Below are 115343 nucleotides of genomic sequence, written 5' to 3' on the forward strand. Positions count from 1 at the left end.
CGCCGTATAGGCGCTGCCGATTTCCAGGCGCAGGGAGGCGTAGGCATCGGCCAGCCCCACGGGCAGTGTCTTGGTATCGGGCGTATGCAGCATCCATGTGAGGTTGAATTCGCCGAGCGAGAGCGTCACGACAATCAGCGCGGCGGCCACGATTTCGCTGCGAATGTTGGGGAGCACCACGGTCATGAAACGGCGCACGAAGCTGGCACCGAGACTGGCCGCGCCCTCCTCCATGAGCTTGATGCGCGAGTCGGCACAGGCCGCGGCCACGGCGCGCACCATGAACGGCAGCGTGAAGATCACATGGCCGACGATGATGAACGCCAGACTCTCGCGAAAGCCGCGCATACCGCCGTACACGCTGATCAATGCCAGCGCGCTGGCCAGTCCGGGCAATGCGATGGGCAACGTCAACAGTTCCTCTATCCAGCGCGCGAAGCGGCTCTGCCAGCGTGCGAGCACGTAACCGGCGGGCACGCCGAGCAGCGCGACGAGCACGAGCGTGGCCGCGCCGACGTAGAGCGAATTCAGGATGGCATCGTGATAGTCCTGCCAGACCTGAATCACCCACTTGAACGTCAGCCCGGCGGACGGTCCGCGGAAATAGTTCACCGACAATCCGGCGAGGATCGACATCCCGACCGGAATCAGCAGAAACGCGCACATCAGCAGCGTGAGCAGCAGTTGCAGCGTGAAAAGGGTTTTCTTGAGCATGCGGATCAACCTCCGGCGGCGACAGCCTGCCCAGTGAAATTGCGGGCGAGCATCAGCACCGCCCAGGTGACGACACCGAGAATCACGGAGAGTGCCGCCGCCGTCGCCACGTTGGCGTTGAGCGTGAACTCGGTGTAGATGGTCATCGGCAGGACATCGATGTCGGTGGCCAGCGTGAAGGCCGTGCCGAAGGCGCCGACCGAGGTCGCAAAGCACATGGCGCCCGAGGCGATCAGGGCGGGGGCCAGCGCGGGCAGCGTGACGTCGCGGGCAATGGCGAAGGGACCGGCGCCCAGCGACGCCGCCGCTTCCGTGAGCGAGTGATCGAGCGATTCCGCCGCGGCCATCACGGCCAGGATCACCCGCGGAATCGAGAAATACAGATAGCCGAGGAACAGCCCCGCGAGCGAGTAGGCGAACACGAGTTTGTGACCGGCGAACTTCGACGTCAGATCGCCGATCAGGCCCTGACGTCCCGCGAGCATGATGACCATGAAGCCGACCACCACGCCGGGGAACGCCAGCGGCAGGGTGAGCATCGACACGAGCGCCGATTTCCCCGGAAAGTCATGACGGGTGAGGAAGAGGCCCGCCACAAGCGATAACGCCAGTGTTGCCAGCGTCACGAGTGCCGAAAGCACCACGGTCTGCCACAGGCTGTCGAGATAACGCGCGTTGGTGAGAATCGCGCGATAGGTCTCGAGCGCGTGACCGTCGCCGCTGACCTTCACGAGTGCGGCCATCGGCAACAGCCAGAACGCCAGAAAGACCGCCAGTGCCGGTAGCAGAAGTGCCACGCGCCAGCCGCGCGGCAGAGTCAGGTCACGCATCGCTTGCTTTGCTCCTCTTCCTCGTTGGTCGTTGAACGCCGGTATGGTGTGCGCCAGACGACTTAGCGCACGCTCTTGAGGTACTGCTGACCGAAGGCGTCCTGCTGCGCGGCCAGCTTTTGCAGATCGACGGGCTTCACGCGGGCGTAATCGGTCGAGGGCAGAAACTTCGCCGCCACATCGGCCGGCATCGTGTTCGCGCGAACCGGACGCAGGAATGCCTGCGCCCAATGCGCCTGCCCCTTGTCCGAGAGCGTGTAGTCGATCACCTTCTTGCCGTTGTCGGCGTGCGGCGCGTTCTTCACGAGGGCGATCACGTACGGCAGGGACACGCTGCCTTCCATCGGAATCACGAACTGCACGTTGGCGCGGTCCTTGTAGATGGCGCGGTAGGCGTTGAAATCGAAGTCGATCAGGATGGGGATCTCACCCGAGAGCACCCGGGCATAGGCCGTTTGCTTCGGCACGATCGGGGCGTTGGCCTTGAGCTTCTGGAAGAAGCCGATGGCCGGGCCGAAGTTCTCCATCGAACCGCCGAGCGCCTGATTGGCGGCAATCGCCGCGGCATAGCCCGCAAACGCGCTGCTCGGGTCCAGATAGCCCACCATGCCGCGATATTCCGGCTTGAGCAGGTCGGCCCACGAACGGGGCACCGGCTTGCCTTCCAGGGCGTCACGGTTCACGAAGAAGCCGACGGTACCCGAGTGGATGGTCGTCCACATACCGTTCGGATCCTTGAGGTTGGCCGGCACCTGGTCCCAGTTCGCCGGCTTGTACGGGGCGAGCAGGCCCTTCTTCGCGGCTTCGATGGCCGACGTGATACCGAGATAGACGATGTCGGCGACCGGCGCCTTCTGTTCGGCGATCAGTTGGGCCACCGCCTGGCCCGAATTCTTGTTGTCGAGCGGCACGCGAATGCCGGTGTCCTGCGCAATCGACTTGACCTGGCCGGCCCAGTCCGCCCATTCCGGCGGGCAGTTGTAGCAGATTGCCGTCTGCTGAGCCTGCGCGGCGCTAGCGCCGAGCATCGTAAACAACGCCAGCGTGCGGGCGGCGCGGGTAATCCAAAGCTTCATTTCTGGGCTCCTGAAAGTCTGAGCGTGGGCAGCATGCAAATGCTGCCGCGGGTTACGTTCTCTACAGTGCGTGACTGTCCGATACGGGCCTCGCGGCCGGATGCCTGATTGCCTTGGCCGTCGCTGTTCTCTCTTTACGGAGTCAGTCGTGGGCCGCTTCCTTGCTTCCTTGCTGGTTACTTCGGTGACTTCAAAATCGTTGCGCTGCCTCTGCACCGTCCTGTATGCCGCCCTCTGCGCGGTGCGTCCGTGGCGGCTTCATCCTCGTCTGCCCGGCGGCGCCGCGACCGTGCCGCCCCGGCGGACTTCGTGCGGCAGGATCAGCGCATGGCCGAGCTCAGCGTCCTGCGTGGCGCCCGCACCGGCGGCGACGGCACGTCCTTCGATCTGGGCGAGCAGACGCTGTGCGGCGTGACGTCCGATGTCCACGCTCGGCTGCACGACGGTGGCAAGCGTGGGCGAGAGCAGTTCGCCTACGGCCAGGCCGTCGAAGCCGAGGACCGAGATGTCGTCCGGCACCCGCAGGCCGGCTTCGCGCAGGGCGCGCATGACGCCCAGAGCCAGCAGATCGTTGGAACAGAACAGGGCCGTGGGACGCGCGCCGTCGCGCTCGCGCCGCGCCAGCCATTCGCGAACCCGCTCACCGCGCGCACCGCTGTTGAAATCGATTTCGAAGGCGGGCAGCGGCGTGAGACCGGCAGCCTGCATGGCATCCCCGTAGCCGAGATAGCGACGTTTGGCACGGTCCGACGCATGCAGCGCCCCCGTCACCATGACGATGTCGCGATGCCCCGCCTCGATCAGCATGGCAACGCCCTGCGCTGCCGCAGCGCGGTTATCGACGGAGACGCACGGACGGTCCGGCGCATCGTTGTAGACGAGTTGGCAGGCCACCCCTTCGGCGGCGAGATCGTCGATGAGCGCGCTGTGCTCGGCGTCGGCGAGGGTGAGCAGCAGACCGTCCACCCGCTGTTGCAGCAGGGTTTCGATGGCGTTGCGCTCGCGCTCGGGATCGTATTGGGTGGTGACGAGCAGCAGACGGCGGCCGGTCCCGTCGATGGCGGCTTCGATGCCTTCGAGGCAATCGGCGAAGACCGGGTTGCCCAGCGTGGGGAGCATGACGCCGATCAGACCGGTGCGTTCGCCGCGCAGTTGGCGACCGAGCGCGTTGGGCCGGAACTTCAGCTCGGTGGCGGCGGCCTGCACACGGGCGAGCGTTTCGGGACGCACGAGATGCGGCGAGTTGAGCGCGCGCGACACGGTCGCAATCGAGCATCCTGCACGCTGTGCCACGTCCCGAATATCAGCCCCACCCCGCTCCTCCTATCTGGACCGTCATTTTTGGCGTTGACGGATTTTACGCAAATGTAAACGTTTACGAAAACGTTTTCATTTAGGGATTGTATGGAGGCTTTGTGATGAATTCGTGACAGGAAATTCGTCGATGCGGGCGTACAACGGTCGACGGGATAAGGCGGGACGCGGGTGCGCCGTCCCCCCTGCTAGGCGCGAGGCTCGCTGAATCGGACGATATCCGGCGATGAATTTGATGGGCCATGCGGAATGGCCCCGTCGGGGGGCGGTGGCGATGCGTTGCCAATACCCCCGCGGATACCCGCAATCACACGGCGGGGGGTTGCTGCGAAGGCGCCTCGGACTTATCCGTAGGCTTGCCGGGCAGGTTTCCGGGTTTCAAGGCGGTGGCCGTGTTGTCGGCCGGTACCGATGGCGCCCGGCGTACTGGCCCGCCGAGGTAGGCTTGCTCCTCGCGAGTGATGTTGTACTCCGTTAGCAGAGCCCTGACTTCCTCGACGCGTTCGCGTGGGACGAATCGATCGATTGTCGATACGTACCTTTGAACGATATCGACGCCGTACGGCTTGTCGTTCAGGAGGCATCGCAATGCCGGCACGACCTCCTCTGACCCGAGGCAGGACAGGTTCGCGGCGAACTGTGCCAGCACCGCCTGCTTGATGGAGTCCAGATCGTCTTCGCGGCCGTCTCTGGCAACCTCGTCAACATAGTTGCTGACGAAGGTGCGCCATGCGTCGTCGCCTGCGGATACTGCCCGCCCCCACGCACTCGCCATTAGAGAGACGGGCGGTGCCCGCCGGATACCGCCGGCGGCTGGCGCCTAAAACGCGACGTGCTGCGCGCGCACGTTGCGCAGGGCATCGCTACCCGCGATACAGGAACGGCCCACAGGCGCCGCCACGGCCATTGTCACGGGTTCACCGAGATTGCGATTGCGCAGTCGACGGGTCTGCGACGCGCCCGAAGTGACTTCCACTCTCAGCGTTGCATTGCCTTGCACCATGAACATGCCTCGGGCAACCTGGCCATCGTGAATCTCACCGGCTCACGCGGCATAGGGATAGCCGAGTTCGTCGCGATCGACGTAGTCACCATCGCCTCCGAATCACTCCATGAAATCGTCGAAGGCATCGTACGGAGACATCTCAGGCTGTGCGGAACGTTGCCCGGCGCCAGAAAACGTGTGCGCGAAACCTTCCGGATTCGGCGCCTGAGCTGGCGGCGGTGTTTCGACAACGGGCGGGGGGCGTTTGAATCGTGGCGGAATCAATCTTCATCATGATGGCTCTCCATCGGGTGGTTGGAGATTTCATCTTGGTCGCGATACGTCACACCACTTTAAGAGACGGCCGCACGACTTCGGCTTTCGGAACGCGGCCCCCACAGGTCAAGCGTCGTCCCAACGAACAGGCAGGATGCCGCCTATACTGGAATTCCCCCTCGCAACGGCTCCAACGGGGACATCACGGCAGCCCCTTCCATACACGACCGGAAAGGCCATGAACGACTATCACTTCCTCACGCTGTGGCGGCTCACTGCACCGCTCGATGAAGTCTGGGACACCCTGCGCGATGTCGACCACTGGGCGCGCTGGTGGCCGTGCGTGCGAGACGTCCGCACGCTCGATCCGGGAGACGCCGATGGCGTCGGCGCCGTGCGCCAACTGACGTGGCACGGCGCGCTCCCCTACTCTCTCACCTTCGACACACGCGTCACGCACGTCGACCCGATGCGCGAAGTGCGCACTTCCGCGACCGGCGAAGCCGAAGGGACCGGCGTCTGGCGCTTCGATACGGAAGGCTCGATTACCGTCGTTCGGTATGCGTGGGACGTCCATACCAGGCGGGAATGGATGAACAAGCTCGCGCCGCTCGCCCGCCCGCTGTTCCGCTGGAATCACAACTATGTGATGCGCCGGGGCGGCGAAGGTCTGGCCGCGACGCTCAATGCGCATCTGGTCGAGTGCCTCGATACGGACCTGCCGCCCGCTGCCATCGGCAAGGACCGCGACCGCCGCGAACTTCGGGAGGCCCGCTCGCGGGTCAGTCAAGACGCTCGGCACTAGGCAGCACGGCGCGCCAGCATAAGGCTGCGCCGTATCGTTCAGTAGCGCTCATGCCCCCGGTGGCGACGGACATCGGACGACGCTGTTCAGCGTCGCTCCGGCCCAATGCCGACACGCCTCCGAAGCGCCCTCCTTCTGCTATTCCATTCCGGAATACACGATCCCGCACATTTCATTATTTTTTATATCGACGGATGCCTAGACTTGTGGACATCCGGCGCTCATGCCGTGGCGCTTGCCGTCCGACATCTGCCGCCCCACAAGACAATCAGCTCCAGGAGATCTCGTGAGCCTTGCGACTGCGCCGCTGCTGCGGCATTACGTGGATGGCGCCTTCGTGGCCACCGACCGTCAGTTCGATAATCTCAGCCCGGTCGACGGGCGGCTCGTCGCAAAGGTCTGCGAAGCCGATGCCGCCACCGTCGACCATGCGGTGAGCGCCGCCCGGCGCGCCCTGCACGAAGGCCCGTGGGGCAAGACCACGCCCGCCGAGCGCGCCGCCGTGCTGCACCGCATTGCCGATGGCATTCAGGCCCGCTTCGACGAGTTCGTCGCCGCCGAAGTCGCCGACACCGGCCGTCCCGTGGAGCAGGCCCGCACGCTGGACATCGCTCGCGGCATCGCCAACTTCCGCATGTTCGCCGACCTGATCAAGACCGCCGGCAGCGAGGTGTACGAGATGCGCGCCGCCGATGGTGGCGACGTCATGAATTACGTCACCCGCAAGCCGCTCGGCGTCATCGGCATCATCTCGCCGTGGAACCTGCCGCTGCTGCTCTTCACGTGGAAAGTCGCCCCGGCGCTGGCAATGGGCAACTGCGTCGTTGCGAAGCCGTCGGAAGAAACGTCGTCGTCCGCCACGCTGCTCGCCGAAGTCATGGACGCCGCCGGTGTGCCGCCGGGTGTCTTCAACCTCGTGCATGGCTTCGGCCCGCAATCGGCAGGCGAATTCCTCACGAAACACCCGGACGTGGCCGCCATCACCTTCACCGGCGAATCGCGCACCGGCAGCGCCATCATGAAAGCCGTGGCCGACGGCGTGAAGGAAATTTCGTTCGAACTCGGCGGCAAGAACGCGGCGGTCGTGTTCGCCGACGCCGATTTCGAGAAGGCCGTGGACGGCGTAGTGCGTTCGTCGTTCACCAACGCCGGACAAGTGTGCCTGTGCTCGGAGCGAGTGTATGTCGAGCGTCCGATCTTCGACCGGTTCGTCGCGGCATTGGCCGAGCGCGCCGCTGCATTGCGGATCGACGCCCCCGACGCCGACGGCGTGCAGATGGGGCCGCTCGTTTCTCGCAAGCATCGCGAGAAGGTGCTCTCTTACTATCGTCTCGCCGTCGAAGAGGGCGCAACGGTCGTCACCGGCGGCGGCGTGCCGACTTTCGGCGATGCGCGCGACGACGGCGCCTTCGTCCAGCCCACGGTATGGACCGGCTTGCCCGATACGGCGCGCTGCGTGCGTGAAGAGATCTTCGGACCGGTCTGCCACATCGCCCCGTTCGACAGCGAGGACGAAGTGATCCGCCGCGTGAACGACAGCGACTACGGCCTGGCCGGCTGCGTGTGGACGACCGACCTGTCGCGCGCGCATCGCGTGGCGCGCCAGTTCCAGACCGGACTCGTGTGGGTCAATACCTGGTTCCTGCGTGACCTGCGCACGCCGTTCGGCGGAGTGAAGCTCTCGGGGCTGGGGCGTGAGGGCGGACGCCATTCGCTCGATTTCTATTCCGAAATCACCAATATCTGCATCAAGCTCTGAAACGCGCCCATGGCGACTTTTGAGCGGAGCCCGAAGCGAGTTAGAAGCAAGCTGTGAGGCGACCGTGCGGCAATTCCGATGGGGGTCGGGACTGCCGCACCCGCGCGCCGTTCGAACCGGCACATCGGATATACCACGGAGACACCCATCCATGAGCGCATCGCAAGACACCCAAGCCCGCGTGGTCGAAGGCAAGGCCAGACCGCGCGGCAAGTTCCCGCACATCAAGCGTGCCGGCGACTTCCTCTTCGTCTCGGGCACCAGTTCGCGGCGCCCCGACAATTCCTATGCCGGCGCGCAGGTCGATGCCCTCGGTGTCACGCAACTCGACATCCGCGAGCAGACCCGCGCGGTAATCGAGAACATCCGCGACATTCTTGCGAGCGAAGGCGCCACACTGGCGGATGTCGTCGAGATCGGCTCGTTCCTCGTGAACATGAACGACTTCGGCGGCTACAACGAGGTGTATGGCGAGTATTTCGACGAGAACGGCCCCACGCGTACGACGGTGGCCGTTCATCAGTTGCCGCATCCGTTGCTGCTCATCGAGATCAAATGCGTGGCGTACGCGCCGCGCGGGCGCTGAGCCCTTCGCCCCTCACCGATCCCTACCCCTGACGCGGCATGCCCCGGGAGACAACATGTTGACGTATGGCAAACCTTTCAACTTCCAGCGCTGGATCGACGATCACGCGCATCTGCTCAAGCCGCCGGTCGGCAACCAGCAGGTCTGGCAGGACAGCGATTTCATCGTGACGGTCGTCGGCGGCCCCAACCATCGCACCGACTACCACGACGATCCGCTCGAAGAGTTTTTCTACCAGTTCAGGGGCAACGCCTGGGTCAACCTGTGGATCGACGGCCGCCCCGAGCGGGTGGATCTCAAGGAAGGCGACATCTTCCTGCTGCCGCCGCACGTGCGGCATTCGCCCCAGCGTCCCGAAGACGGCAGCCTGTGTCTCGTGATCGAGCGTCAGCGCCCCGCGGGACTGCTCGACGGCTTCGAATGGTACTGCCTGAAGTGCAACGCGCAGGTCCATCGCGTGGAAGTCCAGCTCAAGAGCATCGTGACGGATCTGCCGCCGCTGTTCGAAGCGTTCTACGGCGACGAATCGCTGCGCCGGTGCCCCGGTTGCGGCGAGATTCATCCGGGCCGCGCCGCGCAGCCGAAGACCACGGTGCCTGCCTGACCTACAGCAACGTCATCAACACATCACACGCCACGTCATGAAGAAAATCGACATGCACGCCCACTTCTTCCCGCGCATCACGCGAGAAGAAGCGGCCCGCCTGGATGCCGCCACCGCCCCCTGGCTGCGTATCGACGAAGGCGGCGAGACCGGCAACATCATGCTCGAGAACCGCGCATTCCGTCCGGTCTACCGCGCCCTGTGGGATCCCGCGCTGCGTATCGAGGAACTCGACCGCCACGGCGTCGACCTCCAGGTGGTCTGCGCCACGCCGATCATGTTCGGCTACCGCTACGAAGGCCGTGCCGTGATGGACTGGGTGCAGCGCATGAACGATCTGGCGCTGGAGCATTGCGCCTACGCCCCGGAGCGCCTGAAACCCATGGCGCAGGTGCCGCTGCAAGACCTCGATCTGGCCTGCGCGGAGGCCTCGCGAGCCAAGGCGACCGGCCACGTCGGTGTGCAGATCGGCAACCATCTGGGTGAAAAAGATCTGGACGACGAACAGCTCGTGGCGTTTTTGCGGCACTGCGGCAACGAACACATCCCCGTGCTCGTGCACCCGTGGGACATGATGACCGATGGCCGCATGAAGAAGTGGATGATGCCCTGGCTCGTCGCCATGCCCGCCGAGACGCAGCTCTCCATTCTTTCGCTGATTCTCTCAGGGGCGCTCGAGCGCCTGCCGCGCTCGCTCAAGCTGTGCTTCGCGCACGGCGGCGGCGCCTTCCCGTACCTGCTGGGCCGCGCGGAGAACGCCTGGCATTGCCGCGACATCGTGCGCGCCGACAGCCCGCACCCGCCGTCGCACTATCTGGACCGTTTCTATGTCGACAGCGCCGTGTTCGACCCGCGCGCGCTGCGCCTGCTCGTCGACACGATGGGCGCGGAGCGCATCATGCTCGGCTCGGACCATCCGTTCCCGCTCGGCGAACAGAACATCGGCCATCTGGTCGCGCAGCAGCCGGGGCTGGACGAGGCGGCCCGCCGTCGCATTCTGGCAGGCAACGCCATCGAGTTCTTCGGCCTGTGACTGGTGCTTTCCCGAGGTGTTTTTGAAAACGCTTGCCTACGCAATAGGCGTCGTTTAGGCTGGACACTGAAATACTTGATGCTTAAACAATTCTTTCAGTTTTGAAATAGTCCGACGCGCCTGGCCTGCGATGACCGACGTGAAGAAGCGGTCAGGTATCCCGGCGCGAGTCCGCAGATGACAGTGCTTGAATTCATAGTTTGGAGACCATGATGACGGGAACGAAGACCACGCAACGCAAGGCCGTCGCAGTCCTTGGCGCCATCGCCGCGGCCGCGGCGATGTTCGCATCGGGCGGCGCGCACGCACAGGTGAAGATCGGCTTCATCGGCACGCTCTCAGGCCCGGGCGGTGCGCTTGGACAGGATCAGTACGACGCCTTCATGCTCGCCATCGAGCAAAAAGGCGGCAAGCTCGGCGGCGTGCCGGTGCAGGTGATCAAGGAAGACGACCAGCTCAAGCCCGATGTCGGCGTGCAGGCGGCGCAAAAGCTGGTGGAGCGCGACAAGGTGCAACTCATCACCGGCGTGACGTTCTCGAACGTGATGATGGCCATCCACAAGAACGTGACGAACGCGGGCGTGGTCATGGTCGGCTCGAACGCCGGTCCGGCGCCGATTGCCGGCGAGCAATGTTCCCCGAACTTCTTCTCGACGTCGTGGGATAACGACGAGCTGCACGAAGCCGGCGGCCAGCTCTCGACCAATCTGGGCTACAAGAAGATGTACGTGATGGCCCCGAACTACCAGGCCGGACGCGACGCCGTGAACGGCTTCAAGCGCGACTACAAGGGCCAGATCGTCGACGAGGTCTACACGCAGGTCAACCAGCCGGACTACTCGGCGGAAATCGCGCAGTTGCAGGCGGCCAAGCCGGATGCCGTCTATGTCTTCTACCCGGGCGGCATGGGCGTGAATTTCGTCAAGCAGTACCGTCAGGCGGGCCTGCTCGGCAAGATTCCGCTGATCTCCGTATCGACCATCGACGGCTCGACCCTGCCCGCGCTCAAGGAACAGGCCATCGGCAGCATTACGAGCGCGCCGTACTCGCCGGACCTCGATAACGCACAGAACAAGCAGTTTGTTGCGGCCTTCCAGAAAAAGTACAACCGCGTGCCGTCGATGTACGCCGCGCAGTCGTACGACGCCGCCAATCTGATCGACTCCGCCCTCACGAAGACCAAAGGCAGCGTGGCCGATCGCGAAGCACTGCGCGCCGCCCTCAAGGCCGCCGACTTCCAGTCGGTGCGCGGCGCCTTCAAGTTCGCGAGCAACCAGTTCCCGATCGCGCCGTTCTATCGCGTGGATGTCGTGAAGGACGCCAGCGGTGCGGCGTTCGCCAACAAGGGGCGAATCGATATCAAGACGCGCGCCAACCTGGCGTCGATGTGCAAGATCCGGTCATAAGCCACCGGGCGCTGCAAGGCGGGGGCAGCCGGCCCCCGCTGTCTTTGAGCTTTATCGAGGGTTTATGAAGCACTACCGCAATTTCGACGACGCCGAGCTGGACGTCCAGTACAACGCTCGCGCCACCACACCCAACGTTCTCGACATCCTGAAGCTGTACGCCGAGCACAGCGCGCAGGCCCGCGCCGTCGTGCCCTGCGTTCTCGATGTCGCCTACGGGGATCACCCCGACGAAACACTCGACATCTTCCCGGCTGCCACCCCCGGCGCACCTGTGCTCTTCTTCGTTCACGGCGGCTACTGGCGTGCCCTGAACAAGAGCGATTCGAGCAATATGGCGCCCGCGTTCACCCGCGCCGGCGCAACCGTCGTCGCCATCAACTATTCGCTCGCCCCCGGCGCCTCGCTCGACACCATCGTCGACCAGACGCGCCGCGCGCTGGCGTGGGTGCACCGCCATATCGGCGAGCATCATGGCGACGCCCGCCGCATTCATGTCTGCGGCAGCTCGGCGGGCGGTCATCTCGTCGGCATGCTGCTCGCGAAGGGGTGGCATGCGCAGTACGACGTGCCGCAAGACGTCATCGCCGGTGCGGCGCCGCTGTCGGGTCTGTTCGATCTCACGCCGATTCCGTTCACGCACATCAACGCGTGGATGAATCTGTCGGCCGACGATGCGCGGCGAAACAGCCCGATCTTCCTGCTGCCCGAGCGCGGTTGCCCGCTCGTCGTGTCCTATGGCGAGACGGAGACGGCCGAGTTCAAGCGTCAGACGGACGATTATCTCGGCGCATGGCGCGAGAAAGGCTTTCCGGGCGAGTACGTGCCGATGCCGGGGACCAATCACTTCGACATCGTGCTCACGCTGAACGACCCGGCCAGCCCGCTGACGCAAGCCATCTTCCGCCAGATGGGCCTGCCCCGGGAGACGCCATGAGCCTCACGCTTTTCATCATGCAGTGCCTGAACGGGCTGCAACTCGGGGTACTGCTGTTCCTGATGGCCGCCGGTCTGACGCTGGTGTTCGGCATCATGAACTTCGTCAATCTCGCGCATGGCTCGCTCTACATGATGGGCGCGTTCATCGCAGCGACCGTCTACAACCACACGGGCTCGTTCGCGCTCGCGGCGCTCGCGATCGTCCCGGCCATGCTGGTACTGGGCCTCATCGTCGAATTCGTCGCTCTCAAGACACTCTACGACCGCGACCACCTCGACCAGGTGCTGGCCACGTTCGGCCTGATCCTGTTCTTCAACGAACTGGCGCGCATGATCTGGGGTCCGTCGCCGTACTACATGGAAGTGCCCGAGTGGCTGTCCGGCACGGTCAGTCTCTTCGGCCTCGATTACCCGGCGTATCGCTTCCTGATCATTGTGGTGGGCCTCGCGGTTGCGCTCGGCTGCTATCTCCTGATTCACCGCACGCGCATCGGCATGCTGATTCGCGCCGGTTCGACGCACCGGCAGATGGTCGGTGCGCTCGGGGTGAACATCGTGTTGCTCAACTCGCTGCTGTTCGGTCTGGGCGCGATCCTCGCGGGCATTGCCGGGCTGATGGCGGGTCCGATTCTGTCCGTGCAGCCGGGCATGGGCGAGCCAATCCTGATTCTGACGATGGTCGTGATCGTGATCGGCGGCATCGGGTCGGTGCGCGGCGCGTTTCTCGCCGCACTCATCGTCGGCGTGGTCGATACCGTGGGCCGCACCGCGCTGCCCACGCTGCTGCGCAGCCTGATGGAGCGCAGTACCGCCGATACGGCCGGTCCGGCGCTCGCGTCGATGCTCATCTATCTGGTCATGGCGGCAGTGCTTGCGGTGCGCCCGCAAGGACTCTTCCCGGTAAAACATGGCTGATCCGCGGCTGATCGCCCAAGAGAAACGATGGAAATGAAACTCAATCTACGCACCGCCGTGCCGATTCTGCTGCTGGTTCTGCTGGCGCTGGTGCCGCTGTACGCGACGTTTGCCCAGCAACCGTTCTTCCTCACCCTGTTCGGGCGCATCGTCGTGTTCGCGATCGCAGCCGTCTCGCTCGATCTGATTCTGGGGTACGGCGGCATGGTCAGCTTCGGCCATGCGCTGTATCTCGGTCTCGGCGCTTACATCGTGGGCATCATGAGCTTTCACGGTATCGACAACGGGTTCGTGCACCTCGGCGCGACATTGCTGCTGTGCGCCGTCGTCGGTGGTATTACCGGTCTGCTCTCGCTGCGCACGACCGGCATCGCCTTCATCATGATTACGCTCGCGTTCGCCCAAATGTTCTACTTCCTCGCCGTGAGCCTGAAGCAGTACGGCGGCGACGACGGGCTGCCCGTGTCGGCCGGCAGCCGTTTCGGCAGCGTGACGCTGGACGATCCTGCGGTGCTGTACTACGTGGCGTTCGCGGTGCTCTGCCTGTGCGTCTGGGCCGGACGCCGCCTGGTCGAAGCACGCTTCGGCATGGTCATTCGCGGCTCGCGCCAGAACGACCGCCGCATGCGCGCGCTCGGATACCCCACGCTGCGCTACAAACTGGCGGCCTACGTCATCAGCGCGATGGTGTGCGGTGTCGCGGGCATGCTCTACGCGAACCTCACGCACTTCGTCTCCCCCGCCTACCTGGCGTGGACGGCTTCCGGCGAGCTGATCGTGATGGTCGTCCTGGGCGGTCTGGGCTCGTTCTTCGGGCCGCTGCTGGGCAGCACGGCAATGCTGCTGATCGAAGAGTGGCTCAAGGGCATGACGGAGCACTGGATGATTATCTTCGGCCCGCTCGTCGTCGTGTCCGTGCTCGTGTCGCGACGCGGTCTCTACGGCCTGCTCGGCGACCTTCAGGTTCGGCTGTCGCGCCGTACGCGCGCCGTGGAGGGCAAAGCATGAGCCTGCTCCGTGTCGACCAACTGGTCAAACGCTACGGCGGACTGACCGCCACCGATCACTTCTGTCTCGAGGTCGCGCCGGGTGAGCTGCACGCCATCATCGGGCCGAACGGCGCGGGCAAGAGCACGCTCATTGGCCAGCTCGCGGGCGAACTGCGCTCCGACGAGGGCAGCATTCACTTCGACGGACAGGACATCACCTCGATGCCTATCGAGCAACGCGCCCGCTCGGGACTCGCGCGCTCGTATCAGATCACCTCGGTGTTTCGCGAATTCACGGCGCTCGAGAATGTGCTCGTGGCCGTGCAGGCCATGCAAGGACACAGTTTCCGATTCTGGCGTCCGGCAATTCGCGAAGCCGCGCTCGTCGAACCGGCACGCGAGATTCTGGCGCGCACTGGTCTGGCCGGGCGCATGAACGTGCCGGCCAGCGCACTGGCGCACGGCGAGCATCGTCAACTCGAACTGGCAATGGCGCTCGCGGGACGTCCGAAACTGCTGCTGCTCGACGAACCGATGGCCGGTATGTCGCAGGCCGAGTCCGAGCAAATGACGCATCTACTCGCCGATCTGAAGGGCGACTATGCCATCGTCCTCGTGGAACACGACATGGACGCCGTGTTCGCGCTGGCCGATCGCATCACCGTGCTCGTCTACGGACGCGCCATCGCCTGCGGCAACGCCGACACGATCCGCAGCGACGCGGGCGTGCGCGAGGCCTATCTCGGGGACGAAACCCGCAACGAAATGCTGGGAGCCACGGCATGAGCACCTTGTTGTCTTTGTCTGGCGTCGAGTCGTACTACGGGGCGAGTCAGGCGCTGTTCGGCATGCATCTGGAAATCGAGCGCGGTGCGTTCGTCACCCTGCTCGGGCGCAACGGCATGGGCAAGTCGACCACCGTGAAATCGATGACGGGACTGATGCGGCCCGCGCGCGGGGAAATCGTGTTCGACGGAAAGCCGGTACATGCCAGCCCGTCGCATCGCATTGCCCGTGCGGGGATGGGACTTGTGCCTGAAGGGCGTCAGATTTTCCCCACGTTGACCGTGCGCGAGAATCTTGTGGCCACGGCGGGCAATCGTCACGGGGCAAGTTCGCCGTGGACGCTCGAGCGTATCTACGGACTGTTTCCGCGACTGCGCGAGCGTGAGAAAAATCTCGGGAGCAATCTGTCCGGCGGTGAGCAGCAAATGCTCGCCATCGGTCGTGCCTTGATGACGAATCCGAAATTACTCATTCTCGACGAGGCCACCGAAGGCCTTGCGCCGCTCATTCGCGGTGAAATCTGGCAATGCCTGAAGCAACTCAAAGGCAGCGGCCTGTCCATCCTCTGCATCGACAAGAATCTGGCGCCAATGCTCGAACTCGGCGACCAGCACTACATCGTCGACAAGGGCCGTGTGGCTTGGCAGGGCGACTCCTCCAAGCTGCGTCGCTCGCTCCCGGAATTACAGGCGTATCTCGGCGTCTGAGTCGTCCGTGCACGGGCGTACATCACATTTCTGCGTACACTCTACGGCACCTCGTCTACACGAGGTGCGTAGTACTCGATAGGTGTCAGACGCAAAAATCGGGAGTGTTTTGTGAAAGCACCCAGCGAAACTATGTGGTGCAATCGGCTCCGCTTGATTGACTTTGCAAGCACTCCCGATCAACAACTCACGACACCGGTCAGGACTATGGCTTACTCGAATACGCCTTCGAATCCCTTCCGCTGGCTGCTCTCACAGGACACCGGTGCGCCGCCGCCCGCCGAGCCGGCTCACGTCAAGAACGGTCTGCCTGCGGATCTTCCGCTCAACATCAAGGAGCTGCCACGCACGCCGCTTCCCAAACTGGAAGTGTTTCCCGACGAACTGCTCGCATTGCGAAAACATCTCGGCATGTCGCGCAACGTCTTCGCGCATTACCTGCGCACGAACCCGCGTACGCTTGAGAACTGGGAACAGGGGCGCGCGCGTCCGAACGCGCAGGCGGCGTGTCTGATCCGGCTCGTGCAGCAGAACCCGGGGCTGGTTTCGTCGCTCGCGCGTCTCTGAGTCGGCAAGAACGACGGCGATCCCGCCCGTGCGGCGGATCGCATCGATACGAGAAGGGGGCGTACCGATTCGTCGGTACGCCCCCATTTTTACACGCCGACAGTCGCTCGCGAACCGGCTACGGTTTGAGCCCGCAGACTTCTCGCAGGCAGGTGACGAAGCGCGCGCACGCCGGGCTGGGCGACTTGTCCGCGCGCAGCGAATAACCCACGTCACCGAAGCTCCCCGGCATCGTATCGGCCAGCACGCGCAGCAGGCCGGACTCCACGAACGGCGTAGCGGCAGCGCGCGGCATCAGCGCCACGCGTGGCGTCTCCAGCATGAGACCGATGTTGGTGAGAACCGACAGCGACTCCACGACATCCTCCGGCAAGGCGAGCCCGGCATCGTGAAACAGCCGCTCGGCAGCGAGCCGCGACGGCGACTCGGGCACCGGCAGAATCCACGCCTGCTCGCGCAATTGCGCGAGCGGCACGCGCTCCGGTACGTGCGACCAGTGCCGCTTGCCGCCGATCACACTGAGCGATTCGTTGAAGAGGACTTCGTGCGTCAGGGCAAAGGCATTGGCCACCGGCAGCGAGCGTTCGGGCAACCGCCCCACGACAATGTCCAGATCGCCGCTGGCCAGCGCCGGGAACAGTTGTGCCGTGGTGGCTTCGCGTACCGTCACGAGCACCCCGGGAGTACGCGCCTTGAGCATAGCGATCGTGCGCGGCAGCAGGTCCGCGGCGGCCGAAATCAGTGTGCCGACGATGACGTGACCGCTGGTGCCGGCGCTGAACGCATTCACCTCGTCCGTCAGGTACCGCAGTTCGGCCATCAGCGACTTCACGCGATGACCGAGCAGTTCGCCCAGCTCCGTGGGCTGCATGCCGCGGTTGCTGCGAACGAAAAGCGGCCCTTCGAAGCAGGCCTCAAGCTCATGCACGATCTTGCTTACCGCAGGTTGCGTGAGCCCGGTTTCGTTGGCGGCACGCACGAGCGACCCCGTTTCGAGCACGCGGTCGAAGACCTGAAGCTGGTGAAACTTGAGCTTTCGTCCGAGATTGAGGGCTGTCCAGGGAAGTGATCGCATCGGCGTGCAGTCAGGCCGCCGCTGCGGAGCCGGAAGTCGTCACCGGGTCCTCACCTTGGGGCATCGACGCCGATTCATGCGACTGTGCAGGCTCTGCCGACAGGAAAGCGGCCACGTATTCTTCGAGCATGGCCACATCGGGCAGCGATGCGGGGTTCACGTGATAGTTGACGAGGCAGCCGTCGAAGGTGAGCACGAGCATGTCGATGAGACGCGCGCGCCGCACGCCGTCGCGCGCCAGACTGGGCGCGCTGGCGGCGAGCATTGCCGAGAGGCGTTCGCGAAACCACTGGAGCAGCGACGGATCGTAGGGGTCGCCCGGGCTGACGGTGGCCAGCGCCTGCACCAGATTGTGCGAGAAGCCGTTGTCGAGCCTCGGTGTCTCCACCAGCAGGCCGCTGAGCAGCGTGCGCATGCGGGCATGGGCGCCGTGCGCGGTCATCACCTCGGCTTCGAGCGCGGAGATACGCGCCTTGAACCATTTCTCGTAGACGCAGAAGAAGACTTGCAGCTTCGCGGTGAAATAGCTGTAGATGTTCGCGTGCGAAATACCGGCGCGCTTGGCGATCTGCACCATTGTGGTGTCGACATACCCTTTTTCGAGAAACAGGGCGTGCGATGCTTCGAGAATGGCGAGACGGATGTCTTCTTTCTTGACTTGTGGCATATGTGAGCCTGCCCGGTTGAGCCGGGCGCCTCGAAACGTAAATTCTCAACTTCCCCTAACGCCGACGCAGAGTGTCAGCGCGCACAGTATGCCAGCGCAAACGCAGCTTGCGGCGAAAACTAAGCGCAAACACTCCCCCGGACTTTCCCGATATTTCAACGCACACAACGCGATTTGCGATGACAGACATCGCGTAATGCGTCGTCTAACCGCATATTCCGCGCACGTTGGCAAAACCCCTCGGCCAAGGGCTTGCCGATCATATATTTCAAAATTGAACAATTTCGATGTCATGCTTTCGGCGGCTGACGCCGAGTGGGTTCATTCGCCGAAGGGGCCTTCGCTTGCCCGTCCGATATACGAAAGCGAATACCGCGCCGAATACACAAACGCGTGAACGCGCAATAGGGACCGCACACAGCCCCGCTGGCGAATGATACTGTCAGCGAATTCCTACACTCGTTCGGAGTCCGTCTTAAATTCCGGTCATTCTGTGCACTGCAATATTCGCGCACAGGCCCGTCGCACGGCGCGTCGCGCGGTAATTACAAAGACTTACAAGATCGAGCGATCCAAATCCCGCAATTCGCGTCCAACTTCGGGAAACCCATGATGACGGCGGGCGGGGGAAACACCGCTCTCGACAGGAGGTCATGATGCGAACGAACGCTGAAGGTGCTGCAAACGAAGCTGTGAAGAGAGGCGCGCCGCGTATCGGCAAGACGCGTATTGCAGAGGCGTCCTCGGCAATGGCGCTGACGATGACGTTGATAGCGTCGGTCACGTTGGCAGGGTGCGCGTACGATGCGCCGCCGCAGCCCCGTCTGCCCTACCGGGGCCCTGACAGTACGAACCCTTCGTATGCACCGCAACCGAATTGCGGCCCGCCGCCGTATGCGGCAGGCTCGGCTTGCAGCCCGTACGCAGCGCCGCCGTCCCCGGGCGCGCCCAACACCGACGCCTACGGACGCCCGTATCCCCCGACCGATGGTTACGGACGCCCGTACCCGACCGACGCGCAGGGCCGGCCCTATGCCGCCCCGCCGCCACCGGCCTACCGCGAATCCAATCCGGCCAACGGCGCGGGCGTGCCTGAGAACGGTTCGGCTACCGCGCATTGACACACACAGGCCGGCCTGTTGCCCTCGGCCCGGTCTGCCAACCGGGGCACCTTGCCCCATTGAAGGAGCCATACGTCATGAAAACCAAACAACGATGGGTCTCGCACATCTCGAAGCTCTCGCGCCGTGCCGCGCCCGTTCTCGTGGGCGCCGCGCTCATTGGCACGCTCGCCGGATGCGGCGGCATGACCCCACGCGAATCGCGTAATACCGCCGTGGGCGCCGGTATCGGCGCGCTGGGCGGTGCGCTCATTTCGGGAGGCGACGTGGGCACGACCGTGGGCGGTGCCGTCGTCGGTGGCGTTATCGGTAACGTCATCACCGACGACCGCCATCGCCGTTGATGACGGCATGGCGCCCATGCCCCCTCGCCTGTTGTCCGTCATAGCTCAAGGAATAAGGAGAAGCGAGACATGACTCCCCAAGACACCCTCCACCAACGCACGCTTCGTACACTCAAGGTCCGACGCTTCGGTCGCCGGGCGCTTGCCGCCGTGACACTCTGCGCGGGGGCCGCCGCCCTGTCGCTTTCGGCCTTCCCGAGCTTCGCGCAGCCGGCCCCGCCGGTGAACGGCGTAGTCCCCACCACGCCGGCGCCGCCGGGCCCGCCACCAGCGGCCGGCGCTCCGGATTACGGCGACGCCGCCGATCAGAACGCCGCGCTCGGCATGTACGTGCAACGCTCGTTCGACGCTATCGACACCAATCGCGACGGCCGGATCGACCGCAACGAATGGGCCGCGTATCAGCGCAGTCAGTTGCAGGCTCGCCGCGCAACGTTCGAGCGCTATTTCAAGGCAGCCGACAAGGACGGCGACGGTTATCTGAATCGTGAGGAGGTCGCCGCGGCCGAGCCGTTCCTCTACCAGCATTTCGACCAGATCGACGCCAATCGCGACGGCAAGCTGTCGCCCGCCGAAATCCGCAGTTTCTTCCGGCGGTACTACCACGAGCGCGCTCAGGCCGACGCGGCGACGACCAAGCCGTAAGCAGGAGAAGCCGGGCCGGCCCGATGAACGGCGTCGCGCACCCTTCCTGGCCTGAGTCCCGGCACATCGGCAACATAAAAAAATACGCCACGGCATGCCGTGGCGTATTCGTTTTTCTCCGTGCCTGCGACCTGTCACCGTCGCAGGCGAGGCGCGCTCATCAGACGTGGAAGAATTCCGCAATGATCGCAGCGCCGAGGAACGTGCCGGCGTTCGCGAGGAACGACACGACAACGATGCGCCAGCCCAGGCGGCGGAATGCCGGCACATCCTTGGCTACCGACAGGCCTGCGTAGGTCAGCATCGGCGTTACGAGCGCGAGGAAGTTGATCTTGCCCGTGAACTGTTCGACGACCGGTGCAAACGGGAATGCCGGCGAGGTCAGGAACATGGCGATCAGCGACACCCAGCACACGGCCGGCACCTTGCGACGCGTGACGAAGTACAGCACTTCGCCGACGATCACTGCACCGATGATGATGAGCATGCCCGGCACGCCGTCGAGGAACGGCGTCTTGAAGGCCATGCTGTTACCGACGAGCGCCAGTGCGCCCGAGAACACCCAGGCGAACAGACGCGCGCCGAAGTTCATCTCGACGGTGTGGGCCGTGCTGGCGTTCTTCAGTTCCTTAGCCGCTTCGGCGTCTTCCACGGCGGCGGCTTCGGCGTTGGCACGGCCGCGCTTGCTGATGCGGCCCAGTACCGGCTCCATCACGCGGTAGCCCCAGACGGCGAGCGGCAGCGAGATAAACAGCGTGAAGTACGTGCCGATGGTCGTGGTGATCAGGTTCGACGCCGCCGCGAAAGTGGCGACTTCCTTGGCGACTTCCGGCGTTTGCTGTGCGGCGATCGCGCCTGCGGCGGCAGCCATCATCGAACCCGAGCCCACCCCGGCGCCCATGGCGAGCGAGTGCGGATGAAACAGGTTCAGGCTGGCAACGAAGCCTGCGAACAGCGAAATGAATACAGCACCGAAGATCGTACCCGTCAGGTACTCGGCGAGCACGCCCCGGCCTTCCGGCGAATCGAAGCCGTATTTTTCGCCAATGATGGCGAGGCTCGGCTCACGGCCGACCGAGAAAGTCGCACCGATGGCTTCACGCTTGATGCCCAGCATCAGGGCGACCGGCAAACCGAGGATGATCGTACCGACGAAGTGGCCGAACTCCTGGAACACGAGCGCCCAGCCGGCTGCCACCAGCTTGGGCAGCGAGCCGCCCACGAGCAGACCCAGCTTTGCCACGAACAGCAGCAGCGCCGGTTGCAGAATGGCGGCGGCCTTGTGCTGCATCGGCAGGTCGATCTGCGCGAAGCGCGGCAAACGCGCCTGCGACAGGCCCAGCGCCGCGCCGAGCAGCAACGCCCAGACCATCGGCAACAACACGATCTTGCCGTGACCGGCCTTGATGCTGATCGCACCGATGAGTTCCGCGATCACGAGGATCACGATTGCCCACACATACAGGCGCACGCCATCGCTGAAGGCGCCCCCTTGCGGCTTGGCCGCTTTTTGTTCCATGACTGCCATCTGGGTCTCCACTGCACTTGCTATTGAACCGGTCCGATGCCTCGTGCTTTCCGGCTAGCCGGCGCCTCTGGCAAACATTTCGGCGATTAAGGAAGTTCGGCACGCCGTCCGTCAGGTCTCGCGACCCGCGAACTTTTTCTGCACGGCGGGCATGTCCGCCCGCCATGTTGGCACGCCTTGGTGACAGCAACAGCATCCCGCGCCGGTCCACCTGAGGGCGGCATTATACGCGGTCAAAATCCCCGTTTCGGCCCCATGTCCCGCAGGCTGAAACGCTCGCATCCCGTGGCGAGACGATCAGACGTAGCCGAACGGCGTGGCCGGATCGGCGGCCGTCTCGACCCACACACTCTTGGTCTGCGTATACTCGTACAGCGCTTCCACGCCGCTCGAACGGCCGTAACCGCTGTGGTTGTAACCGCCAAACGGCGAAGCCACGTTGATCGTCTTGTAGCCGTTGATCCAGAACGTGCCGGCGTTGACTTTCGACGCCACACGGTGTGCGCGCGCCACGTCCTGGGTCCAGACGGCGCCGGCCAGACCGAATTCGCTGTCGTTGGCGATGGCAAGCGCTTCGTCCTCCGTGTCGAACGGGATGGCCACGACGACCGGCCCGAAGATTTCCGTACGCGCCACACCCATCGTGTTATTGGCGTCCGCCAGCACCGTCGGGCGCACGAAGAAACCGCCGTCGCTGCGCTGTTGCGAGCCGGCGGCCAGACGTGCGCCGCCCTGTACGCCGGCGTCGATCATGTTCATCACGTGCTGATACTGGGTGCGGTTGCAGATCGGGCCGACTTCGGTGGTGTCGTCGAGCGGTTCGCCCACGCGAATCTTCTGCGCGCCGCGCGCCAGCATCTCGACCATCCGGTCGTACACGCCGCGCTGCACCAGCAGACGCGAGCCCGCGACACAGCTTTGCCCCGCGCTCGAGAAAATGGCCGCCTGAGCGCCGAGACATGCGCGCTTGAGATCGGCATCGTCAAACACGATGTTCGCGGACTTGCCGCCCAGTTCCAGCACGCTCGGCAGCAGACGCTGCGCGGCGGCCGCGGCGATCTTGCTGCCGGTGGCCGGTGAGCCGACGAACACGACCTTCTTGACGACCGGGTGCGAGATGGCGGCCTGCCCCGTCGTGTGACCGAAGCCGGCCAGCACGTTGATGAGACCGCGCGGCACACCGGCCTGCTCGGCGAGCGCTGCGACCACGAGCGAGCTGGCCGGGGTGAGTTCCGACGGCTTGAGCAACACGCCGTTGCCCATGGCGATGGCCGGCGCCAGTTGCCAGCCGCAGGTAAAGACCGGAGCGTTCCACGGGGTGATCTGCAACACCACGCCCATGGCTTCGCGGCGCGTGTAGTTCAGGTGGGTGCTCGGCACGGGGATCACGTCGCCGAAGAACTTGTCCGTCCAACCGGCGTAGTACTCGAACATCTCGGCCACTTTGCCCACTTCGCCACGGCAATCGCGGATCGGCTTGCCGGCACCGATGGCTTCGAGCTGGGCGAGCGCTTCGGCGTTTTCGCGGATCTTCGCGCCGACCGCCTGCATCACCCGGCCTCGGGCGGCGTGCGTGAGAGCCCACCACGTTTTCTGTGCGGCCTGAGCGGCATCGGCGGCTTGTGCCACGACGTCGGCACCAGCGTCGCGATAGGTCAGCACGGTCTGGCCGGTGGCCGGGTTGACGATGTCGATGGATGTCTCGCCCTTGCCTTCGACCAGTTCGCCATTGACGAACGAACCGATGGTGGTCGCGCTGGGGAAGAACTTCGCGAATGCGCCGAGCAAAGCGGCGGCTTGTTGGTCTGCCATGAAAAACTCCGTGACTTGCAGGGTGACGCTGCATGACACGCCGTCAGCGACGCGTCATGCCGTCAAACGAAAAATGAAATTGCGGACGCGATTTACGCGCGACCCGGCTCGATGAATTGCACGATACGGTTGAAGTCCTCGTCGTCGCCCACGCTCGCCGCGCTCGCGGCCCAGAGGCGGCCGACTTCGGCCGACAGCGGCCCCGTGGCAAGCGTGCCGGCCTGCTCGGCGAGAGCCATGGCCAGACGCACATCCTTGCGCATGAGCTTCATCGTGAAGCCGGAGTCGAAGGCGTCGTTGAGGATCCACGTCGGATAGTTGGTCTGCGTCACGCCGCTGCGCCCCGAACCGGCGTTCAGCCCTTCGAGCACCTGCTCCGGCGCCACACCGGCGGCCTTCGCCAGGCGCATGGCTTCACCCGCGATCACCAGGTGGGCCGCGCACATCAGGTTGTTGATGAGCTTGGTGACATGGCCCGCGCCCACATCGCCGATATGCACGCGCTTCGCCGACATGGCCGCGAGCACCGGTTCGATACGGGCGATGTCGTGCGCCGAACCGCCCAGCACCATCGTCAGCGCACCGTTGAGCGCGCCCTTCGGGCCGCCGGAGACCGGTGCATCGACCAGGGCGATGCCCTTCTCGCGCAGGGTGACGGCAAGCTTGCGGGTGCTTTGAGGATCGGCCGTCGACGTATCGACCACGATCAGTCCTTCGCGACCGTTCGCGGCAATGCCGTCGGCGCCGTTCACTACGGCTTCGACCACTTGCGACGTCGGCAGCGAGAGCACGAGGGCGTCGGCTTCGCGGGCCAATTCGGCAACCGAGGCGCGCAGGCCGATTCCGGCCTCGGCCAGCGCGGCACCGGCGGCCGGCGACGGATCGAAACCGAGCACCGTGAAACCGCCGCGCTGCAACGACAGCGCCATGCCGCGTCCCATATTGCCCAGTCCGACCACTCCGATGATTTTCATGTTGACTCCAGTTTGACTGCGAGAATGACGCCGCCCCCACGGGCGACGCCGCGTTGCTCTGCGCGCCGGAACATCCGGCCGACGCGCATTGAATTCCGGGTGTCGCCGCGCTAGTGGTTCACGAATTCCAGCACGACATTGCCTGCGAAGTCGGGCTCGACCACCAGCCCATGCTCGTTGTAGCCGTAGGGCACGCCATGCTCGCGCCATAACGCTTCGACGTGCGCCAGATCCGGCGCGAGCAGCGTGATCGCCACCGCATGCGTGCGCACGCCTTGCGCCATGGGCAGCCCCACTGCGGCGTAGCGCGCTTCGGCGCGCTGCGGCGACATCGCGCGCAGGTGACCGCATCCCGTGTCGGCCACGGCGCCGCCGTCGTAAAGATCGACGTGGCGGGCGCCGTACATGCGCTGCCAGCGCATGGCGAGCGTGCGCAGCGAAACGGTATCGGGCGTGACGTACGTGACGCCGACAATGCCCGTCACTCCATTGGCGTGCTGTTGCCATTCCGGCACCCAGATCAGTTCGGGGCGATGCTGGTGGCAGATGAAATTGGACGCGTCGCCCAGCGTGTCGTCGATGAACAGGCCCAGTGAGACGACCGCCTCATCTGGGGTGCCGTCCGGTTTGCGCATGGCGCGGCGGAACTCAAGGATGCCTTGCGTGCTCAGTCCGGCTTGTGTCAGGCGGGCATGATCGGCGCGGGCGTCCTTGCTATGCAGCGCGACGAGCGAGACACCCTCTTCCCGGCCGAGGAAGCTGCCGAGGTAGCGCCCGAAGCAGAAGTCGCCCGCGGCGTTCGTGCCGAACTTGCCGGCGTCGTCCACGCCGATGAGTTCGATGAAGTTGTCGCCGAACATCATCAGCGACGTCACGGTGCCCCACGGGTGATACGACACCGGGGACGGCGCAAAGCCCATGCGCATGTAATGGGCGAGGCGCCGCGGGTGGTCATGCACGGTGACCAGCGGATGATCGATGCCGAATCGCGTGTTGCGCGGAGGAATCATCGGGTGTCTCCGAGGGACCCTGCCGGTCATGGCAGGTGACCCGGGGTCGCGTCAAAACTGGCGCGGAATCGGGCCGCCGACACCGGGCCTCGCCTGGGTTCGTTGCCCGGCGTTGGGGCCGATCCGCATGCCTCGCAGTGTGGATTGAAAAAAATGGACGCTCAATGACAACGCTTGAAGATTTTTGTTCTAATAATTAGTCTTTAGGCTATGACACCTGCCATCAACGAAAGCCGTCTGTCCTATCTCTACGAGGCCGTCCAGTGCGGCACGGTGCGCGCGGCCGCCGACAGGCTCGACATCGCCCCGTCCGCCGTGAGCCGCCAGATCGCCTTGCTGGAGGCGGAACTGGCGCTGCCGCTGATCGAACGCCATAAGCGCGGCGTGCACCTGACACAGGCCGGGCGTCTGCTCATGGAGTACTACCGCGAGCAACGCGCGCACCAGGAAGACCTGCTCGCCAAGCTCCAGGAAGTGCGCGGATTGCGGCGCGGCCACATCCGGCTGGCCGTCGGCGAAGGATTCGTCAGCGATCTGATGGGCGCGCCATTGCAGTACTTCTGCAAGCGCTACCCCGATATCACGCTCACGCTCGATCTGGCGGGGACCAACGAAGTCATGCGCCTCGTGGCCGAGGACGACGCGGATATCGGCCTCGTCTACAATCCGCCCGCCGAGCCCAAGATCGTCTCGCGGGCGCAAATGGCGCAGCCGGTCCACGCGATCGTCGCGCCCGGCTCGGCGCTCATCGCGCAGGCGGACAAGGCCGGTGCGGTGACGCTCGACGCCCTCTACGACGTGCCGCTCGCGCTCATGCACGGCTCGTACGGCACGCGCCAGTTGATGGAGTTGGCCGAACAGTCCGAGAAGCACCGGCTGACGCCTGCCGTCACGACCAATTCAATTTCCGTACTCAAGCATTTCGTGCGCGCCGGACTCGGGGCAACCTTTCTGCCCACCTTCGCCGTGTCGCAGGAAATCGAGGCGGGTGTGCTGTGCGCGGTCGCCATCGACCATCCGATTCTCAATCGCGCGGAAGCCCACCTGATTACCCGCGCCGGACGCCGCCTGTCCGGCGCGGCCAACCGCCTGCTGACCCATCTGGCCAGCAAGATGGAAGCCTTCGGTGCGCCGGACTGACGCTGAAACGCCCGACTGAAGTCCACCGGCCAAATTCTGCGGTCCGGGCACACGCCGGGCGAGCCATTTCGGTTGCTGGCACGCAACAAACCGGGGACTAAGCCTTTCCCTTATATTGCGTGCCGAAAAATTCGGATATAAAGAAGCCAAACAGGCGAACAGGTGCGGGTTTGCGTCGCACTACGAGACAAATCTCACCTGGCCCGACACCCATTCCGGTCGCATGACAGTGCGCGCACAGCGTATTGCCAGCCGACCCTACGCCAGTGGACTGCCATGACGACGATCTCTGACGACCAGAGCGTGACGGCATCACTCGCAACCGGCCGCACTCCCCCATGCGGCGCCCGTTGCCCAGGCGTTTCCGCTTGCCGATTTCTCGTCACTCGTAACGAAATTTCAGGCTTTTCCGACGACGTCACCTATGGCTTCCGCTCGGGGCCATGCAAAGGTCTGGCGACGACGGCGGTCATCACCACGCAAAGAGGTGCGGGGCAAAACGCAATCTGGGGAGCAGATCATGAAAAAGAAGCTCATTGCAGCAAGCCTGCTTTGCAGCATCGGCACATTTGCGCACGCTCAATCGAGCGTGCAACTCTACGGCCGCGTCGATGGCGGCTTTCAGTTCATGAACAATTTGCAGGACGGGAATGGCGGCACCGCCTCGCGCTGGAGCGCGCAGGGCGGCGACTACGGTACGAGCCTGTTCGGCCTGCGCGGCTATGAAGACCTCGGCCGCGGGTTGCACGCCGTGTTCAATCTGGAAGCCGGCTTCCAGTTGATGAACGGGTTCAACAATAACGGCTCGGGTTCCCTGTTCGACCGTCGCGCGCTGGTCGGCCTGAACTCGCTCACCTGGGGTCAGTTGACGCTCGGTCGCAACCTGTTCATCAGCAACGGGGTATGGGACTTCGATCCGTTCCAGCAGCAGGCCTTCTCGTCGGCCTCGCTTGTACGCGGACGTAACTGGCCGCAGGCGAGCAACACCGTCAATTACCAGAGCCCGAACTGGTACGGCTTCGATGTCGTGGGGCAGTATGCCTTCTCCAATATTGCCGGCCAGTTCAATAACGGCCGGGGCATGGGGGCGCAATTGACGTACACGCACGATCGTTTCCAGCTGCGTGCGTTGTACGACGAAATCCGGGACACCAACGGGCGCTTTACCGACGTGTTCGCCACGTCGCGCGAGTACTTCGCAGGCGCCAACGTCTTCCTGAACCGCTTCACGATTTCGCTCGGCTACACACACATGGCGGCACCGGACGCGCCGGCTCCCGACTTCGCCACGCGCGCCGATCACTACTGGGCCGGCGTGAAGTATCAGGCCACTGCCGTGTGGGCCGCGAATGCCGCGGTGTATCACGTGAACGTGCCGGGCGGCTTCGGGCATGCCACCATGTTCGAGTTGGGAACGACTTACAACCTCTCGAAGCGGACCTTCTTCTACGGCACCATCGCCTACGTGAAAAACAGCGCGAACCAGAGCTTCTCGGTCGCGGCGATTCCGAGCGATTCGCTCGACAACCCGCCCGCCGGGAAGAGCCAGACCGGCGCCTACATCGGCATCTCGCATTCGTTCTGAGGTTCCGAGGTTCCGATGTTGTAAGGTTCTGCTGTTCGAGTGGCGTCTCGCACCCCGCGTCGTGCGTCACCTATCGCGCAAGCCCATCACGACAAACCGCACGGTCACTGCCGCGCGGTTTGTTTTTTCGTCGGCAACGATCAGAAGCTGTATTTCGCGCTCACGCCGCCTGCCACCGCCTTTTCGCCGGAGCGCAGACTGAGGTTCCCGCCGACATGCATGTTGAGTTGCCGCGTGACCCGGATGTCGGCGCCCAGATCGGCGGTAAAGATGTCGCGCCCCAACTTCACGCCGTTGACCGTGAACGAGCGCGGCGCACCATAAATGGCATTCGTCAGGCTGCCTTGCGTGTCGCCGAACTCATGCTCGTAAGCCAGACGCAACGACGGAATGACACTCCCCCCGGCGGTGTTGACGAGTTCGCGCCACAGCCGCACACCGGCGATCACGCGTCGGGAGTTGCTGGTTTGCGAGCCGACGTGCAAGCCGTTGTTGCCCTGAGTGGCATCGCGATCGGTTTCGTCGTAGCCGTCGAGCCGTGTCGACGCGAGGCGCATGCCGAGGAAAGGATCGACGTTCATGCCGCCTGCAATCACGCGCTGCCCGAGCTCACCGAAGACGCCGATGGTCCGGCCACCGGTCTTGCCGGAGACGCGCGCGGAGACGTCGCGAGCGGCGACGGTGCGATCGCTCGTCAGGTTGTGGTTGGAGAAAAACACGCCGCCGTTGGCGAACCAGCGCGCATCGCTCAGGTAGGAGCCGTAGAGGCCGACGCTTGCCGTGCGCACGCTGGCGTCGCCGGGCAGGTCGTTCGCCCGCGACGTTCGCGTGCCCAGCCCGAACGACGCGCCGATGAGCGCGTTCCGGTTCAGCCGCCTGTCCACGCCAAATGCCCCATCGATGCCGCTGGTCGAGAACGACGTGCCACTGCCTTCCTGATTCGCGCCCGCGCCCTTGAACGAGCCCCAGACGGCCGTGCCGTTTTCGCCTGCGCGCTGCCCGGCCGTGGTGTTGCAATCGGGCATCGACCCGCCGGCGAGCATTCGGGTCTGCATGCTGGCGCGAAACTGATCGGCCGCCCCATAGGCTGCTGTTGCATTGTTCGCGAGCGATTCGCCGGAGAGCATGCGTGCTGCCCGCCGTTGCTCCGCCGATCCCGCGGGCAGCAAGACCATCTGCCCCAGCACATTCCCGCCGACCCGGCCCGAGACGATGTCGTTGAGCGTGACTCCCCCAAGCGATGCGAGCAATTCCCCTTCGTTACCCGAGTAGGGGGCGTTCGGGTCGAGAAACGCAATGCCTTTGTTCGGATCGATGATGACGGAACCGTCGTCGCCGCCGTCGCCGGAAGGATTCGTGGGAATGCTGCCGTAATCGACTTCGCCGAGCTTTACCTTGGCGTCCTTGCCGGGCACCACGACCTGAATCTTTTTCTCGAGCAGTTCTTCCGGCGAGACGGACGTATCGACCGGACGCAGCACGATCTTCGTCTTCGTGAAGTCGCCGTCCTTGTTCACTTCGAGCGTGCCGCGGTGGATGCCGTCGGCGTCCTTTTTCGCATCGGAAAGAATCTTGGCCTTCTCACCCTTCGACGCGTAGGAATCGATCACCAGCTTGTAGCCATTGAGCTTGAGCGTGCCGGCGTTCTCGAATGTCTTGACGTCGTAGACATCGTTGGCCAGCGAGATCGTGGCGGGCTCGGCAAGCGTGAGCAAACCGGTGCCAAGGGCGTTTCTGTGCGCCGCCGTCAGCGTGCCGTTCTCGACGTTCAATGTCTCGATGCCGCTCTGGTCTGCGCTGAACACGAGGTGGCCCGTACCGACTTTGCTGACGTGGGCGCCCGCCCCGCCCTGACTACCGCTCAGGATACGGCCGCCGAAAACGTCGTTTCGGTTCAGGGCGCCGAGTTGCAGCGATTTGCCCGCGGTGATGACTTCGCCGGTGCCCGACAGCGAACCGATACCGAGCGTGGGGCCGGTGCCGGCACGCGGCGCATCGGCCGCGAGCGATGCCGTATCCGCGAGCGAAAGCACGCCGCCGTCCAGTTCGATGGTGGCGGCATCGGCCGTGGTAGCGCCGGTCAGGTTCGCGGTGCCGGCGTTCTTCAGATGCAGGCGATCGAGCGATGTATCCTTGAAAACGACGTGTGCGCCTTTGTGGTTGTCGACATCGGCGTCGTCACCGTTCGATTTGAGAAAGGTCAGCGTCCCGTCGTTTGAGATGACCGCGCCTTTGGCGGCCGCTTCATCGAACCCGGCCACGCCTCCTTCGCGAATCGCGATCTGGCTTTGGCCCGCGTCCGCCCCCTGGCGGAAGTGCAGTTCACCGTGATCGGCAACGAGAATATGGGCACCGCCGGCGCTCGTGCCCTGCTCGAAGGCGATGCGTCCGCCTTTGTCGCCTGCACCGAGCGGCTTGCCTTGCGTGGTGCCCGCGCTCAGGAGAATGTTCTGCGCGGCGGGATCCACGCCTTTGCCCGAGACGAAATCCAGTGCGCCATTGGTGCCGACGGCCACTTTCAGCGACGCCTCGCCTTCGATGCCCCGATGCACCTTCAGCGTCCCCTCGTCGACCAGAATCGTGTGATTGGCCTCTTCAACGGCCCGAATGGTGCCGACCTCGCGCGTATCGTTGGCCGCGCCGGTAATGGCGTCGGACTTTTCTCCCGAACGTTTCGTGATTTCCAGCGTGGCGTTCGCGTCGATGAAGGTTTGCCCGGGGGCCGGCGCGGTCTCGTTCTTGAAATCGATCTGATTCCTGTCGTTCCACGTCAGCACGCCGTCCGGATTATTGATGGCGTCCGTCGTACCGGCGTTCAGTTGATAGGTTTTCTTCAGCGTATCGAGATCCGTTTCGCTATTGACACCATTCCACCGGTCCCGTTTGTACGCGATCAATTCCTTCTCGCGTTCGGCGGCTTCGAAGGCCTTGTTGGCGTCGTGCCACTTCACGTCGTTATCGGAAAGGCCGCCCAGCAGCGCGTTTCTTGTTTTCTCCTCGAACTGTCCGTTGTCCACTTTCAATTCGTTGATTTTTTCCGACAAGCTCTTTAGATCTGCGGCCAACGCCTGATCCCAGGCGGGCGGCGATTTCCCCAGAATGTCTTTTGCCTTTTCCTCCATTATTTTCGCCAGCCGTTTCAAAATCGCGATCTTGTTCTCGACAGATTCCGAACTGGTCATGACGACCTTCACCTGATCGTTGTAATCGAGCAGGACATCGTTGCTCTTTTTATAATTTTCCTTTTCCTCGGCAACCCGGCCGGCCGCTTCGGCCTCGGTATTCAGATCCCCGACTCGCGCTTCTTTTTCATCCTGCCAACTGGTTTGGGGCGTTTGAGAAAGTGCATATACCGGTGTCCCTGCCATCACCACCGCCGCCACAGCCAAGCAGATCCTTGTCTGACAACGAGTATTAGACTTCGGACGATTCCCTTGCATTGGACAACTCCTTTTCAATTCGCCTCAAATGATGATTTCCCTCATCACGCTTCGGACGGCGACTTGAAGCCGCCATCTCTCGGGCAAATTCTAGGAGTCGATTTATCTCGAATTACGCCAATAACGACAGCTTTGATACTTAACCCATCGACACAAACTTCTTTAAATAAACGTCAAAATACGACATAAATATTTTTAATTTTCAATAATCGCTCACATCGATATCGCGTCACGCCGGCCTCATCCCAAACACGGGGAAACCTGACGCACCTGCGCAACAGAAGTGGCCAGGCAATTCAGCGATTTCCCCGCGTCTTTGTTCCGGGCATCCGCCATCCGGACGGTCCCGCAACGCCCTACCGAAACGAAAAAACCCGCCGCATCCTTTCGGACACGGCGGGTTGTCGTCGAGCCACCGGCAACGCTCGCCTCGCGGCCCGCGAGGGCCACCCTGGACTCAGGGCGCCTTAGAAGCGATACTTCGCGGAGATCCCACCCGCCAGAGCGCTTTCTCCCTTTCGCACGCTGACGTTGCCGCCGACATGCACGTCGAGTCGCTTCCTGATCTGGAGATCGACGCCCAGATTGGCCGTGAAGACTTCGCGGCCCAGCTTGGCTCCCTTCACGTCGAAGGCGCGCGGTGCGCCGTAGATCGTGTTGGTCAGGCGACTTTGCGTGCTGCCGAACTCATGCTCGTAGGCCAGGCGCAGCGACGGCGTGAGCTTGCCGCCCTCGAACTCGAATACATCGCGCGAGAGGCGCACGCCCAGCACACTGCGTGCCGACGTTTGCGACTGGGCACCGACTTTCAGGCCGTCGTTCCCGCCGTTAGCGGTGCCACCATCACGATTCGTCTCGTCGAACGCGTTCAGGCGGGTCGACGCAACGCGCATGCCGATCGACGGATCGACGTTGAACCCGGCGACATCGAAACGCTTGCCGATCTCGCCAAACGCGCCGAACGTGTTGCCGCCCGTCTTGCCGGACAGACGTGAGGACACGCTGCGTGCGGCCACCGTGCGCTCGGTGGTCAGGCGATGATTCGTGTACGACAGACCGCCGCCGACGAACACGTTGGCGTCGTTCAGGTGCGAGCCGTACAGCCCCACGCTGACGCTGTTGATCTTCGATTCGCCCGGCAGGCCTTCGGCCTTCGAGCGCTGGTTGCCCATGCCCAACGAAACGCCCACGACCGTGTCGTTGCCGATGCGTTTGTCCACACCGATTGCGCCATCGATACCGCGAACGTCGAACGACAGTGCGTTGCCCCGCTGGCTCGTGTTGCCACCGGCGAAAGACGCCCATCCCGCAATACCCCGGCCGTCGGCGCTCGCGCCATTGGCGGTCTTGTCGTCGAACATCGCGCCGCCCGCGAGCATGCGCGCCTGCATGCCACGTTGGAACGCCGTGTTCGCGCCCTGTGCGGCCGTTGCGTTGTTCAACAGCGATTCGCCCGACAGCAGGCTGGCGGCACGGCGTTGCTCGTCCGAACCCGCCGTTTGCAACGCCATTTCCGAGAGCACCGCGCCGCCGACCCTGCCGGAGGTCAGATCGCCCACGGTGATGCCGTTGACCGAGCCGAGCACGGCGCGTTCGTTCGCGCGGTAGGCTCCATCGGCGGCCAGATACTGCACGACGTTCCGCGCGGTGACGACACCGGTCGGGTTCGTCGTGGCCGGATCGACGGTAGGCGTGGTGTCCGGGTCCGACGGTTTGACCGGATCCTTCGTGCCGGGGCCAGTCGGGTCGGTCGGGTCGGTCGGGTCGGTCGGATCGGTCGGGTCGGTCGGATCGACGGGATCCGGCCCCTTGTCCACCGTGATGCTGCCGACCGTCACCTTGCCGAGCGTTGCCGTCTTTCCTTTGGCAACGCTCACCACACCGAGCTTGTCCTGCACGTCGGCCAGAACGACGTCGTGCGCCACGGCGACATTGATCTCCGTGTGGGTGAAATCGCTGTCTTGCGCCACTTCGATGGCCCCGCCCGACACATTGCCGTCGACTTTCGCCACGCGCGAGCGGATCGTCGCACCGGGCTTCGACGTGTAGGTGGCGACGGCGAGCTTGTTCGTCCCCAGATCGATCTGACCGGCATTGTCGATGTGTCCGACGCCTGCGACAGGCTTCGCCAGCGCAACGGCTCCCTGCTTGCCGATCGTCACCGTGCCCGAGCCCAGGGCGTTTTCATGCGCCGCGGTCAGCTTGCCGCCCTGCACATCGAGGGAAGCCAGGCCGCTTTGGTCGCCCGTGAGCGTCAAATTGCCGGTGCCGACCTTGACAAGGCGCGAGCCCTTGGCCGCCGGCGATTGCGCCATCTCCGGTTCGATCGTCGGCGCCACGTCCGGGGTGCGCGAGGTCATGCGCTTCTTGCCCGCACTCTCGTCCTGCAATTCCGGCGACGCGAGAATGCGGCCGTCGAAAACATCGTCGCTGCCCAGTGCGCCTAACGTCACCTCCGTCTCGCCCGTGACCAGATCGCCGCGCCCGGTCAGCGAGCCGATGGCGATCTTGCGCTGCGGCGCGTTCCCTTCGGGCGACGCCCCGACCATGGAGACATCGAGTGCCCCGTCCTCGAGCGCGATGCGCGCATCTTGTGCCGTGGTCTTCCCCGCGAAGGCCACATGGCCCTTGTTGGTGAGGTGGACGCCTTCGAGCGCCGTATCGAGAAACGCCAGTTCCCCGTCCACGCTGTTCTCGATACGCGCGTTCCCGGCGCGCGACCGGGCGATGGTCGCCTCGCTCATGTTGATGAGGCTCATGTCGTCGAGATCGGCGTCGAGAATACGCAGATTGGCGTCGCCGCCATTCACCACGCGCGCATTGCCGCCCCGCACGTTGAAGAACTCCGCGTGTCCCGTGTTCGTCATTTCCATGTTTTCGAGGTGCGAGTCCGAAAACGCGACGCTGCCGCCCTCGTAGTTGGCGATCCGGCTCGATCCCATGAAAGCGCCGTTCGCCGTCAACTCGTCCGAGTTCCGGATCGTTGCGCGACCGGCACTCGCGCCTTCGAAATGGGCGCTGCCGTCGTCCACCAGGATCGTACTGGCGCCCGCATCGGCACCCTTTTCGAAGCGGACTTGCCCGCCGTCAGACACCAGAATGCTGGCATTGCCGGCGGTGGTGTTGGCGTTGAAGACGATCTTCCCGGCGTTGCCGCGCCCGGCGTCGCCTTCCGAAGTGGCGGTAGACGGGGCGTCACCGGAAACGCTCGTCACCGGGCGATCACCGTCGATTACCTGAAGCGCATCGGCGCCTCGCCCGGCGATCAGCGCGACATGGCCCGGCTCGCCGTCGATGCCCTTGCCGTTCGCCACGAAATTGAGCACGCCGTTCGTGCCCACCGCCACCGTGATCCCCGTCTGTGCCTGCGGCACGGCCAGGGCGGCGGTCTCGGCTTCGAGCGCGTGGTGAACGTTCAGCGTGCCGCCGGCGACGCCCACAACGTGCCTGGATTGCGCTGTTGCACGGATCGTGCCCACGTCGCGAGCCCCATCGGTGGCGTCCTTCATCGCCTCGGACCACGGTCCCGAGCGGGCCGTCAGTTCCAGTACCGTGTCCTTGCCGAGAACATCCCCGCCTGCCGGGTATCCGGTATCGAAGTCGTTGTTGAACAGGTTCTCGTCGCGCCACGACAGGGCGGTCAACTTTACCGGGTCGGGCTGCGCCGGGGAAACGAGCTCGTGGGTGTTCGCCATCCGGTTGAACGTTGTTTCGTCGACCTGACGCAAACGTTCGACCCGGGTGCGCAACCCGTGCATCTGTTCACTCAACGCGAGCGCTTCCGCCCGTACGCGGTCGTATGCCGAACGATCGTCGAGAAACCGGGTCAGCGCTTCCTGTTTGGCCGCCTTTTCCTGTGCGGACGCGGTCAATACACTATTCAATTCCCTGTTGGTTCTTTCGAGATCTTCTTTACGCAGATTTTTCATCCACGGCTGAACTTCGCCTTCCTCTCCCGAGACGCCGACAACAAGAATTGCAGATTTGATTTTCTCGGAATACTCCCGGAGTTTTTTATCAATATCCGCCGCAACGGCAGTACTTCGGAGATCCGACAGAATGTCCGAATTCATTGATTTCACCGCGGACAAATTCTCGTAAATTTCATTCTTCTTGCCGAATTCGACACCCACTTGCGTCAACCGCTCGCTCAGGGCACTGACGACGTCGTCCCGCTTTTCAATCCATGAAGCGGCTTCGGCCATCTCGCCTAGAGGGACCGCCGCTTGCGCCGGCAACCCCATGGCTGCCACCACCGTGGCCACTGCCACGTAAATTTTCGACCGATGAAACGTTTTCGCCTTTATCAATTTCGCCTGCATTCGTCTGATCCCTATTCAATTCACAATCAGCGGCAATCCATACCGCCCTCGTCCCGATAGCAGCGACGCCACCGCCATCGAGACCGCGAATTCTAGAGAGGAACCATCGAACCCCGACAAAACCGATTAATTTTTAGTATTTACCCCATAATTACATCAACTTTTAAAATTAGGATCATTCTCATTATTAAATCCCAATAATTATTAGAATATTCCCAAAATAACATTTATAACCCGTCTCAATAACCCAAAAGTGTCATTGCGTTCAGCGCGGGCACAACGGCGTACGGTCGCCTTTCAGTCACATCCCACCCTCGAAATCGTGACGTTTGCCGCTCGGCCGACGCCCGTTCCTTACGTTTCGCGCAGCCATGAAAAAACCCGCCGTACCCTTTCGGGCACGACGGGTTTTCCGTCACTCTCGCGCTTGCGCTGGCTTTTCAGCCCGCGTCGCGCGTGCGGTCGTCATTGGGCACGCATACCCCGCTCGGCCTCATGCCCCCGGTTTGCGCCTGGGCTTGATGTCGGTGCTGTCGATCTCCTCGAGCACGTCGCGGAACTCCGCAATGTCCTCGAAGCTTCGGTAGACCGATGCAAACCGGATGTAAGCGATCTTGTCCAGGCGTTTCAACTCCCGCATCACCAGTTCGCCAATGCGCTGGCTGATCACTTCACGCTCCGCGCCGGCCAGCAGCTTGTACTCGATACGCGCGATTGCGGCATCCATGGCCTCGGCGCTTACGGGACGCTTGCGAATCGCCAACTGCATGCTGGCACGGACTTTCGCGCGGTCGTACTCGGCGCGGCTGCCGTCTTTCTTGACGACGACCGGCATCGCAAGCTCGACACGCTCGTACGTGGTGAAACGCTTGTCGCACGACGGGCATTTCCGGCGCCGCCGAATGGCAGCGCCGTCTTCCGCTTCACGCGAGTCGATGACTTGCGTGTCGTCGTGCCGGCAGAACGGGCAGCGCATGCGTGCGACGCCTGTGGCTTAGCCGTAGACCGGGAAACGCTTGGTCAACTCGGCCACTTGTGCGCGCACGCGGGCCAGGTTTTCGGCGTCTTCCGGGTTGTCCAGCACGTCGGCGATCAGGTTGCCGACCAGTTCGGCTTCGGCTTCCTTGAAACCACGCGTGGTCATGGCAGGCGAACCCAGACGCACACCGCTCGTCACGAACGGCTTTTCCGGATCGTTCGGAATCGCGTTCTTGTTGACGGTAATGTGGGCTTCGCCCAGCGCGGCTTCCGCAGCCTTGCCGGTGATGTTCTTTGCACGCAGGTCCACGAGCATCACGTGCGACTCGGTGCGGCCCGACACGATGCGCAGACCGCGCTTGACCAGCGTTTCCGCCATCACGCGTGCGTTCTTGGCGACTTGCTGCTGGTATTGCTTGAATTCCGGCGTGGCGGCTTCCTTGAACGCGACGGCCTTACCGGCGATCACGTGCATGAGCGGACCGCCCTGGATACCGGGGAAAATGGCCGAGTTGATGGCCTTCTCGAATTCCGCCTTCATCAGAATCACGCCACCGCGCGGGCCGCGCAGGCTCTTGTGCGTGGTCGTGGTGACGAAGTCGGCGTGCGGGACCGGGTTCGGGTACACGCCGGCGGCGATCAGACCGGCGTAGTGCGCCATGTCGACCATGAAATAGGCGCCGACCGACCTGGCGATCTTTGCCATGCGTTCGAAATCGATCTTCAGCGCGAAGGCCGAGGCGCCTGCCACGATCATCTTCGGCTTGTGTTGCTCCGCCAGCTTCTGCGCCGCGTCGTAATCGATGTCTTCGGCTTCGTTCAGACCATAGCTCACCACGTTGAACCACTTGCCCGACATATTGACCGGCGAGCCGTGCGTGAGGTGACCGCCGTGCGCAAGGCTCATGCCCATGATCGTGTCGCCCGGCTTGAGCATGGCGAAATACACGCCCTGGTTGGCCTGCGAGCCGGAGTTCGGCTGTACGTTGGCGGCTTCCGCGCCGAACAGAGCCTTCACGCGATCGATCGCCAGTTGTTCGACGACGTCGACATACTCGCAACCGCCGTAGTAACGCTTGCCTGGATAACCTTCCGCGTATTTGTTGGTCAACTGCGAACCCTGCGCTTCCATCACGGCCGGGCTGGTGTAGTTTTCCGAGGCGATCAGTTCGATGTGGTCTTCCTGACGCTGGTTTTCTTTCTGAATCGCGGCCCAGACGTCGGGATCGACGGAGGCAACGGTAGATTTCGATTTGTCGAACATGGCGTTTCCGTTGAATTGAACAGGTTTTCCGGGAGGGGATGCTGCGGCGCGTCTTCCTTTGTGCTTCGGAAGACGATAGACAGGGCAGCACCAACCATCACGGCTGCCCAGGCGAACGGCAAATAAGACCCCGGCGCTTCCCGGTGGGTTGCTCCACCTCGGGCACACAAGGCTGTGCACCCTAATCGCCAGTCACGCGGGGTTTGTGGCGTCGACAGTTTATGCGAGGTTGCGGCGTTAGGCAACCGGCCCCGAAGCGCTCGATACACGTACCACCACCTTGCCGAACGCCCCGCGGCGCAGGTGCGCCAGCGCCTGCCCGAAGTCGGCGAATTCGTAGACGGCATCCACGACCGGTACGATCCCGTGGCGGTCGATGCTCGACACGAGCGTCTCCAGCCCCTGCCGGTGTCCGACCCCAATTCCCTGGACGTGCGCGCGCTTGAGCAACATCGAATACACCGGCAACTGCAGCGTGTCCCCGCCCAGCGTGCCGATCACGGACACTTTGCCGCCCGCGGCCAGCGCCGCCATGCTCTCGCGCATGTCGCCGCCCGCCAGTTCCAGCACCTGCTCCACCCCGCGGTCCTGCGTGAGCCGGCGAACCGCCTCCGACCAACCTCCCTGCCGTAGGACACCATGCGTGACGCCGAGCGCCGCTGCCCGGGCCAGCTTCGCCTCGCTGCCACTCACGACGATGGCCTTCGCCCCGTGGGCGAGGGCCAGTTGCGCGCCGAACAATGCCACGCCGCCCGTCCCGATGGACAGCACCGTTTCTTCGGGCCGCAGTTTTCGCCCCGTGCCGAACAGTGCGAACCACGCAGTCAGCCCGGCACACGTCAGCGTCGATGCGGCGACATCGTCGAGCGTGGATGGCGCCCGCACCAATGCCGCCTCGTCGAATACCGCATATTCGCGCAACACGCCCTGTAACGTCCCGCCGAAGATCCGCAGGCCCGCCGGCGCCTGCTCGCCGTCGATCCAGCGGTCCCAGAATGTATTGATGACCCGCTCGCCCACGGCCACCCGCGTCACGTCCTCTCCCACCGCCACGACCTCACCGGCCATGTCCGATCCGGGCACGAACGGAAACGCCACCGGCAAACCCATGCCGGTGTCGATCATCAAGGCGTCGCGATAATTGAGCGATACCGCCTTCACCCTGACCAGCACTTCGCCCGGCCCCGGTGCCGGCACTTCGGCCGTTGCCAAGGTCAGGGCGCCTTCGCCCAGGGTCGCCATTTGCCATTGCTGCATCGTTGTCATTGCCAATCCCTTTATCGATAAGCCCAGGAAACCGGAACGCCCGGTAGACAGGCTTAGCTTATTGGAGAATACTCAGCCGCAGTGTTGGCGATTTCTCCACTGATTGACGACTTATGAGAACCAATGAAACCTACACGCCCGATCGGCTTTCCGGCATCTCGGCCTTTGTCGCGGCGGTGGATGCCGGCAGCTTCGCGGCGGCGGCCGAGCGGCTTCATCCCACCCGTTCGGCGGTGGCGAAGCGCATCGGGCGTCTGGAGACGCGGCTCGGTGTGCGTCTGTTTCATCGCACCACTCGCAGCCAGCACCTGACCGACGAAGGGCAAACGTTCTATCAACGTTGCACACGGGTGCTGGCCGAACTGTCCGAAGCGGAAGACGAACTGAGCGCCGGGTCGCAAACCCCGAGGGGAAGACTTCGCGTGACGATGCCCGTACAGATCGGACGCCAGTGCATCGCGCCGGTGCTGTTCACGCTGGCCAAAGTCCACACGCAGTTGCGGCTGGAAATGGCCTTCAGCGACCGCCGTGTCGATCTGATCGAGGAGGGCTACGATCTAGCCGTACGCAGTGGGCGTCTGGACGACACCCCCGGACTCAAGGCGCGTTCGCTCGGCGAACAAACGATGCTCTTGTGCGCGTCGCCCGCCTACCTCGCCGCCAATGGCACGCCGCAGCGAGCGACAGATCTGGCCACGCATGAGCGTCTGCTGTACGGACGCGGTGGCAATCTTTATCAATGGCCGGCGTTGGCGATACCGCCTGTGGCTTCCAGCGCATCGAGCAAATCCGGCGCATCCGGTGAATCCGGTGAATCCGGTGAATCCGGTGAATCGGGTGCGCTCGGCCCACCCGTGCCCTCCTGCACGGCGCAGGCACGCACACCGCGCTTCATCCTCGACGATCTCGTCGCACTCCTGGAGGCGGCCGAGCAGGGGCTTGGCATCGCATACCTTCCTCGTTGGGTCGCGATGCATTCGTTGAACGCTGGCACTCTCGTGCATCTGCTGCCGCACACTGACACCCCCGGCACCCCGCTGCATCTCGTCTGGCCCGACACGCGGCACCCGTCTCCCAAGCTGCGCGCCGCCATCGATGCGCTTGTGAGCGCGGCCCCGGCATTGCTCGGAATGCCGCAACAGCCGGAACGCAACGTCTGACGGCCACCTCCGGTTGCACAACGCCGCTCAGGTCGTGTCCCGAGACAGGAATGGCGCCTGCTGCGCGTCGACGGCCTCGGCCCGCGTGCTGTACATATGGGCCCATGTCTGCGCCGCCCACGGGCCGCCGAGAAGTTGAACGAGACTGTCGCGACGCCGCAGCAGATGGTTGACGAGCGTCTCCGGGTCGAGATGCCGCATTTCCGCGTCGGACGCCATGCCTCCCCCGGCCTGCCCCACCCGGTACGCGGCTTCGGCCCACGGCCGGATTTGCAGCGCCGAAATCCTGCCCAGCCGATAAGCCATCTCCGCGGCGACGGCGCGCACGCTCGTCGGATTTCTCAATTCGTCCACGATCGTTTTCGTCGACGCTTCGCGTGCGAATCCGGCGAACCGGCGAACGAACGGTGCATAGTGTTCGCCATACGGAAACTGCGACAGATCGGCCAGCGCGTCCTCAGGCAGGGTGGCGTCGAAGGCGGCCGCATCGCGACGGAATGTCGACGTGAGGGCGGGCAGCGACGGCACAGCCTCGCGCTGCTTGAGCGCCACGTCGTACGCGTTCTCCTTGAGCCGTCCCTGAAATCCCAGATGCAGGCACGCGTCGAAGTCGAGCGACATCGCGCACGGCAGGTCGTTCTTGTCGCGCCACACGCCGATGTTCTCCATGAAGACGTTGGACATGTCCCAATTGCCCAGCCAAAGTCCGGCGATGTAATGCCGTTCGAGCGCGCATTGATAGACGTCGGGCAGCGCGTGACAAAGCTGTAGACGCATGGCGTTGCGATACCCAAGGGCGTCGGCATACGCCCGGGCCGATGCGCCGTGCAGCGCATGGAACGGTAGTCCCCCGGCCTCGCGCAATACCTGCGCCATGCGCACGCCCGCGGCCAACGCTTCGTCACGTACGTGACGCAACGCCGCCGGCGCCCGATGCCCTGCGCCCTCGAAAACCCGCCAGGCGTCGTCGCCCTCGATCCATTCGCCGAGATCCCGGTACCCGGACAGAAACGTGGTGGCCAGGTGGACGCGCTCGGGGGCGAGCGTGTTGTCGAACGCCTGCGAACATCCCTTTACCAGCATCGCGGTCGGCGTCGCCAGTCCCACCGCGCCGAACAGCCGCGACGCGAGCCACGCCTGCGCGGCATGCCCTGCGCTCGCACACGCCTTGACGACATACTGCGGCGCATCGGCCAGCGGCGCGAGCGACATGCGCACCGCGCCTTCGCTGCTCCCCATCGCGGGCACACCGCTCACACGGGTTGCCGACGAGAAATCGTAAGGACCGATGTCCGGCAACGGCGCACCGCTGCCGTCATAGCCGATCACGGCCCCGAAGACGCCCGCGGGTCCCGCCTCCGGCAGTAAACCGGCGGGCGGCGGTGCATCGTCCTCCCTCCAGTTGTGGTTGACGTCGCCCTGAGCGATATAGACATTGACGTGCGTCACGACTCCCCCTTGGCCGTAGCACGAGGCCGCAACGTGCGCGCATGCGCGGCCCCCGGTTGAAATGGGAAAATCTTGCTGCGGCCCCGGACATCCAGCTTTCGAAAATGGGGCAACATCGGACAAAGCCGCCGCGCCGGGCAGGCGCCTCGCACGTCATGCGCGAGCACGAGCACGTCGATTTACGACAGCTCGTTCGAACGCGCAGCGTTGCACTGCGCGTTGCGTCGAAACGTCAAAGCTCGATTTGCGTACCGAGAACGGCCAGGAACTGCGCAATCCATGCGGGATGCGCGGGCCAGGCGGGCGCGGTGACGAGCTTGCCGTCGGTATGCGCCTCGTCGATGGCAATGTCCATGTACTTGCCGCCCGCCAGACGAACCTCCGGCGCGCACGCCGGATAGGCCGAGCACTCGCGCCCTTCGATCACGCCGGCCGCCGCCAGCAACTGCGCGCCGTGGCAGATCGCCGCAATCGGCTTGTCGTTCTGCGCGAAGTGACGTACTGCGGCGAGCACGGCGTCGTTCAGACGCAAATATTCCGGCGCGCGTCCGCCGGGAATCACCAGCGCGTCGAAGTCGGCCGGGGAGAGGCCGTCGAAGGTCGCGTTGAGCGTGAAGTCGTGACCGCGCTTTTCGCTGTACGTCTGGTCGCCCTCGAAGTCGTGAATCGCGGTGCGCACCTTGTCGCCCGCTTTCTTGCCGGGGCAGACGACTTCCACGCGATGCCCCACGGCCATCAGCGCCTGCACGGGCACCATCAGCTCGTAGTCTTCGACGTAATCGCCCGCCAACACCAGAATCCGCTTCTTGCCCATGTGACTCTCCGTTCAGAGAAAAAATGGAAGGGAAACAGCCCTTCCATGTTACCCAATTCCCGCCACACTCCGAGGACAGCGCGGGCGAAAAAAAACCGCGTGACGAAGCACGCGGTGTCAAGTCGGCGCAAAACGCCGTCGGTCAATCATTGGGCACTGCGCCAAGCCATCCGGCGCAGCCCTCGCAAGCGCACGGTCAGTACGTCTCCAGATGCAGACGCCCTTCGGTTTTCATTCGTTGCCAGAGCGTGTGCCAGTCCAGTCCGGCCTCGCCTGCAATGGTCTGTAACGCTTGCAGCACACCGTCTTCCATCCCCTTCAGCCCGCACACGTAAATGTACGTATGTTCGTGACGCAACAGCGCCGCCACATCGGCCGCGCGCTCGCGCATTGCGTCCTGTACGTAGCGCTTGGGTTGCCCCGGCGTACGCGAGAACGCGAGATTGGTATCGATGAAATCCTTTGGCAGATTCAACAACGGACCGAAGTACGGCAGTTCACCTTGCGTGCGCGCGCCGAAGAACAGCATCAACTTGCCCGTCGCCCCTTTCATGCGACGGCGACGGCGATACTCGGTCATCGCGCGCATCGGGGCGGCGCCCGTGCCGGTACAGATCATCAGCAGATGCGAATCCGCATGATTGGGCATGAGGAACGTGCTGCCGAACGGTCCCATCACGTTCACCACGTCGCCCTTTTTCAGATCGCACAGATAGTTCGAGCACACCCCGCCGACCGCCTGGCCCTGATGGTCCTTCGTCACGCGTTTGACGGTGAGCGCCAGGTTGTTATAGCCGGGACGCTCGCCGTCGCGCGGCGACGCAATCGAGTACTGACGCGCATGGTGCACGCGCCCGTCGGCCGTCGTGCCCGGCGGGATGATGCCGATGGACTGCCCTTCGAGCACCGGGAACGGCTGCTTGCCGAAGTCGAGCACGATGTGATGGATATCGCTCTCGGTGCTGGTGTCCGTCACACGATAATTGCCGACCACGGTCGCCTGCACGGGCGCCTTGTGGTTGTACAAATTGACGTACGGCTTCGCCGCCGACCACGGTGGCACGACCGAGCCGCGCACGAGGTCCGAGCCGCCGATGACCGGCTCGGACGCATCGCCGGACGCACCCGCGCCGCCACCCGGTGCCGTGTCGGCCGACTCGCCGATCGTGCCCTGCCCTGCCAGCGCGTCGTCCTGCACCGGCAGTTCGTCCCACGTGAGCTGTTCGTCGACGGGATAGGCTTCGGCCCTGAGCACGTCGCGCCAGTTGTCGATGGCCCCCGTCGGACACGGCGAGATACACGCCATGCATCCATTACACGTGTCCGCGCGCACAACGTAGTTGTTCTCGTCGTGCGTGATCGCGTCGACCGGACACGTCTCCTCGCAGGTGTTGCAGCGAATGCAGATCTCCGGATCGATCAGATGCTGCTTCAGGACGTCGACCGGAACGGGGCCGTTCATGATGCTGTCTCCTTGTGGGGATGGCTCTTGCGGCCGCTCAGTTGAAACGCACGTACTCGAAATCGATGGGCTGACGGTTGATGCCCAACGGGGGCGGCGCAATCCAGTTGGCGAACTTGCCCGGTTCCGTCACGCGCCCCATGAGCGAGGCGACATACGCACGATCTTCCGGCGAGGGCAGCCACTCGCGCTCGTGCGCGGCCCATTCCGTCTCGCTCACGACACGACCGTCCGGCGACACACGCACCCCGGCGAACGTACCGATCTGACGATTGAACGCCTTGTGCGGCACCGTCAGACGGAAGTCGATGCCCGCCTTCTCCAGCACCTTGTTCCAGCGGTTCACGCCCGCCACCGAGTCCTTGATGTAATCGTCGCGCAGCACTTCGTTCATCGCGTTGAGCATCGGCACTTCGCGCTCCACGAGCTTGCCGTTGTCCACGTCGAGCAGGCGGTACATCTGCCCGTTGAGCTGATGGTCGTCGTCGCGCTTGCTCTCTTCGTAACGCCCCTTCAGACCGGAGCTATAGAAAATCGCCGCGTTCGACGACTGGTCCGCGCCGAACAGATCGATCGTCACGGAATAGTGGAAGTTGATGTAGCGCTGGATCGTCGGCAGGTCGATGACGCCCGCGGCGCGCAGCTTCGAGACGTCGTCGGTCTTCAGTTCGTTCATGACCTGCGCCGTGCGGGCGATCACCCGCGAGACACCCGACTCGCCCACGAACATGTGGTGCGCTTCTTCCGTGAGCATGAACTTCGTGGTGCGGGCCAGCGGATCGAAGCCCGACTCGGCCAGCGCCGACAGCTGGAACTTGCCGTCGCGGTCGGTGAAATACGTGAACATGTAGAACGCGAGCCAGTCCGGCGTCTTCTCGTTGAACGCGCCGAGAATACGCGGATTGTCGTCGTCGCCCGAACGACGGCCGAGCAGCGCTTCGGCTTCCTCGCGGCCGTCGCGGCCGAAATAGCGATGCAGCAGGTAGACCATCGCCCAGAGGTGGCGCCCCTCTTCCACGTTTACCTGGAACAGGTTGCGCAGATCGTACATCGACGGCGCGGTCAGCCCGAGGTGACGCTGTTGCTCGACCGATGCCGGTTCCGTGTCGCCCTGCGTGACGATGATGCGGCGCAGGTTGGCGCGGTGCTCGCCCGGCACGTCCTGCCACGCGGCTTCGCCCTTGTGTTCGCCGAAGTGGATCTTGCGATCGGCTTCGCCCGGCGTGAGGAAGATGCCCCAGCGATAGTCCGGCATCTTCACATGATCGAAGTGCGCCCAGCCGCTCGGGTCAACGCTCACCGCCGTGCGCAGATAAACGTCGAACCCATGCGAGCCTTCCGGCCCCATGTCGCCCCACCAGGACAGAAAGTTCGGCTGCCACTGTTCGAGCGCGCGTTGCAGCGTGCGGTCGTCCGACAGGTTGACGTTGTTGGGGATCTTCTCGCTGTAGTTGATCGAAGCCATCGTGGGAATCCTCGTGTCTCGTGCGTATTCTGTGGAAAACGTCTCGTCCGGCGGGTTGCATCGCCACGCCATCACGCCGTGGCGACGCCCCGCATTCGTCAGACGCGGTTCAGATCGAACTGCGCCTTGTTGCCCTTGCCGTAGACCTTCAGCGCGCCCTTCTCGCCCACGGCGTTCGGACGGATGAATATCCAGTTCTGCCATGCCGACAGGCGGCCGAAGATGCGCGTGTTCATCGTCTCCTTGCCGTTGAAGCGCAGGTTCGCTTCCATGCCGGTGAGCGCGTCGGGCGACATGGCCGCACGCTCTTCGATGGCGATGCGAATTTCGTCCGGCCAGTCCAGATCGTCGACCGCGGCCGTCACCAGCCCCAGACGCTCCGCTTCGTCCGCACGCACCGGGCGGCCGATGGTGGCGCGCACGGCATCCAGCTCCGCGGCGTTCTCATAGAAACGCCGCGCCAGGCGCGACTGGTCGGTGACCATCGGCAACAGGCCGAAGTTGACTTCGCTGAGCGTGATGGCCGGTTCGTCTTCCTCGCTGGCAGGCAGCGCGGCCATGTAAGTGCGGTCGGCGGCAAATGCGAATTCGGCGAGCGTGCCGGTAAAGCACGAGTCCGGCTCGATCAGCGCGAAGAGCGAGCGCGACGATACGTCGATGCGGGCAAACGTGCGGCGCAGCATGCCGATGGTCTCGCGCACGAACCAGTGATCCCGATGCGCGAGCAGCGAAGCGTCGGCGGCGAGCACGTGCCTGGCGTCGCCTTCCGTGCGCAGCAACCACGTTCCGATGTCGAGTTCGTTCGTGCGCAGGTTGAGAATGGCGTCGTCGAGTTCGCGCGCCATCTTGAGCGGCCACCAGTTGATGCCCGCCGCTTCGATCCCGGCGATATCGGCCGGCGGCGCGGACTTCGGCGCCTTCACGGTCAGGCTGGCGGTGCGATTGGCGCGGTCGATTTCCACGTCGACGAATTCGTAACGAATGGCGTCCGGCTCGTCGGTGCGCTCGATGCGGGTGAGCGTGACGCCCTTGCCGCCCGGGCGGTCGCTGCCCTGGGCGAGTTCCTGCGCACGTGCTGCGACGGTCTGCGCAAACTGGGCGGGCTTGACCACTTCGTCCACGAGACGCCATTGCTTGGCGCGCTCGCCGCGAATGCCTTCGACGATGGTGCAGAAGATGTCGGCGCGGTCGTTGCGCACGTGGCGCTTGTCGGTCAGGCGCGTCAGGCCGCCGGTGCCCGGCAGCACGCCCAGCAGCGGCACTTCCGGCAGGGCCACCGACGACGAGCGGTCGTCCACCAGATAGATTTCGTCGCAAGCCAGGGCCAGTTCGTAACCGCCGCCTGCACAGGCGCCGTTCACGGCGGCAATGAACTTCAGGCCCGAATGACGGCTGGAGTCTTCGAGTCCGTTACGCGTTTCGTTGGTGAATTTGCAGAAGTTGACCTTCCACGCATGCGAGGACAGGCCGAGCATGAAGATGTTCGCGCCCGAGCAGAAGACACGATCCTTGGCGCTCGTCACCACCACCGTCTTCACTTCCGGATGCTCGAAGCGGATACGCTGGATGGCATCGTGCAGTTCGATGTCCACGCCAAGGTCGTACGAATTGAGCTTGAGCTTGTAGCCTTCGCGGATGCCGCCATCTTCCGCAATGTCGATGGCAAGCGTGGCCACCGAGCCGTCGAAGCTCAGCTTCCAGTGCTTGTACTGCGTGGGGTCCGTACGGTAGTCGACGTGGGGTTTGCCGAACATGATTGCCTCCAACACGAATAATGATCTTGTTGAATTGCAATATAGTGCAGCACAAACCCACCGTCAACCGTTTTCATAAAGAAAAATGAATTATTTTGCAGAGCGCCATCTATCAATCGGATGACAACTGCACTGCCAGCCGCCCACGCAGTTGCAGATAAGCGTCCGCGAGCGCACGGCCGCCGGTGTCGAAATTCATGTCGGCCTTGGCGTAGAAATCCGTACGGCCGGCCAGAATGCGTTTGAGGTCGTCCATGGCTTCCGCATTGCCCGACATCGGACGCAGGTCGCCCTGTGCCACAACGCGCTTCATGTGCTCTTCCGGCGACGCTTGCAGCCACACCGTGTAGCAATGCGTGAGCAGGAAATTGAAGGTGGCGGCGTCGCTGACGATCCCGCCCGGCGACGCGATCACGGCACGCGGATGCTCCGCGACCACCGCCTCCAGCGCCCGCAGTTCATAACGGCGATAAGCCGTCGCGCCATATAACGAATAGATCTCCGACGGCGGGCAGCCGGCCAGTTGCTCGATCACGCGATTGAGTTCGACGAACGGCACGTGCATGTCGTCGGCCAGCATGCGGCCCAGCGTCGACTTGCCGGCGCCGCGAAGACCGATGAGCGCGATACGCCCGCGCCGGTCGGGGTCGCGCTCGCTTCCCGCAAACAACTCGGTCAACGCCTGACGGGCGCGCGTGAGCGCCTCACCGTCGCGCCCGTGCAGGATCTCGCGAATGAGCAGCCATTCGGCGGACGAGGTGGTTTCGTCGCCAACGATTTCCGCCAACGTGCAATTTAGTGCCTGTGCGAGCTGCCGCAGGAACATGACGGACGCATTGCCCACGCCAGACTCAAGGTTTGCCACGTGGCGCTCGGAGACCCCGGCGTCCAGTGCGAGCGCCTTGCGCGTCAGGCCACGGCGGGCGCGCAATGTCCGTACCCGCTCGCCCAGCGCGACCAGGAACGGGTCTTTGTCACCGGCGCCTCGCGCCGTCGGCACCCCATCGGCTTGCGCACTCTTATTCATCGGAGGAGATCCTCGAAGCAGATAACATGTAATATATTGCTTGACAGCCAAATTTGCATGCTCTAATTTTCACCATGCGTCGACAAAAAAGCAAACGCGGGCCGGGCAGTTGTGTGCACCGCTATTGATCGGCGTCATATCAACCGACAGGGCGCAGACCGGAATGCGCGCGAGCGACAGAGCATCGCATGGCGATGCCGGCCGACCACACGTCGGGCGTTTCTGTCGGCGCGACCGGTAAAGCGACTGCGACGTCCCCAGGAGACATGGATGGATGTGCCCCAATTTCAGGCGCTGATCGCCGATGTGACCCGTCAACTCGACGGCCGCACGCTCGACGCCTCGCTCGCCGGCTGGCTCAACGCGCACTACGGCGCCGGTTCCGAAGGATACGAAATGCTGGCCGGGGCCTGCCGCACCGGCGTGGCCGAAGGCTGGCTGTGCAACCGCGAAGGCGGCGGCATTCGTTACGGTCGCGTCATCAAACCTTCGCCCGACACGCACGGCTTTTCCGTCGACGTGGTGGACATGGCCGATCTGGCTGGCCCGCACCACGTGCATCCCAATGGCGAAATCGATCTGATCATGCCGCTCACGCCGGGCGCGACCTTCGACGGCCATCCCGCCGGCTGGTGCGTGTACGGGCCCGGCACCTCGCATCGGCCGACGGTCGCCGGCGGACGTGCCCTCGTGCTGTACCTGCTGCCCGAAGGCGCTATCGAATTCACGCGCAGCGCCTGAGCGGCGCATCGTCCCGTCGACGCGCTTTGCCGCGCCGCTTCCCTTTTTCCGATGGTTTCAGGTTGATGGACATGAGTACCCCCGCCTTGCTGGAAAACTACGTTGCCGGTCAATGGGTGGCCGGCAACGGCGAGCGCACCGCCCTGACCGATCCCGTGACGGGCGACACGCTCGCCTATGTGTCGAGCGCCGGCCTCGATCTGGACGCCGCCTTCACTTTCGCACGCGAGACCGGCGGCGCGGCGCTGCGCGCGCTGTCCTATGGAGAACGCGCGCAGCGGCTCTCGCAGATCGTTGCGACGTTGCAGGCGAACCGCGACGAGTATTACGCCATCGCCACCGCCAATTCCGGCACGGTCGCCGCGGACTCCGCCGTCGATATCGACGGTGCGATCTACACGTTGTCCACGTACGCGAAGCTCGGCGCTTCACTGGGCGACGCGCATACGTTGCTCGATGGCGCGGCGGTGCCGCTCGCCAAGGACGCCTCGTTCGCCGTCCGCCATATCTTCCGTCCGACGCCAGGCGTCGCCCTCTTCATCAACGCCTTCAACTTTCCCTCGTGGGGATTGTGGGAGAAGGCGGCCGGGGCGTTGCTCGCGGGCGTGCCCGTGATCGTGAAACCCGCCACGGCGACCGCATGGCTCACGCAGCGCATGGTGGCCGACGTCATCGGCGCGGGCGTGCTTCCATCAGGCAGTCTGTCGGTGATCTGCGGCAGCGCCGCCGGGTTGCTCGACCGGATCGGTCCGTTCGACGTCGTCTCCTTTACCGGCTCCGCCGACACGGCCGCCACGTTGCGCGCTCACCCGGCGTTTGCCGAACGCTCCGCTCGCCTCAACGTGGAAGCGGACAGTCTGAACAGCGCCATCCTGCTCCCGGACGCCACGCCCGGCACGGCCGCCTTCGATCAGTTCGTGCGCGAAGTCGCCCGCGAGATGACCGTCAAGTCGGGACAGAAGTGCACGGCGATCCGTCGTGCCATGGTGCCCATTGAACATTTCGATGCGGCTGCGGCGACGATTGCCGAGCGGCTGGCGAAGACCGTTGTCGGGAATCCACGCAACGAGTCGGTGAAAATGGGCTCGCTCGTCAGTCTCGCGCAAAAGCGCGCGGTGCTCGAAGGGATCGCCGCCTTGCAGACCGAAGCGCAAACACTGTACGACGGCAATCGCGATGCCGCCTTCGTCGACGCCGACGCGAACAGCGCCTGCGTGGCGCCTGTGCTGCTCGGCCTGCGCGACGGCGCCGCGGGCAAGCGCGTCCATGACACGGAAGTCTTCGGACCGGTGGCGACGCTGGTCGGCTACCGCGATCTCGACGAGGCCGTGACGCTCGCCAAACGGGGGCAGGGCTCGCTGGTCGTCTCCCTGTACGGCAACGATGCGCTCGCCATGCGCGCGCCTGCCCTTGCGCTGGCCGACGCCCATGGCCGCGTACATGCCGTCGATCCGTCGGTTGCGAAGACGCAGACCGGTCACGGCAACGTCATGCCGCAATCGTTGCACGGCGGCCCGGGGCGCGCCGGTGGCGGCGAGGAACTCGGCGGCCTGCGCGCGCTGCGCTTCTACCACGTGCGCTCGGCCGTTCAGGGACCGGCCGCACTCGTCGAAGCGCTCACGCAGGATGCCGCCGAACTGCCGAAGTAAGCCGTCGCCACATCGTCTGCCGTCGTACCGGGCGCCGAAGCGGCGCCCTCTCGCATCGCGCCGCAGTAACCGCAAGCCGTCGCAGTCAAGGTGATTCAAAGAAGCGCCGTCAGAGCGCTGAAAAAGAACTCACGCCGCAGGTGCCCGCCCGTTTGCAAGGCGATGCCCGCGCGGTGATCCACCGGAGGCAACATGGAAGCCGTACTCACCCCACCGCCGGCGAACTTCAACTTCGCCGCGCATCTGGAGGCGCTCAACCGCGAGCGCGCTGCCAAGACTGCTTATCTCGACGATACGCGCACGCTCACCTACGGCGAACTGGCCGAGCAAAGCCGGCGCTTCGCCACCGGACTGACACGCGCCGGCGTGCATCGCGAGGAGCGCATCCTGCTCGTCATGCTCGATACGGTCGATCTGCCGGTCGCCTTTCTCGGCGCACTCTACGCGGGCGTCGTGCCCGTGGTCGTCAACACGCTGCTCACGGCGGACGATTACGCGTACATGATCGCGCACAGCAAGGCGCAGCTCGTGATCGCGTCCGGTGCACTGATGCCCACGGTACAGGCGGCGCTGGACAAGGTCGCACAAACGGCGTCGCCGCCGCCGTGCATCGTCTCGCAGCCGGTCGCTGCCGAAGCCGGCACGGCCTGCGCCATGACCACGTTCGATGTGCTCGTCGACGGCCCGCCCAGCGCCCTTCCCGCCGATACCGCCGGTGACGACATCGCCTTCTGGCTGTACTCGTCGGGCTCGACCGGCAAGCCCAAGGGCACCGTCCACACGCACGCCAACCTGTACTGGACCGCCGAGACCTACGGCCGCCACGTGCTTGGCATTCGCGAGGACGATGTCGTCTTTTCCGCGGCCAAGCTGTTCTTCGCGTACGGGCTGGGCAACGGCCTCACGTTTCCGCTGTCGGTGGGCGCGAGCATCGTGCTGATGGCCGAGCGTCCGACGGCCGAAGCGGTGGCGCTGCGCCTGCGCCGGCATCGTCCGACAATCTTCTACGGCGTGCCGACGCTGTACGCCACGTTGCTCGCCTCGCCGCATCTGCCAGCGCGCGAGGACGTGGCGCTGCGTCTTTGCACGTCTGCCGGCGAAGCGTTGCCGCGCGAGATCGGCGAGCGGTTCACGGCACACTTCGGCGCGGAGATTCTCGACGGCATCGGCTCGACCGAGATGCTGCACATCTTCCTGTCGAACCGCGCGGGCCAGGTGGCCTACGGCACGACGGGCGAGCCGGTGCCGGGCTACGCCGTGGAATTGCGCGACGAGAACGGCAGGCCGGTGCCCGATGGCGAGATCGGCGATCTTTACATCAAGGGGCCGAGCGCGGCGCTCATGTACTGGTGCAATCGCGAGAAATCGCGTGCGACGTTCCTCGGCGACTGGCTCAAGAGCGGCGACAAGTACCAGCGTCTGCCCAATGGGTATTACGTCTATGCGGGGCGCAGTGACGATATGCTCAAGGTCAGCGGTCAATACGTCTCGCCCATCGAAGTGGAAATGGTATTGATGCAGCACGACGCCGTGCTCGAAGCGGGCGTCGTGGGACGCGACGACAACGGCCTGACCAAGACGCAGGCCTTCGTCGTTCTCAAGCCGGGCATCGCCCCTACCGACGAGATGGCCACCGAGTTGAAGGCCTTCGTCAAGGCGCGTCTGGCGCCACACAAATATCCTCGCGAGCTGGCGTTCGTCGACGATCTGCCGAAGACCGCCACGGGCAAGGTGCAGCGCTTCAAGTTGCGCGAGATGCTTTAGGAGACAACCCAAGAATGTCGGACGTACAGTTCGCCCGGATCGAGACGCCCTCGCACGGCGCGCTCTCGCTGGAGTATCGCTGGATCCATCCCGAGCGCGCGAGCGCGCCGCTGCTGGTGTTCCTGCACGAGGGGCTGGGCTCGGTCGCCATGTGGAAGGACTGGCCGCAGCAGTTATGCGACGCGGGGGGGTATCGCGGCCTCGTGTACTCGCGCAACGGCTATGGCCGCTCGACGCCGCGTCCCCATGACGAGAAGTGGCCCGTCGACTTCATGCATCGTCAGGCGCGTGAAGTATTGCCCGCATTTCTCGACGCGGTGGGCGTCGGCCCGGAACAGGCGGATCGTGTGTGGCTCGTCGGTCACAGCGACGGCGGGTCGATCTCGCTGCTGTTCTGCGCGGCGTTCCCCGACCGGATCGCCGGTGCCGTGGTGCTGGCACCGCACCTGTTCGTCGAGGACGTATCGATCGAGAGCATTGCCAGGACGAAGACCGTCTATGAGACGACGGATTTGCGCAGCAAGCTCGGCCGCTATCACGACGACGTCGACTCCGCCTTCTGGGGATGGAACGACATCTGGCTGAACCCCGCGTTTCGCGACTGGAATGTGGTCGGGGCCGTGGCGGCGATCACGAAGCCGCTGCTCGCGATTCAGGGCGAGAACGACGAGTACGGCACCATGGCGCAGATGGACAGCATTGCCGCACACGTGCCGCACGCGAAGGTGGTGAAGCTGCCCGACTGCGGACATTCGCCGCATCGCGACGCGCCGGCCCCGCTGGGCGAGGCCATCGTCGCGTTTATCGCCGCGCACGCGCAGCGTCGGGCAGCGTCGGCGGCGTGATGCTCAGATGACCCGTACCCCCGGTGCGCCGGGGCGCATGGCGCCGACGATGGCGGCCTCGATGAAGCCGTCGGCGCGCAAGACGGCGAGGACGTCGTCTACCGCCCCCGGTGCGCACGACACCAGCAGGCCGCCAGCGGTCTGCGGATCGCACAGCAAATCGCGGTCGCGGGCCGTGAGCCGCTCGCCCAGTTCCACCGATGCCCCGTAGGACGCCCAGTTGCGCCCGGACGCCCCCGTGATGCATCCCTTGTCGGCCAACTCGCGCACGCCGTCGAACAGGGGCACGTCCGACATGCGCAGATAGGCAGCGAGGTTTGCGCCGCGGCACATTTCCAGCGTGTGGCCGAGCAGGCCGAAACCGGTCACGTCGGTAAGCGCGTGCACGCCGGGCAGCGCGGCCAGTGCCGGGCCGACGCGATTGAGGCGCGTGGTCGCGTCGATCATGCGGCGATAGCCCGCGTCGTCCAGTTGATTTTTCTTGAGTGCGGCCGACATTACGCCGACACCGAGCGGCTTGCCGAGCACCAGCACGTCTCCCGCCTGCGCGTCGGCATTGCGTTTGAGCCGCTTCGGATGCACCACCCCCAACGCCGCCAGGCCGTAGATCGGTTCGACGGAATCGATGCTGTGGCCGCCCGCAACGGGAATACCGGCCTCGGCGCAAATCGATTCGCCCCCGCGCAAAATGTCGCGGATCGTCTCGCGCGGCAACACGTTGATGGGCATGCCGACAATGGCCAGTGCGAAGATCGGCTTGCCGCCCATCGCGTAAATATCGGACAGTGCGTTGGTTGCGGCGATGCGGCCGAAGTCGAACGGATCGTCGACGATCGGCATGAAGAAATCCGTGGTGGCGATGATTGCCTGCTCGTCGTTGAGCTGATAGACGGCGGCGTCGTCGGCGGTCTCGGTGCCGACCAGCAGCGCGGCCGGCGCGGGCAGCGGCGTGTCGTTGCGGGCGAGCAGTTCGGTCAGCACGCCCGGCGCAATCTTGCAGCCGCAGCCGCCGCCGTGGGAAAGCGAAGTCAGACGCGGCGCTGCCGGGGCTTCGCCAGCTTGGGTTGCATCGTTTGCAGTCATGGTCGTGAGTGTTCGTTTTCCTTAAGTCGACGTATTATGAAGCAGCTTTGGCGCATCGCCATGTCTCGAATGGCGGCCGATGACGTCATGCTACCGTCTCACATCGTCCCTGCATCCGGGGACGTGGTTTTGCTTCACCCCGCGTCACCCCCGATCTACCCGCTAACCAATGTGCGCCGTGAGCGCCAAAGCCTAAGGGGACCACCATGCAACGCCGCCGCTTCCTGTCCTTGAGCGCCTCTCTGGGCGCCTGTGCCCTGCCTGTCTGCGCATCGTCGACGTCGCTGATTCCGACCGTTGCGCATGCTGCCCCTGCATCGGCCATCTCGACCGTGCCGGCCACGCCCAACGCCGCCGACGGCTGGCGCACCTTCGAACTCACCACGCAGGTGGACCTTCCGGCCGGCAACGGTCCGGCCAACGTCTGGCTGCCGGTGGCGACGACGCCGTCCGGTGCGTACCAGACGGCGCTCGGCACCCATTGGGATGCTCCGGGCGCCAGGGCGGAACTGCGCATGGTGCGCGGCGCATCGGGCATCGGCGTGCCGCTGCTTGCCGTGGCATGGCCGCAAAGCGCATCGCAAGCGCCGCGCACTGTCACGTTGACGAACACCTTCGCCACGCGCGACCGGCGCGTCGACTTGTCGCAACCGCCGTCCGATAACGCGCCGCGCGAATCGGCTGCGGTGCTGCGTCAATATCTCCAGCCGACCGAACTGCAGCCGACCGACGGTCTGGTGCGCGAGACCGCCGAGAAGATCACACTCGGGCACAAAGGCGACGTCGAAAAAGCGCGCGCCATTTACCAATGGATCGTGGACAACTGCCGCCGTGAAGGGTCGGTGCGCGGTTGCGGCACGGGCGACGTGCGCTACATGCTCACCACCGGCGACCTCGCGGGCAAATGCGCGGACATCAACGCGCTCTTTACCGCGCTCGCCCGCTCGGTTGGCATTCCTGCGCGAGATGCCTACGGGGTTCGCGTGGCGACGTCGCGTCACGGCTTCAACAGTCTTGGCAAGGCGGGCGACGTGACGCGTGCCCAGCACTGCCGCGCCGAGTTCTACGCCGCCGGCTACGGCTGGGTGCCGGTCGATCCGGCGGACGTGCGCAAGGTCGTGCTCGAAGAAGTGCCGGGCGGTCTGCCGCTCGACGACCTGCGGGTTCGCGCCGCGCGCGCGATGCTCTTCGGACAGTGGGAAATGAACTGGGTCGCGTTCAACCACGGGGCGGACATCGCGCTGCCGGGCGCACAGGCAGGCGCAAAGGGGGCGGTGCCGTTCCTCATGTACCCGAATGGCGAACTCGCGCATGCGCGCCTCGACAGTCTCGATCCCGACACCTTCCGCTATCGCATGAACGCCCGGGAAATCACGGCCTGAGCGCGGCGACAAGGCCGTCCCGTCGATCTCGCCCCTCGTCTTCGTTCTGTGGATTCACGAAGGAGTCACGCCATGCAACGCCGTCACTTTCTTTACGCCCTCGGCACATTGAGCGCCGCGGGGGCATTGGGCGGCACCGGCACGCAGGCGTTGGCCGCGGGGCCGGTGAAAGGCGCCACGGAAGTCGACGACAGCGCGCTCGCCGGCACGTCCGGCGGGACACTGGCGACATGGCGCGGGGCGACCCCGGCGTTCGCCCTTGAAGGACTCGACGGCAAAACCCACGCCTTGTCGCAGTATCGCGGGCGGGTGGTTATCCTGAACTTCTGGGCAACGTGGTGCGGGCCTTGCCGCAACGAGATTCCGGCGATGGGCGAGGTCGTGCGTCGGTACCGTGAGCGCGGCCTCGCGCTGCTTGCCGTCAACTACAAGGAACCCGCCACGACCGTGAAGCCTTTCCTCGACAAATTGCCCATCGACGGCACGGTTCTGCTCGACACCGACGGCGCGGTCTACAAGCGCTTCGGTTCGCTCGGCCTGCCTGCCACGTATCTGGTCGATCGCACCGGCAACGCGCGCTTCTGGCGCATGGGTGAACTGGAGTGGACGGACGTGGGGTTGCACGGGCACATCGAGGCACTGCTCACGCAGAAGACGGGCGCGGCGGCCTGAAGCCGCTTCGGGCGACCCCGGACCACCTCGAGCCACCGCAAACGCTCATGCGGCTTGCCCGGCCGCCACCGTGCGCACGTGATCGAGCAGCCGCGCCGTCGGCCCTGCCAGCACGCCTTCCCGATATGCGCAGCACAACGGCGCGCGTGGCGGCGGCGAAAGCGGCCGGTACACGATCCCTTCGATCTGCATGCGCATGAGCGATGCCGGCACTACCGACACCCCGAGTCCCGCGGCGACGAGCGAGAGCGTCGTGAGCAGACGCGGCGCCTCCTGGTCGATGGCCGGGCTGAATCCGGCACCGTGGCAGGCGGCGATGATCGCGTCGTACAGCCCCTGCCCCGCGCGCCGCCGATAGAGAATCAGCTTCTCGGAAGCAATGGCGGTCATGGGCACGCCGGCTTTGCCCGGCTTGCCGCCCCGCCCCGTGCGCGCCAGCGGATGCGCGGACGGCACCGCCAGCACCATCGGCTCCTCCAGCACCGGCACGACAACGACCTCGCCCGTATTGCCTTGCGGCTGCCGGATGAATGCCACGTCGATATGCCCGGCGCGCAGCCCATCAAGCAGGTCGCCCGTGCTCGCCTCGTCGAGCATGAGGGAGACCGACGGCGCATCGCTGCGAAACGCGCGAATCACCGTCGGCACGAACGGATGCAGCGCCGCCGAACTGGTGAAGCCCACGGAGAGCCGCCCCTTGATGCCCGCTGCCACACGCCGGACGTCGTCCACCGCCTGATCGAGCTTGCGCACGACATCGTAGGCATCGGCGAGAAACGCCTGACCGGCATCGGTGAGCGCCATGCCGCGCGGCAGCCGCTCGAACAGCGTCACGCCCAATTGTGTCTCCAGCACCCGGATCTGTTGCGAGAGCGGCGGCTGCCCGATACCCAGGCGCTGCGCCGCGCGCGTCATGTGCCCGGTTTCAGCCACCGCAATGAAGTAGCGCAGCAAGCGCACGTCGATATTTGCCATATTGGTTCGATATGATTCATGTCACTTCCATATATTGGACAATATAGCGTAACCGGCCTACTCTCAAGGGGTCCCGCGCGGCATTCGTGCCTCCTGCCCCGATGACACCTCCTGCCGGGCGGCCTCAACAGTCGTTAGCGTTTTTCGGAATTTGTTCGCCATGTCTTCCACGCCCTCCACGCCCTCAGCTCCCGCCGGTCCCTCCGATCCCTCAGCTCCCGCGACGGCCCCATCCGACGCCACTCCCCGCTCGCTTCCCGCCCCGTCTGCGACGGCGTCTTCCCCGTTTGCCACGAATACGCCGAGCGTGCGCACGCTCTTCCTCGGCTTCCTGGGGCTTGGCATGACGGCCTTCGGCGGCGCGTTGCCGCTGGCGCGGCGCATGATCGTCGAGAAGCATCGCTGGATCACGCCCGCCGAATTCACCGACCTGCTCGGCCTGTGTCAGTTTCTTCCGGGCGGCAACATCATCAACCTGTCGGTCGCGCTCGGCATGCGCTTTCATGGATGGCGCGGCGCCGCTGCGTCGATTCTCGGATTGATTGCCGCGCCGTCGGCCGTCGTCATCGCGCTCGGCACGATTTACCAGCGTTTCCAGAACGATCCGCACGTGAAGCACCTCTTCGCCGGATTGGCGGCCGCCGCTGCGGGCCTGCTGATCCAAATGGCGTGGAAAGTGGCGTGGCCATTGCGCAAGTCGCTGGCGCTGGGGGGCGTGGCAGTGGCGTGCTTCATTGCGATTGCCGTGCTGCGCGTGCCGCTCGTGCTGACCATGCTCGTGATGACGCCGATCTCGATCTATGCCACGTGGCAGGTGTCGCAATGACCGGCACCCTCATCTCGCTCGCGCTGATCTTCACGCAGTTGTCGGTGCTCGCGTTCGGCGGCGGCAACACGATCCTGCCGGAGATGGAGCGTCAGGTCGTCGACCTGCACCACTGGATGACGTCGGAAGAATTCAGCGCACTGTTCGCACTGGGACAGGCCGCCCCGGGCCCGAACCTCATGATCGTGACGCTGGTCGGCTGGCATGTTGCCGGATGGCAGGGCATGCTCGTCACGTCGATTGCAAAGTTCGGGCCGTCGTCGCTCATCACGGTCGGCGTTCTGCATCTGTGGGAGCGCTTCAAGGACCGGCCGTGGCGACGCATCGTGCAAGCCGGGCTGATGCCGATGACGGCGGGCCTCGTCGCCGCCAGCGCCGCGCTGATCGCCGAGGCGTCGGCAACGTCATGGCTGCTCGCCGGCATTACGGCCAGCGTGGCCGTGCTGGCCATCCGGACCAGCGTCCACCCGCTGTGGTGGCTCGCGGCGGGCAGTGTCGCCGGGTTGCTCGGCGGCGCGTATCTGTGATGCGCGGGGGCGGTACTCACCGCCCTTCTTCGCAAACCTGAGCAAATGCCGTGTGCCAGTGATCGCGGCCCAGCGCGTCGATTCCCTCGACCAGACGCATCCAGTCCGGGCTACCGATCCTGAGCGACGGGGGTGTATCACCTCTCACCAGCGCGGCAAGACGCGCCGGACACGGCGCATGCGCCGCACTCGCGTCGGGCCTGCCCGCCACGATCATCACGCGGGCGATCCACCGGGCGACGTCGAACGGAATCGCCGGACGCATCGTCTCGCCCGGTTGCAGCGCGGGTTCGTCCGACCAGCGCCATGCATGGCGCGCACTGATCCCCGCACGCGTGGCGATTCCCAATGCACTGAGCACGTTATCGCACGTCATGCCTTGCTGCGCCGCCACCGCCATCGCCCGCTCGGCGATCTGGCGCCAGTCGCCGTTGCCCCCGCAGTCGTTGCGCACACTCGCCGCGAACAGCTCGACGAGGCGGGCACGCACGCGTCGCAGGGCGGTGGGATGCGTCAGCAGGCGACGTTCGTTGCGCGCCGCGGCGCACAGGTCGCCAGTCGTCTCGGCGGGGTCGAACATCTGCACATCGATGGGGTGAACGGTAAAGGTCGGCGAGCCCGGCTCGTCGTGACGCCAGTCCGGTTCGAGCCGGGCCTTGAGCAGTGCGAAGGCGTTGTCGTCACGAATCAGCGAAGGCCGTTCGTCGGTGATGCGCAGCGCCTCGCGCAGCGCTCTGGGCAATTTGAAGCCGAGGCCATGTGCCATCAATTGGCAAAGCCCGGCGACGCGGTCGCTGCGCGCGAGATCGGGTTGCGGTGTGTCGGCGACGTGGAGCAGCAGCGCTTCGGCAATGCGCATTTCCGCGAGCGCACGGCGCGGCAGCGAGGCCCCGTCCCGCTCGGCAGTGGCAGCGGGAGCGGTCGCATCGAACACGGCCAGACACTGACGCATTGCGCTCACGTCCGCCATCGTCCGCCGGCGCAGTTGCGAGTCCGTCTGCAATGCCCACTGGCGCTGCGTCTCGCCGCCACCGCCAATCGCCTGCTCCAGCGCCTTCAGTTCGGGCCACAGATAGGTGCACGTCGCCCCCACCGTAAGCGCGCTCAGCGCACAGGCGAAGCCGACGTCCGCCGCCCCGGGTTGCCCGGCCGCGTGTGTCTGAAAGCACCGGCTCGCGCGATGCCAGGCGCCGGCAAGCAGATGATGCAACCCGCTCTCGCGCAGACAGGCTGCGGCGCCCGAGAAGTCCGCCCTGAAGACGTCGAAAATGCAATGCATGGCCTCCTTCGCCAGCGCGAAACCGGCGTTGGGCGGCGAACCGCTCGCAAGGGGGGGGGACGGCAGCCTCCATGGCGGTGGTGGCGGTGGTGGTGATGGAAACAGCATCGGAGGCAACTAACATGGCACAGGCTCCTGGAAGCGGAATGGCGATCCGGTCAAGCCGACGATCAGGGTCGATCCGGTCGGCGGTGCCGACGCGTCCCGGGCCTCGTTGGCCAGAGCGGGTCGGAAGAGCGGGCATGGTCCACCGCTCAAGCGCGTGCGGCTTCAGGAATCGCGCCCGGGCCTTTTGGGCGTCCTCTCGCAGAATCTGGGATGATGTCGCCATTGCCGTGCGTTACCGCCCGTTGCCGCCCGTTACCGCCCGTTGCCGCATCCCGAAAACACGTTCATCCCAGGAGACCTCATGCCGACGCTCACCACGCTTGCTACCTTCGTTGCTGTCGTTCTCGGGCTGTTTCTGATTCCCGGGCCCGCGGTCCTGCTCACCATCACGCGCACCGTGCAAGGCGGACGTCGCGCGGGCGTCATGACCGGCATGGGGATCGCATTCGGCGACCTCGTCCACACGTTGTTCGCGGCGCTCGGGTTGTCCGCCGTGCTGATGACCTCGGCGTTGGCGTTCGACGTCGTGAAATATGCCGGTGCGGCCTATCTGATCTATCTCGGGATCCGGGCGCTATGGGAGCGTCCGTCCGATCCGCAACTGCCTGCCGCCCCGAAGGTATCGCCGCGACGTGCATTTGCGCAGGCCGTGGCGACCGAGGTGCTCAACCCCAAGACCGCGCTTTTCTTCCTCGCCTTCATGCCGCAGTTCGTGCGCGCAAGCGAGGGCAACGTCTTCATGCAGTTCCTCGTACTGGGGATGGTCTTCGTCGCGATGAGCGCGCTCTACACTGCCGCCGTCGCCATGTCGGTGCGCCCGCTCGGCAAGTTCGTGGGACGCTTTACGTGGCTGCTTCGCTGGCAAGGCAAGATCATCGGCACCATCTTCATCGGACTGGGTCTGCGAGTTGCCATGCAGCAGCGCTGAGTTCGTCTTTGACCTGGGAGTCGTCCGCCATGCAACGCATTGTCCCGACGCTTCGTCCGTTGTCCTCGCAACGTCCTTCCCCGTCCGTTCCGCGCGCGCCGCGCCGCCGGTTCGCAGCATTCGCATCGTTCGTGCGGTCCGTTGCGTACACCGCTTATGTCGCATCGGCAGCCGCCGCCGGCGCATATCTGCCGCTCGCGCGGGCCGCCGACGCACCGCCGCCCGGCCCTGCCGCCATCCCCTTTTCAAAAGCTCCGGCGGGCAACACGTTGCCAGCCGGATGGCAAAACCTGCCGGTCGTCAGCGGCAAGAAACTCACCGTCTACACCGTGGTGGCCGATGGCAAGCGCAACGTGATCGAAGCGAGTTCCGCCGACTCGGCATCGGCGCTCGTGGCCAAAGGCGACGGCATCGATCTGAGCGCGACGCCTGTCGTCGCGTGGCGCTGGAAAGTCGAAAAGGGCATTCCCGGCGCGGACAACCGGGCGAGCGACAAGGAAGACGCGCCGGCGCGGCTGGTGTTCTTCTTCGACGGCGACAAGTCCTCGCTCTCGTTCGGCGAGCGGGCCGCCATGACACTGGCGAAAGCCGGCGGTGAAGACCTTCCCTATGCCACGCTCATGTACATCTGGTCCGACGACGCGCCGGTGGGCGGCATCATCCAGAACCCTCACACCGACCGGGTGCAAATGATCGTGGTCGCGGGAAGTGACGCATCGACCGGCAAGTGGCAAACGTTCTCACGCAATCTCGCAGCCGACTACGAGCGGGTCTATAAGGAGAAACCGGGCAAACTGCTCGGTTACGGCGTCTTCACCGACAGCGATAACACGCATGCCAGCGCACATGCGTGGTACGGCGACGTGCGCTTCGAGGCGGGCAAGTGAGGGAAAGCGAGGACAGGCGGCGAGATCGCCGGAAGCGATTTTCATCGTGAAAATCCGTCTCCGGTTTCATCTGTCGACACCCACACCAACCGCGCCGTCGAGAGCATTGAAAAAAGCACTGAAAGCCCCGTGTGACGTGGCTTTCGCGCTATGGCAACAATCGCTTGCGTGCTACGCTATCTCGCCTGGAATTTGAGCCCGCGTTGCACACGGACTCATTGCATCCAATCGTCGTTCAGCCTTTCATCGCCCCGCGAGCGCCATGCAGAAGAATCGCCAGCCCAAGGACGTCACGTTCGCCGCCAGTCCCGTTTTGCAATCGCGCATGTCGTTGTGGCGCTCCAAATTCGTCGTCATTGTCATTACCCTCGCCTTCATCGGTCTGGTCGTGCGCGCGTTCTGGATCGCCGGGCCGGGGAACAGCTTTTACATCGCGCAGGGCGAAAAGCGTTACGAACACGCCATCGTCATGCCAGGGGTACGCGGCAAGATCGAAGATCGCGATGGACGCGTGCTCGCCACCAGTCTGCCGATGCGCACCATCTGGGCAGTGCCGGCCGAAGTGCCGGACGACCTGTCCGACAGCGACATTCAGAAAGCCAGCAAGCTGCTGGACATCCCTGTCAAGGAATTGCGCGCCAAGCTCATCGGCGAGAAAAAATTCGTCTACGTGAAGCGTCAGGTGTCGCCGGAGATCGGCAAGCAGGTCGAGGCACTGGGTATTCCTGGCGTCTATGAAAGCAGCGAGTTCAAGCGCTTTTATCCGGAAGGTGATGTCGCGGCGCACGTTGTGGGCTTCACGAACGTCGAGGACAAGGGTCAGGAAGGCATGGAGCTTGGCGAGGAGTCGTTGCTCGAAGGCACGGCGGGCGTGCGTCGCGTCATCAAGGACCGCATCGGGCGCACCATTCAGGACCTCGACGACTCCAGCCCGCCGCGCGACGGCAAGGACATTCGTCTGACGCTGGACACCCGCGTGCAGTACATCGCCTACGAGGCATTGAAGAATGCGGTGGATCGCACTGGCGCGAAGGCGGCCATGGCAGTCGTCATCGACGCGAAAAGCGGGCAGGTGCTGGCGCTGGCGAATTTGCCGACGTACAACCCGAACGACCGTGAGCATCTGACCGGCGAGCAGTTGCGTAACCGCGTGTTCACGGACGTCTTCGAGCCGGGTTCGATTCTCAAGCCGTTCACCATGGCGTTGGCGCTGGATCTGCATCGGCTCACACCGGCCACGCCCATCGACACCGGCCCGGGCCGTTATGTATTCGAAGGTGCGACGATTACCGACGACAGTGCGAACGGTGTGCTGACGGCGGCGGGCGTGATTCAGAAGTCGAGCAACATCGGCATGACCAAGGTATCGACGATGTTGCGGGCCGAAGAAATGTGGGACATGTTCACCGAGATCGGGTTGGGACAGCAGCCGAAACTCGGCTTTCCCGGCGCGGTCTCGGGGCGTCTGCGTCCGTACAAATCGTGGCGGCGGATCGAGCAGGCGACCATGGCGTACGGCTACGGGATTTCAGCATCGCTGTTCCAGTTGGCCCGCGCGTACACCATCTTCGCGAACGACGGTGTGCTCGTCCCCATCTCCATCATCAAACCCGACGCGCCCGTGCCGCCCGAAGGCGTGCGTGTGATCGATGCGCGCACGGCGGCCGAGATGCGCAAGATGCTGGCTGCGGTGGTCGACACGGGCGGAACGGCGACGACGGCTCAGGTGGCGGGTTACAGCATTGGCGGCAAGACCGGGACCGCGTACAAGGCCGGCGTGCGCGGTTACGATCATTCGAAGTATCGGGCATCGTTTGTAGGGATTGCGCCGTTGTCGGCGCCGCGTCTGGTAATTGCGGTGTCGGTCGACGAGCCCAAGGCGTCGCAGCACTTTGGGGGGCAGGCGGCTGGCCCGGCGTTCGCGGAGATTGCCTCGCAGGCCTTGCCTCTGCTTGGCATTCGGCCGGACCTGCCGGTACGGCCCGGGGTGATTCTGGCGGCACCGACCTCCGATACGCCGCCGGACGACAAGGCGCCGCACGGTTGACGGCTTCGAATAAAAAAGGCGGCCCGGATATTCCGAGGCCGCCTTTTCACTTGCCTGAAACAACCAGACAAGTCCGGGAACTTACATGCCCGGCATCATCAGCGAGTTGGCGTTGTGCATGATCCACAGCGAGCCGACGAGCACGATGGCCACGATCAGCACCGTGAACAGGAACGCCATCACATTCCAGCGCTGTTCCGACGAACGGTCCATGTGCAGGAAGTAGATCAGGTGGACGATGATCTGCACGAGGGCTGCGCCGAGGATCAGGGGCAGCACCGTCGACGGCGGCATCGTGCCATCCATCACCAGCTTGAACGGCACGACCGTCAGGATCACTGCGAGCACGAAACCGATCAGGTACGACTTCACGCTGCCGTGGCTGCCACCGGCCGCATTGTGGCCAGCTTCGTGGCCGTGCGATTGCACCGATTTGCTATTGCTCATTTACATCGCTCCCATCAGGTAGACGACCGTGAACACGCCGATCCAGACCACGTCCAGAAAGTGCCAGAACAGCGAGAGGCACTGAAGACGCGTGGTGTTGGTCGAGCTCAGGCCTTTCTTGGCGATCTGGTACATCAGGACCGCCATCCACAGCAGCCCCGAGGCCACGTGCAGACCGTGAGTTGCCACCAGGGCGAAGAACGACGACAGGAAACCGCTACGGTTCGGGCCTGCGCCTTCGAGAATCAGGTGGTGGAATTCGTACAGTTCCATCGCGATAAACGCGGCACCCAGAATCCACGTGATGGCGAGCCAGCCCATCACGGCGCCCTTTTTGCCGTTGTGCAGGCCGATCATGGCGAAGCCATAGGTGATCGACGAGAACAGCAGGATGAACGTTTCGACCAGCACGAACTTCAGGTCGAACAATTCCTTACCCGTGGGGCCGCCCGCCGTTGCGTCACGCAGCACGGCAAACGTGGCAAACAAGCTGGCGAACAGCACCAGGTCGGTCATCAGGTACACCCAGAAACCGAAGATCGTGTTGCCTCCGGTGTCGTGGTGCGCGTGGTCATGCGCATGCGCATCGGCATGCGCGCCAGTGTGTTTGAGAACTTCGCTCGTCATGATTAAGCCTTTGCTGCTGCGGCCAGTGCCTGATGGTGAGCCGATTCGATGGCCACCACTTCCGGCGACTGCACGTAGTAGTCGATCGAATCGTTGTTGCTGCGGCAGATGAACGTCACGATCATGCCCACGAAGCCAACGATGGCGAGCCACCAGATGTGCCAGATCGCGGCGAAACCGAACACCAGCGAGAACGCACTGATGATGAAACCGGCGCCGGTGTTCTTCGGCATGTGAATCGGGGCGTAGCTCGTCTTCAGATCGCTCTTGATGCCGTGTTCCTTGCGATAGGCCAGTTCGTCGATGTCATGCACGCGCGGCTCTTCGGCAAAGTTGTAGAACTGCGGCGGCGAAGACGTCATCCACTCCAGCGTACGGCCGTTCCAGGGATCGCCCGTCGTGTCGGCCAGCGCCTTGCGGTTCTTGATCGACACGACCAGTTGCAGCACCTGGAAGCCGATACCCGCGGCGATGAACAGTGCACCGATGAGTGCAGCGATCAGCCAGGGTTGCCATTCCGGATTGCTGTAGTGGTTCAGACGACGGGTCATGCCCATCAGGCCCAGCACGTACAGCGGCATGAACGCGAGGTAGAAGCCGATCAGCCAGCACCAGAAGCTTGCCTTGCCCAGACGCTCGTCGAGCTTGAAGCCGAAAGCCTTCGGGAACCAGTAGTTCATACCGGCGATGTAACCGAACAGCACGCCACCGATGATCACGTTGTGGAAGTGGGCAATCAGGAACAGCGAGTTGTGCAGCACGAAGTCGGCGCCCGGCACGGCCAGCAGCACACCGGTCATACCGCCGATCACGAACGTGACGATGAAGCCCAGCGTCCACAGCACCGGCGTGGTCATTTGCACGCGACCGCGGTACATCGTGAACAGCCAGTTGAAGATCTTCACGCCGGTCGGGATCGAGATGATCATCGTCGCGATACCGAAGAAGGCGTTCACGCTCGCGCCCGAGCCCATCGTGAAGAAGTGGTGCGCCCACACGAGGAACGACAGCACCATGATCGCAGCCGTCGCGTACACCATCGACTTGTAGCCGAACAGCTTCTTGCCGGAGAACGTCGAGATGATTTCCGAGAAGATACCGAACGCCGGCAGAATCAGGATGTACACCTCCGGATGACCCCAGATCCAGATCAGGTTGATGTACATCATCGGGTTGCCGCCCAACTCATTCGTGAAGAAATGGAAGTCGAGGTAGCGATCCAGCGAGAGCAGAGCCAGCGTCACCGTCAGGACCGGGAACGCGGCGCACACCAGCACCATCGTGCACAGGGACGTCCACGTGAAGATCGGCATCTTCATCAGGTTCATGCCCGGCGCGCGCATCTTCAGAATCGTGACGACGAAGTTCACACCGGTGAGCAACGTCCCCAACCCTGAAATCTGCAAGGCCCAGATGTAGTAGTCCACCCCCACGCCAGGGCTGTATTGAATGCCCGAGAGCGGCGGGTAAGCCAGCCAGCCCGTGCGTGCGAATTCGCCCACGCCCAGCGACAGGTTCACCAGCGCGGCACCGGCCACGAACAGCCAGAACGACAGCGTGTTCAGGAACGGAAACGCCACGTCGCGTGCGCCGATTTGCAGCGGCACCACGAGGTTCACGAGCCCCGTCATGAACGGCATCGCCACGAAGAAGATCATGATCACGCCGTGAGCCGTGAAGATCTGGTCGTAGTGATCCGGCGGGAGAATGCCGCCCGAGTTGTGCGCAAGCGCCAACTGCGTACGCATCATCATGGCGTCGGCAAAGCCGCGCAGCAGCATGACGAGCGCGACGAGCACGTACATGACACCGATCTTCTTGTGATCGACCGACGTCACCCACTCGTTCCAAAGGTACTTCCACTTACCGAAGTAGGTGAGCAGGGCGATGATGCCCAGCCCGCCCAGCACCATCATGCCGACCGCGCCGACGATGATCGGCTCGTGGTACGGGATGGCTTCGAGAGTCAGTTTGCCAAACAGTGCCGACATTGTTTTTACTCCTTATGCGCGTGCGCAGCCGTACCGGCGTGCATCGCGTGCGCACCGGCGTCCATGGCCATGGTCATCGACTGGCCTTGCACGTTGGCGGCGGCGGCCGGGGCCGTCGCGGCGCCGGTGCCCGCGCCCTTCATTTCCAACTTCATGTCCATGCCCTTCATTTCCATGGCACCGTGGTTCTCATGGCCTTCGTGCTGCTGCGCCATGCCCGATGCCATCGGGGCGTGCACGATCGACTGGAACATATTCGCGTCGACCGAGCTGTAATACGTCACCGGCGTGTTCTCGCTCATCGGCACCAGCGAGGCGTAGGCCTGCTTGTCGAGCACCTTCTTCGACTCGCGCACCTTCGTCACCCATTGCTGGAAGTCGCCGTCGGTCATCGCCAGCGTCTTGAAGCGCATGCCCGAGAAGCCGCCGCCGCTGTAGTTCGCCGAGATACCGTCGTACGAGCCGACGTGGTTGGCGATCAGGTGCAGCTTCGTTTCCATGCCGGCCATCGAGTAGACCTGACTACCCAATTGCGGAATGAAGAACGAGTTCATGATCGATTCCGAGGTGATCTTGAAATTCACCGGGACATCGACAGGAACAGCCAGTTCGTTGATCGACGCAATGCCCTGTTCCGGGTAGATGAACAACCACTTGTAGTTCATCGCCACCACTTCGACCGTAATCGGCTTCACTTCGCTTTCCAGTGGCTTGTACGGATCGAGTTCGTGGGTGGAGACCCAAGTGATGCGCGCGAGGATCGCAATGATGATGATCGGCACGAGCCAGACCACAACCTCGATGGCCGTCGAGTGCGACCAATTCGGCTCGTAGCGGGCCGACTTGTTGGTTGCGCGATACTTCCACGCGAACCACAGCGTCATCAGGATGACCGGAATCACCACGATCAACATCAGCCAGGTGGCCGTGAGGATCAGGTTCTTGTTCTCGATTCCGATCTGCCCCTTAGGGTCGAGCAGCGTCATGTCGCAGCCGGCCAAAAGCAGCGGCGAGCACAAGGCGAGGAGCCTAAACAATCGCGGGTTTCTGTGTTTCTTCATGTCACACGACAGGGTTGAGTTGGCCAGCGAACGGCGCAACACGGGCTTACCGGCCTGATGCAGGGTCGCAGGAGGTTGGCAAGGGTTAAGGTGGGACGGGAGCAGTCGTCACGCCGGTATTGCGCCGGTCGAACTACGACGACTGTGTCATCGAAAAGACGGGAACCGGGGCGGATTGCCGCCCGCAGACCTCAAGTCACTGTCCGACTTCTTGTCTTTTACTTCCATCACGGTGCGGCATTATGCCGAAGTTTAATTAGGCGGGACATCACGCACCCGCCGGCGCGACAATGTGTCGCGCGGGCCTCACGCGTACGCGCGCGACGTTTTCCCGACAGATCGACACCTTTTTGACGGTAAACGCTGTGCAATGCAGCAATGGGGGAAGGTTCTTGGAATTCAACGGGTGCGACGTTGTGTCGCACCCTGATTTGCGGTGTCGCAGCGAAATGCACCTTGTTGGTGCAACCGGGTGGAGCGTGATGCAGGGGGGAGGATGGTGCCCGGCTTTTCAGTCGAGCGACAGCCGGACGGCGAATGCCATGAGCGCGGCGCCGAACGACCAGCGTTGCACTTTTTGTGCAACCGGTCGCATGTGCAGCCAGCGTGCGATGCGCGCCGCGCCGTAGGTGAGCGAGACATCGAAGACTGCCCCGACGACCAGCAGCAGCGCGCCGAGTTCGAGGACCTGCGACCACACCGGCCCGGCTTCGGGACGCACGAACTGCGGCAGCAGTACCGAGCAGAACAGGAGGGCCTTCGGATTGAGCACGCTCGAGAGCACGCCGCGCCGGAAAGCATGGGAGAGCGGCGGCGCAGTGTCCTTCGCGGCGGGTGCCACCTCCATGCCGAACGCCGGCGAGCGCCAGATCTGGATCGCCACCCACGCAAGGTAGATTGCCCCCACGATCCGTACCGCGTCGAAAAGCCAGGGTGCGGCGCGCAGCAGCGCCGCCACCCCGCAAGCCGAGAGCGTGACGTGCGCCGCGCGGGCCAGCGCCAGACCGGCGGCAGTCGCCAGTCCGTGGCGCGCGCCGCGCGTCATGCTCATTTGCATCACCACCGCCATGTCGGGCCCGGGCAATGCGTAGACGACAACGAGTGCGCCGATGAACACGGTAAGCAGGTGCAGCGAGACCATGACATTTTTCCCTGAACGAAAGCAATCGAAAACTCGCCTCATGATCCCTCTACTCGACTAGGGATACACGGCGTTTTCCGGCTATTCTTTGCGATATATTTGGCGCTTTACTCTGAATTTCATCATTTTTGTGGACAAACCCCCAACATCACTTTTCGACCACCGCCGGCCGGCTTAAGCCGTATGGATGAGGGAAAATACTTTCCGCGCGTTACGGATCGTGGTGGAATGCCGTCTTTGAAGCTGTTTTTGTAGCGGGATAACCACAATGAACGAACTCGACGCCATCGATCGGGCGATCCTCGCCATCGTCCAGCGCGACGGACGCATCTCCAACGCCCGCCTTGCCGAGCGCGTCTCCCTTTCCGAAACGCCTTGCGCGCGCCGTCTCAAACGTCTTGAAGCCGAGGGATACATCACCGGCTACCGTGCCGAACTCTCGCATCGCGCACTCGGCCTGGGCGTGACGGCGTTCGTTCATGTTCGTTTTGCGGTGCACGACCGTGCGCTGTCCGAACAATTCGAGCGCGAAGTGCAGGCCATCGACCGCATCGTCTCGTGTCACAACATCTCCGGCAGCGCGGATTATCTGCTCGGCGTGGTCGCCACGGATCTGGACGACTACGGCAGCTTTACGCGCGACGTGCTGCGCGCCCTGCCCGGCGTCACGGCCATCGAATCAATGCTTTCCCTGCGCGAAGTCAAACGCGATACCGGCGCGCCCCTGCTGTGAAGCGATTCACCCCGGCATGAAGTGGGTTTCACCGTAAAATGGCGAGCTAAAACCAGAACCAGACCAGGTGATACATGCCGGACGCACTGCCCGCCGTTCCTTCCTCGCCGTCATCGCCGGGCGCCGGTGTTACCGGATCCGTCGGATCCGCCGGCGCTACCAGCGCTACGGACGACGCCCTGATGTTCGACCTCGCGCCCGTCTCCCTTTGGCTGGAAGACTTCAGCGGCGTGAAGCAGTTGTTCGAGGCATGGCGCACCGAGGGCGTGATCGATCTGCGTGCGCACTTCAAGGCCGATCCCGCGCACGTCTCGCGCTGCTCGCAACGCATTCGGGTCATCAAGGTCAATCGCCGCACGCTCGAAATGTTCAACGCGCCCTCGCTCGCCGAACTTGTGGCGAACCTGCCACGCGTGTTCCGCGACGACATGCTCAAGACCCACATCGAAGAACTTTGCCAGTTGTGGGACGGCAAGACGCACTTCACGAGCAAAACCGTCAATTACACGCTCGACGGACGACGTCTCGACGTGCTGCTGAACGGCTCGGTGCTGCCCGGCCATGAAGCCACGCTCGATCGCGTGCTGATCTCGCTGGAGAACGTGACGGAACTGGAGCACGCCCGCCAGCGCGTCACGATGGGCGAGCAGTATGCTCGCGGCCTCTTCGAGTATTCGCCGGTCTCGTTGTGGGTGGAAGACTTCAGCGCGATCAAGCTGCTGCTCGACGACGCACGTGCGCGAGGCATCACCGACTTTCGCACGTTCACGGATGTTCACCCGGAGTTCGTCGAGCGCTGCATGCAGGAAATCGACGTGCTGGACGTGAACCGTCACACACTCGCGATGTTCGTCGCCCCCGACAAGGCCACGCTGCTCGGCCGGTTGCCCGACGTGTTTCGCGACGACATGCGGCACAACTTCCGCGAGCAGCTGATCGACCTGTGGGAAAACAAACTCTTCCAGCAGCGCGAAGTCGTCAACTACGCGCTCGATGGCAACGAGATTAACGTCCATCTGCAATTTGCCGTGCTGCCCGGTCACGAGTCGCGCTGGGATCTGGTGCTCGTCGCGCTCACCGACATTACGGCACGCAAGAAGGCGGAGTCGTATCTCGAATTTCTCGGCAAGCACGACGTGCTGACCAAACTGCGCAATCGCTCGTTCTATGTGGACGAACTCAACCGGCTCGAACGCAAGGGTCCGTATCCGGTGACGGTCGTGGTGGCGGATCTGAACGGTCTGAAGGCCGTGAACGATCAGCTCGGCCACGCGGCGGGCGACGCGTTGCTGCGCCGCGCGGGCGAAGTCCTGAGCAAGGCCGTCGCCGCCCCGCAGATCGCAGCCCGCATCGGCGGCGACGAATTCGCCCTGCTGCTGCCGTCCACCGACTCGACCGGCGGGGCGGCAATCATCGAGAGCATTCGTCAACTGGTCGAATTGAACAATTCGTTTTACCCGGGCACGCCGCTCTCATTCTCGATGGGCATGGCAACGTGCGAAGCCGGCGAACGGCTCGAAGCAACGATTCAGCGTGCCGATTTGCTGATGTACGAAGAGAAGCGCAGTCATTACGCCGGCAGCGTGAACGAACGCCGGTCGCTGGATGGCGCACCGTCGGGTAAGACCGGCAACGGCACGTAAGTACCGGCACTAGCGTCGGCTTTTGCGTCGGCTTTTGCGTCGGCCTTTACGTCGGCCTTTGCGTCCGCCTCCCGCTCGGCTTTCCCTTCGGCCATCGCCCCGGCTCGCGCTGTTCCCAGCGGCTCGCAAATCTGCGCGAGCCAGTCGACGAACGCCCGCACACGCGGCGACACGCGCTTTTGCGCCGGGTACGCCGCCGACAGACGCAACGGCGGCGGCGGGCATTTCGGCAATACCGGCACCAGACGGCCGGAAGCCAGATAGGGTGCCGCCGCCAGCAGCGTGGGCTGAATCAGCCCGAGTCCCTCCAGCCCGGCCGCGAGATACGCCGCCTCGTCGCCCACATGCAATTGTCCGCGCGTGCGCACGCAAGTGGCCTTGCCGCCGACGATCATCGTGAGATCGCCACAGCGTGTCGGCAGCGGGAAGCCTTCTCCGCCCGGCGACGTGGCGGATGCACCGGCCGGCGCCAGGGATCCGAACGACTCCGCGGGCGCCGACAACCATTTCACCGAGGTATGCGTGGCCAGATCGTCGAGGTCGCCGGGCGTGCCGTGGGAGTCGAGATAGCGACGGCTCGCGCACGTGACCCGGGGCAGATCGCCGAGACGTCGCGCGACCAGACGCGAGTCAGGCAACTCGCCGAGCACCACACCGCAATCGACGCCGTCGCCGCGCCAGTCGCCGTGCGCGGGCGTCGCATCCAGTGCGATTTCCAGCCCCGGATAGCGCGCCTGAAACTCGGCAAGCGATGGCATGACGACCTCGCGCGCGATGACCGGCGGCAGCACGACGACGAGACGTCCACGCAGTTGCGCCTGCGCGCCGAACAGGCCCGATTCGACTTCCTCGACATCCGCGAGAATGGCCGTGCATCGCTCGTAGTACGCGGCCCCCTCCATCGTGAGTGCGACACGCCGCGTCGAGCGCGTGAAGAGCGCCACGCCGAACCAGCGTTCGAGATGCTGCACTTGCGTTGTGGCGGTCGCGCGCGGAATGTCCAGCGACAGCGCCGCCTTGGTGAAGCTGCCGACTTCGGCCACACGCACAAACGTGCGCATGGCAGTGATGCGATCGATCATGATGCCTATATGAACGCGTCCCGTTTGCAACAGTTTTCGCGTGTTTTGATAGACAGGATGGGCTGCAGCTCTATATCCGGCCTCGATGCAGTCGGTACAGTCGCTGCGGGCCCCTATGAAATTCGCTGACTCGCACCTCATTCTCCCGGCGAGCTCAAAGCTCGAGGCATCATTCAGGTTTAGCGAGTCCCGGTCCTACCTGGCTTGTCATCACACTCGATTGCTGCGCAACCTTTCGACGTTCACCCTGTGTTTAAACGTTAATCCTCTACGCAAGCGCTGCCCGTTTAGACGGGTTTCACGCTCACGTATCCCTTCTGGTACTGCCGGTCATGGGCAAGAACTGCCCAGATCGTTCGCGCCATCTTGTTGGCTAACGCGACGATTACGACATTTTTTGGCCGCCGCTTCTGGATTTGTTCGACCCACTCACCGGGCTCTTTCGCATGCGTCAGCACAGATCGTGCACCGTGAATCAGCAGGGTGCGCAGATATGTGTCGCCGCGCTTTGATATGCCATGCAAGTTCACCTTGCCGCCCGAACCCGTCTGCTTCGGCACGATCCCAACCCACGCGGCAAACTCTCGTCCCGAACTGAACGCTTTCGCATCTCCCATCATCGCGACAGCTGCTGTTGCCGTCAGTAATCCAACACCGGGAATCTCGCTGATGGCCTTGACCGCCTTATCCTCTTTCTTCCACTCGCGCATCCGACGCTCGATCTCAGCGATCTGCTCATCAAGCTTCTCCAGTCCGTTCCACTGCGCGCGAAACGTATCGATCAGCACGGCAGGCAAACGCTCCGCAATCCGTTCGAGCACAGCGGGTATTTCCTTATCGAGCTTCGCCCGACTCTTGCCCATCACTTCACCGTATTCCGTTAGCAGCCCTCGCAGAGCATTAATCTGCATCGTGCGAAATTTGATCAGTTGCTGTCTCATCCGGTGCAGCCCCAGCATGGCTTGCTGCATTTCGGTCTTTACTGCGACCGGCTTGCCCGGCTGCTGCACGGCCAGCCAGATCGCCTTCGCATCAGCCGCATCGCTCTTGTTCCTGATGTTGAAAGCCTTTACGAACTCCCCCGGCATCAGCTTCACCTCGTGGCCCAGCTTCGCGAGTTGCCGGGCCCAGTGGTGCGCACCACCGCACGCTTCCATCCCGATCAGGCACGGCGCTCGGTTCGCAAAATGCTCAAGGAACTTTGCCCGCTTGATCGGCTTGTTCACGATCTCGCCAGTTTCCTGATCGACGTAATGCACTTGGAACACACTTTTCGCGATGTCTACACCCACTGCCGTACAATTCACTCGGATCCTCCGGTTGCTTTGGAAAACTTCGTATTTTCCACTTTGGGCACATCGATGCCGTTGGCCCGTGAGGATCCACCTTCCTTTGCTCACTCGGTCACGGGGTGGGACGCGTTCATTTCATTCTCCTGTCCTTCCCGGCTCCCTCGCCTGCTCGCTTCGTGCTTCGCTTCCTTCCTTGCTTCCTTCCTTGCTTCCATCGTTACCTGCTGCCGCATTTCCAGCTTGACGTCCTGCCCGGACGGCGAGGCCGCCGTCCTGCCTCGCAAGACGATCACGGCCGCCCCCGCCGGCGCCAGTGCGAACAGCGCGAACAACCAGACCGACGCACGTTGCACGTCGGCCAGGCCGCCACCCGCCAGCCCGGCCGAGTTGGCCACCAGTCCGGCCAGCGCCGATCCGAGCGCCATCGAATACAACTGCACGGTCGTGATCGACGCTGATGCCAGTCCCTGCTCGCCGGGACGCACCGCCGTCATCGCTCGCGTGAGCAAGTGTGGCCAGCCGATGCCCACGCCAACGCCCACCCCGAACAATGCAATGCAGATCGCGGCGAGTCCTGCGGCGCTCGCAAAGAGCGACGCTTGCGGGAGCAACCACGCCAGCGCGAACATGCCGAGCGCGACGATCACCGGACCGAGACGCACGCGACGCTCGGCACTCTCGCCATGCCGTGCGGCACTCGTCATCGAGCCGGCCGACCAGCCTGCGGCCATGAGCGCGGCGAGGTATCCGGCGGCGAACGGCGTCTGCCCGTGAATCGTCTGAAGGAAATAGGGGATGTAGATTTCGCTCGTCGTCGCCAGTCCGAGCAGGCTCATGACCGCGTACAGCGCGCCCAGACGCGTTCGCAGCGAATACGCTCCCGTCGGCATGAGACGCGGCAACGCGTGCCGTACGCTGCGCTCGCGCTGTGCCAGCCACCACGCGAGCAGCAACCCGAGCAGCATCCAGATGACGGCCAGGACGTGCGAACTCACCACGGCGCCCAGTGAAATCGCCACGGCCGAGGCGCACAGCAGCACCACTTTGAACCAGGGCACGGCGTGGGCATCGTCGTGCGTCCGCGAAGTGCCGTCGGCGCTCGACACGGCGCGCCCTGCCGGCACCTGCGCGCGGATGATGAGTCCCAGCCCGGCCACGATCGGCAATAGCGACCAGAACGCCCAGCGCCAGTGGCCGAACTGCGCGAACACGCCGCCGACTGCCGGTCCGCAAAGCGTCGCCACGCCCCACATCCCGGAGACCAGTCCCATGGCACGCGACCAGAGCGGCGGCGCGAAAACGATTCGGATCAGCGCGTAACTCGACGCGAGCAGAATCCCGCCACCGAAACCTTGCAACGTGCGCCCCCCCAGCATCCACGCCATGTTCGGCGCTGCCGCGCACAGGATCGTCCCCGCACTGAAGCCGACCAGCGCCATGACGTAGGCCACGCGAGGACCGAGCGCCGAGAGCATCTGCGCGGCGAATACGGAACCGAGGATCGACGCGACGACGAACAACGTGGTGTTCCACGAGTAGAGATCAAGTCCGCCGATGTCTTTCACGATGGACGGCAGCACCGTCGTCGCCACATAGACGTTGGTCGCATGCAACGCCACGCCACCCGCCAGCGCCAGCGAACGCCAGCCGTTGTTGCCACTGAGCAAATCGCGCCAGCCCGGCGCACGGGAATTCGTCGTGCTCGTTGTCATGGATGGACAGTCACCCACCGGGAGACTAATATGCAAGAAAGTTCTTGGATATTACATGCCTCACAATGAATTACCCAAATAACCACTTGGATAATAGGGCACCCCATTCAGGCATGTCGGGTGCGGGGAATGAACGCGTTCTGCATTGGTTGAAGACGCAGGGCCCGGCATCGACCGCCGAAGTTGCGTCGGGATTGGGCATCACGGCCGAGGCTGCGCGTCAGCAGGTGCAGAAACTCGTGGCGGACGGATTGCTGGCCGGCGAGACGATGCCCACGCGCGGCGCGGGGCGTCCACGTCAGGCCTGGACACTCACGGAGGCTGGCCACAGCCGTTTCCCCGATGCCCATTCCAATCTCACCATTCAGTTGATCGGCTCGATTCGCCAGCTTTTCGGCGAGGACGGTCTCGACCGTCTGATTACGCAACGCGCTCTCGAGACGCGCGCCCACTACAAGCGCGCCATCGATCCGTTGCCGGGACTGGCGGCACGGATGGAAAAACTCGCGGAGATCCGTTCGGCGGAGGGGTATATGGCGCGCGTGGAGCGCGACGGCGACGACTGGCTGCTGATCGAGGATCACTGCCCGATCTGTGCCGCCGCGAAAACGTGTCAGGGTTTTTGCCGCACGGAACTCGATCTGTTTCAGGAGTTGGTCGGCGAGCGCGGCACCGTTTCGCGCGAAACACACATCCTCGCAGGCGGACAACGCTGCACATATCGGGTGAAACCGGGCGCAGCCGGCTGAACCCGAATGAAAGCGCCGGCACGAAAACGCCGCCGGCGCGTTGATGCCTCAGTGGCTTGGCGGCCTGCCCTGCATCCTTCGCTTCAGCGCGGCTGAAACGCAATCAGGCCCATGCCCGCGAGCGCCACGGCCACGCCGGCAATATCCCATGACGTCGGACGCATGCCGTCGACGAGCCACAACCACACGATCGCCACACCGATGTACACACCGCCGTACGCGGCATAGACGCGCCCGGCCGCGGCGGGATGCAACGTGAGCAGCCACGCGAAGAGTGCGAGCGCCATCGCGCCGGGCACCAGCAACCACGCGCTGCGATCTTGCCTGAGCCACAGCCAGGGCAGATAGCAACCGACGACCTCGGCCACCGCGGTGACGACATAAAGCAGAAAGGTTTTCATGCCGCGATTATGCCCGGCGTGTGTGCGATGCGTCATGCCCACGCGCCCCCTTCGCGAGCGGCGCGGGCCTGCGAGAATCCCGTAATAGCCTAAAATGCCGCGTTCACCGGAGAAGCTCATGGAATCGTTGGAAGCCCGCGTCGTCGAACTTGAAGTCAAGACAGCCTTTCAGGAAGATCTGCTCGAAACGCTCAACGAGATCGTCACACGCCAGGAACAGCAAATCGCCCTGCTTCAAAAGCAATTCAAGGCGCTTTATCAACAGATGCAGTCGCAGGGACAGGGCGGCGGCAGCGACGGGAATGCCCGTCACGAGATTCCGCCGCATTATTGAGACGGATCGCACGGTCGCACGGTCGCACGGCGTTCGGGGCGACGGGGCAATGGGGCGACGGGGCGCCAATGGGATGGCCATCGCGGACGCCGGGTGTAAACGCCCCGCCTGCGGATCCACGCCGCCCTCAGAACGATTCGACGCCGCGCGGGTCACACGACCATCGACGACCCAAGCCCACCCGCTCGCCGGGCATTCGTGACATGACCTCGCAACGCCAGACCCGCCGCCCCAGCCGTCTCCAGCACATCGTCCGTTTCGAGGACGCGGCACATGCCGATGGCATGCCCGGCGTCTCACGCCGCGACGGGCTGCGCCTCGCCGTCGGCGGGCTGCTCGGACTCACGCTCGCGCCGTGGATGCGCGCCGCCGAGGCCGCGTACAACATCTGGACCGGCGAGTACACGATGACGCGCAAGGAGATCGAAAGCGCCGTCGACAAACGCTTTCCTACAACGCTCAATTACGGCCAGTGGCTCTCCGTCGAATTGACTCACCCGCAGATCGGCTTCAATCCACAGGCGAACCGCGTCAACACGCAAGTCGACGCGCAAGTGCAGAACGTCCTGCTCCAGGGCCAGCCCCTCAAGGGTGTGCTGGCGATCTCCAGCGCGCTGAAGTACGATCCGGTCCGCCGCGCCGTGCTGCTCGACAATCCCAGCGTCGAGCGCGTCGACGTGACCGGCATGCCGCCTGCCTACGGCCAGCAACTGACGGCCATCGGCGGCACCGTCGCGCAGCAGGTCCTCAACCAGTACCCAATCTACACGTTCAAGCCGGAGCAATTGAAATACGGCGGGCGCGACGTCGAACCCGGCGCCATCACCGTGTTGCCGGACGGCATCAAGGTCGAAGTGAAGACAAAGTGAGCCTCGGCGCGAACGACACCGCACCCGCCACGAAATGCAATGCAAAAGAGCAGCCCGAGAGCTGCTCTTTTCACATTCCGCGTACGGTGAACGGTGTCGTTAGACGATGGTCAGCGTCACGTCGATGTTGCCGCGCGTGGCGTTCGAATACGGGCACACGACGTGCGCCTTTTGCACGAGGTCTTCCACCACGGCACGGTCCACGCCCGGCACGCTGATTTTCAGTTCGGCCTGAATGCCGAAGCCGGTCGGGATCTGGCCGATGCCCACGGCACCGTCGATCTTCGTTTCCGCCGGCAACGCCACTTTCTCCTTGCCCGCGACGAACTTCAGCGCGCCGAGAAAACAGGCCGAGTACCCGGCGGCGAACAGTTGTTCCGGGTTCGTGCCGCCAACGCCGGGGCCCCCCATTTCCTTGGGGACGACCAACTTGACGTCAAGCACGCCGTCGGACGAGACGGCACGGCCATCACGGCCTCCGGTGGCGGTGGCATGGGCGGTGTACAGCACTTTTTCGATCGACATGACGAACTCCTGGTAAGTAGAGAATTTCACTTCCAAACTTCGACCTCATGACCTGACACGCCATCGAGGCAATGCCTTGCAGCCAAGCGGCCATCTTAATGCACCTGTGGGACACCGTTCGTGAGCATCGATTCCACCCGAGGCCGACGGCCGTCCCGTTTGTTGCCCTTCTCATCATCTATCTACTTATAGATAGATAAACTACCCCAAATAAACGGGAGAGTCTCTCCCGTTGTCGTTCTCCCCGCGGCGCCATGTTGGCGTCTTCGCTCAGGCAACGCCGCACACCGACGCGACCACATCCTCCAACCGCGATGGCGCACGGAACAATCGCGACGCCATCACACTGCCCTGAAATCCCGCGAACAATGCGCGCGCCGTCGCTTCGGGCGAGGAAGTCAGCTTCAGCGATCCCTGCGTCTCGCCTTGGGTCAGCACCGCCGCGAGCCACGCTTCGTGATACGCGAAGAATCGTTGCACCGCTTCGCGCACTGTCTCCGGCAGCGTTTCGATGTCGGCCGCCAGCATGCCGCACAGGCAAATCCGGTGACCATCTTCGACGATACGTCCGAACCCCTGCGCGTACAACGCCAATTTCTCCGGTGCACGTAGCGACGCATCGATCTGCGTCAGTCCTTCACCGATCAACGCGTCGTACGCCTTGATCGCTTCGAGCACCAGATCTTCCTTGGCGGGGAAGTAGTAGTGGATGCTCGACGTCTTCACACCGACACGCTCGGCCAGGTCCCGATAACTGAAGCCGTTGTAGCCTCGCGTCATCAGGAACGTCTGCGCCTGTTCCAGCAGTTGCTCCCTGACAGTGGGCGCGGCGGACGATGTCGTTGTGCGGTTCATGCATCGAATCTTATCTATCAGTAGATAGATAAGTCAAGCGATTTTTCGAAGCGTCCGATGAATTCTGCCGATGAGGACGATAGGGAACCCGTCGCAGAAAAAACAGCGGCCCGCGGGCCGCTGTCGATGCGGTTGGCGACACGGTGCCCCCGTGCCGCCGGCGCTGCCAAAGTACCATTACTGAATTGCCGCGCGATCAAAAGTCGATCTTGGCGTTCAGGCTGACCATGCGCGGGTCGGCCGGTTTGATGTAGTTGTCGTACTGATATTCCCAGTATTTGCGGTTGGTGAGGTTGCTCACGGCGGCACGCAGGGTCACGTCCTTGCCTGCAACGCGTGTGCGGTAGGTCGCGCCAACGTTGATGAGCGTGTAACCCGAAACCGTCAGCGAGTTCTGCGGGTTGAGCGCCGTGCGGCCGTTGTAGCGGATGTCGCCACCGACCGACAGGCCCGGCACGTACGGGATCTTGTATTCGACGTTGCCCGAGAGCACGAAGCGCGGCGCACCGCCTACGCGGTTGCCGTCGAAACCGCCTGCCGTACGTGCGTACCAGGCGTCGAGCGCCATGGCGCTGGCGCCGAGGGTCCATTGCGGACCGAGCTTCACGGAACCGGCGAGTTCGATACCCTGGTAGACGGACTGACCGTCGGCCACACGCGCATTGGCGCTGTTCGTGTAGACGGCACCGCGCTCGATACGGAAGAGCGCCGCCGTCGTGCTCCACGTCGCCTGCTCGGTCTTCACGCCCACTTCATATTGGCGGCTCTTGAACGGGTTGAGCACGGCGCCCGCGTTGGCGTACGACGAGGCAACCACTTCACCGGCTTCGAGCGCCTCGACGTAGCTCACATAGGCGGTCGTATTCGGCGTGAGCTTGTACATCGCGGCGAGCGTCGGCGTGAAGACGCCGTTCGTCGAATATGTCGACACGCCTTGCGCGTTGGTCTGATCGTAGTTCGTGAAGCGACCACCGGCCAGCACCGAGAAGCGGTCCGTGATCTGCACGGTGTCGGACGCGAAGACAGACTTCTGCTCGATGGCGCTGGAGCGCTGCGCCTGAAGCGGCGTGCCGTCGCCGTGGAACTGGTAGGAGGTGCCCTGATACAGATTGCCCGTGTATTCCGGGCTATAGACGTAGGCGTAGTCGTTCGTCTGATATTGCGAGGCGTAGCCGAACGCCAGCCGGTGGGTCAGCGCACCGGTGCGGACCTTGCCCTCTGCCGTCACTTGCCACGCATGGAACGTATTCACTTCATCGCCCAGATCGTTCTGGCCGCTGAAGTCGCCCGCGCCGTTCAGCAGAGACAGCGTGGCTTCGTTACGGTCGCGCGTCGACTTGTTGTAGGCGAAGTTGGCCGACACCTTCCAGTCCGGATTGATCTGATATTGCAGACCCGTCGTGTAGAACTGCGTGATCGTGTTCAGGTGCGTTGCCTGCGTTTGCAGGTTCGCATTGGACACATTGATCGGGGCCGGCAACTGGTTGCCGGTCAAGCGAAACGTCGAGAGCGACGGCGACGTGCCCGTCGCCCGGCGGTCCTGATACATCGCGCCGAAATTCCAGGTGAGATCGGGCGTGATGCGCGCGTCGAGGGCGACGGAAACCGTATCGCGGTTCAGATTGCCGTCGGTGTACGTGCGGCCTTCCTCGTGCGTGTAATTCAGACGCGCGCCGAACATGTCGTTCGGACCGGCACGACCGCCGAGGTCGACGTGCTCGCGCCAGATCCCTTCGGACTGGTAGCCTACGTCGATGCTCGCGATACGCTCGTCCGTCGGCTTTTTCGTCACGTAGTTCACCACACCGCCGGGGGCGACGAAGCCATACATGAAACCGGACAGACCCTTGAGCAGTTCCACGCGGTCGAATTGTTCGTACGGCATCGTCACGCCATAGGTCATGACGGGCATGCCATCGAGCTTGAAACCCGATTGCCAGTCGACGGGCATGCCGCGCACGTAGATGTAACCCGCCCACGCGTCGAACGCATTACTGCCGTCGGTCACCGAGGCGTCGGTGACGAACACGTCGCCAAGCTTGGCGGGCTGACGTTTTTCCAATTGCTCCTGACTCACCACTGTCGTCGAGAACGGCGTGTCGAGCTGGCTGCGCGAGCCGAGCGCGCCCGCCTGCACCGATTGTTTCAGGTTCTGCGGCGTTTCGCGCAGCGCCGAATCGGTCACCGTGGTGGCCTTGAGCGTGGCCGACGCGGCCGGGGTGCCAGCCTCGGCGGCCGAGGCATTACCGGACGAACCGGCAGTGTCGGCAGCGCTCCCCGATTCGGCGGATGTCTGCGAAAAGGCCGGGGCCGGCGTGGCGGCAAGGGCAGCGAAGGTCAGAAACGCGGCGAGCGCCAGCGGACGTGCAGCAGGACGGCCAGCCACCATGCGGCGGACCCGGTGAGCCGAAGCGGAAGACATGCTTGAAATCCCGTGTATTCAGAAAACTTATTGTTTAATGAGAATCGTTAACGTTCTCATTCGCAAGTTTGGGATATTAGCAAACCCGCACGCACCGTCAACAAATGTTGTCGCTCCCTGACGAGGACAACACAGAAATACAACATTTCGATTCCTTACAAGGCCCGGACATCGCGACGGCGCCAGAACAGGCGAAATCGCTCGCGGGTCCCGAACATCCTTGTTGCTCCTTCACCGGGAAAGGGGCCAAATAGGCTAATATCGCGGCACTGTCGCCTACCGAGCGGCTCATTGAACGGAACGCCGGCCCTCATCCGGGGCGTGCGCGCAAGTGGTATGGAACTCGACGCCATTGATTTGAAAATTCTGCGGGAGCTGCAAGCCGACGCCCGCCTCACCAACGTGGAACTCGCCTCGCGGGTGAGCCTGTCGCCGTCGCCTTGTCTGGCGCGCGTGAAGGCACTTGAGGCAGCGGGGTATATTCGCCAGCGCGTGACATTGCTCGATCCGTCGCGTCTCGGGCTGCATATCAACGTCTTCATCCACGTCACACTGGAAAACCAGAATCGTGACGGTCTGGACGCCTTCGAAACCGCCGTGACCGCCCTGCCCAACGTCATGGAGTGTTACCTGATGTCGGGCGACGCCGACTATCTGCTGCGCGTGATGGTGAGCGACATGGCGGCGTATGAAACGCTCATCACCGACCGCCTCTCCCGCATTCCGGGCATCCGGAATATTCGTTCGAGCTTCGCGCTCAAGCAGGTGATGTACACCACGGCCGTGCCGGTGCCCGGCCCCGACGATCCCGCCACCGGTCATGCCTGAGGCGTCGCCCGCCGACACCGCCACCGGGCAGCCGCCGCACGAGGCGGGCGGCGGCGCCACGCAGCAGATCGCGTTGCACGTGGCGGCCATGCTGTTCGGCGCCTCGGCACTCTTCGGCGAACACATTGCCGCGAGCAGCACAACGATCGTCTTCGGACGCGGATTGTTCTCGTGGCTCGCCCTCACCGCCATGGCGCTCGCCGGTCTGGCTGGCGTGCGTGGCCCGGCACGACTCTCGAGCGGCGTACCGTGGCGCGGCATCTCCGCGGCCGCGGCAGGCCGTCTGATCGTTGCGGGCGTGCTGCTCGCCGTGCACTGGCTCGCCTTCTTTCTCGCGATCAAGGCGGGCGGTGTCGCCGTCGGCACGCTCGGTTTCGCCTGCTTCCCGGCGTTCGTGATTCTGCTGGAATGGCCGCTGCGCCGCGAACGTCCCTCATGGGGCGACATGGGCGTCATCGCGCTCGTTTGTCTGGGGCTCGCGCTTGTGACGCCCGCCTTCGACTGGCAGGCCGGCGCGACGCTCGGTCTGGCATGGGGCGTGTTGTCCGGCGCGATCTACGCCGTCATCGCGCTCTCGAACCGCGTGCTGGGCGCGCAGGCCTCGCCATTACAGGCAAGCTGGTGGCAATGCCTTGGCATTCTCGTCGTGCTCGGCCCGTTCGCCTGGCGCGAGGCGTTCGCGCTGCCTGCCGCGCAATGGGGCTGGCTCGCGTGTCTCGGTATCGTGTGCACGGCGCTCGCCTATACCCTTTTCATTCATGCGCTGCGTAGCGTCAAGGCGAGCCAGGCCGCGGTGGTGATCGCGCTGGAGCCGGTCTATGCCATCGCGTTCGCGTGGGTGCTGTTCGGCACCGCGCCGACACTCAAGATGGCTATCGGCGGCGTATGCATCGTCGGTGCCGTCGCCTGGTCCGGTTCGATGCGCTCACGCCGCCCGGCTCGCTGAGCCTCTGCCGCGAGGCCGGAAACGGTTGGAGCGGGTTTGGAGCGGTTCAAGCGGTTCAAGCGGTTCAAGCGGTTTAAAGCGGTTTAAAGCGGTTCAGAGGAACATGCCGCCCGACGCTTCGACGCGTTGGCCGTTGATCCAACCCGTCTCCTCACTCAGCAGCGCCGCCACGGCGCCGCCGATGTCGTCGGCCTCGCCCACGCGGCCCAGCCCGGTGTTGCCCGCGACCATCTCGTGCACCGCCTGATTGTCCCGCACCGTGCCGCCATTGAAGTCGGTGGCGATAGCGCCCGGAGCAATCGTGTTGGCGCGAATGCCGCGTGCGCCCAGCTCCTTTGCAAGGTAACGCGAGAACACCTCGATACCGCCCTTCATCATCGCGTACGCCGAAGCGTTCGGCAGCGTAAAGCGGGCCAGACCGCTCGAGACGTTCAGAATGCGCCCGCCGTCGGCAATCATCGGCAGCAGGGTTTGCGTGAGGAAGAACGGGCCCTTGAGATGCAGTCTCACCAGATAGTCGAACTCATCTTCCGTCGTCTGCACAATCGACTTGTGCAGACCGGTGCCCGCGTTGTTCACGAGGAAATCGAACGTGTCGCGCTTCCAGGTTTCCTGAAGCAGGCGCTTGACCTGCGCCGCGAACGGGGCGAATTGCGCCGTGTCCGACGCGTCGAGCGGCAGCGCCACGGCGTTCGCGCCCATCCCGACGATATCGGCGACCACGGCCTCGGCTTCGGCGCGCTGGCTGCGATAGGTGAGGATAACGTCGGTGCCACGCTGGGCGACGGCGAGCGCCGAAGCGCGGCCAAGGCCACGGCTGCCACCGGTAATGAGAGCGATCTTGCGGGTCATGGTAATTCTCCTGGGACTCAAGGCATCGGGCAGCACAGGCGGGCGCCGCCCCGTTGAACACATCGGACGGCCGCGCCGGCCGTCTCTCTCGCTTGCCGCGCCAACCAGCGTCGTCGTCGGAGACGGTGCGCTGTGAATGCCGCGGTATGTTCAACATGCTATTGCATCGAATTTCACCAATAAATCCATTGAATTTGATTACACTGATCAAATTCAAATAACAATCGCTCGTCTGCACAGACGGCGCTCTTGCCGCCATGCATCAGCTCGACGCCATGCGCATTTTCGTGCGCGTTACGGAGACCGGCAGCTTCACGCAGGCCGCCGACAGTCTCGGCCTGCCGCGCGCGAGCGTGTCCAACGCCATCAAGCAACTCGAAACGAAACTGGGAACGCGTTTGCTGCATCGGACCACGCGGCGCGTTCAGCTCACGCAGGACGGTCAGGCATGCCTTGAGCGCTGCAAGGATCTGCTCGCCGACATGGAGGAGTGGGAGACGATGTTCGTGGCGCGCGACGAGGCGCTCACGGGACGGCTGCGGGTGGATCTGCCGGCCACGCTCGCGCGCACGACGATCATTCCGCAGTTGCCGTCGTTTCTGGCGCAGCACCCGGCCCTGCGCGTGGAACTCTCGAGTACCGACAGGCGCGTCGATCTCGTTCGCGAAGGATTCGACTGCGTGCTGCGTGTGGGCGCCGTCGCCGACTCGACGCTGATTGCGCGGCCGCTCGGCCACATGCGCCAGATCAACGTGGCGAGCGCCGCGTATCTGAAACGCTACGGCGTACCGCAGACGCTGGAAGATCTGCGCTCGCACCGTCTGATCCACTACACCACGACGCTCGGCACCCGCCCTGCCGGTTGGGAGTACCACGACGGCGAGCGCTATACGCAATGGCCGATGGAGGGCGTGTTGACGGTGAACAACGCCGACGCCTATCAGGCGGCATGCATTGCCGGACTCGGCCTGATTCAGGCGCCTGAAGGCGGCGTGCGGGCGTTGCTCGCGAACGGCACACTGCAAGAAGTCATGCCGGCGTTTCAGGCCGAGCCCCTGGCGGTCTCGCTGCTCTATGCGAACCGCCGTCACCTTCCGCGCCGTGCGCAGGCCTTCATGAACTGGCTCGCCGACTTGCTCACGCCGCGTCTGACGGCATTCGACGAGCGTCCTGCGACACGCCGGTAGACGTGCGGCGGGCGCTGTCACCACGTCGCCGCCGCGCGCCTTCCCCCTCGATGGCCGGACCGGCCTCGATCGCTACAGCCCCTGCTCGACCATCGTCACGAGCCGTTGCCCCAGTGCGTCGACCTGATCGTCGGGCAGATCGCGCAGCGGCCCGTCGATGACGAGCACCGCCAGGCCATGCACGGCAGCCCAGGCCAGATACTCCGCGCCGGGGCGCTGGTGCGCACCGATGATGCCCGCGGCGGCCATGCCGTCGAGGGCGGCGCCGAGCAATTCGAACGGATTCAGGCCGCTCGCGCCCGCCTTGTCCGGTCCGCCCGCCGAACGCACGTTCTCCGACGGTGCAAACGCCGTGCGAAACAGTCCCGGCTGCCGCCGTGCGAAATGCAGATATCCGATACCGACGGCGCGCAGCAAGGCCCGCGAGCGCGCCATGCCATCCGGCAGCGACGCCGCATCGATCATTGCCTGCTCATGCTCGATCGCCATGGCCAGCTCGGCCAACGCCGCCGAGCGCACCGCGTCGAGCAAATCCTGACGGTTCGCGAAGTGCCGGTATGCCGCATTGGGAACGACCCCGGCGCGGCGTGTTGCTTCGCGTAGGATCACTGCGTCCGGCCCGCCGTCGCGCGCCAGCGCGATCCCCGCTTCCAGTAACGCCCTGCGCAGGTCACCGTGACGGTAGGTCGCGCGCGCCGGGCCGGTCGTGGTTTCTTGTTCTGACATTGCTACCCCTTGTGGACAGTGTCCATTATGTCTGCTATTGTTTGTGTACACTGTCCACAAAAGCAAGTCGCCCTGCGTCATGGGTGCGTGGATAGCGTCACATTCGCACCTTGGCTGCCCAGGCACTATGGTGGGTCTATGTACCGAGGTATCGATGACGTAGGACCGATGACACTTCCCTTAACCGGGCGATCCCGACTCCCCTCGCGGTCGCCCTTGTTGCAGACATATCGAGGAGCGCTCCATGCAAGTTCATTCCTATCTGTTTTTCGAAGGCCGTTGCGAAGAAGCGATCGATTTCTATGTGAAGACGCTGGGCGCGAAGCCCGGCATGATGATGCGCTACGGCGACAGCCCGGAAGCGTGTCCCGAAGGCATGCTGCCGCCGGGTAGCGAGAAGAAGATCATGCATACCGAGTTCTACATCGGCGATTCGATGGTGATGGCGTCCGACGGCATGGTGAGCGGTCAGCCGAAGTTCGACGGATTCTCGCTGTCGGTCGATTTCACGGAAGTGGCCGAGGCCGAGAAAGCCTTTCACGCGCTGGCCGAGGGCGGCTCGGTCAACATGCCGCTCGGCGAGACGTTCTTCGCGAAAACGTTCGGCATGGTGAAGGATCGCTTCGGCATGAACTGGATGGTGATCGTGCCGAAGGAAATGCCGAAGGGCTGAGGCGTGCGAGCACGCCGCAACGGCTTCACGGCGGTTGCAGCGCAGCCTTCGGAAGGATGCGGGATCGGAATCGACGGCGGTTTCGATGCCCGCATTTTTGTTCCGCCGTGTGTGCCCGACAAGTTCCTCAAGCCTGTGCTATCGTCGCCGCCATGCCATCCGTCATCTCAATCAAGAATCTGTCGAAGACGTACGCGACAGGGTTCCAGGCGCTCAAGAACATCAACCTGGAAATCCAGCGCGGCGAGATCTTCGCCCTGCTCGGCCCGAACGGCGCCGGCAAAACGACCCTCATCAGCACCATCTGCGGCATCGTGCGTCCGAGTTCGGGCACGGTCACGGTCGACGGTCACGACATCATCACCGACTATCGCGCCGCGCGCGAAGCCATCGGTCTCGTGCCACAGGAGCTGACCACCGACTCCTTCGAATCGGTGTGGGCCACCGTCTCGTTCTCACGCGGCCTGTTCGGCAAGCCAGCGAATCCCGCGTACATCGAAAAGGTGCTGCGTTCGCTGTCGCTCTGGGAGAAGAAGGACAGCCGCATCATGCAACTCTCTGGCGGCATGAAGCGACGCGTGCTGATCGCCAAGGCGCTCTCGCACGAACCGCGCGTGCTGTTTCTCGACGAGCCGACCGCCGGTGTCGACGTCGAACTGCGCCGCGATATGTGGGGTCTCGTGCAATCGTTGCGCGAAACCGGCGTGACGGTGATCCTGACCACGCACTACATCGAAGAAGCCGAGGAGATGGCCGACCGCATCGGCATCATCACCGGCGGCCAGATCACGCTCGTGCAGGAGAAGACCGAGCTGATGCGGCACATGGGCAGCAAGCAACTGTCGTTGCAGCTGGCCGAGCCGATTGCCGCCGTGCCCGACGCGCTCGCCGGCTACGGCGTCACGCTCGGCGAGAACGGCACCGAACTGGTCTTCACCTACGACGCGAATATCGAGCAGACGTCCATCGCCGCGCTGCTGCGCGACATGGAGCGGGCCGGTATTTCGGTGAAGGATCTGCACACGACGCAAAGCTCGCTCGAAGATATTTTCGTCTCGCTCGTGCACAAGAAAGAAGGATGAGCCGCGCCATGAATCTTTACGCCGTCAGGGCGATTTACAACTTCGAGATGGCCCGCACGCGCCGCACGCTGATGCAGAGCATCATCTCACCGGTCATCTCGACCTCGCTGTACTTCGTGGTGTTCGGCGCGGCTATCGGCTCGCGCATTCCGGAGATCGAGGGCGTGCCGTACGGCGCGTTCATCGTGCCGGGCCTCATCATGCTCTCCCTGCTCACGCAGAGTGTGACGAACGCCTCGTTCGGCATCTACTTTCCGCGCTTTACCGGCACGATCTACGAGGTACTCTCGGCCCCCGTGTCGTACATGGAAATCGTGTGCGCGTATGTGGGGGCCGCGGCGACCAAGTCGATCATTCTCGGCGTCATCATGCTGGGCACGGCTGCGCTGTTCGTGCCGTTGCGCATCGAGCATCCGGTCTGGATGATCTTCTTTCTCGTGCTGACCGCGCTCACGTTCAGCCTGCTCGGGTTCATCATCGGGATCTGGGCGGACGGCTTCGAGAAACTGCAACTCGTGCCGCTGCTCATCATCACGCCGCTCACGTTTCTCGGCGGCAGCTTCTACTCGACGAGCATCCTGCCGCCGTTCTGGCGCGCGGTCACACTGTTCAATCCGGTCGTGTATCTCATCAGCGGCTTTCGCTGGAGCTTTTACGGACTGGCGGACGTGAGCGTCGCCGTGAGCCTCGGCATGACGCTGCTGTTCCTCGCGATTTTCCTCGCCATCGTCGCGTGGATGTTCAAGACGGGCTACCGCCTCAAGAGCTGAGGCATCTGCCGGACGGTACGCCCTCCGGCGGATGCGCCGCACCGCCTTGCCTTCATCCTCCCCATCTCAGACCGGCGGCGTCTCGCGAAACGCGGGCAAGGCTTCGGCTTGCGCCGAGAAGTCGGCGATCCCGGGAAACTCGCGGCTGAAATCGATCTCCGGCAGCATGAGTTGATGAAAGCGCCACGACACGGCAATCGTCACACCATGCACGCCGATCCGATCGGGTGTTGCCACGACCGGCACCTGCGCCAGTTCCTTTTCCAGCGCCTGAAAGGCCGCATGCACCTGCGTGCGCACGCGTTGCGTCCATGGTGCGTGACGTTTTTCGCTCGGACGCAATTCGCGCTCGTACACCAGTTGCACCGACTTCTCGCATGCCGCGAGCGCCAGCCCGGTCAGGCGCAGCGAACGCAGATGTGCGGCCGGATCGACCGGCACCAGCCGTTGCGCCGGGTCGACCAGCGATTCCAGATATTGGAGGATGAGCGTGGAGTCCATCAGCACCGTGCCGTCGTCGGCGACGAGCGTCGGCGCCTTCACGACGGGGTTGATCGCGGCGAACTCGTCGAAGGTCCGAAAGACCGACAGGGAACGGTGTTCGAAAGGCAGGCCAAGCAACTTCAGACAAATCGCCGTGCGTCGCACGTACGGGGAATCCAGCATTCCTATCAACTGCATGTCTCGCTCCTTTGCAAGGCGGTGGCCGCCGCACCGGCGGTTCCGCCGATCATACATGACGGGTAGAATGGGTCGCATGGCCGACTCGACAGGGAGAATGTTTCATGAACATCCTGATGGTTCTGACCTCGCACGACCGCCTGGGCGACACGGGCAAGAAGACCGGGTTCTGGCTCGAAGAGTTCGCCTCGCCTTACTACGTGTTCATCGATGAAGGACTTGCCGTCACGCTCGCGTCACCCGCGGGTGGCCAACCGCCGCTCGACCCGAAGAGCGACGAGCCCGACGCGCAAACGGAAGCCACCCGGCGCTTTCGCGACGACGCGGAGGCCAGAACGGCGCTGGCCACCACGCTGAAGCTGGCCGATGTCAATCCCGACGACTACGACGCCGTCTTTTACCCCGGCGGCCACGGCCCGCTCTGGGATCTCGCACAAGACCCGCACTCCATCCGTCTGATCGAAGCATTCGAGCGCGCCGGCAAGCCCATCGGCTTCGTATGCCATGCGCCGGGCGTGCTGCGGCAGGTGCGTGCGGCGAACGGCGAACCGCTCGTGCGCGGGCGTCACGTGACCGGCTTCACCAACGACGAGGAAGCCGCCGTCGGTCTCACCGGCGTGGTGCCGTTCCTCGTCGAAGACGAACTCAAACGGCTGGGCGGACTGTACGAGAAGGCCGGGAACTGGGTGTCGCACGTGGTAGGCGACGGACGCCTCGTCACGGGACAAAACCCGGCGTCGTCGGAAGAAGCTGCGCGCACGGTGCTCGCGATGATGGAGCCGCGCCTGCCATGAGGAAACCCGCAGCATCAGTGGATATCCGGCGCCTCGTTCCTACCGATGCGCTCGCCTTCCAGGCACTGCGCCTCGCGGGCTTGCAGAGGCACCCCGAAGCGTTCGGATCGAGCTACGAGGAAGAAAAGGACTGGCCGCTCGAGCGCGTGCGCGAGTGGCTGACGGCGCGTCCGGATGCGGGCGTCTTCGGCGCCTTCGAAAACGAACGGCTGGTCGGCGTGCTCGGTCTCGGACGCCAGACCCGCCGGAATTTCTCGCACGTGGGCTTTCTGTGGGGAATGTACGTTCAGGCGGACGCCATGGGGCGCGGCATCGGCCGGGCACTGGTCGATGCCGCCCTTGCGCTGGCACGCTCGCAGCCCGGACTTCGCCACATCACCTTGCAGGTCAATGCCGAGAACCGCGCGGCCATTGCGCTGTATCGATCGTTCGGCTTCGTGGAAATCGGACGCGAACCCGATGCCATGCGCGTCGGTAACGGCTTTTGCGACGACATTCGCATGTATCTGCCGATCTCGACACACTGATCGTTCACCGCACGCAAGCGACCCGACGCGCACCCGGGACGAACGCCCGGTCCATCCGGGCGCTATCGAGCGCTGTTCGGGCGCTGTCCGGGCGCATCGAATCTCAGACCGGCTGCATCTCGAACGGACCGAGGTAATCCATCTTGCCCACTTCCACACCCTGCGCACGCAGCAGGTCGTGTGTGGTCGTCACGTGGAAATAGAAGTTCGGCAGCGCGAACTTGAAGAGGTAATCGACGGCGTCCATTGTGGTCTGCTGCGTCCTGAACTTCAGCGTGATCTGGCGCGACTGCGCGCCGTCGAAACGATCTTCCAGAATGCCGGCGATAAACGCCTCGGTGTTCGCGATGCGATCACGCAGTTGATCGAACGTCGTTTCGTCGTCGTCGAACTTCGGCGATTCGACGCCCGTCAGGCGCGCCACCGCAAACTTCGCCGTGTCGCTCACCCGCTGGATCTGCGCGGTGAAATCGAGCATGTCCGGCGCGAGCTTCGCCGTAAGGATCGACACGGGATCCACGGCATTGGCTTCGCAATGGGCGCGAGCCTTCCTGATGTAGTCGGCCATGACGGTCAGGCCGCGCAGATACACGGGAATGGTGGCGCGATAGAGGGAAATCGACATCGGGAAACTCCTCAGGGGTAGCACAGCGCGAAGCGCGCGGGGTCGTGCGAACGATACATGCTATCAGCGCGGAAAAAATCCTGCCGCTCACCGAAGCGATTCCTGGAATACAGGCACGCCGCCCCTCGGCAAGATCCTATCGCGTGGATTTCCATCTCACGCGAAACCGAAGGGAGATACCGGCATGTCAGTCGCATCAGCAACATCGTCGATTGGTCTGATCGGCCATGTATCGCGCAGCCTCAGCGCCGATACGGTCGAGGCATGTACGAAACAAGGCATTCAGTATCAGTTGAACACGCTCTGGGAGCGTATCAAGGACTGGATCCTCGGCACGAACAAGGTCGCTGCCACGAGTGCCATCCACACCATGGCGACGACGGCTTCGGCCGGCAAGCAGGTCGATGCCTTCCTCGAACTCACACAGTACGTCAAACCGGAACACCGCCATCAGCTGAAGTGGTGCACCGGGGAAGGGGCCGCGCCCTATTTCATGATCGGAGACGCTGTCATTCAGGCCGCGCCGGACTGGGCGGGGCGCACGCCGTTGAATCTGAACACGGTCGAGATGGCGCGAATGCTGATATCGACGCATCACAACGAAACGCCACTGCTGTTGAAGTTTCTCCAGATCGAAGCGGCGAGCGCGCATGAGGCTCGCCCGCCAATGGTGAGCGAGGACGAAGACGGCACCATCTACGTCGATATGGAATCGCATTCGGCGTTTCTCAGGGAATCGGCTTCGCTCGTCGACGCGCTGGAGTTCATCGGCATGCACCGTAACGACAACGACTTCGAACGCTCGCACGCGCTCGGATTGCAAGTGGAAGCGGAGTGGTGGGCGATGGGACGCCAACCGGTGGCTCTGGCCACGGGCGGCGTGACGCAGGATGCCGAGACCGTCGGTGGTATGGCGCAGAACGTCATGATCGTGACGACCGATCTCTTTTACGAACGCATGGATCTGACGCGCCGCACGATGGCGGGAAGTGTGGGAGGCTTCTGACGGAGCAGGCCATTTCGCCGCACCGACCGCGACGGCGCGCGCGCCTGGGGCGTCTCGGCGTCGCCAGGATGCGATGAAGACCGGCCGATGCAATAAGACGTTCGGACAGTGGCCCCGGAGCGGCGGCGCGCGGCAGCATGACGGGTCGACATGAAGTCCTGCGTAATGGACAGGTGATATGCTCGACTGGCGTCCAGGGCAGCTTCACGTGCGGTATGTGCCCTGCAAGGGGGCGCAATATCCGACACGCATGCCGATACAGGAGCCGCCATGGGTACCCCGCGCCACATCCCCTCTCCGGCCGAAGCCGCAACGCTCGCCCGCAAGTGGGCCGCCCACTTTGCCAGGCCCACGGCCATCGGCATGACACTCGCCTTCGTCGCCGGTTATGTCGACGTGGTGGGCTTCATTGCCCTCTTCGGGCTGTTTACCGCACACGTGACCGGCAACTTCGTGATGATCGGCGTGCAACTGGTCGCCAGCACACACGTGGGCGTGCTGGCCAAGTTACTGGCGCTGCCGGTGTTCGTGATTTTCGTCGCGGCGGTCAAACTCATCGTGCAGGCGTTCGCGAACCGGGACCGGCGTCCGCTGCGTCTGCTGCTCATCTTGCAAACGCTATTGCTGCTGGGGTTCATGGTGATCGGCATGGCGGCACAACCCATCATCTCGGCAGACGCCCCGCTCGCGATCCTCTCCGGCATGTTCGGCGTGGCCGCGCTGGCGATTCAGAACGCCATCGGCCGGCTCGTGCTCTCCGATCTGGCGCCGACCACCATCATGACAGGCAACACGACACAGATCGTGATCGACATGGTCGAACTGGCGAGCGGCAACTGCGGCGACGGCAATGCCGCGAAGGCGCGCCTGCGCAAGATGCTTCCCGCCCTCGTCGCCTTCGCCGTGGGGGCGGTTTTCGGGGGCTTTGCCTATCACGGCGCAGGCTTCTGGTGCGTACTGCTGCCTGTGGCCCTGCTCGTGGCGCTGGCCACGGCGAACGAATAAGTTTGCCTTGCCGGCTTCGCGCGTCTCGCCGGTCCGTGACGCGAACGCGCGATAATGTTGCGCTTACACGCCCGTCGGTTTCACGTAGGGACGAATCGCCCCTGGCGCATTCGCCACGGGCGTGCACACACTCGTCAAGGAACATCGCAATGAAGCTGGATTCGCAATGGGTGCTCGTCACGGGCGGGGCACGGGGCCTGGGTGCCGCGATTACGCGCGCCGTCGCCCGGGAGGGTGCAGGCGTGGTCATCAATTACCTGCGCAGCGACGCAGCGGCGCGGGAGTTGGCCGATTCGCTGGGCGCGCTTGGACATCGCGCCGTGGCCTTGCAAGCCGACGTCACCGACGAGAAAGCCGTCGCCCGTCTGTTTGCCGAAGCCCGTGAGCGTATCGGCGCACCGATCGTCTCCGTCGTGAACAACGCACTGGCCGATTTCCGGTTCGATGGCGACGCGCGCCCCAAGCTGGCCGACATCCCCTGGTCGCGCTTCGCGCAGCAGCTCGAAGGGGCGGTCAAGGGCGCGCTCAACACCATGCAGGCCGCGCTGCCGGGCATGCGCGAGGCCGGCTTCGGGCGCATCGTAAACGTGGGCACCAACCTGTTTCAGAACCCGGTCGTGCCCTACCACGATTACACAACCGCCAAGGCCGCGCTGCTCTCGCTCACACGCACGGCGGCCAACGATCTCGGGCCGGACGGCATCGCCGTCAACATGGTCTCCGGCGGCCTGTTGCGCGTGACCGACGCCAGTTCGGCAACACCCGAAGCCGTGTTCGATCTGATCGCCGGTCTTACGCCACTGCGCCGGGTCACCACGCCCGACGAGTTCGCCGACGCCGTGCTTTACTTCCTCTCGCCGTGGGCGCGCGCCGTCACGGGGCAGAACCTCATCGTCGACGGTGGGCTGGTGAAGGGCTGAGGGCAGCGCGAACGCGCGTGTCCCTACGCAACGCACTGAACGCGTCCGCGCATTTGCCGGACGCGGTAAAATTGCCACCTTTGTGAGCGCCCGCTTCAGTGTTTGCTCAGGCGAATGCGCGCCGCCCTTCCCGCGCCCCGCCTCCTTCCGGCTCCTTATTTCCAAGCCCCGACTTCAGACAGTGACCACCACTTCCATCGCTTCCACCGACATCCCCAACGCTGACGACACCGCCGATAGCCGGAACGCCATTTACGAAGACCGCCTGTGGCGCGACGATGGCTGGACCGCCAAGGTGATCAAGAACGAGGAGGACGACGGCTGGGCGGTCGCCATGTTCAAGGACGGCGAATCGGAACCCGCCCTCGTGGGGCCATGGACGATGGGGCGCGACAAGAAAAATCCGAAACCGCTCGACGTCAACGCTTTCCACACACTCGTGAAAACGGCTGCCGAGGTGTTACGACGTCACGAGCAGCAACTGCGTGCCCAGTTGCACAAGCGAGTGAGCGTCGACGGGCCCAACGGCGAGATCGACGTCATTCTCGACATCGTGCCCGACGACTACGACCCTTACGCCATGCTCAGCGCCATCGACCGTTTCGGCGAGACCATCGCGTCGGTCAAGGTGCCGCCGTCGTTCAAGCTCTCGCGCAACAGCGCACGCGCCTGGGTAGACAACGACTTCCAACGTCCCCAGTAAGCGCCCGCTAACGCCACGGCATGTCCGGCGCCGCCCCCGCACATCCGATTACCCCCGATACCGGGATAACCGCCCGTCTGGCTGGCTTTCCTGACGCCACCTAAGATGGGCATCGCCGACGACGCCGCCGCGCCGCGTGGCTGCCCCGCTTGCGGGCGCACTGCAGGCGCATCCCGCGAGCGGGCGCTCACCCGCCGCGGCGGCGTCGTCGGCATTCACCTCATTGCCCCGTGCATCCGACGTCAGGAGACCTCATGAAACGCTTTCATATCGCGCTCGCCGTGCGCGATCTCGCCGAGTCCATCGCCGATTACTCCGCCCGCCTCGGCCAACCGCCCTCGGCCGTGGTGCCCGGCGCGTATGCCATGTGGCGCACCGATCTGCTCAACTTCTCGATCAATCAGTCGCCATCGCGCGCCGGCGAGCTGCGGCACGTCGGCTTCGAAGATGACGATGCGCCGGGGTACGCGAGCAGCACGGACTGCAACGGCGTGTTGTGGGAAGCATTCTCCGCCGCTGAGCAGGACCGTCGCATAGTGAGCACTTACGGGGTCGCGGTACGAAACTAAGGACGACAAAAGGGGGACCGTGGTCCCCCCGCCCTCTTTGAGCGCCTCCCCGAGCGCCGCATCCGTGTCAGGCCGGGACTTCGTCCGAATCTTCGGGCACAGCGCCAAAACCTGGCAGCGCACGCTGCCAGCGCTGCGCCACGAACACACCCACGAGCGCCACGCCCCCGCCGATCACGTGGAACATATGCAACTGCTCGCCCAGCAGGACGACTGCAATCGCCGCCGTCATCACGGGCAGCACGTTGATGAACATGCTGCAACGGTTCGGCCCCAGATGTCGAATGCCCTGAATCCACAGAATCGGCAACACGATAGACGCCCCCAACCCCGCGTACAGCACCAGTGGCACCGTCGCCGCATTCAACTGCGCCTGCCCCGCGGGCACCATGGCCAGCATCGGGATCATCGTCACGAGCGCTGCCCAGGCCTGCACGTAAGTCGACTGCGCAGGCGGCACGGCGACATGCCAACGGCGCAGCAACACGCTGTACAGCCCGTACGACGCCGACGCAATCAGCATCAGTATGTCGCCCGGATGCACGCCGCCGTCGAGCAACGTGGACGGATGCCCCTGACCGATCAGATACACCAGCCCCGCGAGCGAGAGCAGCCCGCCGACCAGCATGCCAAGCGTCGGCGGCTCGCGCAGCAGCACGACACTCCACAGCAGCGTGAGCAGCGGCGCGAGCGCCGTGACGATTGCCATGTTGGTCGCGGTCGTGCTGTGCGCGGCGAGGTACGACAGGCTCTGATAAAACGACATGCTCAGAAAACCGAGGAAGGCGAGCCTGGCCAGTTGCGGACGCACGTGGTGCCAGTTGCGCGCCAGCGGGCGGATCACGAAAGGCGTCATCACGGCAAGCGCCAGCACCAGCCGGTAGAACGTGATGGCCGACGGCGCGATGGTCGTGGCAGAGAGTTTGGAGACGATGACATTGCCGGCCCACAACAGCATGGCGCCGAGCGGATACAGGAAGTACCCCATGACGAATTCCCACAGGTTTGACAAAGGAAGCCCTATCGTCAGGGATGCGGCCCAGACCGTCTCACGCTAAAATTCCAGAACCTGTCTTGAAAAGGACATTCTTCTTCCCGCCATGACGCCCGTACGCCGGATCATCGATCCCCGACTGACCGACCATCTTCGCTTCGAGAGCACGCCCATGCCGATGGCGGCGATGGCGGTCGATTACGTGCACAATGAATTCATTGCGTCGCATTCGCACCGACGTGCGCAACTGCTCTACGCCATCGAAGGGGTGATGATTATCGCGTCGGCGTCCGGACGCTGGGTGGTGCCGCCGACGCGCGGTGTCTGGCTCGCGGCCGGTCTGGAGCACACGGTGCGCATGAGCGGCAACGTCAAGATGCGCACCGTGTTCGTCGAACCCGGCATCGAACCGTTGCCCGACAGCAGTTGCGTGGTGGAGATCACGCCGCTCATGCGCGAACTCATCCTCGCGGCAATCGACGTCCCACCCGACTACGCGGCCAACTCACGCGATGCCCGTCTGATGCGTCTGTTGCTCGACGAACTGATCGCTCTGCCCGTATTGCCGCTCTACCTGCCCTGGCCGAGAGACCCGCGTCTCGCACGCATCTGCGACCGGCTGATGCAGGAACCGTGCGACGACGCGACCATCGACGATTGGGCAACGGAAGCGGGGCTTTCGGCAAAGACATTTCAGCGGCGCTTTTCCGGGGAGACAGGACTGACCTTCGGCCGCTGGCGTCAGCAAGCGCGACTGCTGCAAGCGCTGGAAGCCTTGGCACGCGGCGAGAAAATCGTGAACGTCGCGCTCGATCATGGCTATGCGAGCCAGAGCGCGTTCGCGGCCATGTTCAAACGGCATTTCGGCGTACCGCCATCGGCGTTCTATCGATAATGAATCCGTAGACTCCGACGAATATCCGAACGTTGCAAACCTCTCGGGAGACATCAGCATGCATTACCTGCTCACCTACGACCTCGTCGACGACTATCTCGAGCGGCGCGGCCAATACCGCGACGCGCATCTGGCGCTCGCATGGGCGGCGGCCGACCGGGGCGAACTGCTTCTGGCTGGCGCACTGGAGTCGCCGGTCGATGCCGCCGCGCTGCTCTTCGAAGGCGACTCGTCTGCGGCAGCGGAAGCCTTCGCCAAGGCGGATCCGTACGTGGTGAATGGTCTGGTGAAGTCGTGGCGCGTGCGGCCGTGGAAGACGGTCGTCGGGAAGACGGCGAGCACCCCCGTCCGCTAAAGCCACTGGCGACCGGCGGCGGTCTCGAACAAGCGTCGCAATCGGCCCTGACGATTGTGACCATCCCTCAGGAAACCGTCGCGCAAAAACAAAACGCGCTTGGCGATGAAGCCAAGCGCGTTTGTCGACAACCGATTGCGTACCGCGTTTTCCGGAGATTTCCGAGAAACACGCCACTGAATCTGGCGTCCCCTAGGGGATTCGAACCCCTGTACTCACCGTGAAAGGGTGATGTCCTAGGCCTCTAGACGAAGGGGACCTAAAATCTTCGTTTTGGTGGAGGTAAGCGGGATCGAACCGCTGACCTCTTGCATGCCATGCAAGCGCTCTCCCAGCTGAGCTATACCCCCGTACGGCGAAGAAGTGAGACTATAGCGTGCTTTTCATAGCTTGGGAAGCCCCTTCACCAAAATATTTTGGGACAGCCGGATGCCGGAACAGTGACGCAGCGCCCGGCGGGCGCCTCGTTCTCTTCTTCCCCGGCCCATCACCGGGCTCGGCCCCGCTTACTGGCTAAGTCCCCTTGCCTCGATAGGCCACAGCCCCTCGACCCGGCCGTGCCGTACAGCCACGTAACGGTCATACAGATTGACTGTCGGGTCGCAATGTCCGGGCACCAGCAGAATCGGCTCGCCCAGCCACGGCGTGCCGTCGTCGTCCGGCGACGCCAGTTCGAGTACGCCGTGTTCGTCCGACGCCGTACGGTAATGCGGTTTGCCCGCCTGCTGCGACGCCCAGAAACGGGGCAGCCCCGAATCGGTCGCCACGCTCTTGAGGCCCGCGTCGCACACGATGATGCCCTTGCGCGCCGTGCTCATGACGGTCGACGCCAGAAACAGTCCGTGACGGAAGCGCCAGTCGTCGCGCCATTCGAGCGCGCCGTAATGGCCGTCGAGAAACACGTACGACCCCGGCTGGATCTCGGTATAGACACCGCTCTCGATGTCGAACTCCGCCGTGCCCGTACCGCCGCCAGTCACCACGGGGCACGCAATGCCGCGCGCTTCGAGAAAACGCACGTAGGCAGACGCCCGCTCCGCCGCGAGCCGCGCAGTATCGCGACGCTTGCCCCAACCGTCGACATGCTGCGCGCTCCCGTGATACGCCTGCAGGCCACCGAAGCGCAACCCTTCGTAATGGTCGATGGCGTCCACCAACTGGCCTACGGCATCCGTCGAATCGACACCGCACCGGCCCTGCCCCACGTCGACTTCGGGCAGCACCGAGATTCGCACCCCGGCACGCTGTGCCGCTTTGCCCAGCGGCGCCACCTGACGCACGTCGTCCACGCACACCGACAACGCAACACGCGCGGCCATCGCCACGGCCAGTGCCACACGCGCCTGCCCGACGAACTCGTTGCTGATGTGGATGTTGCCGATGCCCGCGTTGACGAACGGAATGGCCTCGGTGATCTTCTGGCAACAGATGCCGACGGCCCCCGCCGCCATCTGCGCGCGCGCAACCGTCACGGACTTGTGCGCCTTCGCATGGGGACGCACGGCAACACCGCGTGCGGCCGCCGCGCTCGCCATGCGCGCCAGGTTCGCCTCGAATGCATCGAGATCGAGCAACAGGGAAGGCGTGGCGATCTGCGTAAGCGAATCGCCCACGCGCGCCACCGGCGGCACCGCGAGGCCACCCGCGGCCGCATTCGAAGACGTCGAAACCGTATTGACTGAGTCTGGCATCACTATCCTTTCAAGGGCATTCGCAAGCGCGTGTCGGCCATCAGGCAACGGCCGCCGGGGGCGACGAGGGCGACGACGACGAGAACGACAAGGGCGGCAGCGCTCGGGCCAGCACACAGGCGACGTGCAGGGCCTGCATGTGTGCACCGTCGTGAATCTGATGTCGGCAACTGGTGCCATCGGCGACCACGATGGCATTTTCGCTACGCTCACGGATCGCCGGCAACAGCGTAAGTTCCGACATGGCCCGCGACGTGTCGTAGTGCTCCGCCTCGTAACCGAAGCTGCCTGCCATGCCGCAACATGACGACTCGATCGATGATACCTTTAGCCCCGGCAGCCAACCAAGCACCGCCGTGACCGGCGAAAATGCGTCGAACGCCTTCTGATGGCAGTGAGCGTGCACGAGCGCTTCGTCCACGCCGTCCGGGAGTGCCTGCCAGGCGATCTCGAAGCGCCCCGCCGCCTTCTCGCGAACCAGAAATTCCTCAAACAAGAACGCGTTATCCGCCAACTTGCGGGCCGCGTCGCCAAAGCCGTAACTCAGCACTTCATCGCGCAACGACAACAGGCATGACGGCTCCAGTCCCACGATGGGCACGCCGCGCTCGACGAACGGCATGACCGCGTCGAGCAGGCGGCGCGCTTCCGCCTTCGCCTCGTCGACCAGCCCGGCGGCCAGGAACGTTCGCCCGCAGCACAGCGCACGCTCTCCGGCACGCCGGTTCAGATGGACCGTATAGCCCGCCGCTTCGAGTACCTGCCTCGCCGCGCGCGCGTTTTCCGGCTCCATGTAGTTGTTGAACGTATCGACGAAGAGCAGCACGTGACGCTCGCCGCGCAGGGCATCGCCCGCGCCCAGCGGCGCCTGACGATCGAGGAACGGTGTCTTCAATGCCGGCACCGAGCGCCCCGGTGCGAGGCCGAGCCAGCGCTTGGCCGCACGGCTTCCCGGCGCCCGCTGCATCACATCCAGCAGCGCGCCCAGTCGACTGGCCCACGGCGCGTAGCGCGGCAGATAGGCGATCAACTTGTCCCGCAGCGACACCCCGTGGCGCTTCGCGCGCGCATGACGCGCTTCGATCTTGAAGCGCGCCATGTCGATGCCCGTCGGACAATCGCGCTTGCAGCCCTTGCACGACACGCACAGATCGAGTGCGGCCTTGACGTCGTCGCTCGCCAGCCCCTCTTCGCCCAATTGACCGGAGACTGCCAGACGCAGCGTGTTCGCGCGCCCGCGCGTGACATGCTGTTCGTCGCGCGTCACACGATAGCTCGGGCACATCGTGCCAGCGTCGAACTTGCGGCAATGCCCATTGTTGTTGCACATCTCGACGGCAGACGCGAGGCCATGCGTGGCGTCGGTGCCGGTGTCCGGCGCGCTCTGCTCGCCGGTCAGCGCGTCGCGCGTCACGTTCCACGCGCTCCAGTCGAGCGCCGGCGTAATGGGTTTCGCGGCGTATCCCGGCGCGAAGCGGAACAGTTCGCGCGTATCCATCTTCGGCGGACGCACCATCTTGTCCGGGTTGAAACGATTCTCCGGATCGAACAGTTGCTTGATCTCGCCGAATGCCGCGTTGATGCGCGGCCCGTACTGCCAGGCCACCCACTCGCCGCGACACAGCCCGTCGCCGTGCTCGCCCGAGTACGCCCCCTTGTATTCGCGCACGAGCGCCGCCGCTTCCTCGGCAATCTCGCGCATCTTCACGGCGCCATCGCGGCGCATGTCCAGAATCGGCCGCACGTGCAGCGTGCCCACACTCGCGTGGGCGTACCATGTGCCTTCCGTACCGTTGCGATGGAACACCTCGGTCAGACGGCGTGTGTACTCCGCCAGATGTTCGAGCGGCACCGCACAGTCTTCGATGAAGGACACCGGCTTGCCGTCGCCCTTCATGCTCATCATGATGTTCAAGCCCGCTTTGCGCACTTCCCACAGCGCCTTTTGCGGGCCGGCCTCGGGCATCTTCACCACGCTGCCAGGCAGGCCGAGATCGCCCATCAGCGCGGCGAGATCTTCGAGTTTCGCGCGCAGTGCCGCAGGATCGTCGCCCGCGAATTCGACCAGCAGAATCGCTTGCGGATCGCCCGTGAGCGCCTTCTCGATCACCGGACGAAACGCCGCGTTGTCCATCGCCAGATCGATCATCGTGCGGTCGACCAGTTCCACCGCCACGGGTCCCAGCTTGACGATGTGCTGCGTGAGATCCATCGCCTGATAGAACGTCGGGAAATTCACCACACCGAGTGTCTTGTGTTTGGGCAGCGGCGCCAGCCTCAGCGTGATCTGACGGCTGTAAGCGAGCGTACCCTCGGAGCCGACCAGCAGATGCGAGAGATTGGCCACGCCATCGTCCGTATAGGCGCGCGGGTTCAGGCAATCGAACAGATCGAGGTTGTAGCCCGCGACGCGGCGCAACACGCGTGGCACACGCTCGCGCATTTCCTGCTGCTCTCGCATGGCGATCTCGTGCACGCTCGCGAGCAGCGCCTTCGTGCGTGCGTCGGCCGGCGGCGTGTGCAGCGAACCGAAGTGCAGCTGCGCACCGTCGGCGAGCACAGCGTCGATGGACAGCACGTTGTGCACCATGTTGCCGTACTCGATGGAGCGCGAACCGCACGAGTTGTTGCCCGCCATGCCGCCGATGGTGCATTGCGCCGCCGTCGATACGTCGACCGGAAACCACAGACCGTGCGGCTTCAGCCAGGCATTGAGGTGATCGAGCACGATCCCCGGCTCGACGGTAACGGTGCGCGCCTCGGCGTCGAACGCCACCACACGGTTCAGCCACTTGCTGTTGTCGATGACGAGCGCTTCTCCGATGGTCTGGCCGCACTGGCTCGTGCCCGCGCCGCGTGCGAGTACCGGCACGTGCTGATCGCGTGCGATGTCGAGGGCGCGAATCAAGTCCTCCTGATCGCGCGGCACGACCACGCCGATGGGGAAGATCTGATAGATCGATGCGTCCGTTGCGTAGCGGCCGCGACTGGCACGATCGAAGAGCACGTCGCCGCGAAGTTCGCGACGCAAGCGCGCCTGCAACGGAGTGAGCGCCACGCCGCCGCGCTGCATCGGCATCAGATGCACGGGCTGGCTGACGAGATTCGGACGATGGGATTCGCGGGCGTTCGATTGGGAATTCATGGCGTGGCTGGCATTTGATCCGGCGGGGTGGAGGCGTCGAAGATGCATCCGGCCGATCGGCAAGACGAGGGCACGATACGCTCTGCGGCAATCACCGGGCCCACCCGGCAGAGATATTGCAGGGCGATGCTGGCCAACGTCGCCGGATCGCCGCCGCCCATGCTGGCGGCGGCGACCGGACAGACGTCAGACCGGCATCGGGTGCTTCACATGCATGCCGTGCATCCGCGGCAGCGGTGACAGCGGTGACAGCGGTGGCATTAGGCGGGCTGACGGGCGTTGCTCGCCTTGGCGGCATCGCCGGCCACCGAGAACTTGCTCTCCGGCTGCATGCGGAAGGCCAGCACCACCCCGACGGCCATCAGAATCATGCTGCCCACGAACGGGAGTTCCCAGTTCCCCGTGCGATCGATGAGGTAGCCGGAGAGCACCGGCGAGATGATCGCCGCGAGCGCCGAACCGGTGTTCATCATGCCGCTGGCCGTGCCCGAGTATTCGGGCGCAACGTCCATGGGAATCGCCCACATCGGACCGATGGTCATTTCGGCAAAGAAGAAGCCGAACGCCAGACAGGCCATCGACACGTAGAGATGGTGCATAAACATCATCGGCACGAGCGAGATCAGCGTGAGCAGCATGCACACCGAGACCATCCAGCTGCGGGCGCGCTTGAGGTTGCCGGTGCGCTCGTAGAGCTTGTCGGTGACGATCCCGCCCAGCGTATCGCCGACCACACCGGCAAAGAACACGCTCGATGCGAACAGCGCCGACTTCTTCAGATCGAGGTCGTAGCTGTGCAGGAAGTATTGCGGAATCCACGACAGGAACAGCCAAAGTGTCCAGCCGTAGCAGAAGTACACGATGGTCACGGGCATCATGCGCCTGAACAGCGGTCCCCACGGCACCGAAGCGCTTTTCGCCTTGAGCGCGGGCAGCACCGCAAGTTCTTCGGTGGTGATGCGCGGGTGATCCTGCGGGCGCTCCGTGAACGTGAGGGCCCACAACCCCACCCAGATCAGACTCACGATACCGCACAGGTAAAACGATTCGCGCCAGCCGTGCGTCGCCATGATGAACACCACCACGGCTGGGGCCACGGCGTTACCGATGCGAGACGCCGCATGCGTGATGCCTTGCGCAAAGCCGCGCTTTTCCTTGGGAATCCAGCGCGACATGGCCGACGTGGCGGCCGGGAACGTCGCCCCTTCGCCCAGACCGAGCATCAGGCGTGCGAGCAACAGCGTGACGAGACCGCCGGCCATGCCGGTCAGGATCGTCGCAACCGCCCACAGCGCGCCGCACACAAGCAGCGTGCGCTTCGCGCCGAAACGGTCGCTGACCCAACCGCCGATGATTTGGAAGACCAGATAGGGATAGGCAAATGCCGAGAAAACGAGACCGATTTCCGTCTTGCTGAGGTTGAACTCTTTGCCGAAGCCGGCTGCGGCCGTGCTGACGTTGACGCGATCGAGGTAGGTGATGAAATACATGACGCATAACATCACCAGCACGACCCTTGTCGCTCTGAAAAGCTTCATTGCATGTCTCCTGAAACATCCTGTGAAGCGCGCCCGCGGCATGCCGGCAACGCAAAGGTGTTGCTGCGTCACGGGCTTTTCTGTCATGAAGCCCTGTGACGCGTGAATGACAATTAAAGCGTTCACATCAGAGGCGTTGCGTGGCGCACACGACAACGCATTACCGCAACAACGCCCCCGTCTCCTAAGGACTACTAACGGCAGTTCAGGCAGCCGCCTTGAGCGAAGGCGTGTCTTTCGCCCGTGCCAGGTAGTCCATGGCCGCGACGACGCCCGAACCGGCGAGCTTCACGCCGGAGATCTGCAAGCCCATTTCGCAGCCCGAGAGCGTGGCCATGAGCGTAAGGTCGTTGCAGTCGCCAAGATGGCCGATACGGAACATCGTGCCGCGGATCTTGCCCAGCGCCTGACCGAGCGACATGTCGAAGCGCTCGTAAATGCGCTTGCGCACTTCATCGGCGTCCACGCCCTGCGGCATCACCACGCCGGTGAGCACCGGGCTGTACACCGCGGGGTCCTGACACTGAATCTCGAGCCCCCACGCGTTCACCGCGCGACGCGTGGCTTCGGCCAGACGCTGGTGACGCGCGAACACGTTATCCAGTCCTTCTTCCAGAATCATGTCGAGCGCTTCCGACAGCCCATACAGCAAGTTCGTGTTCGGCGTGTACGGCCAGTAGCCGTTCTTGTTCGCCTCGATGATTTCCTGCCAGCCCCAGAACGCGCGCGGCAGCTTCGCCTGCTTGCCGGCTTCGAGCGCCTTGGGCGACACCGCATTGAAGCTGATTCCCGGGGGCAGCATGAGACCCTTTTGCGAGCCGGAAACGGTGACGTCCACGCCCCACTCGTCGTGACGGTAGTCGGCCGAGCCGAGGCCCGAAATCGTGTCGACGAGCAGCAGCGCCGGGTGAGCGGCGGCGTCGATGGCGCGGCGCACGGCCGCGATATCCGACGTCACACCGGTGGAAGTTTCGTTATGCACGACACACACGGCCTTGATCGCGTGCGCGGTGTCGGCGCGCAGGCGCGCTTCGATCATGTCCGGCTGCACGCCACGGCGCCAGCCTTCGGTGCCCGGCAGCCCGATGAACTCCGGCTTGAGACCCAGGTTTTCGGCCATCTTCTTCCAGAGCGTCGAAAAGTGCCCGGTCTCGAACATGAGCACGTGGTCTGCCGGCGAGAGCGTGTTCGACAGCGCGGCTTCCCACGCGCCGGTGCCCGAGGCCGGATAGATCACCACCGGCTGTTCGGTCTTGAAAATCTTCTTGATGTCGGCAAGCACCTTACGGCCGAGGGCGCCGAATTCGGGTCCCCGATGATCGATCGTCGGGTAGCTCATGGTGCGCAGAATGCGATCGGGCACCGGGCTCGGGCCCGGGATCTGCAGGAAATGGCGACCCGAGGGATGGAAATCGAGCTTCAACATGAACGTCTCTCTCCTCTTGAAAAATTCGTTTTGAATTTTGCATTCAAAATACTTTAGCAGAGCGGCCGACTTTCGCAAGGGGTGAGAAGCGCTTTCAATACAGTCGTTTACCCTAGCGATACGGATGCCTGATACCGTGCGTTACAATCGCGGCGATGTGCTTTGACGATGGCTTGATGATTTTGAATGCAAAAAATGGATAACACGTCGACGATTGCCGTCCCAGAGATTCCGCGTGTCGAGCGCCTGCGTCTGCACGACACCGTCGTCGAACACCTGCGCCGCCTCATCATCGAGGGGGTGCTCTCTCCCGGCGTCAAACTCAACGAACGCGAGTTGTGCGAGACACTCGGCATTTCGCGCACGCCGTTGCGCGAAGCGTTCAAGGTGCTGGCGGCCGAAGGGCTCATCGAGATCGCGCCGAATCGCGGCGCGAGCGTCGCGCGCATGACGGAGAAGGAAATCCGGGAAATGTTCGAGCTGATGAGCGCGCTCGAAGCTTTCTCCGGCGAGCTGGCGGCCGAGCGCATGACGCCGGTCGAGCTCGCGGAGATCAAGGCGTTGCATTACGCCATGCTCGCGTGCCGCGCGCAGCAGGACCTGCCGGGCTACTACGCACGCAATCAGGCCATTCACGATCGCATCAACGAAGCGGCGCGCAACGGCGCGTTACGTCAGACGTACGTGTCGATCAATCGTCGTCTGATGGCCCTGCGCTTTCGCTCGAACTTCCATGCGGACAAGTGGGACCGCGCCATCGACGAGCATGAGCAGATGATCGATGCGCTCGAGAAGCGCGACGGCAAGCGCCTGGGCGAGATTCTGCGCAAGCACCTGCTGGCCAAGCGCGACGCCGTGCTGCAAATCCATGCCGAACCGGCAGGCAACGCGCCAGGCAATTGAGCACGCGCACAACGTTGACGCCCCACAAAAGACAAACGGCACGCCAGTGCAATCACCGGGCGTGCCGCTTCTGTCATCCTGCCGTCATTCTGCTGCCGTTTTGCCGCCGTCGTGCCGTCGCGCGTTGTTGATCGATGCCTTGCCGACGCTTCAAAGACGCCGTTCCGCCGCTTCCAATGCACGACGTGCCAGCACGGCGGGGGACTCCAGCACTTCTCCGGCCAGACGCGCGACGAGCGATGCCACGTTGCGTCCGTACTGCTTGCCGGAAATGACGTCGGCGGGATCGAGCGCGTAGGCCGCATCCACTTCCACACCCGGCGCAGTCACGGCCGGAAAATCACCGGCGAAACGTGCCACCTGCGGCGTGACGCGCGACGCCATCGACGCGCCCGCCGTACCGCGCATCTCGAAACCCGGCGCCTCGGCATCCGCGTCCGCCCACACCATGCCGTGTTGCGCAGCGAGCGCCGCAAAGTAGTCGAGCGTATCGCGCTTGTCGTCGCTGGAGCGGCAACTGAACGAGAATCCGCCTGCGACCTTGTTGCGCCAGCTGCGAGCGCGCCACATGCCGGTCGTGGCATCCGCGAAGGCTTTGAATACCGCGGCAATGCCGCCGTGGAACGCCGGCGCCCCGAAGATGATGGCGTCGGCGGCGGCCAGACGCGACAGCATGGCTTCGTCGTGCCATTGCCCGTCGACGAGCTGGTGCGGCTCGATACTGAAAAGTTGTGCATGCGCACCGGCGTCGTTGACACCTTGCGCAACGGAATGGGCAATCATGGCGGTAGCGCCGCCCTGCGAGTAATAGACGATTGCGATATTGGACATGGCGTAGTGCTTCCCTATTGGATGTCCGCCCCATGGCACCGCCGGGATCGCGCTTCCCTACGCTTCCTCTGGCTTGTCTGGACATCAGTCAGGACCCAATGATGCCAGTGATAACCCCTAGGGAATAGCCCGCATTCATGGACATGACTGTTCCGCTAAAGATAACAATCGAACGTCTGCAAGACGCTGTCGGTCCGCAAGCGCGAAGCTGACAGGAACAAGGCGCCACGCTGACAGCGAGACGGGACGGACCGGCATGACCGGCGAGCGAAGCGAAATATGGAATCGCGCGGCGCTACGCGCTGATCGACCCGGTAGCTGCGCCACGAGGACCGGAGCGCTCGATTCCCCCTGTCGGGTGCAGGGTGATTATCGGGACATTCACCTCATGAAGCACAGCAGCTTGCGTGCACCTCCCGACACCGTTGCCCGAAGTCGACGTGAATTCGATTCAAGGGGACACGAACGTTACGTTCGACGGATGTTGCCGCCCCCGCCCGGCGCCAATGCCGCATTTGTGACGGCTTCGCTCCGGGAATTCGGCAACTTCAGCGACTTCAGCGACTTCAGCGACTTCAGCGACTTCAGCGACGCGATGGCGCCCCGAGCCGTACCGAGAGCTGGTCGGCCAACTCACGAATCTGGCGTCCGATGCGCTGCCCGGTCTGCGCGTCGATTTCATTGGTCAGAAAACTGACCGCCAGACCGGCGACGGCACGCTCGCCGCTCGCGTCGAACACCGGCGCGCCGAAGCAGATCATCCCTTCACGCATCTGTCCGTTATCGATCGAGTAGCCATCGCGGCGCACCTGCGCCATCTCCTCGGCCAGGGCCGGAAAGGTGCCCACGCTCGCGCGCGTGAGCGGCGCAGGCCAGGCACCGGCGAGCAGATCGGCAGCTTCTCCCGGCGCTAGCGTGGAGAGCATGGCCTTGCCGGTTGCCGTGTACGGCGCGGGCAGGCGCATGCCGATGCGAAACGTGACGCCCAGCGGACGGTTGCCGTTGTGGCAGGCAAGATAGATCACATCGGCGCCATCGAGCACGGACAGCGTCACCGTTTCCTGCGCAAATGCCTGCGACGCCTCCCAGACCGCCCGGAATTCCTCGGTGATATTGGTCTGCGACAAAAATGCGTTCGCCCACCCCATCACATACGACCCCATCGTCATGCCGCCATTGGCATGGCGCTTCACGAGCCGCAGTTTGACGAGCGTGTCGCACAACCCGTGCAGCGTGCTTTTGGGCACGCCGGTCTCGCGCGCCAGATCGGCCAGCGCCACCGGCTCCGACGACGCGGCAATCACATCGAGGATATGGACCGCACGCACCACGGCGGGCGCGGTGGTCTTGAGCGGCTCATCGACATTGGCGCCAGTGGCAGCAGCGAAGGACAGGTTGGCAGGCAGATCGAGTTTGCGCTTTGGCATGAATCGGGAGTCTCGGAAATCTCGGAAATCTCGGAAATCGGCGTCGGTCGGGCCAAATGGACGGTCTCACATGGTGAGACGATGAAACGGGAGTGCGACGCCGCCAGCATGGTACGGGCAAGTCCTTCCCATTCCGCCTTAGGAAAACCCCTTAGTTGCACCGGAAACGTTCAATACGTAGAATCACATTCAATACATAGAATACTGTTCAATAGATGGAACAGCAAGCGACCATCCGAGACACTGGCCTATGCCATTCGCTCGCATGGGGTCCGCGTCCCTTTAAAGGAAACGCCGGCGCGCCCGGCCAATAGCCATGCAACTCAAAGACACCAATCTCTTCAAGACCCTCGCGTGGGTCGACGGTCAATGGATCCCGGCCGACAGCGGCAGGACCTTCGACGTACTCGACCCGGCCACCGGCGAAGTGCTGGCGCAGGTGCCCGAACTCGGCGCGGAGGAAACCACGCGCGCCGTGGCTGCTGCCGAGGTGGCGCAGAAGGCATGGGCCGCACGTACCGGCAAGGACCGTGCGAACGTGCTGCGCCGCTGGTTCGATCTGATGATTGCGAACACCGAAGACCTGGCGTATCTCATGACGCGCGAGCAAGGCAAGCCGCTCGCCGAAGCTCGCGGTGAAATCGCTTACGCGGCGAGCTTCATCGAGTGGTTTGCGGAAGAAGCCAAGCGCGTGGACGGCGACGTGCTCGCCACGCCCGCCGCCGACAAGCGCCTCATCACGATCAAGCAGCCGGTCGGGGTATGCGCCGCGATCACGCCGTGGAACTTCCCCGCCGCGATGATTACGCGCAAGGTCGCACCGGCCCTCGCCGCGGGCTGCGCCATCGTGGTCAAGCCGTCCGAACTCACCCCGCTGTCCGCCTTTGCGCTGGCCGAACTGGCCCAGCGTGCCGGCATCCCGGCGGGCGTGTTCCAGGTGGTGACGGGCGACGCCCGCGCCGTGGGCGGCGTGCTGAGTTCGCACCCGAGCGTTCGCAAGCTCTCTTTCACCGGCTCGACCGGCGTGGGCCGTCTGCTCATGGCGCAGTGCGCGCCGACCGTCAAGCGTCTGTCGCTCGAACTGGGCGGGAATGCACCGTTCATCGTGTTCGACGATGCCGACGTGGACGCCGCCGTCGAAGGCGCCATCGCCGCGAAGTACCGCAACGGCGGCCAGACGTGCGTGTGCGCGAACCGCTTCTACATTCAGGACGGCGTCTACGATGCCTTCGCCGGGAAATTCGCGCAGCGCGTGGCCGAGATGAAGGTCGGCAACGGTCTGGAAGACGGCGTGGTCATCGGCCCGCTGATCGAAGGCAAGGCCGTGGACAAGGTCGTCACGCTGGTCGAAGACGCGAAGTCGCGTGGCGGGCGTGTGCTCGTGGGCGGCGAAGCTCACGCGCTGGGCGGCACCTACTACGCGCCGACCGTGATTGCCGACGCCACCGCGCAAATGCGCATGGCGCGCGAAGAGATCTTCGGCCCGGTTGCCCCGCTCTTTCGCTTCACGCGCGACGAAGACGCCATCGCGCTGGCCAACGACACCGAGTTCGGTCTCGCCGCCTATTTGTATACGCGCGACATCGCGCGGGCATGGCGTACGTCTGAGGCGCTCGAGTACGGCATGGTCGGTCTGAACACCGGCCTGATCTCCAACGAAGTCGCCCCGTTCGGCGGCATCAAGCAATCCGGGGTGGGCCGCGAAGGCTCGCGCTACGGCATCGAGGAATACCTCGAAATGAAGTACCTGTGCCTGCAAGTGTGAGGTAAGGGGCCGGGCCGGGCCCAGTCCGGCAGGCCCGGGCACCGCACCGGGGCATCAGACTCCGCACGACCATAAATCGACATACCCGTCGTAACACCACCAAAGGAAACCAGTATGAAGCGCGTTATCCAGCGCGGCATGAAGCCGCTCGCTCTCGCACTTGCGGCCGGCGCCGCCATCGCCTCGGTTGCCGCCACGGCACACGCCGACGCCAAGCCGATCAAGATCGGCATCGTGACGTTCATGTCCGGCGCCGCTGCCGGTCCCTTCGGCGTGCCCGCGAAGAACGCCGCCGAAGTCACCGCCGCCGAACTCAATGCCGGCAAGGTGCCCGCACCGTATGCGACGAAGGGCTTCGGCGGTGCGCCGATCGAACTCGTTTATATCGACGAAGCCGGCAGCACCAGCAAGCAGGTCAGCGAGTACCGCAACCTGCTCAATCAGGGCGTCGACTACGTGGTCGGCTACACGTCGTCGGGCAATTGCCTGGCGATCGCACCGGTTGCCGAAGAAATGAAGAAGGTCACGCTGTTCTTCGATTGCGGCACGCCGCGCGTGTTCGAAGACGCGAGCTTCAAGTACGTCTTCCGTCCGGTAGCCACGGCCACGATGGACAACGTCGGCGCGGCGCGCTACGTCGCCGAGCGCAAGCCGGATCTCCAGACCTACGCCGGTATCAACCAGAACTACGCATGGGGTCAGGACGCCTGGGCCGACTTCGAAGGCACGCTCAAGGCGCTCAAGCCGAACGCGAAGGCCGTCAGCTCCCAAATGCCGCAACTGGGCGCCGGTCAATACAACGCCGGTATTTCGAGCCTGCTGGCCGCGCATCCGGACGTACTGCATTCGAGCTTCTGGGGCGGCGACCTGGAAGGCCTCGTGGTGCAGGCCGGTCCCCGCGACCTGTTCAAGAAGTCGCTCACGGTGCTCACCGCCGGTGAGACCGCCACGCACGGCAAGACCCGCCTGCCGGACGGTGTGATCATCGGCGCACGCGGCATGTACGGCATGTTCGCGCCGGACAACGCACTGAACCGCTGGCTGCGCACGGCCTACAGCGCCAAGTTCAACGACACCCCGAGCTACCCGTCGTACAAGATGAACCAGAGCATTCTCGCGCTCAAGGCGGCATACGAGAAAGCCCAGGCCGCCAACGGCGGCAAGCAGCCCGCGCCCGAGCAGGTCATCGCGTCGTTCGAGCACCTTGCCTTCGACGCACCGGCGGGCAAGATCGGCCTCACGCTGGGCAAGGGTCACCAGGCGGCCCAGGGCACGGCGTTCGGTGTGGTGAAGAACGTGAACGGCAAGGTCACCGTGACCGACGTCAAGCAATACTCGATTGCCGAGGTCACGCCGCCCGAGGGTGTGAAGTCGGCGGAGTGGATCAAGGGCGGCCTGAAGCACTGAGCCCCCGCGTATTGCGCAGTCAAGGCATCAAGTTCGGGAGGGCGAACGCGTTCGCCCTCCTTGCAATAAAGCGGTACCCGTAACGCCGGCGCGGCGGCTCGCATGCCGCCCGCCGCTTTACGTTCCAAGGAGAATGCGAGATGTCGCAGATCTACGCCGTCCTGGTGGACGGGGTGATGTACGCCGCGTGGCTGTTCCTGGTTGCTCTGGGACTGACCCTCGTCTACGGCGTGCTCAAAATCTTGAACATGGCGCACGGCAGCCTGTACGCGTTGGGCGCGTATGCTGGCGTGACGTTGATCGGCCCCTGGGTTGCTCAGGGCGGCAATCTTTACGTGAGCTATCTGCTGCTCGTGCTCGCGGCCATCGTCGCGGGCGGGGCTATCGGCTTCATCATGGAGCGCGGCATTCTCAAGCGCTTCTACGGGCAGGACCCGGTGGTGCTGCTGCTCGTCACCTATGCGCTCTTTCTCATCATGGAAGACGCCATCAAGCTTGTCTGGGGTGTCGACCCGTACACCGTCTCCGAGCCGTACAGTTTTCTCGGCAACTTCGATCTCGGCGATCTCTCGTACCCGAACTACAACTTCCTGATCGTGGGCGTGGCGCTGGTGGCCGGCATCGGTCTCACGGCGTTCCTGAAGTTCACCCGCAGCGGCCGTCTGCTGCGCGCGGTGATTCACGACCGTGAAGTCAGTCAGGCGATGGGCATCCGCGTGAGCCGCTATTTCGTGGTGACGTTCATGGCCGGTGCCGTGCTCGCCGCGATCGGCGGTGCGCTCACCGCACCGACGGTGTCCGTCGCGCCAGGTATGGGCGTCGAGATCGTGGTGCTGACCTTCGCCGTGGTGGTGATCGGCGGGCTCGGCTCGCTGCCCGGCGCGGCGTTCGGCGCGCTGCTCGTGGGGCTGGTACGCGCGAGTGCCGTGCATTACTGGCCGCAGGGCGAACTCTTCTCCATCTACATCGTCATGGCGCTGGTGCTGGCTGTGCGTCCGAAAGGCATCTTTGCTCCGCTGGAGGCTCGCAAGATATGAGTTCCGCAATCTCCTCCCAACTGCGCACGCCCGGCACGTGGCTCGCGGTTGCCGGTTTCGTCGTCATCGGCGGCGCGGGCCTCGCGCTGCCGCAGTGGCAATTTCTGGTGTCGGTGGCGCTGTCCAAGGGCATCGTTGCCCTGGGTCTCGCGCTGCTGTTGCGCACGGGCCTCGCGTCGTTCGGTCAGGCGCTGTTCTTCGCCGTCGGCGCGTATTGCGTCGGTCTGGGCATGAACGACTACGGCCTGACCGAACTCTTCGCGCTGCTCGCGATTTCAATGCTCGTCAGCGCTGCGCTGGCGTTTGTGCTCGGCTTCCTGCTCGCGCGTTACCGCGACATCTTCTTCGCGATGCTCACGCTGGCCCTGTCGATGATCTGCTACGGCCTGCTGCTCAACAACGTTGAACTCGGCGGCAGCGACGGCTTTAACGTGAACGCCCCCACGCTGGGCAGCAGTGCCGAGCCGTGGCAACTCACGGGCACGAACCTGTTCGCCGTGGGCCTCATCGCGGCCATCGTCTGCGTGATGGGGGTGGCGCTGTACATGCGCTCGACGCCGGGCCGCCTGGGCCCCGCGATCAAGGACAACGAGATTCGCGTCGAGTATCTGGGCACGTCCGCGCGCGCGAACATTCATCTGACTTACGTCATCGCCGGTGCGCTCGCCGGTCTGGGCGGTGCATTGCAGGCGTTCAACATTGGCCACATCGATCCGGACATGGCGTTCTGGACGACCTCCGGCGAGTTCGTTTTCATCGCCGTGCTCTCGGGCACCCGCTTCGCGTTTTCGCCGTTCATCGGCGCGCTGCTCCTGGAAGTCGCGCGAGCCATGGCCTATCGCTACGCGCCGAATACATGGCAGATCGTGATGGGCGCCATCATGCTCGCGATCATCGCATTCCTGCCGGGCGGCCTCACGAGCCTTGGGCTGGGGCGCCGCAAGCCTGCCGCGGCACATCCCGTCACGCAAACCAAGACGGCCACGGACGCGGCATAAGGGGCACGAGATGGCATCGACACACATCATTGAGGCCTCGGGCCTGTACAAGACCTTCGGCAGCGTGACACCCGCGAAGGACATCACCGTCAACATCGACGCGCAAAGCGTGGTCGGTCTGATCGGCACGAACGGCGCCGGCAAGACGACGTTCGTCAACATGCTCACGGGCTACATCAAACCGGATCGCGGCGAGATCGTGTTCCGCGGCAAGCGCATTACGGGTCTCGCGCCGCGCAAGATCACGCGGCTGGGCATCGCACGCTCGTTCCAGATTCCGCAGCTTTTCGGCTCGCAGACCGCGCGCGAGAACATCGAGATCGCGCTGGCGATCTCCGGTCTGTCCGCCGAACTGGCGAACGAGAGTCTGGCGCGTCTGGGCGTGCTGGAGTTTGCCGACATGATTTCCGGCACGTTGCCCGAAGGCGTGCGCAAGCTGCTGGATATCGCGCTCGCCATGGTCTGCAAGCCGGAGGTGTTGCTGCTCGACGAACCGACGTCGGGCGTGGCGGCAGAAGAGAAGTTCGACGTGATGAATCGCGTGCTGGACGCGGCGCGCGCGCTGGGCATCACCGTGCTGTTCGTGGAGCACGACATGGAAATCGTGCGCCGCTACAGCGATCGTGTGCTGGCGTTCTGCGATGGCCGCATTCTGGCCGACGGCACACCGGACAAGGTGCTCGCCGACCCGCAGGTGCGTGAATTGATCATTGGCGAGACGGTGGCGGCGGTGCCGGGCACCGCTCACACGGCAGGCGAGGTAGCCCATGCTTGAAGTCAGAAATCTGAATGTGCGCTTCGGCGCGACGGACATTCTTCGCGGGGTGCAGTTTTCAGTGCCGAAGGG

General features: G+C 64.1%; 105 protein-coding genes, 2 tRNA genes and 1 riboswitch (2 of these 108 only partly in view). Of the genes, 56 read left to right on the top strand and 51 right to left on the bottom strand.

The annotated features are described in order from the left end of the window. The 6 genes from AB870_RS15585 to AB870_RS15610 form a co-directional block, all read right to left on the bottom strand. Positions 1-714: the 5' portion of an ABC transporter permease gene (locus tag AB870_RS15585; protein ID WP_053059402.1), read on the bottom strand. Its footprint begins 90 nt before the window's first position; 714 of the gene's 804 nt are visible here — the first part of the coding sequence; it begins with the start codon at positions 712-714; its stop codon lies beyond the left edge, outside the window. A 5-nt stretch (positions 715-719) separates the two neighbouring features. After that, a complete protein-coding gene (locus tag AB870_RS15590; protein WP_047905421.1) occupies positions 720-1544 on the bottom strand; it encodes an ABC transporter permease in 825 nt (274 codons plus the stop codon). Between the two features lie 62 nt (positions 1545-1606). Further along, entirely contained in the window at positions 1607-2620 is a 1014-nt protein-coding gene (locus AB870_RS15595; protein ID WP_047905422.1) for an extracellular solute-binding protein, read from the bottom strand. 258 nt (positions 2621-2878) lie between these two features. After that, positions 2879-3922, bottom strand: coding sequence for a LacI family DNA-binding transcriptional regulator (locus tag AB870_RS15600; RefSeq protein ID WP_047905423.1), 1044 nt, complete (start codon positions 3920-3922; stop codon positions 2879-2881). A 319-nt stretch (positions 3923-4241) separates the two neighbouring features. Further along, positions 4242-4709 carry a hypothetical protein gene (locus AB870_RS15605; protein WP_047905424.1) on the bottom strand — a complete coding sequence of 156 codons (468 nt, stop codon included), beginning with the start codon at positions 4707-4709 and terminating at the stop codon, positions 4242-4244. 45 nt (positions 4710-4754) lie between these two features. Further along, complete coding sequence (locus tag AB870_RS15610; RefSeq protein ID WP_071386891.1) at positions 4755-4937, bottom strand: hypothetical protein; 183 nt, start codon at positions 4935-4937, stop codon at positions 4755-4757. Positions 4938-5433: 496 nt separating this feature from the next. Between AB870_RS15610 and AB870_RS15615 the strand changes: the two genes are divergently transcribed. The 12 genes from AB870_RS15615 to AB870_RS15670 all read left to right on the top strand — a co-directional run bounded on the left by AB870_RS15615 (position 5434) and on the right by AB870_RS15670 (position 16291). After that, a complete protein-coding gene (locus tag AB870_RS15615) occupies positions 5434-6000 on the top strand; it encodes an SRPBCC family protein (RefSeq protein ID WP_047905426.1) in 567 nt (188 codons plus the stop codon). A gap of 286 nt (positions 6001-6286) precedes the next feature. Then, positions 6287-7759, top strand: a complete 1473-nt coding sequence (locus AB870_RS15620; protein ID WP_047905427.1) for a 2-hydroxymuconic semialdehyde dehydrogenase — start codon at positions 6287-6289, stop codon at positions 7757-7759. 151 nt (positions 7760-7910) lie between these two features. Continuing rightward, entirely contained in the window at positions 7911-8345 is a 435-nt protein-coding gene (locus tag AB870_RS15625; protein ID WP_047905428.1) for a RidA family protein, read from the top strand. A gap of 55 nt (positions 8346-8400) precedes the next feature. Continuing rightward, positions 8401-8949, top strand: a complete 549-nt coding sequence (locus tag AB870_RS15630) for a 3-hydroxyanthranilate 3,4-dioxygenase (RefSeq protein ID WP_047905429.1) — start codon at positions 8401-8403, stop codon at positions 8947-8949. A gap of 37 nt (positions 8950-8986) precedes the next feature. Continuing rightward, a complete protein-coding gene (locus AB870_RS15635; RefSeq protein ID WP_047905430.1) occupies positions 8987-9982 on the top strand; it encodes an amidohydrolase family protein in 996 nt (331 codons plus the stop codon). Between the two features lie 212 nt (positions 9983-10194). Further along, positions 10195-11388 (top strand): ABC transporter substrate-binding protein, encoded by a 1194-nt coding sequence (locus tag AB870_RS15640; protein ID WP_047908268.1) that lies wholly within the window; start codon positions 10195-10197, stop codon positions 11386-11388. A 64-nt stretch (positions 11389-11452) separates the two neighbouring features. Continuing rightward, positions 11453-12325, top strand: coding sequence for an alpha/beta hydrolase (locus AB870_RS15645; RefSeq protein ID WP_047905431.1), 873 nt, complete (start codon positions 11453-11455; stop codon positions 12323-12325). After that, positions 12322-13242, top strand: a complete 921-nt coding sequence (locus tag AB870_RS15650) for a branched-chain amino acid ABC transporter permease (protein ID WP_047905432.1) — start codon at positions 12322-12324, stop codon at positions 13240-13242. Before AB870_RS15645 ends, AB870_RS15650 begins: the two co-directional genes overlap by 4 nt. Before the next feature lie 33 nt (positions 13243-13275). Further along, complete coding sequence (locus AB870_RS15655) at positions 13276-14250, top strand: branched-chain amino acid ABC transporter permease (protein WP_064674925.1); 975 nt, start codon at positions 13276-13278, stop codon at positions 14248-14250. Then, positions 14247-15017 (top strand): ABC transporter ATP-binding protein, encoded by a 771-nt coding sequence (locus AB870_RS15660; protein ID WP_047905434.1) that lies wholly within the window; start codon positions 14247-14249, stop codon positions 15015-15017. The genes AB870_RS15655 and AB870_RS15660 overlap by 4 nt, the downstream gene beginning before the upstream one ends. Beyond that, positions 15014-15724, top strand: a complete 711-nt coding sequence (locus tag AB870_RS15665) for an ABC transporter ATP-binding protein (RefSeq protein ID WP_047905435.1) — start codon at positions 15014-15016, stop codon at positions 15722-15724. Before AB870_RS15660 ends, AB870_RS15665 begins: the two co-directional genes overlap by 4 nt. Before the next feature lie 207 nt (positions 15725-15931). Then, on the top strand, positions 15932-16291 hold the full coding sequence (locus tag AB870_RS15670) for a helix-turn-helix domain-containing protein (RefSeq protein ID WP_017234237.1): 360 nt from the start codon (positions 15932-15934) through the stop codon (positions 16289-16291). A gap of 118 nt (positions 16292-16409) precedes the next feature. Here AB870_RS15670 and AB870_RS15675 read toward each other — a convergent pair whose 3' ends face one another. Beyond that, positions 16410-17366 (bottom strand): LysR substrate-binding domain-containing protein, encoded by a 957-nt coding sequence (locus AB870_RS15675; RefSeq protein ID WP_047905436.1) that lies wholly within the window; start codon positions 17364-17366, stop codon positions 16410-16412. Between the two features lie 10 nt (positions 17367-17376). Then, entirely contained in the window at positions 17377-18033 is a 657-nt protein-coding gene (locus tag AB870_RS15680) for a TetR/AcrR family transcriptional regulator (RefSeq protein ID WP_053059403.1), read from the bottom strand. A gap of 653 nt (positions 18034-18686) precedes the next feature. On the opposite strand from AB870_RS15680, the gene AB870_RS15685 reads away from it, so the two are divergent. The 3 genes from AB870_RS15685 to AB870_RS15695 all read left to right on the top strand — a co-directional run bounded on the left by AB870_RS15685 (position 18687) and on the right by AB870_RS15695 (position 20143). Then, on the top strand, positions 18687-19154 hold the full coding sequence (locus AB870_RS15685) for a hypothetical protein (protein ID WP_047905437.1): 468 nt from the start codon (positions 18687-18689) through the stop codon (positions 19152-19154). A 77-nt stretch (positions 19155-19231) separates the two neighbouring features. Next, entirely contained in the window at positions 19232-19498 is a 267-nt protein-coding gene (locus AB870_RS15690) for a glycine zipper 2TM domain-containing protein (RefSeq protein ID WP_084663751.1), read from the top strand. A 69-nt stretch (positions 19499-19567) separates the two neighbouring features. Continuing rightward, on the top strand, positions 19568-20143 hold the full coding sequence (locus tag AB870_RS15695) for an EF-hand domain-containing protein (protein WP_053059404.1): 576 nt from the start codon (positions 19568-19570) through the stop codon (positions 20141-20143). Between the two features lie 160 nt (positions 20144-20303). On the opposite strand, the gene AB870_RS15700 is transcribed toward AB870_RS15695, so the two are convergent. From AB870_RS15700 to AB870_RS15715, 4 genes are all read right to left on the bottom strand, one after another. After that, entirely contained in the window at positions 20304-21671 is a 1368-nt protein-coding gene (locus tag AB870_RS15700; protein WP_157112356.1) for a DUF3100 domain-containing protein, read from the bottom strand. A gap of 297 nt (positions 21672-21968) precedes the next feature. Then, positions 21969-23483, bottom strand: coding sequence for an aldehyde dehydrogenase family protein (locus AB870_RS15705; RefSeq protein WP_047905438.1), 1515 nt, complete (start codon positions 23481-23483; stop codon positions 21969-21971). A gap of 92 nt (positions 23484-23575) precedes the next feature. Further along, positions 23576-24667, bottom strand: a complete 1092-nt coding sequence (locus AB870_RS15710) for an NAD(P)-dependent oxidoreductase (RefSeq protein WP_237169958.1) — start codon at positions 24665-24667, stop codon at positions 23576-23578. Beyond that, positions 24568-25467: a VOC family protein gene (locus AB870_RS15715; RefSeq protein ID WP_047905440.1), complete on the bottom strand. Its 900-nt coding sequence runs from the start codon at positions 25465-25467 to the stop codon at positions 24568-24570. Before AB870_RS15715 ends, AB870_RS15710 begins: the two co-directional genes overlap by 100 nt. Positions 25468-25677: 210 nt before the next feature. Between AB870_RS15715 and AB870_RS15720 the strand changes: the two genes are divergently transcribed. Both AB870_RS15720 and AB870_RS15725 read left to right on the top strand, forming a co-directional pair. Then, positions 25678-26607: a LysR family transcriptional regulator gene (locus tag AB870_RS15720; protein WP_047905441.1), complete on the top strand. Its 930-nt coding sequence runs from the start codon at positions 25678-25680 to the stop codon at positions 26605-26607. Positions 26608-27127: 520 nt separating this feature from the next. Beyond that, positions 27128-28192, top strand: coding sequence for a porin (locus AB870_RS15725; RefSeq protein WP_047905442.1), 1065 nt, complete (start codon positions 27128-27130; stop codon positions 28190-28192). A 140-nt stretch (positions 28193-28332) separates the two neighbouring features. Here AB870_RS15725 and AB870_RS15730 read toward each other — a convergent pair whose 3' ends face one another. The 5 genes from AB870_RS15730 to AB870_RS15750 form a co-directional block, all read right to left on the bottom strand. Beyond that, positions 28333-31374, bottom strand: coding sequence for an autotransporter family protein (locus tag AB870_RS15730; RefSeq protein ID WP_167362710.1), 3042 nt, complete (start codon positions 31372-31374; stop codon positions 28333-28335). Positions 31375-32099: 725 nt separating this feature from the next. Next, positions 32100-35504 carry an autotransporter family protein gene (locus AB870_RS15735; protein WP_157112357.1) on the bottom strand — a complete coding sequence of 1135 codons (3405 nt, stop codon included), beginning with the start codon at positions 35502-35504 and terminating at the stop codon, positions 32100-32102. Positions 35505-36447: 943 nt separating this feature from the next. Beyond that, complete coding sequence (gene nrdR / locus AB870_RS15740; protein WP_047905445.1) at positions 36448-36930, bottom strand: transcriptional regulator NrdR; 483 nt, start codon at positions 36928-36930, stop codon at positions 36448-36450. An 18-nt stretch (positions 36931-36948) separates the two neighbouring features. Continuing rightward, the gene (gene glyA, locus AB870_RS15745) at positions 36949-38196 is read right to left on the bottom strand and encodes a serine hydroxymethyltransferase (RefSeq protein WP_047905446.1); all 1248 of its coding nucleotides are present in this window, start codon (positions 38194-38196) and stop codon (positions 36949-36951) included. A 98-nt stretch (positions 38197-38294) separates the two neighbouring features. After that, a riboswitch (ZMP/ZTP riboswitch) is annotated at positions 38295-38402 on the bottom strand. Positions 38403-38433: 31 nt separating this feature from the next. After that, positions 38434-39453, bottom strand: a complete 1020-nt coding sequence (locus tag AB870_RS15750) for a zinc-dependent alcohol dehydrogenase family protein (RefSeq protein ID WP_197683871.1) — start codon at positions 39451-39453, stop codon at positions 38434-38436. A gap of 122 nt (positions 39454-39575) precedes the next feature. Here AB870_RS15750 and AB870_RS15755 point away from each other — a divergent pair, with 122 nt between their 5' ends. After that, positions 39576-40622, top strand: a complete 1047-nt coding sequence (locus AB870_RS15755; protein WP_047905448.1) for a LysR family transcriptional regulator — start codon at positions 39576-39578, stop codon at positions 40620-40622. Between the two features lie 27 nt (positions 40623-40649). On the opposite strand, the gene AB870_RS15760 is transcribed toward AB870_RS15755, so the two are convergent. From AB870_RS15760 to AB870_RS15785, 6 genes are all read right to left on the bottom strand, one after another. Then, positions 40650-42071 carry a hypothetical protein gene (locus tag AB870_RS15760; RefSeq protein WP_047905449.1) on the bottom strand — a complete coding sequence of 474 codons (1422 nt, stop codon included), beginning with the start codon at positions 42069-42071 and terminating at the stop codon, positions 40650-40652. A 232-nt stretch (positions 42072-42303) separates the two neighbouring features. Beyond that, positions 42304-42885: a DJ-1/PfpI family protein gene (locus AB870_RS15765; RefSeq protein WP_047905450.1), complete on the bottom strand. Its 582-nt coding sequence runs from the start codon at positions 42883-42885 to the stop codon at positions 42304-42306. A gap of 196 nt (positions 42886-43081) precedes the next feature. Continuing rightward, positions 43082-44347 (bottom strand): benzoyl-CoA 2,3-epoxidase subunit BoxA, encoded by a 1266-nt coding sequence (gene boxA, locus AB870_RS15770; RefSeq protein WP_047905451.1) that lies wholly within the window; start codon positions 44345-44347, stop codon positions 43082-43084. Between the two features lie 37 nt (positions 44348-44384). Beyond that, positions 44385-45812 (bottom strand): benzoyl-CoA 2,3-epoxidase subunit BoxB, encoded by a 1428-nt coding sequence (boxB, locus tag AB870_RS15775; RefSeq protein WP_047905452.1) that lies wholly within the window; start codon positions 45810-45812, stop codon positions 44385-44387. A gap of 98 nt (positions 45813-45910) precedes the next feature. Further along, a complete protein-coding gene (boxC, locus tag AB870_RS15780) occupies positions 45911-47566 on the bottom strand; it encodes a 2,3-epoxybenzoyl-CoA dihydrolase (protein ID WP_047905453.1) in 1656 nt (551 codons plus the stop codon). Positions 47567-47678: 112 nt separating this feature from the next. Continuing rightward, complete coding sequence (locus tag AB870_RS15785; RefSeq protein ID WP_047905454.1) at positions 47679-48593, bottom strand: helix-turn-helix transcriptional regulator; 915 nt, start codon at positions 48591-48593, stop codon at positions 47679-47681. A 270-nt stretch (positions 48594-48863) separates the two neighbouring features. Here AB870_RS15785 and AB870_RS15790 point away from each other — a divergent pair, with 270 nt between their 5' ends. From AB870_RS15790 to AB870_RS15805, 4 genes are all read left to right on the top strand, one after another. Continuing rightward, a complete protein-coding gene (locus AB870_RS15790; RefSeq protein ID WP_047905455.1) occupies positions 48864-49334 on the top strand; it encodes a DUF4863 family protein in 471 nt (156 codons plus the stop codon). Positions 49335-49399: 65 nt separating this feature from the next. Beyond that, a complete protein-coding gene (locus AB870_RS15795; protein ID WP_047905456.1) occupies positions 49400-50983 on the top strand; it encodes a 3,4-dehydroadipyl-CoA semialdehyde dehydrogenase in 1584 nt (527 codons plus the stop codon). A gap of 192 nt (positions 50984-51175) precedes the next feature. Beyond that, a complete protein-coding gene (locus tag AB870_RS15800; protein ID WP_047905457.1) occupies positions 51176-52747 on the top strand; it encodes a benzoate-CoA ligase family protein in 1572 nt (523 codons plus the stop codon). Between the two features lie 14 nt (positions 52748-52761). Next, complete coding sequence (locus tag AB870_RS15805) at positions 52762-53592, top strand: alpha/beta fold hydrolase (RefSeq protein ID WP_047905458.1); 831 nt, start codon at positions 52762-52764, stop codon at positions 53590-53592. 3 nt (positions 53593-53595) lie between these two features. Here the strand turns inward: AB870_RS15805 and selD are convergent, their stop codons facing one another. Then, entirely contained in the window at positions 53596-54675 is a 1080-nt protein-coding gene (gene selD / locus AB870_RS15810; protein WP_047905459.1) for a selenide, water dikinase SelD, read from the bottom strand. 206 nt (positions 54676-54881) lie between these two features. On the opposite strand from selD, the gene AB870_RS15815 reads away from it, so the two are divergent. Both AB870_RS15815 and AB870_RS15820 read left to right on the top strand, forming a co-directional pair. Further along, entirely contained in the window at positions 54882-56057 is a 1176-nt protein-coding gene (locus tag AB870_RS15815; protein WP_047905460.1) for a transglutaminase-like domain-containing protein, read from the top strand. A 72-nt stretch (positions 56058-56129) separates the two neighbouring features. Continuing rightward, on the top strand, positions 56130-56729 hold the full coding sequence (locus tag AB870_RS15820; RefSeq protein WP_064674849.1) for a TlpA family protein disulfide reductase: 600 nt from the start codon (positions 56130-56132) through the stop codon (positions 56727-56729). 45 nt (positions 56730-56774) lie between these two features. Here AB870_RS15820 and AB870_RS15825 read toward each other — a convergent pair whose 3' ends face one another. Further along, complete coding sequence (locus AB870_RS15825; protein ID WP_047905461.1) at positions 56775-57704, bottom strand: LysR family transcriptional regulator; 930 nt, start codon at positions 57702-57704, stop codon at positions 56775-56777. 160 nt (positions 57705-57864) lie between these two features. Here AB870_RS15825 and AB870_RS15835 point away from each other — a divergent pair, with 160 nt between their 5' ends. Continuing rightward, positions 57865-58530, top strand: coding sequence for a chromate transporter (locus AB870_RS15835; RefSeq protein WP_084663755.1), 666 nt, complete (start codon positions 57865-57867; stop codon positions 58528-58530). After that, positions 58527-59057, top strand: a complete 531-nt coding sequence (locus AB870_RS15840) for a chromate transporter (protein WP_047905463.1) — start codon at positions 58527-58529, stop codon at positions 59055-59057. Before AB870_RS15835 ends, AB870_RS15840 begins: the two co-directional genes overlap by 4 nt. Positions 59058-59073: 16 nt before the next feature. Here the strand turns inward: AB870_RS15840 and AB870_RS15845 are convergent, their stop codons facing one another. Further along, positions 59074-60336 carry a hypothetical protein gene (locus tag AB870_RS15845; RefSeq protein ID WP_047905464.1) on the bottom strand — a complete coding sequence of 421 codons (1263 nt, stop codon included), beginning with the start codon at positions 60334-60336 and terminating at the stop codon, positions 59074-59076. 409 nt (positions 60337-60745) lie between these two features. Here AB870_RS15845 and AB870_RS15850 point away from each other — a divergent pair, with 409 nt between their 5' ends. The 3 genes from AB870_RS15850 (at position 60746) to AB870_RS15860 (ending at position 64306) form a co-directional block, all read left to right on the top strand. Beyond that, the gene (locus AB870_RS15850; protein ID WP_047905465.1) at positions 60746-61372 is read left to right on the top strand and encodes a LysE family translocator; all 627 of its coding nucleotides are present in this window, start codon (positions 60746-60748) and stop codon (positions 61370-61372) included. A 29-nt stretch (positions 61373-61401) separates the two neighbouring features. Continuing rightward, complete coding sequence (locus AB870_RS15855) at positions 61402-62259, top strand: DUF3047 domain-containing protein (protein ID WP_084663757.1); 858 nt, start codon at positions 61402-61404, stop codon at positions 62257-62259. 262 nt (positions 62260-62521) lie between these two features. Continuing rightward, positions 62522-64306, top strand: coding sequence for a peptidoglycan D,D-transpeptidase FtsI family protein (locus AB870_RS15860; RefSeq protein WP_047905466.1), 1785 nt, complete (start codon positions 62522-62524; stop codon positions 64304-64306). An 81-nt stretch (positions 64307-64387) separates the two neighbouring features. On the opposite strand, the gene AB870_RS26905 is transcribed toward AB870_RS15860, so the two are convergent. The 5 genes from AB870_RS26905 to AB870_RS15885 form a co-directional block, all read right to left on the bottom strand. Then, positions 64388-64753 (bottom strand): cytochrome o ubiquinol oxidase subunit IV, encoded by a 366-nt coding sequence (locus tag AB870_RS26905; protein ID WP_044456536.1) that lies wholly within the window; start codon positions 64751-64753, stop codon positions 64388-64390. Next, positions 64754-65380: a cytochrome o ubiquinol oxidase subunit III gene (locus AB870_RS26910; protein ID WP_044456537.1), complete on the bottom strand. Its 627-nt coding sequence runs from the start codon at positions 65378-65380 to the stop codon at positions 64754-64756. A gap of 2 nt (positions 65381-65382) precedes the next feature. Next, positions 65383-67362 carry a cytochrome o ubiquinol oxidase subunit I gene (gene cyoB, locus AB870_RS15875; protein ID WP_044458326.1) on the bottom strand — a complete coding sequence of 660 codons (1980 nt, stop codon included), beginning with the start codon at positions 67360-67362 and terminating at the stop codon, positions 65383-65385. A 14-nt stretch (positions 67363-67376) separates the two neighbouring features. After that, positions 67377-68432 (bottom strand): ubiquinol oxidase subunit II, encoded by a 1056-nt coding sequence (gene cyoA / locus AB870_RS15880; protein ID WP_084663759.1) that lies wholly within the window; start codon positions 68430-68432, stop codon positions 67377-67379. A 511-nt stretch (positions 68433-68943) separates the two neighbouring features. Beyond that, positions 68944-69573, bottom strand: coding sequence for a LysE family translocator (locus AB870_RS15885; protein ID WP_047905467.1), 630 nt, complete (start codon positions 69571-69573; stop codon positions 68944-68946). Between the two features lie 268 nt (positions 69574-69841). Here AB870_RS15885 and AB870_RS15890 point away from each other — a divergent pair, with 268 nt between their 5' ends. Both AB870_RS15890 and AB870_RS15895 read left to right on the top strand, forming a co-directional pair. Further along, positions 69842-70306 carry an Lrp/AsnC family transcriptional regulator gene (locus AB870_RS15890; RefSeq protein ID WP_044456539.1) on the top strand — a complete coding sequence of 155 codons (465 nt, stop codon included), beginning with the start codon at positions 69842-69844 and terminating at the stop codon, positions 70304-70306. Between the two features lie 74 nt (positions 70307-70380). Continuing rightward, positions 70381-71949 (top strand): sensor domain-containing diguanylate cyclase, encoded by a 1569-nt coding sequence (locus AB870_RS15895; protein ID WP_053059405.1) that lies wholly within the window; start codon positions 70381-70383, stop codon positions 71947-71949. Here AB870_RS15895 and AB870_RS15900 read toward each other — a convergent pair. The 3 genes from AB870_RS15900 to AB870_RS15910 all read right to left on the bottom strand — a co-directional run bounded on the left by AB870_RS15900 (position 71877) and on the right by AB870_RS15910 (position 76035). Next, positions 71877-73031, bottom strand: a complete 1155-nt coding sequence (locus AB870_RS15900) for a LysR family transcriptional regulator (RefSeq protein WP_053059406.1) — start codon at positions 73029-73031, stop codon at positions 71877-71879. The two genes, AB870_RS15895 and AB870_RS15900, sit on opposite strands and share 73 nt — an antisense overlap. Positions 73032-73318: 287 nt before the next feature. Continuing rightward, complete coding sequence (locus AB870_RS15905; protein ID WP_047905322.1) at positions 73319-74338, bottom strand: IS110 family RNA-guided transposase; 1020 nt, start codon at positions 74336-74338, stop codon at positions 73319-73321. 89 nt (positions 74339-74427) lie between these two features. Further along, complete coding sequence (locus tag AB870_RS15910) at positions 74428-76035, bottom strand: MFS transporter (RefSeq protein ID WP_064674851.1); 1608 nt, start codon at positions 76033-76035, stop codon at positions 74428-74430. Between the two features lie 149 nt (positions 76036-76184). Here AB870_RS15910 and AB870_RS15915 point away from each other — a divergent pair, with 149 nt between their 5' ends. Further along, the gene (locus tag AB870_RS15915; RefSeq protein ID WP_418303968.1) at positions 76185-76784 is read left to right on the top strand and encodes a helix-turn-helix transcriptional regulator; all 600 of its coding nucleotides are present in this window, start codon (positions 76185-76187) and stop codon (positions 76782-76784) included. Between the two features lie 83 nt (positions 76785-76867). On the opposite strand, the gene AB870_RS15920 is transcribed toward AB870_RS15915, so the two are convergent. Beyond that, complete coding sequence (locus tag AB870_RS15920; protein WP_047905470.1) at positions 76868-77185, bottom strand: YnfA family protein; 318 nt, start codon at positions 77183-77185, stop codon at positions 76868-76870. Positions 77186-77303: 118 nt separating this feature from the next. Between AB870_RS15920 and AB870_RS15925 the strand changes: the two genes are divergently transcribed. Both AB870_RS15925 and AB870_RS15930 read left to right on the top strand, forming a co-directional pair. Beyond that, positions 77304-77519: a SlyX family protein gene (locus AB870_RS15925; RefSeq protein ID WP_047908278.1), complete on the top strand. Its 216-nt coding sequence runs from the start codon at positions 77304-77306 to the stop codon at positions 77517-77519. A gap of 203 nt (positions 77520-77722) precedes the next feature. Next, entirely contained in the window at positions 77723-78388 is a 666-nt protein-coding gene (locus AB870_RS15930) for a DUF1439 domain-containing protein (RefSeq protein ID WP_237169959.1), read from the top strand. A gap of 99 nt (positions 78389-78487) precedes the next feature. Here the strand turns inward: AB870_RS15930 and AB870_RS15935 are convergent, their stop codons facing one another. The 3 genes from AB870_RS15935 to AB870_RS15945 form a co-directional block, all read right to left on the bottom strand. Beyond that, positions 78488-78913: an organic hydroperoxide resistance protein gene (locus AB870_RS15935; protein WP_047908280.1), complete on the bottom strand. Its 426-nt coding sequence runs from the start codon at positions 78911-78913 to the stop codon at positions 78488-78490. A 270-nt stretch (positions 78914-79183) separates the two neighbouring features. Beyond that, a complete protein-coding gene (locus AB870_RS15940) occupies positions 79184-79768 on the bottom strand; it encodes a TetR/AcrR family transcriptional regulator (RefSeq protein WP_047905471.1) in 585 nt (194 codons plus the stop codon). Between the two features lie 196 nt (positions 79769-79964). Beyond that, entirely contained in the window at positions 79965-82190 is a 2226-nt protein-coding gene (locus tag AB870_RS15945; RefSeq protein WP_084663761.1) for a TonB-dependent siderophore receptor, read from the bottom strand. Between the two features lie 336 nt (positions 82191-82526). Between AB870_RS15945 and AB870_RS15950 the strand changes: the two genes are divergently transcribed. After that, the gene (locus AB870_RS15950; RefSeq protein WP_047905472.1) at positions 82527-83018 is read left to right on the top strand and encodes an Lrp/AsnC family transcriptional regulator; all 492 of its coding nucleotides are present in this window, start codon (positions 82527-82529) and stop codon (positions 83016-83018) included. Next, entirely contained in the window at positions 83011-83964 is a 954-nt protein-coding gene (locus AB870_RS15955; protein WP_084663763.1) for a DMT family transporter, read from the top strand. Before AB870_RS15950 ends, AB870_RS15955 begins: the two co-directional genes overlap by 8 nt. A gap of 93 nt (positions 83965-84057) precedes the next feature. Here AB870_RS15955 and AB870_RS15960 read toward each other — a convergent pair whose 3' ends face one another. Then, on the bottom strand, positions 84058-84816 hold the full coding sequence (locus AB870_RS15960; protein WP_047905473.1) for an SDR family NAD(P)-dependent oxidoreductase: 759 nt from the start codon (positions 84814-84816) through the stop codon (positions 84058-84060). Positions 84817-85073: 257 nt separating this feature from the next. Between AB870_RS15960 and AB870_RS15965 the strand changes: the two genes are divergently transcribed. Then, positions 85074-86003 (top strand): LysR family transcriptional regulator, encoded by a 930-nt coding sequence (locus tag AB870_RS15965; protein ID WP_047905474.1) that lies wholly within the window; start codon positions 85074-85076, stop codon positions 86001-86003. A gap of 72 nt (positions 86004-86075) precedes the next feature. Here AB870_RS15965 and AB870_RS15970 read toward each other — a convergent pair whose 3' ends face one another. Then, positions 86076-86729, bottom strand: coding sequence for a TetR/AcrR family transcriptional regulator (locus AB870_RS15970; RefSeq protein ID WP_047905475.1), 654 nt, complete (start codon positions 86727-86729; stop codon positions 86076-86078). Positions 86730-86973: 244 nt separating this feature from the next. Here AB870_RS15970 and AB870_RS15975 point away from each other — a divergent pair, with 244 nt between their 5' ends. The 3 genes from AB870_RS15975 (at position 86974) to AB870_RS15985 (ending at position 89254) form a co-directional block, all read left to right on the top strand. Then, positions 86974-87402: a VOC family protein gene (locus tag AB870_RS15975; protein WP_047905476.1), complete on the top strand. Its 429-nt coding sequence runs from the start codon at positions 86974-86976 to the stop codon at positions 87400-87402. 152 nt (positions 87403-87554) lie between these two features. Next, positions 87555-88484, top strand: a complete 930-nt coding sequence (locus AB870_RS15980) for an ABC transporter ATP-binding protein (RefSeq protein WP_047905477.1) — start codon at positions 87555-87557, stop codon at positions 88482-88484. Between the two features lie 8 nt (positions 88485-88492). Then, positions 88493-89254, top strand: a complete 762-nt coding sequence (locus AB870_RS15985; protein ID WP_047908283.1) for an ABC transporter permease — start codon at positions 88493-88495, stop codon at positions 89252-89254. 66 nt (positions 89255-89320) lie between these two features. On the opposite strand, the gene AB870_RS15990 is transcribed toward AB870_RS15985, so the two are convergent. Beyond that, positions 89321-89935, bottom strand: coding sequence for a glutathione S-transferase (locus tag AB870_RS15990; RefSeq protein WP_047905478.1), 615 nt, complete (start codon positions 89933-89935; stop codon positions 89321-89323). A gap of 104 nt (positions 89936-90039) precedes the next feature. Between AB870_RS15990 and AB870_RS15995 the strand changes: the two genes are divergently transcribed. Both AB870_RS15995 and AB870_RS16000 read left to right on the top strand, forming a co-directional pair. Beyond that, positions 90040-90729 (top strand): type 1 glutamine amidotransferase domain-containing protein, encoded by a 690-nt coding sequence (locus AB870_RS15995; protein WP_047905479.1) that lies wholly within the window; start codon positions 90040-90042, stop codon positions 90727-90729. Next, the gene (locus AB870_RS16000) at positions 90726-91256 is read left to right on the top strand and encodes a GNAT family N-acetyltransferase (protein ID WP_084663767.1); all 531 of its coding nucleotides are present in this window, start codon (positions 90726-90728) and stop codon (positions 91254-91256) included. Before AB870_RS15995 ends, AB870_RS16000 begins: the two co-directional genes overlap by 4 nt. Before the next feature lie 103 nt (positions 91257-91359). Here AB870_RS16000 and AB870_RS16005 read toward each other — a convergent pair whose 3' ends face one another. Next, entirely contained in the window at positions 91360-91881 is a 522-nt protein-coding gene (locus AB870_RS16005; protein ID WP_047905481.1) for a DUF1993 domain-containing protein, read from the bottom strand. Between the two features lie 184 nt (positions 91882-92065). Here AB870_RS16005 and AB870_RS16010 point away from each other — a divergent pair, with 184 nt between their 5' ends. From AB870_RS16010 to AB870_RS16030, 5 genes are all read left to right on the top strand, one after another. Next, positions 92066-92887, top strand: a complete 822-nt coding sequence (locus AB870_RS16010) for a hypothetical protein (protein WP_047905482.1) — start codon at positions 92066-92068, stop codon at positions 92885-92887. Between the two features lie 270 nt (positions 92888-93157). Beyond that, positions 93158-93892, top strand: a complete 735-nt coding sequence (locus AB870_RS16015; protein WP_084663769.1) for a YoaK family protein — start codon at positions 93158-93160, stop codon at positions 93890-93892. A 149-nt stretch (positions 93893-94041) separates the two neighbouring features. After that, on the top strand, positions 94042-94812 hold the full coding sequence (locus tag AB870_RS16020; RefSeq protein WP_047905483.1) for a 3-oxoacyl-ACP reductase: 771 nt from the start codon (positions 94042-94044) through the stop codon (positions 94810-94812). 196 nt (positions 94813-95008) lie between these two features. Then, positions 95009-95515, top strand: a complete 507-nt coding sequence (locus AB870_RS16025; protein ID WP_084664183.1) for a hypothetical protein — start codon at positions 95009-95011, stop codon at positions 95513-95515. A 254-nt stretch (positions 95516-95769) separates the two neighbouring features. Beyond that, entirely contained in the window at positions 95770-96084 is a 315-nt protein-coding gene (locus AB870_RS16030; protein ID WP_047905485.1) for a VOC family protein, read from the top strand. Positions 96085-96151: 67 nt separating this feature from the next. Here AB870_RS16030 and AB870_RS16035 read toward each other — a convergent pair whose 3' ends face one another. Then, positions 96152-97072: a DMT family transporter gene (locus AB870_RS16035; RefSeq protein ID WP_047905486.1), complete on the bottom strand. Its 921-nt coding sequence runs from the start codon at positions 97070-97072 to the stop codon at positions 96152-96154. A 112-nt stretch (positions 97073-97184) separates the two neighbouring features. On the opposite strand from AB870_RS16035, the gene AB870_RS16040 reads away from it, so the two are divergent. Both AB870_RS16040 and AB870_RS16045 read left to right on the top strand, forming a co-directional pair. Continuing rightward, entirely contained in the window at positions 97185-97973 is a 789-nt protein-coding gene (locus AB870_RS16040; protein ID WP_237169960.1) for an AraC family transcriptional regulator, read from the top strand. Between the two features lie 58 nt (positions 97974-98031). Next, on the top strand, positions 98032-98328 hold the full coding sequence (locus tag AB870_RS16045) for a YciI-like protein (RefSeq protein WP_047905487.1): 297 nt from the start codon (positions 98032-98034) through the stop codon (positions 98326-98328). 183 nt (positions 98329-98511) lie between these two features. Here AB870_RS16045 and AB870_RS16050 read toward each other — a convergent pair. From AB870_RS16050 to AB870_RS16080, 6 genes are all read right to left on the bottom strand, one after another. Next, a tRNA-Glu gene (locus tag AB870_RS16050) sits at positions 98512-98587 on the bottom strand. 15 nt (positions 98588-98602) lie between these two features. Further along, positions 98603-98678: transfer RNA gene (locus tag AB870_RS16055), tRNA-Ala, on the bottom strand. A gap of 156 nt (positions 98679-98834) precedes the next feature. Beyond that, positions 98835-100019, bottom strand: coding sequence for a DSD1 family PLP-dependent enzyme (locus tag AB870_RS16060; protein ID WP_047905488.1), 1185 nt, complete (start codon positions 100017-100019; stop codon positions 98835-98837). Positions 100020-100059: 40 nt separating this feature from the next. Next, positions 100060-103164 (bottom strand): FAD-binding and (Fe-S)-binding domain-containing protein, encoded by a 3105-nt coding sequence (locus AB870_RS16065; protein WP_047905489.1) that lies wholly within the window; start codon positions 103162-103164, stop codon positions 100060-100062. Positions 103165-103424: 260 nt separating this feature from the next. Further along, positions 103425-104702, bottom strand: coding sequence for an MFS transporter (locus tag AB870_RS16075; protein WP_047905490.1), 1278 nt, complete (start codon positions 104700-104702; stop codon positions 103425-103427). A gap of 205 nt (positions 104703-104907) precedes the next feature. Further along, positions 104908-106128, bottom strand: a complete 1221-nt coding sequence (locus tag AB870_RS16080) for a pyridoxal-phosphate-dependent aminotransferase family protein (RefSeq protein ID WP_047905491.1) — start codon at positions 106126-106128, stop codon at positions 104908-104910. A gap of 186 nt (positions 106129-106314) precedes the next feature. On the opposite strand from AB870_RS16080, the gene AB870_RS16085 reads away from it, so the two are divergent. Then, positions 106315-107031 carry a GntR family transcriptional regulator gene (locus tag AB870_RS16085; protein WP_047905492.1) on the top strand — a complete coding sequence of 239 codons (717 nt, stop codon included), beginning with the start codon at positions 106315-106317 and terminating at the stop codon, positions 107029-107031. Positions 107032-107181: 150 nt separating this feature from the next. Here AB870_RS16085 and AB870_RS16090 read toward each other — a convergent pair whose 3' ends face one another. Together AB870_RS16090 and AB870_RS16095 are read right to left on the bottom strand one after the other, a co-directional pair. Beyond that, positions 107182-107862 carry a flavodoxin family protein gene (locus AB870_RS16090; protein ID WP_053059407.1) on the bottom strand — a complete coding sequence of 227 codons (681 nt, stop codon included), beginning with the start codon at positions 107860-107862 and terminating at the stop codon, positions 107182-107184. A 584-nt stretch (positions 107863-108446) separates the two neighbouring features. Further along, the gene (locus tag AB870_RS16095) at positions 108447-109289 is read right to left on the bottom strand and encodes an IclR family transcriptional regulator (protein WP_084663771.1); all 843 of its coding nucleotides are present in this window, start codon (positions 109287-109289) and stop codon (positions 108447-108449) included. Positions 109290-109605: 316 nt separating this feature from the next. Between AB870_RS16095 and AB870_RS16100 the strand changes: the two genes are divergently transcribed. The 6 genes from AB870_RS16100 to AB870_RS16125 all read left to right on the top strand — a co-directional run. Beyond that, positions 109606-111054, top strand: coding sequence for an NAD-dependent succinate-semialdehyde dehydrogenase (locus AB870_RS16100; RefSeq protein ID WP_047905493.1), 1449 nt, complete (start codon positions 109606-109608; stop codon positions 111052-111054). A gap of 114 nt (positions 111055-111168) precedes the next feature. Then, positions 111169-112461, top strand: a complete 1293-nt coding sequence (locus tag AB870_RS16105; RefSeq protein ID WP_197683848.1) for an ABC transporter substrate-binding protein — start codon at positions 111169-111171, stop codon at positions 112459-112461. A gap of 140 nt (positions 112462-112601) precedes the next feature. Continuing rightward, the gene (locus AB870_RS16110; protein ID WP_047905494.1) at positions 112602-113498 is read left to right on the top strand and encodes a branched-chain amino acid ABC transporter permease; all 897 of its coding nucleotides are present in this window, start codon (positions 112602-112604) and stop codon (positions 113496-113498) included. Then, positions 113495-114496 (top strand): branched-chain amino acid ABC transporter permease, encoded by a 1002-nt coding sequence (locus tag AB870_RS16115; RefSeq protein ID WP_047905495.1) that lies wholly within the window; start codon positions 113495-113497, stop codon positions 114494-114496. The genes AB870_RS16110 and AB870_RS16115 overlap by 4 nt, the downstream gene beginning before the upstream one ends. A gap of 10 nt (positions 114497-114506) precedes the next feature. Beyond that, positions 114507-115271 (top strand): ABC transporter ATP-binding protein, encoded by a 765-nt coding sequence (locus AB870_RS16120; protein WP_047905496.1) that lies wholly within the window; start codon positions 114507-114509, stop codon positions 115269-115271. Then, a protein-coding gene (locus AB870_RS16125) for a branched-chain amino acid ABC transporter ATP-binding protein (RefSeq protein WP_047905497.1) crosses the window boundary here: on the top strand, positions 115264-115343 show its beginning. The gene runs 562 nt beyond the window's last position; only the first 80 of its 642 coding nucleotides appear in the window; it begins with the start codon at positions 115264-115266; its stop codon lies beyond the right edge, outside the window. The genes AB870_RS16120 and AB870_RS16125 overlap by 8 nt, the downstream gene beginning before the upstream one ends.

This window comes from Pandoraea faecigallinarum (assembly GCF_001029105.3).
GTDB classification, from domain to species: Bacteria; Pseudomonadota; Gammaproteobacteria; order Burkholderiales; family Burkholderiaceae; genus Pandoraea; species Pandoraea faecigallinarum.

Excerpts from the sequence above, each read along its gene's own strand:
- AB870_RS15590 (WP_047905421.1), bottom strand. The coding sequence starts at position 1,544 with ATGCGTGACCTGACTCTGCCGCGCGGCTGGCGCGTGGCACTTCTGCTA.
- AB870_RS15595 (WP_047905422.1), bottom strand. The coding sequence starts at position 2,620 with ATGAAGCTTTGGATTACCCGCGCCGCCCGCACGCTGGCGTTGTTTACG.
- AB870_RS15605 (WP_047905424.1), bottom strand. The coding sequence starts at position 4,709 with ATGGCGAGTGCGTGGGGGCGGGCAGTATCCGCAGGCGACGACGCATGG.
- AB870_RS15610 (WP_071386891.1), bottom strand. The coding sequence starts at position 4,937 with ATGGTGCAAGGCAATGCAACGCTGAGAGTGGAAGTCACTTCGGGCGCG.
- AB870_RS15615 (WP_047905426.1), top strand. The coding sequence starts at position 5,434 with ATGAACGACTATCACTTCCTCACGCTGTGGCGGCTCACTGCACCGCTC.
- AB870_RS15625 (WP_047905428.1), top strand. The coding sequence starts at position 7,911 with ATGAGCGCATCGCAAGACACCCAAGCCCGCGTGGTCGAAGGCAAGGCC.
- AB870_RS15630 (WP_047905429.1), top strand. The coding sequence starts at position 8,401 with ATGTTGACGTATGGCAAACCTTTCAACTTCCAGCGCTGGATCGACGAT.
- AB870_RS15635 (WP_047905430.1), top strand. The coding sequence starts at position 8,987 with ATGAAGAAAATCGACATGCACGCCCACTTCTTCCCGCGCATCACGCGA.
- AB870_RS15640 (WP_047908268.1), top strand. The coding sequence starts at position 10,195 with ATGACGGGAACGAAGACCACGCAACGCAAGGCCGTCGCAGTCCTTGGC.
- AB870_RS15645 (WP_047905431.1), top strand. The coding sequence starts at position 11,453 with ATGAAGCACTACCGCAATTTCGACGACGCCGAGCTGGACGTCCAGTAC.
- AB870_RS15650 (WP_047905432.1), top strand. The coding sequence starts at position 12,322 with ATGAGCCTCACGCTTTTCATCATGCAGTGCCTGAACGGGCTGCAACTC.
- AB870_RS15655 (WP_064674925.1), top strand. The coding sequence starts at position 13,276 with ATGAAACTCAATCTACGCACCGCCGTGCCGATTCTGCTGCTGGTTCTG.
- AB870_RS15660 (WP_047905434.1), top strand. The coding sequence starts at position 14,247 with ATGAGCCTGCTCCGTGTCGACCAACTGGTCAAACGCTACGGCGGACTG.
- AB870_RS15665 (WP_047905435.1), top strand. The coding sequence starts at position 15,014 with ATGAGCACCTTGTTGTCTTTGTCTGGCGTCGAGTCGTACTACGGGGCG.
- AB870_RS15670 (WP_017234237.1), top strand. The coding sequence starts at position 15,932 with ATGGCTTACTCGAATACGCCTTCGAATCCCTTCCGCTGGCTGCTCTCA.
- AB870_RS15675 (WP_047905436.1), bottom strand. The coding sequence starts at position 17,366 with ATGCGATCACTTCCCTGGACAGCCCTCAATCTCGGACGAAAGCTCAAG.
- AB870_RS15680 (WP_053059403.1), bottom strand. The coding sequence starts at position 18,033 with ATGCCACAAGTCAAGAAAGAAGACATCCGTCTCGCCATTCTCGAAGCA.
- AB870_RS15685 (WP_047905437.1), top strand. The coding sequence starts at position 18,687 with ATGATGCGAACGAACGCTGAAGGTGCTGCAAACGAAGCTGTGAAGAGA.
- AB870_RS15690 (WP_084663751.1), top strand. The coding sequence starts at position 19,232 with ATGAAAACCAAACAACGATGGGTCTCGCACATCTCGAAGCTCTCGCGC.
- AB870_RS15695 (WP_053059404.1), top strand. The coding sequence starts at position 19,568 with ATGACTCCCCAAGACACCCTCCACCAACGCACGCTTCGTACACTCAAG.
- AB870_RS15700 (WP_157112356.1), bottom strand. The coding sequence starts at position 21,671 with ATGGCAGTCATGGAACAAAAAGCGGCCAAGCCGCAAGGGGGCGCCTTC.
- AB870_RS15705 (WP_047905438.1), bottom strand. The coding sequence starts at position 23,483 with ATGGCAGACCAACAAGCCGCCGCTTTGCTCGGCGCATTCGCGAAGTTC.
- AB870_RS15710 (WP_237169958.1), bottom strand. The coding sequence starts at position 24,667 with ATGGCGCGAGCATGGCGTGCCCTACGGCTACAACGAGCATGGGCTGGT.
- AB870_RS15715 (WP_047905440.1), bottom strand. The coding sequence starts at position 25,467 with ATGATTCCTCCGCGCAACACGCGATTCGGCATCGATCATCCGCTGGTC.
- AB870_RS15720 (WP_047905441.1), top strand. The coding sequence starts at position 25,678 with ATGACACCTGCCATCAACGAAAGCCGTCTGTCCTATCTCTACGAGGCC.
- AB870_RS15725 (WP_047905442.1), top strand. The coding sequence starts at position 27,128 with ATGAAAAAGAAGCTCATTGCAGCAAGCCTGCTTTGCAGCATCGGCACA.
- AB870_RS15730 (WP_167362710.1), bottom strand. The coding sequence starts at position 31,374 with ATGACCAGTTCGGAATCTGTCGAGAACAAGATCGCGATTTTGAAACGG.
- nrdR (WP_047905445.1), bottom strand. The coding sequence starts at position 36,930 with ATGCGCTGCCCGTTCTGCCGGCACGACGACACGCAAGTCATCGACTCG.
- glyA (WP_047905446.1), bottom strand. The coding sequence starts at position 38,196 with ATGTTCGACAAATCGAAATCTACCGTTGCCTCCGTCGATCCCGACGTC.
- AB870_RS15750 (WP_197683871.1), bottom strand. The coding sequence starts at position 39,453 with ATGCAGCAATGGCAAATGGCGACCCTGGGCGAAGGCGCCCTGACCTTG.
- AB870_RS15755 (WP_047905448.1), top strand. The coding sequence starts at position 39,576 with ATGAGAACCAATGAAACCTACACGCCCGATCGGCTTTCCGGCATCTCG.
- AB870_RS15765 (WP_047905450.1), bottom strand. The coding sequence starts at position 42,885 with ATGGGCAAGAAGCGGATTCTGGTGTTGGCGGGCGATTACGTCGAAGAC.
- boxA (WP_047905451.1), bottom strand. The coding sequence starts at position 44,347 with ATGAACGGCCCCGTTCCGGTCGACGTCCTGAAGCAGCATCTGATCGAT.
- boxB (WP_047905452.1), bottom strand. The coding sequence starts at position 45,812 with ATGGCTTCGATCAACTACAGCGAGAAGATCCCCAACAACGTCAACCTG.
- boxC (WP_047905453.1), bottom strand. The coding sequence starts at position 47,566 with ATGTTCGGCAAACCCCACGTCGACTACCGTACGGACCCCACGCAGTAC.
- AB870_RS15785 (WP_047905454.1), bottom strand. The coding sequence starts at position 48,593 with ATGAATAAGAGTGCGCAAGCCGATGGGGTGCCGACGGCGCGAGGCGCC.
- AB870_RS15790 (WP_047905455.1), top strand. The coding sequence starts at position 48,864 with ATGGATGTGCCCCAATTTCAGGCGCTGATCGCCGATGTGACCCGTCAA.
- AB870_RS15795 (WP_047905456.1), top strand. The coding sequence starts at position 49,400 with ATGGACATGAGTACCCCCGCCTTGCTGGAAAACTACGTTGCCGGTCAA.
- AB870_RS15800 (WP_047905457.1), top strand. The coding sequence starts at position 51,176 with ATGGAAGCCGTACTCACCCCACCGCCGGCGAACTTCAACTTCGCCGCG.
- AB870_RS15805 (WP_047905458.1), top strand. The coding sequence starts at position 52,762 with ATGTCGGACGTACAGTTCGCCCGGATCGAGACGCCCTCGCACGGCGCG.
- selD (WP_047905459.1), bottom strand. The coding sequence starts at position 54,675 with ATGACTGCAAACGATGCAACCCAAGCTGGCGAAGCCCCGGCAGCGCCG.
- AB870_RS15815 (WP_047905460.1), top strand. The coding sequence starts at position 54,882 with ATGCAACGCCGCCGCTTCCTGTCCTTGAGCGCCTCTCTGGGCGCCTGT.
- AB870_RS15820 (WP_064674849.1), top strand. The coding sequence starts at position 56,130 with ATGCAACGCCGTCACTTTCTTTACGCCCTCGGCACATTGAGCGCCGCG.
- AB870_RS15825 (WP_047905461.1), bottom strand. The coding sequence starts at position 57,704 with ATGGCAAATATCGACGTGCGCTTGCTGCGCTACTTCATTGCGGTGGCT.
- AB870_RS15835 (WP_084663755.1), top strand. The coding sequence starts at position 57,865 with ATGTCTTCCACGCCCTCCACGCCCTCAGCTCCCGCCGGTCCCTCCGAT.
- AB870_RS15840 (WP_047905463.1), top strand. The coding sequence starts at position 58,527 with ATGACCGGCACCCTCATCTCGCTCGCGCTGATCTTCACGCAGTTGTCG.
- AB870_RS15845 (WP_047905464.1), bottom strand. The coding sequence starts at position 60,336 with ATGCATTGCATTTTCGACGTCTTCAGGGCGGACTTCTCGGGCGCCGCA.
- AB870_RS15850 (WP_047905465.1), top strand. The coding sequence starts at position 60,746 with ATGCCGACGCTCACCACGCTTGCTACCTTCGTTGCTGTCGTTCTCGGG.
- AB870_RS15855 (WP_084663757.1), top strand. The coding sequence starts at position 61,402 with ATGCAACGCATTGTCCCGACGCTTCGTCCGTTGTCCTCGCAACGTCCT.
- AB870_RS15860 (WP_047905466.1), top strand. The coding sequence starts at position 62,522 with ATGCAGAAGAATCGCCAGCCCAAGGACGTCACGTTCGCCGCCAGTCCC.
- AB870_RS26905 (WP_044456536.1), bottom strand. The coding sequence starts at position 64,753 with ATGAGCAATAGCAAATCGGTGCAATCGCACGGCCACGAAGCTGGCCAC.
- AB870_RS26910 (WP_044456537.1), bottom strand. The coding sequence starts at position 65,380 with ATGACGAGCGAAGTTCTCAAACACACTGGCGCGCATGCCGATGCGCAT.
- cyoA (WP_084663759.1), bottom strand. The coding sequence starts at position 68,432 with ATGAAGAAACACAGAAACCCGCGATTGTTTAGGCTCCTCGCCTTGTGC.
- AB870_RS15885 (WP_047905467.1), bottom strand. The coding sequence starts at position 69,573 with ATGGTCTCGCTGCACCTGCTTACCGTGTTCATCGGCGCACTCGTTGTC.
- AB870_RS15890 (WP_044456539.1), top strand. The coding sequence starts at position 69,842 with ATGAACGAACTCGACGCCATCGATCGGGCGATCCTCGCCATCGTCCAG.
- AB870_RS15895 (WP_053059405.1), top strand. The coding sequence starts at position 70,381 with ATGCCGGACGCACTGCCCGCCGTTCCTTCCTCGCCGTCATCGCCGGGC.
- AB870_RS15900 (WP_053059406.1), bottom strand. The coding sequence starts at position 73,031 with ATGATCGATCGCATCACTGCCATGCGCACGTTTGTGCGTGTGGCCGAA.
- AB870_RS15910 (WP_064674851.1), bottom strand. The coding sequence starts at position 76,035 with ATGACAACGAGCACGACGAATTCCCGTGCGCCGGGCTGGCGCGATTTG.
- AB870_RS15920 (WP_047905470.1), bottom strand. The coding sequence starts at position 77,185 with ATGAAAACCTTTCTGCTTTATGTCGTCACCGCGGTGGCCGAGGTCGTC.
- AB870_RS15925 (WP_047908278.1), top strand. The coding sequence starts at position 77,304 with ATGGAATCGTTGGAAGCCCGCGTCGTCGAACTTGAAGTCAAGACAGCC.
- AB870_RS15930 (WP_237169959.1), top strand. The coding sequence starts at position 77,723 with ATGACCTCGCAACGCCAGACCCGCCGCCCCAGCCGTCTCCAGCACATC.
- AB870_RS15935 (WP_047908280.1), bottom strand. The coding sequence starts at position 78,913 with ATGTCGATCGAAAAAGTGCTGTACACCGCCCATGCCACCGCCACCGGA.
- AB870_RS15940 (WP_047905471.1), bottom strand. The coding sequence starts at position 79,768 with ATGAACCGCACAACGACATCGTCCGCCGCGCCCACTGTCAGGGAGCAA.
- AB870_RS15945 (WP_084663761.1), bottom strand. The coding sequence starts at position 82,190 with ATGTCTTCCGCTTCGGCTCACCGGGTCCGCCGCATGGTGGCTGGCCGT.
- AB870_RS15950 (WP_047905472.1), top strand. The coding sequence starts at position 82,527 with ATGGAACTCGACGCCATTGATTTGAAAATTCTGCGGGAGCTGCAAGCC.
- AB870_RS15955 (WP_084663763.1), top strand. The coding sequence starts at position 83,011 with ATGCCTGAGGCGTCGCCCGCCGACACCGCCACCGGGCAGCCGCCGCAC.
- AB870_RS15960 (WP_047905473.1), bottom strand. The coding sequence starts at position 84,816 with ATGACCCGCAAGATCGCTCTCATTACCGGTGGCAGCCGTGGCCTTGGC.
- AB870_RS15965 (WP_047905474.1), top strand. The coding sequence starts at position 85,074 with ATGCATCAGCTCGACGCCATGCGCATTTTCGTGCGCGTTACGGAGACC.
- AB870_RS15970 (WP_047905475.1), bottom strand. The coding sequence starts at position 86,729 with ATGTCAGAACAAGAAACCACGACCGGCCCGGCGCGCGCGACCTACCGT.
- AB870_RS15975 (WP_047905476.1), top strand. The coding sequence starts at position 86,974 with ATGCAAGTTCATTCCTATCTGTTTTTCGAAGGCCGTTGCGAAGAAGCG.
- AB870_RS15980 (WP_047905477.1), top strand. The coding sequence starts at position 87,555 with ATGCCATCCGTCATCTCAATCAAGAATCTGTCGAAGACGTACGCGACA.
- AB870_RS15985 (WP_047908283.1), top strand. The coding sequence starts at position 88,493 with ATGAATCTTTACGCCGTCAGGGCGATTTACAACTTCGAGATGGCCCGC.
- AB870_RS15990 (WP_047905478.1), bottom strand. The coding sequence starts at position 89,935 with ATGCAGTTGATAGGAATGCTGGATTCCCCGTACGTGCGACGCACGGCG.
- AB870_RS15995 (WP_047905479.1), top strand. The coding sequence starts at position 90,040 with ATGAACATCCTGATGGTTCTGACCTCGCACGACCGCCTGGGCGACACG.
- AB870_RS16000 (WP_084663767.1), top strand. The coding sequence starts at position 90,726 with ATGAGGAAACCCGCAGCATCAGTGGATATCCGGCGCCTCGTTCCTACC.
- AB870_RS16005 (WP_047905481.1), bottom strand. The coding sequence starts at position 91,881 with ATGTCGATTTCCCTCTATCGCGCCACCATTCCCGTGTATCTGCGCGGC.
- AB870_RS16010 (WP_047905482.1), top strand. The coding sequence starts at position 92,066 with ATGTCAGTCGCATCAGCAACATCGTCGATTGGTCTGATCGGCCATGTA.
- AB870_RS16015 (WP_084663769.1), top strand. The coding sequence starts at position 93,158 with ATGGGTACCCCGCGCCACATCCCCTCTCCGGCCGAAGCCGCAACGCTC.
- AB870_RS16020 (WP_047905483.1), top strand. The coding sequence starts at position 94,042 with ATGAAGCTGGATTCGCAATGGGTGCTCGTCACGGGCGGGGCACGGGGC.
- AB870_RS16030 (WP_047905485.1), top strand. The coding sequence starts at position 95,770 with ATGAAACGCTTTCATATCGCGCTCGCCGTGCGCGATCTCGCCGAGTCC.
- AB870_RS16035 (WP_047905486.1), bottom strand. The coding sequence starts at position 97,072 with ATGGGGTACTTCCTGTATCCGCTCGGCGCCATGCTGTTGTGGGCCGGC.
- AB870_RS16040 (WP_237169960.1), top strand. The coding sequence starts at position 97,185 with ATGACGCCCGTACGCCGGATCATCGATCCCCGACTGACCGACCATCTT.
- AB870_RS16045 (WP_047905487.1), top strand. The coding sequence starts at position 98,032 with ATGCATTACCTGCTCACCTACGACCTCGTCGACGACTATCTCGAGCGG.
- AB870_RS16060 (WP_047905488.1), bottom strand. The coding sequence starts at position 100,019 with ATGCCAGACTCAGTCAATACGGTTTCGACGTCTTCGAATGCGGCCGCG.
- AB870_RS16065 (WP_047905489.1), bottom strand. The coding sequence starts at position 103,164 with ATGAATTCCCAATCGAACGCCCGCGAATCCCATCGTCCGAATCTCGTC.
- AB870_RS16075 (WP_047905490.1), bottom strand. The coding sequence starts at position 104,702 with ATGAAGCTTTTCAGAGCGACAAGGGTCGTGCTGGTGATGTTATGCGTC.
- AB870_RS16080 (WP_047905491.1), bottom strand. The coding sequence starts at position 106,128 with ATGTTGAAGCTCGATTTCCATCCCTCGGGTCGCCATTTCCTGCAGATC.
- AB870_RS16085 (WP_047905492.1), top strand. The coding sequence starts at position 106,315 with ATGCAAAAAATGGATAACACGTCGACGATTGCCGTCCCAGAGATTCCG.
- AB870_RS16090 (WP_053059407.1), bottom strand. The coding sequence starts at position 107,862 with ATGTCCAATATCGCAATCGTCTATTACTCGCAGGGCGGCGCTACCGCC.
- AB870_RS16095 (WP_084663771.1), bottom strand. The coding sequence starts at position 109,289 with ATGCCAAAGCGCAAACTCGATCTGCCTGCCAACCTGTCCTTCGCTGCT.
- AB870_RS16100 (WP_047905493.1), top strand. The coding sequence starts at position 109,606 with ATGCAACTCAAAGACACCAATCTCTTCAAGACCCTCGCGTGGGTCGAC.
- AB870_RS16105 (WP_197683848.1), top strand. The coding sequence starts at position 111,169 with ATGAAGCGCGTTATCCAGCGCGGCATGAAGCCGCTCGCTCTCGCACTT.
- AB870_RS16110 (WP_047905494.1), top strand. The coding sequence starts at position 112,602 with ATGTCGCAGATCTACGCCGTCCTGGTGGACGGGGTGATGTACGCCGCG.
- AB870_RS16115 (WP_047905495.1), top strand. The coding sequence starts at position 113,495 with ATGAGTTCCGCAATCTCCTCCCAACTGCGCACGCCCGGCACGTGGCTC.
- AB870_RS16120 (WP_047905496.1), top strand. The coding sequence starts at position 114,507 with ATGGCATCGACACACATCATTGAGGCCTCGGGCCTGTACAAGACCTTC.